Below are 115,343 nucleotides of genomic sequence, written 5' to 3' on the forward strand. Positions count from 1 at the left end.
TCAGCGCCGATGGTACTGCAGAGGGGACTCTGTGGGAGAGTAGGACGCCGCCGAACAATTTTTCAGCTCCGGTTCCTGGACCTTTTGGTTCAGGGACCGGAGCTTTTTTGCGTTCCCGGAAGAGTTCGGACCGGACCCACGGTACGGAGCCGCCGGCCGTGCAGGTAAGGTCAGGGGGCATCATTGGCACATTTCCCACAGGAGGCCCCCGCGTGGAGGTCCAGGAGACGCGGGTCCAGACGGATCGCGTCCTCACCATCCCGAACATTCTGAGCATGGCGCGCCTGGTCGGTGTGCCGGTGTTCCTGTGGTTGATTCTCTGGCCGGAATTCGGCGGGCCCGAGTCGGCCAACCGCTGGGCGTTGCTGGTGCTCGCCCTGAGCGGCGTCAGCGACTACCTGGACGGAAAGCTCGCCCGCCGCTGGAACCAGATCAGCAGCCTGGGGCGCATCCTCGACCCGGCCGCCGACCGACTGTACATTCTGTCGACCCTGGTGGGGCTCACCTGGCGGGAGATCCTTCCGTGGTGGCTCACCGCGGCGCTGCTCGCGCGTGAACTCATGCTGTTGATCGCCGTCGGATTCCTGGGCCGGCACGGTTACGGTCCGCCGCAGGTGAACTTCCTGGGCAAGGCGGCCACGTTCAACCTCATGTACGCCTTCCCGTTGCTCCTCTTGAGTGTGGGAAGTGGCTGGCTCCAGACTCTCGCTGCTATTTTCGGATGGGCGTTCGCCGGATGGGGTACGGCGCTGTACTGGTGGGCAGGAATCCTCTACGTGGTTCAGGTCCGCCGGATCATCAGGGCGGACACCACAGCCGACTGAGCTCGCCGAACAGGCAAAACCCGTACTACCCGGTGCCCGTGCGTGAGAACAGTGGGCGATCTGGACGGGTGAAGTCGGCAAGACCGTCGTCTCTTAGAGGAGGACGCTTCCGACATGAAGGCCGTTGTGATGGCCGGCGGTGAAGGCACACGCCTTCGCCCCATGACGTCCAGCATGCCCAAACCGCTGCTCCCGGTGGCCAATAGGCCGATCATGGAGCATGTGCTGAGGCTGCTGAAACGGCATGGTCTCAATGAGACCGTCGTGACTGTGCAATTCCTTGCCTCGCTCGTCCGGAACTACTTCGGCGACGGGGAAGAGCTCGGAATGGAGCTCACCTACGCCAATGAGGAAAAACCTCTGGGCACCGCAGGTAGCGTGAAGAATGCGGAGGAAGCCCTCCGGGATGACGCTTTCCTCGTCATTTCCGGGGACGCGCTCACCGACTTCGACCTGACCGACCTGATCCGGTTCCACAAGGAGAAGGGCGCCCTCGTCACCGTTTGTCTGACGAGGGTGCCCAATCCGCTGGAGTTCGGCATCACCATCGTCGATGAAGCGGGCAAGGTCGAACGCTTCCTGGAAAAGCCCACCTGGGGCCAGGTGTTCTCGGACACCGTCAACACGGGCATCTACGTCATGGAGCCCGAGGTCTTCGACTACGTGCAGCCCGATGTTTCCGTGGACTGGTCGGGCGACGTCTTCCCGCAGCTGATGAAGGAAGGCAAGCCGATCTACGGCTATGTCGCCGAAGGCTACTGGGAGGACGTCGGTACCCACGAGAGTTATGTGAAGGCGCAGGCCGATGTCCTGGAGGGCAAGGTCGATGTCGATCTCGACGGCTTCGAGATCTCCCCAGGGGTATGGATCGCGGAAGGCGCCGAGGTCCATCCCGACGCGGTCCTGAGAGGGCCGCTTTACATCGGTGACTACGCGAAGGTCGAGGCGGACGTCGAGATCCGCGAGCACACGATCATCGGCTCCAACGTCGTCGTCAAGAGCGGTGCCTTCCTGCACAAGGCCGTTGTCCACGACAACGTTTACATCGGTCGGCACACCAATCTGCGTGGGTGTGTGATCGGGAAGAACACCGACATCATGCGGGCCGCCCGGATCGAGGACGGTGCGGTGATCGGCGATGAGTGTCTCGTCGGCGAGGAATCGATCGTCCAGGGCAATGTGCGGGTCTATCCGTTCAAGACCATTGAGGCCGGCGCTTTCGTCAACACCTCGGTGATCTGGGAATCCAAGGGGCAGGCGCATCTCTTCGGTGCCCGCGGGGTTTCCGGCATCCTCAACGTCGAGATCACGCCCGAACTCGCCGTGCGGCTTGCGGGGGCGTATGCCACGACGCTGAAGAAGGGCACCACGGTCACCACCGCACGCGACCATTCCCGTGGCGCGCGGGCGCTGAAACGCGCGGTGATCTCCGCCCTCCAGGCCAGTGCCATAGACGTGCGGGACCTGGAGAATGTGCCGCTGCCGGTGGCGCGGCAGCAGACGGCTCGCGGCAGCGCGGGCGGGATCATGGTGCGGACGACGCCCGGGGTACCGGACTCCGTCGACATCATGTTCTTCGACGAGCGTGGCGCCGACCTTTCGCAGGCGAGCCAGCGCAAGCTCGACCGCGTCTACGCCCGCCAGGAGTACCGTCGCGCCTTCCCGGGTGAGATCGGTGATCTGCGGTTCCCGTCCAGCGTCTTCGACTCGTACACGGGATCCCTGCTGCGGGCCGTGGACACCACGGGCATCGCCGATTCCGGGCTGAAGGTCGTCGTCGACGCGTCGAACGGCAGCGCCGGGCTGGTGCTGCCCAGCTTGCTGGGCCGGCTCGGGGTGGACTCCCTCACCATCAATCCCGGTCTGGACGAGTCGCGGCCGACCGAGACGGCCGACACCCGGCGCAAGGGGCTCGTCCGCCTCGGGGAGATCGTGGCGTCGGCGCGGGCCGCGTTCGGCGTGCGCTTCGATCCCGTCGGTGAGCGGCTGTCCTTGGTGGACGAGCGTGGCCGGATCATCGAGGACGACCGTGCGCTGCTGGTGATGCTCGATCTGATCGCCGCGGAACGGCGCAGTGGCCGTGTGGCGTTGCCGGTGACCACGACGCGGATCGCCGAACAGGTCGCCGCGTACCACGGCACCCAGGTCGAGTGGACGACGACGTCGCCTGACGATCTGACGCGGGTGGGCCGTGAGGACGGCACCGTCTTCGGCGGGGACGGCCGGGGCGGCTTCATCATTCCGGAGTTCAGCAGCGTCTTCGACGGTTCGGCGGCGTTTGTGCGGCTGATCGGTCTGGTGGCCCGTACGCAGCTCACGCTGAGCCAGATCGATGCGCGGATTCCGCGTGCGCACGTCCAGCGTCGTGATCTGGCGACGCCGTGGGCGGTCAAGGGCCTGGTCATGCGACACGTGGTGGAGGCGGCGGGTGACCGGTCCGTCGACACCACGGACGGGGTGCGGGTCGTCGAGTCGGACGGCCGCTGGGTGCTGGTGCTGCCCGACCCCGCCGAGGCGGTCACGCATCTGTGGGCCGAGGGGCCGGACGATGCCTCGGCTCAGCAGCTGCTGGACGAGTGGTCGGCGGTGGTCGACGGCGCCGGACGCTGAGGCCTGACCCCACCGGCGTGCCGGACTCGGCATGCCGGTGGGGCCATTGGGAGACCGTGCGGGCGACGTGCGACGATGTGCGGCATGTCGCAGCAGCGCCCCGATCGGAGCACCACCAAGAAGCCGGCTGCGCGCCCCGATGCGTCCATGTCGCTGCTGACCAACGTGATGGATCACAGCCTCGACGACGGCTACGCGGAGGTCGCCGCGCGCAAGTCCGCAGCCGGTGTGCGCGGCCTGCCCCGCACGCTGCGGGCGAAGTTGGGCCTTGCGGCGGGGCTGGTGCTCGCGGCGGTGGTGGTGACGGTCGGTGCCGCGCAGGCGCGGGTGTCGGCACCGACGCTGGCCAAGGAGCACGAGGAACTCGTCCACCGCATCCAGAAGGGCACCGGCGAGGCCGACGAGCAGCAGGAGCGGGTGGACGCGCTGCGGGATTCCGTCGATGCGATGCAGCGTGAGGCGCTGCGCAGACACGGCGGTGACAAGGCCGAGCTGCTGGCGTTGCTGGCCGGATCGACGCAGGTCACAGGACCCGGGGTGAAGCTGGTCGTGGACGACGCCAAGGAAGCGGCGTCCAGTGGCGGCGGTCCTCGGGAGAGCAGTGGTTTCACCGACACCGGGCGGGTGCGCGACCGGGACATGCAGCGGGTGGTCAACGGCCTGTGGGGGTCCGGTGCCGAGGCGATTTCCGTCAACGGGCAGCGGCTTACGTCACTCTCGGCGATCAGAGCCGCAGGAGACGCCATACTGGTCGACAACAAGCCACTGGTGCCGCCCTATACGGTGCTGGCGGTGGGGGACGGGCAGCGGCTCAGCACCGCGTTCCAGGACAGCGCCGACGGCCGGTATCTGCACGTGTTGCAGGAGAACTACGGCGTGCGCACCAGGATTTCGGCCGAGAGTGAGGTCAAGCTGCCGCCCGCGCCCAGTTTGATCGTACGTACAGCACAGCCGCAGGCCGGTGCCGCGAAGGCGGACGGCGCCGACACAGGGAAGGGCACATCGTGATCGCCGTACTGGGCCTCATCGTGGGAGTCGTGGTCGGGCTCGTGGTCCGACCCGTGGTGCCGACGGTGGTCGAGCCCTACCTTCCGATCGCTGTCGTCGCGGCGCTGGACGCCGTGTTCGGTGGTCTGCGCGCGATGCTCGACGGCATCTTCGACGACAAGGTCTTCGTCGTCTCCTTCCTGTCGAACGTCGTGGTGGCCGCGCTGATCGTGTTCCTCGGTGACAAGCTCGGCGTCGGCGCCCAACTCTCCACCGGCGTCGTCGTGGTGCTGGGAATCCGGATCTTCTCTAACGCTGCCGCGATCCGCCGGCACGTCTTCAGGGCGTGAGGCGGATGGCTACCGACGAGACCCCGGAGCCGGAGCGGGCGCAGGAGCCCGGCGAGAGCCCTCAGCCCGGTGACGCGCCCGGACGTGAGCGGGCGGCGGACGCGGAACCGGCGCGCGGTGCGGCGGACCGGCGGCCGATGCCTCCGGAGAGCCGTGACGCCCCGCAGCGGGCCGGTGCGGAGGACGGGGACGGCGGTGGTGGACCGGCTGCCCCGGCGCCCGGCGAGGACGTGACGGCGTCCTCCGTTCCGTCATCGTCGCAGGCCCCGGAGGACACGGAAGAGGAAGGTAAGGCTCCGGACGGGCCGCAGACCGGTCGGCAGCGGCTGCGTGCCAGCCTGTGGCCGCCGCGGCTGACCCGCGCTCAACTGATCGTTGCGGTACTCCTGTTCATTCTCGGCCTCGGCCTGGCGATTCAGGTACGTTCCACGAGTGACAGCAGTGCGCTGCGGGGTGCCCGCCAGGAGGACCTGGTGCGGATCCTGGATGAACTGGACAATCGCTCGCAGCGGTTGACGGACGAACAGCGGCGCCTGGAGGGACAGAAGACCGAGTTGGAGAACAGCTCGAACCAGGCCGAGGAGGCCCGTAAGCAGACCGTGGAGAAGGAACAGCAGCTGGGCGTGCTGGCCGGGACCGTCGCGGCCCAGGGGCCCGGCATCAATCTGACCATCGACGACCCGACGCACTCCGTGGAGGCGGACAAGTTGCTGGACACCATCCAGGAGTTGCGTGCGGCCGGTGCCGAGGCGATCCAGGTGAATGACGTACGGGTGGTCGCGAGCACCGCTCTTTCGGATGTCAGGGGCGGGGTGCAGATCGACGGCAAGCGGGTCACGCAGCCGTACCGGTTCAAGGTCATCGGCAAGCCGCAGGACCTGGAGCCGGCGCTCAACATCCCTGGCGGTGTGGTGCAGACGCTGGAAAAGGAGCAGGCCACGGTGGATGTGACCCGAGTGGGGAAGATCATTGTGGACGCCTTGCGAGAGGCGAAGCGGCCTGACTACGCTCGGTCGTCATCGCAGTGAGAGAGACGCGTATGGGGAGAGCCCGGGGAGGGCATGAGGTAGCGGGGGGTCGACGCACCGTGTATGTGGTGCGTGGTGGAAACTGTCTGAAGGCCACGGACGTTCACAGGATGTCCGGATCGGCCGGTGTGTGCATCGAGGGTTCGTCCTGCCCCACGGGCGGGTCTGTTTCGTTCAAGGGGAATCGCCCGTGAAGTTGTTTGCAAAGCTGTTCGGCAAGAGCGCACGACAGGAGGGCGGCAGCGGCTCGGCGCGGCACCGCGCTCCGCGCCAGTCCGACGAGAGCGGTTCCGGCGAGGACCGTCCGCTCTTCCGCGACGAGGTCGCGGGTCCGACCGGTGGTGTTTCCGGAGGCCACGGCGCGGGTTCTGTTGACCCTTCCGGTCCCGGCCGCATAGGTTCCCAGGATCCGTCGACGTCGGGCACGGATGGAGGGTCGGCCTTGCCGGTTTGTACGAGGTGCGGTCACCGGAACGCCGAGGCGAGCCGGTTCTGTTCCAACTGCGGTGCGCCGCTGCGCGCGGGGGCCAGGCCCGAGCGCGCATCCGAGACGACATCGACCATCTCCATCTCGGGCCTTGAGGCGTACGACGCGGAGGCGACGGGCCAGACCCTGACCCCGTCGTTGTCCCCCGAGGCGCAGGCGGCCGTGGACGCCCTGCCGTTGGGCTCGGCGCTGCTGGTCGTGCGCCGGGGGCCGAACTCCGGCAGCAGGTTCCTCCTGGACGGCGAGCTGACCACGGCGGGCCGGCACCCGCAGGGCGACATCTTCCTCGACGATGTGACGGTCTCCCGCCGCCATGTGGAGTTCCGTCGCGGTCAGGACGGTGTCTTCACGGTCTCCGACGTCGGCAGCCTCAACGGCACCTACGTCAACCGTGAGCGGATCGACTCTGTCGCCCTTGCCAACGGCGACGAGGTGCAGATCGGCAAGTACCGCCTGGTCTTCTACGCGAGCCAGCGAGGCGCCGGTATCTGACCGGCCGGGGAAGGTATATGCGCCATACACCGACAGGCGGTGCCGGTACGTCCGGCACCGCCTCTTCGGACGGCAAGCCGGTGAGCATCGGTGCGGTGCTCACCAAGCTGCGCGAGGAGTTTCCCGAGGTCACGATCTCCAAGATCCGTTTCTTGGAGGCCGAGGGACTCGTCGAGCCGACGCGTACACCGTCCGGGTACCGCAAATTCACCGCTCAGGACGTCCAGCGGCTGGCGAGCATCCTGCGCATGCAGCGGGACCACTATCTGCCGCTGAAGGTCATCCGGGAGCATCTGGACGCCCTGGAGCGCGGTGAGCAGGTCCAGCTCCCGGCTCCGGCCACCCCGTCCCGGGATCTGGTGGAGGGGGTGCACGGGCCCGATGAGGAGCGTCCTACGGCGGTCCGTATCGGCCGCGCGGAGCTGCTGGCTGCCGCCGAGGTCGACGAGGCCGCGCTGACCGACTGGGAGGCGTACGGGCTGATCGTGCCCGATGCGGACGGCGGTTACGACGTCGAGGCGGTCACCGTGGCCAAACTGGTGGCGGATCTCGGCCGTTTCGGATTGGAGCCGCGCCATCTGCGGGCCGTGAAGGCGGCTGCCGAACGCGAGGCCGGCCTGGTGGAACAGGTCGTCGCACCCCTGCGGCGGCATCGTAATCCGCAGACCAGGGCGCATGCGGAGGCCACCGCGAGGGAGCTGGCGACGCTGTCCGTACGGCTGCACGCGGCACTGGTCCAGGCCGCGCTCCGGCTCCATCTCCAATGAGCAAAAGAGTGCCCGACTACCCAAACCTGCCGGGCACGTCCTAGGGTTGCTGTGTGAACGAGCTCGACGTCGTGGGTGTCCGGGTGGAAATGCCTTCCAGCCAACCGATCGTGCTGCTACGGGAGGTGGGAGGCGACCGCTACTTGCCCATTTGGATCGGGCCGGGGGAGGCCACCGCCATTGCTTTCGCCCAGCAGGGCATGGTTCCTGCCAGGCCGCTGACGCATGACCTTTTCAAGGACGTGCTGGAGGCGGTGGGCCAGGAGCTGACGCAGGTCCGCATCACGGATCTGCGCGAGGGGGTGTTCTATGCCGAACTGGTCTTCGCCAGTGGTGTGGAGGTCAGTGCCCGTCCGTCCGACGCGATAGCGCTGGCGCTGCGCACCGGTACGCCGATCTTTGGCACCGACGGTGTGCTGGACGACGCGGGCATCGCGATCCCGGACGAGCAGGAGGACGAGGTGGAGAAGTTCCGCGAGTTCCTCGACCAGATTTCGCCCGAGGACTTCGGCACCAACAGTCAGTGACAGCGGCCGGGCCGGAGAATTCGGCCACGGCCGTTCTCTTTCGGCCAACCTGCTACGCGTTCCCCGTCCGGAGTCACGGGAAACCACTCGTGGGGTGATTATCACTCGGCGTGGCGAGCGCGGCGATCGTTGACGCACCCCGAGTGACTGCATACCGTCGATATGCAGGTCCCGTCCGGGACGTGGAGGACGGAGGGCGGCGTGGCAATCACCGGCGACGGTACGGCGGCGGAAGGGGCGTTGCCGCTCCATTCGAATGTGACGGCGAACCGCACCCCGGTACAGACCGCGGCGGTGTCGGGGGACCGCGAGGCGGAGACCATCGGCTACCGCGGCCCGACCGCGTGCGCCGCAGCCGGCATCACCTATCGGCAGCTCGACTACTGGGCGCGTACCGGCCTGGTCGAGCCGAGCGTCCGCCCCGCTTACGGCTCCGGTACCCAACGGCTCTACAGCTTCCGCGACGTCGTCGTCCTGAAGATTGTGAAGCGGCTGCTCGACACCGGTGTCTCGTTGCAGAACATCCGCACCGCGGTTCAGCACCTGCGCTCGCGCGGGCTGGCCGATCTGACGCGGATGACGCTGATGAGCGACGGCGCGACCGTCTACGAGTGCACCTCGCCCGACCAGGTCGTGGACCTGCTCCAGGGCGGGCAGGGCGTGTTCGGTATCGCCATCGGCGTGGTGTGGCGGGACGTGGAGAGCACGCTGTCACAGCTGCACGGCGAGCGGGTGGACACCGGCGAGACCCTGATCGGGCAGAACCCGCACGACGAGCTGGCCCGGCGGCGCAACCGCGCCGGCTGACCCCGGCGGACGGATCCGCGGGCCAGGTCCCGCGGGGTGCGCGGCTCGGCTCGGGGCCGATTGTCAGTGGTATGCGGCAGCATCGGTCTTGTGAGACCAGCGCCGACGATTCTGCATCTCGACATGGATGCGTTCTTCGCAGCCGCCGAGCAGGCGGCCAAGCCGAGTCTGCGCGGGAAGCCCGTGATCGTCGGCGGGGTCGGGCCGCGTGGGGTCGTGTCCACCGCGTCGTACGAGGCGCGGGTCTTCGGGGTGCGGTCCGCGATGCCGACCGCTCAGGCGCGTCGGCTGTGCCCCAACGCCGCTTACTTGAGTCCGCGCTTCACGGTCTACCGCCAAGTGAGTGGCTTGGTGATGGAGCTGCTGCACGATCTGTCGCCGTTGGTCGAGCCGCTGAGCCTGGACGAGGCGTTCGTCGATCTGGAGGCCGGTGGCGTCGCCGCCGAGACGGCGGCCGTCCGTGCTGTGGGGGAGCAGCTGCGGCGGGACATCAGGGCCGTCACGGGCCTGACCGGTTCGGTGGGGCTGGCGGGCGCCAAGATGCTGGCCAAGATCGCGTCGGAGGCGGCCAAACCGGACGGCCTGGTGGTGATCGAGCCGGGCACCGAGCGGGAGTTGCTGGGGCCGATGCCGGTGCGCACGCTGCCCGGGGTCGGTCCGGCGACCGCGGAGGCGTTGCGCAGGGCCGGCATCGCGACGGTGGCCGAGACCGCGGAGGCGGGTGAGGCGGAGCTGGTGCGGCTTCTGGGGCGGGCGCACGGCGCGGGGCTGTACGCCATGGCGCTGGGCCGGGACGACCGTCCGGTGGTGGCCGAGCGTGACGCGAAGTCGGTGTCGGTGGAGGACACCTTCGACGTCGATCTGACCGACCGGACGCGGGTGCGGTCGGAGCTGCTGCGGCTGGCCGACCGTTGCGTGCAGCGGCTGCGGGCGGCCGGCCGCTCCGGGCGCACGGTGGTCATCAAGGTGCGGAACTACGACTTCTCGACGCTGACCCGGTCGGAGACGCTGCGCGGGCCGACGGACGATCCGTCGGTGGTCCGCGAGGCCGCCACCCGGCTGCTGGAGACCGTCGACACCACGGGAGGGGTGCGACTGCTCGGTGTGGGGGTGAGCGGCTTGGCCGACTTCACGCAGGAGGACCTGTTCGCCCAGGCGGCGACGGAGCGGGAAGCCGCGGAAGCGGCTCTGGCGGCCCAGGCGGCGCCTGCGGTGGAGGCGGCGGGGCAGGGCGAGCCGGAGCCGGCGGAGGAGGTGCGGCCACGCGTCTGGCACCCCGGGCTCGATGTGGTTCACGAGGAGTTCGGCGCGGGGTGGGTGCAGGGCAGCGGTGTGGGGCGGGTGACCGTACGGTTCGAGCAGCCCTGGTCGGCGCCCGGGAGGGTGCGGACGTTCGCCGTTGACGATCAGGCGCTGCGGCCCGGGGAGCCGTTGCCGCTGGTGGGCGGGGATCCGGCCGCGCAGCCGCCGCCGGGTGCCGGGGTGGGGCCCGTGGTGTCCCCGGGGGCGGGCGGCGGGCCCGCGCCTCAGTCGTCCGTTCCGGCCACCCGTCCGAAGTCCTGGTCGGCGGGTGCGGAGTCCGGAGGGGAGGAGATATCCAGCCGGTAGTGGTGGTAGAGCTGGAGTTCCTGTTCGGGGGAGAGGTGCCGGCCGACTCCGAAGTCGGGGGCGTCCTTGATCAGCTTGCGGTCGTACGGGATGTGCAGTCCCTCGTCGACCACTTTGCTGGGTTCCAGGGGGACGAAGGCGTCGCGGCTGAAGAGACCCGTGCGTACCGCGGCCCATTCCGGCTCTCCGGTCGCGTCGTCGAGATACACCTCGTCCACGGTGCCGATTTTGGCTCCGTGGCGGTCGAATGCCTTGCGGCCGATCAGGCTCCGGGGATCGATATCGGTTTGCACGGCCCCTCCAACTGGTCGCAACTGCCTTGTGACAACTACCAAACGGCACATTTCATGCCTCGGCCACTCGAAGGATCTCTCGGATGGCGCGCTGGTAGGCTGGCAAATGGCCGCAGACCCCATGCGGGAGAGTCCTTTGCCGTTCGCGGCGGGGGCGCCGAAGGAGCAAATCCTCCCCGGAATCTCTCAGGCACACGTACCGCATGGACGAGGTCACTCTGGAAAGCAGGGCGGGCCACGGGCGATGCAGCGCGGAACCCCTCCTCACCGACGGTGAAAGCCGGTCCGCGGGCGTGGGCCGGTGAAGCTCTCAGGTTGAGATGACAGAGGGGGAGGCCGTCCGGGCACCAGTGCCGTGGTGCCCCTCGTAGGTCGCTGAGACCAGGAGGCCCCCGCAGATGACCACCACACGCATCTCCTTGACCGAGCTGGAGCGCGGTACGCCCTTCGAGCAGCGGCACATCGGCCCCGACGACGCGTCGCAGGCCAAGATGCTCGCGCAGGTCGGGTTCGGCTCGCTGGACGAGCTGACCGCAGCCGCCGTGCCCGACGTGATCAAGAGCGCGGAGGCGCTGGACCTGCCGCAGGGCCGCTCCGAGGCGGAGGTCCTGGCGGAACTGCGCGGTCTCGCCGACCGCAACAAGATTCTCTCCCCGATGATCGGCCTCGGCTACTACGGCACGTTCACCCCGCCGGTGATCCTGCGCAACGTGATGGAGAACCCCGCCTGGTACACGGCGTACACGCCCTACCAGCCGGAGATCTCGCAGGGCCGCCTGGAGGCGCTGCTCAACTTCCAGACCATGGTCGCCGACCTGACCGGGCTGCCGACCTCCGGAGCCTCCCTCCTGGACGAGGGGACAGCCGCGGCCGAGGCCATGGCGCTGTCCCGCCGCGTCGGCAAGGTCAAGCAGGGCGTCTTCCTGGTCGACGCGGACTGCCTGCCGCAGACCATCGCCGTCATCCGGACCCGCGCCGAGCCGACCGGTGCCGAGGTCGTCGTCGCCGACCTGAGCGACGGCATCCCCGCCGAGATCGCCGAGCGTGGCGTCTTCGGCCTGCTGCTGCAGTATCCGGGTGCCTCCGGGACGGTCCGTGACCCGCGTGCCGTCATCGCGCAGGCGCAGGAGTTGGGCGCGGTCGTCACCGTCGCCGCCGACCTGCTGGCCCTGACGCTGCTCACCTCGCCCGGAGAGCTGGGCGCGGACATCGCGGTCGGCACCACCCAGCGCTTCGGCGTCCCGATGGGCTTCGGCGGGCCGCACGCCGGGTTCATGGCCGTACGGGAGAAGTTCGCCCGCAGCCTGCCGGGGCGGCTGGTGGGAGTGTCCGTCGACGCCGATGGCAACAAGGGCTACCGCCTGGCGCTGCAGACCCGCGAGCAGCACATCCGTCGCGAGAAGGCCACCAGCAACATCTGCACCGCGCAGGTGCTGCTGGCCGTCATGGCGGGCATGTACGCCGTCTACCACGGGCCTGACGGGCTGGCGGACATCGCACGGCGCACCCACCGCTATGCCACGATCCTGGCCGACGGTCTGAAGGCCGGCGGCGTGGAGCTCGTGCACGACACGTACTTCGACACCCTCACCGCACGGGTTCCCGGCCGGGCCGCCGAGGTCGTGGCCGCGGCCCGTGAGGCCGGCGTCAACCTCCGCCTGGTCGACGCCGATCTCGTCGGTATCGCCTGTGACGAGACCACTGGCCGTGCGCAGCTGGCCGGTGTCTGGGGTGCCTTCGGCGTCCAGGGCGACGTCGAGCGGCTGGACGCGGCTGCGGCCGATGCGCTGCCCGAAGAGCTGCGGCGGACCAGCGGGTACCTCAGCCACCCGGTCTTCCACCAGCACCGTTCCGAGACCGCGATGCTGCGCTACCTGCGCCGACTCTCGGACAAGGACTACGCGCTGGACCGCGGCATGATCCCGCTCGGCTCCTGCACGATGAAGCTGAACGCCACCACGGAGATGGAGCCGGTCACCTGGCCCGAGTTCGGCCAGCTGCACCCGTTCGCACCGGCCGGCCAGGCGCAGGGCTACCTCACGCTGATCCAGGAGCTGGAGGAGCGGCTGGCCACGGTCACCGGCTACGACAAGGTGTCCATCCAGCCCAACGCCGGCTCGCAGGGCGAACTCGCCGGTCTGCTGGCCGTGCGGGCGTACCACCGGGCCAACGGCGACGAGCAGCGCACCGTCTGCCTGATCCCGTCGTCCGCGCACGGCACCAACGCCGCCAGCGCCGTGATGGCCGGGATGAAGGTCGTCGTCGTCAAGACAGGCGATGACGGTGAGGTCGACACCGGCGACCTGCACGCCAAGATCGAGAAGCACCGCGACGAGCTGGCCGTCCTGATGGTCACCTACCCGTCCACGCACGGTGTGTTCGAGGAGCACATCACCCAGATCTGCGCGGCCGTGCACGAAGCGGGCGGCCAGGTGTACGTGGACGGCGCGAACCTGAACGCGCTGGTCGGGCTCGCCGAGCCGGGCACGTTCGGCGGCGATGTCTCGCACCTGAACCTGCACAAGACCTTCTGCATCCCGCACGGCGGCGGTGGCCCCGGCGTCGGCCCGGTCGGCGTCCGCGCCCACCTCGCGCCGTACCTGCCCAACCACCCGTTGCAGCCCACCGCGGGCCCGGAGACCGGTATCGGCCCGATCTCCGCCGCTCCCTGGGGCTCGGCCGGGATCCTGCCGATCTCCTGGGCGTACGTCCGGCTGATGGGCGGTGAGGGCCTCAAGCGCGCCACCCAGGTCGCGGTGCTCGGCGCCAACTACATCGCCAAGCGTCTGGAGCCGCACTACCCGGTGCTCTACACCGGTCCCGGCGGGCTGGTCGCGCACGAGTGCATCATCGACGTCCGGCCGCTGACGAAGGCGACCGGTGTGAGCATCGACGACGTCGCCAAGCGGCTCATCGACTACGGCTTCCACGCGCCGACGATGTCCTTCCCGGTGGCCGGCACGCTGATGATCGAGCCGACCGAGAGCGAGGACCTCGGCGAGCTCGACCGGTTCTGCGACGCGATGATCGCGATCCGCGCGGAGATCGAGAAGGTCGGCTCGGGCGAGTGGGACAAGGACGACAACCCGCTGCGCAACGCCCCGCACACGGCGAGCGCGCTGGGCGGCGACTGGACCCACGGCTACACCCGCGAGGAGGCCGTCTTCCCGGCCGGCGTCGTGGCGGCGGAGAAGTACTGGCCGCCGGTGCGCCGCATCGACGGCGCCTTCGGTGACCGCAACCTCGTCTGCTCCTGCCCGCCGATGGAGGATTACGACAGCTGACGTACCGGCGCAGCAAGAAGGGCCCTCGGCAGTTCTGCCGGGGGCCCCGTTGTTTCCGTGGGTGCCGCGTCAGACGGTGGTGGCGAGCCGCGATCCGCCGATCGGCCGGTGCGGCGCGATGACCTGCCCGTCCGGCAGAAGCTCACCGGTGTCCTCGAAGAGGAGGACGCCGTTGCACAGCAGGCTCCACCCCTGTTCCGGGTGATGGGCCACCGGATGCGCGGCTTCCCGGTCGGTGGATTCGGCTGACGGGCAGGGCGGCTGGTGCTGACACATGGATGTTGTCTTTCGCTGCGGTGTGGTGAATGTTGTTGTGCGGCTCGATGAAGTCGTCATGGCCGCTTCCCCCGTTTCCTTCGGTTCGGTCCCAGTGTTGCCCCGCGGACGGAATTCCGCAGGGATTTCGCCGCAGTGGTACGCACTCGATAGGGACGTGTCACCCGTGCGGGCGGTTGCTCCCAAATGCGCACCCTCCGAAGGGTGTTGGTGGTGATAGCGGCGGTCCGGTCCGCGCGGGTGAGCGCAGCCGAGCGCCCCGCGGCCGGAAGGGCTCGCGGGGCGCTCGGCTGTGCGACGGCGTGCGCCGTGTCAGGTTCGGCGTGCGGATGCGGCGTGCCGGGTCAGGCGGTGGAGCCGAGTGCCGACGGGCCGAGCGGTGCCTGGCCGAGGAGCGGGGCGGGGGTGAGGCGGCGGGTGAGCCGCGGCAGCAAGTCGGCGACCCGCTGCGGGAGATGAGCGGCGATGCCGGGCGGCGCGGGCGCGAGCGGCACCAACAGGTCGCCGGCGGCGGGCAGTCCTGTGGTGCCGTCGGACGCGATGTCGTGGTGCAGCCACAGCGTGACCATGTACAGCTCCGGCACGGAGAGCAGGCGCGGTTGGTACGCGGCGCTGAGTGACTCGGCCTGGACCAGGGCCTGTTCGGTCGCGGTGACGTACGGGCCGCTGCAGAAGTGCGAGAACGTCCAGCCGTCCGCCGTGAGCCGGGCCTCGGCGGCTGCGACCGGACGCTCGCCGCCGCGTACCAGGAAGCGCCAGCCGGCCAGCCGGGTGTGCGGCGGGCCGCCGGCCTGGCCGATGCCCTTCAGTACGTGGACGGGGAGCGGTTGGTCGGCGCTCAGCGGGCCTTGGTGGGAGCGCAGCGCGGGGGTGCGGGCCTCGCGGACGGCGGTGGGCGAGCCGAGGGCGGCGAGGACGCTCCGCAGGGCCGGCGGGGGTGCGGCAGGGATGTGCAGCGGCATGGTGGGTCGCCTCTCACTTGGGAGACACGGTGGTGCGGGTAAACGCGGACGACGCTGTCAGCGTGCGGGGTCAGAGCCTGGCCGGCCGCTGTGCTCGGCGCAGATGCGGGCAACGCGACACTGGGCACCAAGTCTCTGCCTCGTCAGCGAAGTTTATACGACACTTGTTCAATCGGTGTTTCCGCTAGCCGTTTCGTGAATTTACGGCAAGGCGAAATCAGGACCCGCGGGAGAGATGTTTTCCACCTCTTTGTGCGGGGGGCGTTCGCGGCGCCTTGCCATTCCTCTTCCGTGCGGTAGGCCGGATTTCGTCGGCGTTTCTCACCAGAGAAATGCCGGGAGTGATTGCCGCCGTGCTGTGCCATGGGAATGTGCCAGAGCGCTCTGTCGCTCCAGCCTATCGATAACGGAACGCCCCTGAGGCGTTATTGATCAGGTTGCGGGGCATCATCGACCGTGACGCGTGCCCCGGCGGTGCCGGGGACGGCCCCGAGCGGCCCGTTGCCGCGGGCCGTTCACTTGAGGAAGGACCCTTCGATGGGGGAGAAGGTCGCTGTGGACGGTATCGGTCCGGCGGACCGGGAGCGTTATCGAAGAAAGCTTCACGAGTGTCTTGAGGTGCTTGCGAGGCTCTTGGGGGAGAAACGGTTCGATCGCCCGAAAAATCTGGTCGGGCTGGAGATCGAGCTGAATCTTGCCGGTGCCGACGGGCTGCCCAGGATGATGAACTCGCAAGTGCTGGAACGTATCGCCAGCCGGGATTTCCAGACCGAACTCGCCCGGTGCAACCTGGAAGTGAACATCGCGCCGCACCGTTTGCACGGACAGGTACTCGGCCACCTCGCGGAGGAACTCCGTACCGGCCTCGCCTACGCGGACCGAAAAGCCGGCGAAGTGGCGTCCCGCATCGTGATGATCGGCATTCTGCCGACGCTGCACTCCACGGATCTCACGGTCGCCAGCCTCTCCGAAATCGACCGCTACGTCCTGCTCAACGACCAGATGCGCGCGGCCCGCGGCGAGGACTTCGCGCTCGACATCCAGGGTGTCGAGCGGCTGGTCGCCCGGTCGCCTTCGATCGCGCCCGAGGCGGCCTGCACCTCCGTCCAACTGCACCTCCAGGTGACGCCTGGCCGCTTCGCCGCCGTCTGGAACGCGGCGCAGGCCATCGCCGCGGTGCAGGTGGCCGTGGGCGCCAACTCGCCGTTCCTCTTCGGCCGCGAGCTGTGGCAGGAGTCGCGGCCACCGGTCTTCCAGCAGGCCACCGACACCCGGCCGCCCGAACTCCAGGCCCAAGGGGTGCGCCCGCGCACCTGGTTCGGCGAGCGCTGGGTCGACTCCGCGTACGAACTCTTCGAGGAGAACGTCCGCTACTTCCCGCCGCTGCTGCCGATCTGCGGACCGCAGGAGCCGCTGGCCGTCCTGGCGGACGGTGAGGTTCCGGACCTGGCGGAACTGGTGCTGCACAACGGAACGGTCTACCGCTGGAACCGGCCGGTCTACGCGGTCGCCGACGGCGTACCGCATCTTCGGGTCGAGAACCGCGTGCTGCCCGCCGGGCCGACCGTCGACGACGTCATCGCCAACACCGCGCTGTACTACGGCCTGGTGCGCGCGCTGGCCGATGAGCCCCGCCCGGTGTGGACACGGCTGCCGTTCGCCACGGCTGCGGAGAACTTCGACACCGCCTGCCGGTACGGCATCGACGCGACGCTGCGCTGGCCCCGGCCTGGGCGGGGCGGCCTCGCGGAGATACCCGTGGTGCGGCTGGTGCGCCAGGAACTGCTGCCGCTGGCCGCCGCGGGACTGGATGCGTGGGGTGTCGAACCCGCCGACCGTGACCGCTATTTGGGGATCATCGAGCAGCGTTGCGCACGTCGGATGAACGGCGCCTCCTGGCAGGTCGCCGCGTACCGTCACGCCGTGCACCAGGGTCTTGAGCGGGACGCGGCGCTGGCCGCGATGACCCGTCGCTACAGTGAACTGATGCAGACCGGTGACCCGGTGCACACCTGGCCGGTCGCCTGGCCCGTCGCGGAGGGCACCGTTCCGGGGGCGCGCCGCCCGGCCGGGCACCCCTGACCGCGGCCCGCTCGGGGCGCCCCTCGTCAGGCACGTGGGCGGCGCCCCGGGGCCGGGGCAACCGGGCAGACTCGGGTGACGCCGACGGCTACTCCCCGACGTCGAACCGCAGTTGGAAGTTGCCGGAGGCGTCCCGCCTGAGGCCGCCGCCCGTGATGCGGAAGGAGCCGTTGCCCCCGGCGTGCCTCTTGAGTTCGTTGAACGTGGAGACGATGTTCTTCGTGGACTTGCCGTTCACCGTGGTGAGGATCTGGTCGTAGGTGGCGTCGCCCGCCGTGAATTCCAGGTCGTCCTTGCCCTCGGGCATCAGGCGGCCGAGTGCCTCCTTGGCCTCTTCACCTGAGATGTTCTGCCGGAAGATGCTGTCCGGGAGCTTGTCCGGCACGTCGGCGGGTCCGGTGGATTCCTGGAGCGCCTTCGTGGCCAGCTTCTTGAGCTGCCCGTCCGACTTGCCGACGGTCTTCTCGAAGAGCGCCACGGCCTGGGACCACTGGTGGATGAACGCCTCGCTGGCCGTGTACTTCTCCTGCGGGGCGCGGTAGTTCTCCATCATCACCGCGACGCTGCCCTGGCCGTCGCGGCCGTAGAGGTTGTGGAAGTGCCCACCGGACAGCGGAGCCTTGCTCGTCGGATGCGTGGGGTGCTCTTCGTAGTCCGGGGTGGTTTCGTCCATGTCGTACATCTGGTCCCGACCGGGCAGCGGTCGCCCGAACGTCGTGAGCGCCCCCGACCGGCGCGCCGACATGCCCTCGCGCTTGTCGGGGTCCGCCATGGCATCGGCGTACTCCCCCAGCCGCTCCGGTGCGGGGGCCCGCCCTGCCCGCTGCACCGGCACGCCACCGCCCGATGCGCCGGAACTCCGTACGAGACGCGATACGGCGCTGTTGCCCACCGATCGCTGGAGTGACATCAGTGAGTTGGCCGTCAACCGCTCCGTACCGAGCCGGGGGGCCGGCGCCGGGGGCCGCCGGGCGCTGCCGGAGGACCCTTTCCGCTCGGGGCTCTGCGGGACGGGCCGCTGTCCACGGGCACGCACTTGTCCTCCAAAGGGTCTGGAGTATCCGATCCAAGCCGCTCGCCGCCGTGGCGTCCAGGCCCCGGAGGGCAGCCGCAGGTGCCTCCTTCGCCGTCCCTTCGGGCACATCGGGGAGCACGCGGGCTATTCGGGCGCCGTGCTGCCCGCCGTGATGATGGCCTTGAGGATCACCTCGTGGATCTGGGAGGGGTCGCTCACCTCGTGTGCCGAGCCGCCGGTCGGCGCCACGATGCGGTCCAGGGCCGTCTTGTCGGCCTCCGGGCCGATCGCGATGGCGATCAGCGGCACCGGCCGCTGCGGATCCGAGAGTTTCTTCAGCCTGGTGACCAGCGCGTCGAGGCCGATGCTGCTGGAGTCGTCGTTGGCGCCGTCGGTGACGACGACCAGGGCGTTGAACTTGCCGTCCGCGTACGTGTCGTGGGCCTTCTGGTAGGCGGCGAGCGTGGTGTCGTACAGGCCCGTGGCGCCGTTGGGCACGGGGGCGAGCGAGCGGAAGGCGGCGGCCAGTTCGTCGCGGTGGGTGCCGCCGTTCGTGCCGGGGTCGCCGAGCCGGACGGTGGGGGACAGCTCCAGGTAGTCCCTGTCGCCGTCCAGGAGCGTGGCGAACTTCCACAGCCCGATCTCGTCCTCGGGTGTGAACGTCGCCAGCGCCTGGAGCAGCGAATTCTTCGCGAGTTCCATCCGGGACTGGCCGCCCCTGCCGGGGACTTGGCCGGCCATCGAGGCCGAGGCGTCCACGACCGTGGCGATCCGGGCGCTCTGCACCGTGATCGTCCACATTCCCAGCAGCGCCTGGATCTCCTTGACCGACGGCGGATCGGCCTGCTCGACGGTGTAAGGCTGCGGCGCGCGCCCGCCCGCCGTCCGGATCACCTTCCCGGCGGCCTCGCCGTTGCCCGACCGGAAGCCGTGCTCCCGCAGGACCCGCTGCCCCGCCGCGCCGGCAAGGAGTGTCATGAAGCGGCTGGCGGCGCGTGACTGGTCGGCGGTCAGCTCTTCCTCGTCGACGAGGGTGTACGGGTAGTCGAGCCGGGCCGTGCCGTCTTCGGGGTAGAAGAGGTCCAGGTCAGGGCCGCCGTTCGCGCTCGTGTTGTGCGCGAAGGCGGCCTGTTCGGAGAGCAGCAGGGCCTGATTGCGGCGCGGATTGCCCAGTTCCGCTCCGGATCCGTCGCGCGGCAGGGTGGCCAGCACCTGCCCGTCACCGTCCGCGACCCGCTGGTAGAGCATCTTGGCGGTGGCGGCGGTCCTGGGGTCGGCGGTGCCGTCGCTGCCCTTCGCGTGCGCGGCGTCGATCCGCGCCAGCGCGAGCAGTCCGGTGGCGCTGCGCGCCGGGTCGGCGACCCCGAGACGCAGCGCGTCACCGCTGGTCGCGGTCTCGGTCAGCCCCGACCAGGTGTACGTCTTCTTCGGCCAGCCGAGTTTCCTGGCGGCCGAGGGGACGGCGCCCAGCGCGACGGGTGAGGAAGCGACGGTTCCGCTGGCGGTCAGCGGAGTGCCGCTCTCCGCGCCGACCCGGTCGGCCCAGATGCGGGAATCGGGTATCCACACCTGGAATTCGGATCGGGCGGGGCGCTGCCCGAGCGAGTCGGCGACCTCCGCGCCGGACCGCGCCGTGACGTTGACGTCCAGGCACTTCCCGTCCGTACGCGTCTCGTTCTCCCGCGCGCTGTCGGCCACTTCGTCGAGCGCGGGGGCGATGTCGGGGGAGGCGACCACGTCGAGCCGTGCCACGTCGCCGCCGCACGGTGCGCCGAACGGCAGCAGATCGCTGCGCAGCGCGACGACGGTGCCGGCGGCGACGGCGAGGACGAGGGCCGTGGCGATGACGACGGTACGGCGGCGGGCACCGGGGCGGCGGCCCTCCGTGCCGACCGGTTCGGAGTCGTCGGGCAAGCTGTGACGTCCCATGGCGGTACCGCCTCTCCTGACTCTCGGAGCTCGATCGAGATGTGAGGGGGAGGAGCACACGCCACGTGGATGGCGCCCGTCCCCGGCCTGTCGCGCGCGATCTTCGTACCTGCTGCGGCGACCCTAGCGGGGCGTTGATGGTCCAGTGGCGGTATTGCGGAAGTGGTGGAATTGGTGGAATTTGTGCAGTCGGATGCGAGCCCCCTGGCCGATGCGGACGTGCCGGGCAAGGGGCCTGGCGCGGGACGTGGTGAAGGGGTGGGCGGCGGCCTGTCCCGGCGGGTGCTGGGGAGTGAGACCCTCCTCGTGCTGGCACTCTCGCTGGGCGCCAGCGCGGTCTCCGCGCTGATCAGCTTCATCGGCTCGGTGACCAGGCCCGGTGGCCTCAAGGACCAGGCGGCGACGCTCAACGGCTCGCACGCGCCCGGACGGCCGTGGCTCGATCTCGCCTGGCAGCTCTTCGGCATCGCGACGGCGCTGGTGCCCGTCCTCCTGGTGGCGCACCTGCTGCTGCGGGAGCGGGCCGACGGGCTGCGGGCGCTGGGCTGCGACCGGCGCAGGCCAGGGTTCGACCTCGGCCGGGGCGCCGCGCTCGGCGCCGCGGTGGGCGGCTGCGGCCTGCTGCTCTACCTGGGTGCGCGGGCGGCCGGGTTCAACCTCACGGTGGTCCCCGAGTCGCTGCCCGACGTGTGGTGGAAGATGCCCGTGCTGATCGCGTCGGCGGTGCAGAACGCCGTCGTGGAGGAGGTCATCGTTGTCGGGTATCTGCTGCGGCGGCTGGGGCAGTTGGGCTGGGGGCCGCTGCCCGCGCTGGCGGCGAGCGCGGTGCTGCGCGGTTCGTACCACCTCTACCAGGGCATCGGCGGGTTCGTCGGCAACATGGTGATGGGCGCGATCTTCGTGCTGCTCTACCGGCGTTGGCGGCGGGTCGGGCCGCTGATCGTCGCGCATTCCCTGATCGACATCGTGGCGTTCGTCGGGTACGCGCTGCTGGCGGGCCGGGTGGACTGGCTGCCGACGTTGTGACGCGGCGGGCGGGCGCGATGCCTGCCCGCCGCCCGGTGCGGGGCCGGCGCCCGCCCCGCAGGGTCAGCCCCGGACCAGCAGTTCACCGTCGATGACGGTGACCGCGGAGCCGGTCAACAGCGTGCGGTCACCGCGCAGTTCGGTACGGACCAGGCCGGTACGGGCGCCGCCCTGCAGGCCGGTGAGTGCGGCACGGCCGATGCGGGGTGCCCAGAACGGCGCGAGCGCGGTGTGCGCGCTGCCCGTCACGGGATCCTCGCCGATGCCCACCGCGGGGAAGAAGCAGCGGGTGGCGAAGTCGTAGCCGGCCGCCGGGTTCTCGGCGCGCGCGGTGGCGATCAGGCCCCGGCCGCCGTGCCCGGCCGGCGTCCTGAATTCCGGCGCCAGGGCGCGCACCGCCGCTTCGTCGGCCAGCTCGACCAGGAGGTCGCCCACCTGCGGCCCGGTGTCGTGGGCGCTGAGGATCTCGATGCCGCCCAGTCCTGTGGCGACCGCTTCCGGTACGTCGACGGGGGTGAGCGGGGCGGTCGGGAAGTCCATGGTGATCGCGCCGCTGTCGTCCGTGGCGGCGGTCAGGACGCCGCTGCGGGTGGCGAAGCGGATGGTCCCGGTGGCCGCTCGGGTGGTGTGCAGGACGTGCGCGGTGGCCAGGGTCGCGTGACCGCACAGGTTGACCTCGGTGGCGGGGGTCAGCCAGCGCAGCGCCCAGTCCGCGGTGCCGCCGGCGGGCAGCGGATGGGCGAACGCGGTCTCGGAGAGGTTGACCTCGGTGGCGACCTGCTGGAGGTAGCGGTCGTCGGGGAAGGCGTCGGCGTCCAGGAGAACGACTCCTGCGGGGTTGCCGGCGAAGGGGCGCGCGCTGAAGGCGTCGACGATACGAATCCTCATGCGCGGAGCGTAGATCGGTGGCAAAGCCGCAGGCCAAGGCCAATGTCAAGAAATTGGACCCGGCGGGGATTGCTGAACGAACAGTAGCGATATATCGTTGAGGCATCGCGACCGATCAGCGATAGGGCTGGTCGGCACCGGAACGGAAGGACGCCTCATGCGTTCCCACGGACATGACCATGGACAGGAATACGGCGGACCCGGGCGCCGCGGCGGCCGGGGTGACTTCGGCGAGAGGTTCGAGGGCCGGCGCGCCTTCGGCCCGTTCGGACCGCCTTTCGGCGGCGGGCCGTTCGGTGGGGGACGGGGCCGCGGCGGACCGCGCGGCCGGGCCCGGCGCGGCGACGTGCGCGCCTCGATCCTGACGCTCCTCAAGGACCGCCCGATGCACGGCTACGAAATGATCCAGGAGATCGCCGAGCGCAGCGGCGGGGCGTGGAAGCCCAGCCCCGGATCGGTCTACCCCACCCTCCAGCTCCTGGAGGACGAGGGCCTGATCGCCAGCGCCAGCGAAGGCGGCAAGAAGCTCTTCTCGCTGACCGATGACGGCCGTACGGAAGCCGGGAACGGTTCGGACGCGCCCTGGGAGGAGGCCGGTCGTGGCGTTGACTGGGAGGCCATGAACGAGATCCGCAAGGCGGGCGGCGGCCTCATCGAGGCGTTCCGCCAGGTCTGGGCCACCGGCACGCCCGAGCAGCGGGACAAGGCCATGGCGGTGGTCAACAAGGCGCGGAAGGAGCTGTACCTGATCCTCGCGGAAGAGGACTGACGGCGGTGTGCGGCCGTCGCCCGGCCGCCGCGCGCGGGGCCGCCGGCCGGTGGCCTCAGCTCACCAGGCCGGCGAGCTTGCGCAGCGACTGGTCCAGCGCGGTGCCCGCGGAGTCCTTGAGTTTGCCCGCCATCAAGGACACCGCGGCACCGGTGAACTCGCCGTCGATACGGACCGTCGTCGCCTCGCCGTCCGGCGTGAGCGCGTACCGCATGACCAGTTGCACCCCCATCGGGCCCTTCCCGCCGATGTCCAGCAGCCGGCCGGGCTCCAGCGCCCGCACCGTCCAGGTGACCTCGGCCGGGAACCCCATCAGCTTCATGTTCTCCTCGTAGCCCGCGCCCACTTCCAGCGGCTGCGGGCCGCCCTTGGGGAAGGCGGTATGGGTGGCGTTCCACTGGCCGTAGGAGTCGAAATCGGTCAGCCGGTCCCAGATCCGTGCGGCCGGTGCGTCGATCCGGGCCTGAGCGGTGACTTCGGCCATGCGATCACCCCTTCATCTCTGCCTGTCCCTGGCGGTGCCGCGGAAGGTATCCGCAAACGGGCCAATCCACAAGGCTGATGGCCCGTCAGTTTCCCTGAGGTGCAGGCCACTGCGGAGCGCCGGTCAGCCACATCGGCCGCCCGTACCCTTCCCGGCCTCTCCTCCGTAAGGATGAGAAGCGCGGGGCGCGAGCCCAACCAGGGTGGGATGCGCAAATGCTTCCCACCGAGGATGCTCGGCCCTTCTCGGGCTGGTGGGGTGGGAACTGTGCAAAACCGTACTGCGTGCAGCGGCGGGGAAGGCCCTGCCAAGGAAGATCCGGACGACCGGCTCACCGTGGAGCTGGCGTCGGTGATATCCGCTGCCCGCAGACGTGCCACCCGGGACGGCGACCGGCAGGTCGACACCGCGCATCTGCTGCACGGCCTCCTGGAATGGGATCCCGCCGTCCGCGACGTCTTCGACGGCGGCCCGCCGCAGATCGCCCGGCTGCTCGGCTATCTCGTCCAGCGCAGCATCGGCTACGGACTCCAGTGGCACGGCACCGTCGAGGATTCCGGCGCGGTTCCGGTGGTGGCCGAGGGCGGCGTCCCCGGCTGGTCGCCCGCTGCCGCCGCCGCGATGGACGGCGCGCTGGACCGCGCCCACGCCCGTTACGTGCTGCGCGCGGGCTGCCTCGATCTGCTCGCGGCCCTGGTGGACGACCCCGAGTCGCGGGCCGTCGAGGTGCTGCACCGTGCCTCCGTGGACACCGCGCGGCTCGCCGCCCGGCTGGACGGGGAGCGCCAGGACCCGGCCTGACCCGGCGGACCGGCTCACCAACCGTCATGACAGGTGCGTGAGGGGTGACGCTGCTGACGGCGGCTGTCATGATGACCCGATGCATGCGTCTTCGGGGAACCCTGCCGGTGCGGCAGCGGGGCCGGGTCAGGGAATTCGGGATTCCGGGGGAGGCCCGTCATCGGCGCCCGCCACCGGGTCGCCCGGCGGCGGTGCCGCCCCTGGGCGAGGCGTGTCACTGGCCCTCGCGTTGCTCGCCGCCTTCGCGTTCGGCGCCTCGGGTGTCGCCGCCAAACCGCTGATCGAGGCGGGTCTTGAACCGCTGCACGTCACCTGGCTGCGGGTGGCCGGCGCGGCCCTGGTGATGCTGCCGCTCGTCTGGCGCCACCGCTCCCTGGTACGCCGGAGGCCCGCCCTGCTCGCCGGTTTCGGGCTGCTGGCCGTCGCGGGGGTCCAGGCGTGCTACTTCGCCGCGATCTCCCGCATCCCGGTGGGCGTCGCCCTGCTCATCGAATATCTGGCGCCCGCCCTGGTACTCGGCTGGGTGCGCTTCGTGCAGAAACGCCCCGTCTCCCGGGCTGCCGTGGTCGGCGTGGTGCTGGCCGTCGGCGGCCTGGCCTGCGTCGTGGAGGTGTGGTCGGGGCTCGGCGTCGACGCGCTCGGCCTCGCACTCGCCCTTGGCGCGGCCTGCTGCCAGGTCGGCTACTTCGTGCTGTCCGACCACGGTGCCGACGGTGCGGACGCGGTGCATCCGCTTGGTGTGATCGCCTACGGGCTGCTGGTCGGCACGGTGGTGCTCACCGTCATCGCGCGCCCCTGGGAGATGGACTGGCCGGTGCTGGGCGGCAGTGCCTCCATGAACGGCACCGATGTGCCCGCCGTGCTGCTGCTCGCCTGGATCGTGCTGATCTCGACGGTGGTCGCCTACCTCACCGGTGTGGTGTCGATCCGGCGGCTGTCACCGCAGGTCGCCGGGGTGGTGGCCTGCCTGGAAGCGGTGATCGCGATCGTCCTGGCCTGGGTACTGCTCGGCGAACACCTCTCCGCACCGCAGGTCATCGGCGGCGCCGTGGTGCTGGCCGGCGCCCTCATCGCCCAGTCGGCGACACCCGGCGCCTCCGGGGCGGCCCCCGCACGGCCGGAGGCCGCAGAACCGGCCGACGGTGTTCCGCGGAACCCGTCGGACGCCACCGCGGCGACGGCGGAACCGGACCGCGGGTAGCGCCTGATCCGGGCCACGGCGGCGGCGCGGCCCGGCGGCGACGGCGGGCGCGGTGCCGCCGTTTCCTGAGTGAGTTCCCGTGCGAGCGCGTTGCGGAGGGTCCGGCAGACCGTCGGGCGCGCCGTGCCCGGGGCGGCGGCTGCGGTGTTGCCCAGCCGCCGTCCCGGGCGGTTGCTCACGGCCGGCGCGCGGCGGTGAGACGGCGCTGCTGGTGGGCGCGGGCGGCGGCGTCACCGGGGGCGTCCCGCTCGGCCAGCCGTTCCGAGATCCGCTGCTGTACGGCCTCGCTCCGCTTGCCCGCGTACTTGAACTTGGCCCGTACCTCCCGCACTTCCAGGCGCAGCCCCCTGATACCCGCCAACTGGCGGCCGTACGGGGCCGCTTCCGCGCGGACCGGTGCGGAACCGCCCTCCGGCTGGAAGTGCCCCAGCTGCCGTTGCAGCAGTGCCGCCTTGGCCTCGGGTGCGTCCACGACATGGGCGGTACAGGTCAGTTGGACCGCGGCGTAGAAGCTGGTGGGGACGCCGTGCTCGGGCGGTTCGTCCTCGGCCGCCTGCCAGGGGCCGGGGATGAAGGCGTAGTCGTCCACCACGCTCAGCAGGACCGTGGGCGCCGCCTCGACCGCCCGCCAGAGGGGATGCGGGCGGGCCAGATGTGTGACGGCGTCGCCCGGGTCGGGTGCGTAGGCGAAGTGCAGCGGCTGCACCAGGGGCGGTTCGCCCGGCGGGCCGTTGACGGCCAGCTGCCCGAAGTCGTGCCGGGCCAGCCAATGTTGCCACTCGGCGTCATCGGCCGGGGCGTCCCAGGGATGGATCAGCATCGGTCCCCCCTCAGCGTGCGGTGAGGTACGCGGGCTCCGGGGTGCCGGGGGCGAGCGCGTCGGACGGTATGGGCGTGCCGTACACGGGAGCCACGGGGAGGACGCCTGCCCAGTGGGGGAGTGACAGGTCGTCGGGCTCGTCGTTGGGGCCGCCGGTGCGGGCCTTGGCGGAGACCTCGCGCAGGTCGAGACGGATGACGGCGGTGGCGGCCAGCTCCTTGGTGTTGCCCGGCCTGGAGTCGGCGGCGCGGCCCGGCAGCACGTGATCGACCAGGGCGTCGAGCGCCGCGGTCTTCTCCGCCGGGTCGGTGACCTGGTAGGCGGTGCCGTGCACCACCACGCTGCGGTAGTTGATGGAGTGGTGGAAGGCGGACTTGGCCAGCACCAGGCCGTCGACGAGCGTCACGGTCACGCAGACGTCGAGCCCCGGTTCCTGCCCGCCCGCCATGCGCAGGGGGCGGGAGCCGGTCGAACCGTGGAGGTAGAGGCGCTCGCCGACCCGGGCGTAGAGCGTGGGCAGGACGACCGGCGAGCCGTCGCGGACGAAGCCCAGATGGCAGACGTACGCCTCGTCGAGGATCGCGTGCACCGTTTCGTGGTCGTAGGCGGCGCGCTCGGCGGAGCGGGTGGGGACGGTCCGCTCGGTCGACGGGTAGCCGGGTGCGGGTTCCGTGGCTCGGGACATTGCCAACTCCATTGCACTAGTGCATAATCAAGTTTGTGCTAGGAGAGTATCGGATCGAAGGGCGGCGTGCATCGGAGATTGCCGCCAGTGTCGAGCGAGCCGTCGGTGCCGGTGAGCTCCAACCGGGCGAAGTCCTGCCCCCGCTGCGGGAGTTGGCCGTCTATCTGGAGGTCAATCCGAATACCGTGGCGTCCGCCTATCGGACACTGCGGGACCGCGGAGTGATCGAAACGGCCGGGCGGCGCGGCAGCCGGGTGCGTGAGCGCCCCGCCAGTACCCCGCGCGAGGCGTCGTGGGCGGAGATCCCGCCCGGCGTGCGCAATGCCTCGGACGGCAATCCCGATACGGCCTTGCTGCCTCCGCTGGAGAAGGCCCTGGCTGTCGCCGCCCGGCGCAGCGCGGAGCGGCCCGTGCTCTACGGTGCGCCCACCATCGACGCCGAGCTCGCCGGCCTCGCGCGCGAGGCATTCGCCGCCGACGGGGTGCCCGCAGGCCCGCTGGCCGTCACCAGTGGCTCCCTCGATGCCATCGAGCGGGTGCTGGCCGCGCATCTGCGGCCCGGTGACGTGGTGGCGGTGGAGGATCCGGGGTGGGGCAGCCTGCTGGATCTCATCCCGGCGCTCGGGCTCCGGCCGGCCCCGGTGGCGCTCGACGACGAGGGGCCGCTGCCCGAGCAAATGGCGCGAGCGCTCAACGACGGCGCACGGGCGGTCGTCGTCACGGACCGCGCGCAGAACCCGACCGGCGCGGCGGTGAGCCGCCGGCGGGCGGCCGAACTGCGGAGCCTGCTGGCCGGCCACCCCGGTGTGCTGCTGATCGAGGACGACCACGGCCACGGCATCGTCGATCTGCCGCTGTACCCCCTCGCCGGTGTCACCGACCACTGGGCGCTGGTGCGGTCGACGGCCAAGGCGTACGGCCCCGATCTGCGCCTCGCGGTGCTGACCGGGGACGCGGTGACCGTCGACCGGGTGCGGGGCAGGCAGCTCTTGGGGGCGGGGTGGGTGAGCCACCTCCTCCAGGACGCGGTTGTCCACCTGTGGCGCACTGCCGCGGTCGAACCGGCGGCGGTGGCCGCCGCGTACGGCCGGCGGCGGGACGCCCTGATACGCGCGCTGGCCGCGCGGGGCGTGCGGGCGCGGGGCCGCAGCGGGATGAACGTCTGGGTGCCGGTCCCGGACGAGACGGGTGCGGTGTCCCGGCTCCTGCACGCAGGCTGGGCGGTGGCGGCGGGTGCCCGATTCCGTATGCAGTCACCGCCCGCGGTGCGCATCACGGTGTCCGGCCTGTCCGTCGATGACATGGACCCGATGGCCGCCGCTGTCGCGTCGGCCATCGGGTCGGGTGATGCGCGCCGGTACGAGTGAACCGGGTGCCGGGTGCCGGGTGCCGGGTGCCGGGCGCTGGGCTATCGGGCGGCGGGCCGTCGGACGGCGTGGTCGCCGTCGGTGGTGCGGGGGCCGCTGCCGTCCGGGTCCGGGGCGGGGCCGGTGCGCTGCGGGCCCGCGGTGCGGGAGCGGGCGGGGCGGCGGGTCCGGTTCTGGGTGAGGGCGGCGCCGGCCAGGACGATGACGGCGCCCACCGGGGTGTTCCAGCTCAACTGCTCGTCCAGGAGGGCCACTCCGGCGGCCGTGGCGATCACGGGAATGAAGTAGGTGACCATCTGGGCGGTGGTCGGGCCGATCTCCGCGACCAGCCCGTACTGGAGCAGGAAGGCGAGGCCGGTGCCGAGGGCGCCGAGCGCGAAGACGGCCAGCACGGGCCAGAGCGGATAGGAGGTGGGTGCCGAGGTGAACAGCGGTGTCACCACGGCGAGTTGCAGTGTCGCCAGCAGCAGCTGTGTGCTGGACATGGACAGATGGGAGTCCCCGGTGCTGCCCAGCGTGCGGCGGACGTAGATCCAGCCGACCGGGTAGCTGAGGGAGGCGCCGAGCGCCATGGCCGTGCCCGCCGGGTCCGTGCCGGTGAAGCCCTGCCAGGCGCCGAGCACGGTGAGCACGCCCAGGAAGCCGATGCCCAGACCGGCGACCCGGCGCCGGGTGGGGCGGTCCTCCGACAGGGCGACCACCGACAGGGCCATGCCCCACAGCGGTGACGTGGCGTTGCAGATGCCGGCCAGGGTCGACGGGATCGTCAGCTCGGCGTAGGCGAAGAGGGAGAACGGGAGGGCGTTGAGGAAGAACGCGGCGACCGCCAGATGCGCCCAGGTCCGTGCGGAGCGCGGCAGCCGTTGGCGCTTGATGACGAGCACCGCGAGCAGCACCACGGTGCCGAACCCCAGCCGCCCCAGCGTGACGTGAAACGGCGCGAACCCCTGGGTGCCCACCTTGATGAAGAGAAAGCTGAAGCCCCAGATCAGCGCGAGGACGGCGAAGCGGAACCGCCAGCCGAAGGCGAGGCGCCGGGCCGGAGCCGCCCCGGGATCGTCCGCTGACGCCGGCCCGCCGGTGGTGCGGGCCGCTGCACCGGCGGGCGCGGCCGGTCCAGGAAGCGTGTTCCCGGCGGTGTCGGCAGTATCGGCGATGGTTCCGGTGGCCGTCCGTTCCAGAGGCGCGGAGGGGGAGGTGGCGGTGCCGGCTGTGCCGGAGGCGGTGCTCATGCCGCCTACGATGCGGGGATCTCATCTCGTAGCACAAGCGAGAATTACTGGCAGGTATCGCTTAGCATTGCTTATGTGTTGAACCTTGATCGCTTGCGCACGCTCCATGCGGTGGCGCGGTACGGCTCGGTGAGCGCGGCGGCCGACGGCCTGCACGTGACGACCTCGGCGGTCTCCCAGCAGATCGCCAAGCTGGAGCGGGAAGCCGGCCAGCAGCTGCTGGCCAAGAACGGGCGGGGCGTCCGCCTCACGGACGCCGGCCGGCTGCTCGCCGACCACGCGGCCCGCATCCTCTCCCAGGTCGAACTGGCAGAGGCCGAGCTGGAGGCGCACCGAGGCCAGGCCGTCGGCGAACTCCGCCTCGGCGCCTTCCCCACCGCCGCCCGCGGCCTCTTCCCGGCCGCCCTCGCCGCCCTCCGCCGCGCCCATCCGCAACTGCGCGCCCGGCTCACCGAGATGGAGCCCGACGAGTCGGTACGGAACGTGGTGCGCGGCGACATCGATCTGGCCGTCGTCCTGGACTGGTACAACCGCCCGCTGTCGCTGCCCGACGGACTGGCGAAGGCGCCGCTCCTGGACGATCCCGCCGACGTGGCCATTCCGGCGGATCACGCGCTGGCCCACCGCCGCTCGGTGGAGCTGGAGGACCTCGCCGACGACGAGTGGATCTCCTGGCCGCAGGGCGAGTTCTGCCACGACTGGCTGATGTTCACGCTCCGCAGCAAGGGCATCGAGCCCCGCATCGCGCACATGGCCGAGGAACACCACACCCAACTCGCCTTCATCGCGGCCGGGTTGGGGGTCGCCGTGGCTCCGCGCCTCGGTCGCGGGCCGGTACCTGACGGCGTGAGCGTGGTGCCGGTACGCCACACCATGCGGCGCCACGTCTACGCGATCTGGCGGGCTGACGCCGACCGAAGGCCCTCGATCCGCGCCGCCGTCAGCGCACTCAGCGCTGCGGGCAAGGACGCCCAGGGGAGCTGAACGACGGGCGGGCACCGGCCGCGACGCAACGGGCCCGAAGCGCCGCCGCGCCTCCGGCGAGCACCCACCAGGAACACCCGGCACACCCGCCGCGGGCGCACCCCCCCGTGAAGTGCACACACCTGGTGTACGGGCGCCCCTGGCCTACGCGCACACCTGTCCGTGCCTGGGCAGACCGCGCACACCTGGCCTCCTACGCGCACCCCTGGTGTACGGGCGCCCGCCGGTCGTCCCGCGTCAGGGGCGGAGCTGACGCTTGAGGATCTTGCCCATGTCGTTGCGGGGGAGGGCCGTCAAGAAGTGGACGACGCGCGGCCGTTTGTGCGGTGCGAGCTGGCGCGCGACGTGGTCGGCGAGATCCTCGGCGGAGGGCGGCGTGGCGCTGCCGGGGCCGGACTCGACGACGATCCAGGCGACGATGCGCTCGCCCAGGTCCTCGTCCGGCTCGCCGGTGACGGCCGCCTCGGCGACCGCGGGGTGCGCCAGCAGGGCGTTCTCGATCTCGCCCGCGCCGATCTTGTAGCCGCCGCTCTTGATCAGGTCCGTCGCCTTGCGGCCGACGATGCGGTAGTTGCCGCCGGCGTCCCGGACCGCCATGTCGCCGGTGCGGAACCAGCCGCCGTCGAACGCGGCGGCCGTGGCATCCGGGCGGTTGAGGTACTCGACGAAGAGATTCGGGCCGCGCACCTGGATCTCGCCCACCGTCTCGCCGTCGTCCCCCTCGATCGCCTCCCCCGCGTCGTCGACCAGCCGGAGGTAGACCCCGGGGAGCGGCACCCCGACCGTGCCCGTGGCAGGCGGCCCGTCCGCGCGGACGCTGGTGTTCATCAGCGTCTCCGTCATGCCGTACCGCTCGACCACGCGGCGGCCGGAAGCCGCGGTCAGGCGTTCGTGGTCGGTGAGCGGCAGCGCGGCCGATCCGGAGACCAGCAGGCGGGCGCCTGCCAGGGCCTTGGCCAGCGCCGGATCGCGGCCGGCTTCGACGGCAAGGCGGTGGTACATCGTCGGCACACCGAAGAGCATCGTGCCGTCGCCCGACAGCTCGCGTGTGACGCCTTCGGTGGTGAACCTGCCCAGGTGGTGGACGCTGCCGCCGCGGCGCAGCGGGCCGAGGATGCCCAGGATCAGGCCGTGGACGTGGAAGAGCGGCAGGGCGTGGACGAGGACGTCGGACGCGGTCCACTGCCAGGCGTCCTCCAGCGCGTCCAGCGTGTGCGCGAGGGCCCGGCGGGGGAGGACCACGCCCTTGGGCGGTCCTGTCGTGCCGGAGGTGTAGACGATGAGCGCCGGGGCCTCGTCACCGGGTTCGTACGGCAGGTCCGTGGGGCCTTCGGCGGCTCCGGGGGCGACCACGCCGCCGGGATCGCCGGGAGAACCGGCCGGTTGCGCCGCCTCCTCGATATCGATGTCGATGTCGAGGCGCGGGAGGACATCGAGCGCGTCGGGAAGGGCGGCGCCGGGCTCGGTCAGCACGAGGGCGGGCGCGCTGTCCGTGACGATGTGCGCCAGCTCGCTCTCGCCGATCTTGGGGTTCACCGGCACGGCGGGCACTCCGGCCAGCATCGCGGCGACGACGGCGACCGACGTCTCCAGGGTCGGGGTGGCCCAGACCGCCACGCGTGTCCGCCCGGCGATGTGCTCGGCGATCGGGCCCGCCACCGCGGCGAGTTGGCGATAGCTCAGGGCGCGGTCGCCGAATCGCAGTGCGGTGGTGGGTGAACCGTCGCGCAGCGCGGGGAAGAACACGTTCACCGGATCTCCTTCGTCCTCATCGGCGCCCGGCGCACACGGCCGTGGCGATCCGCCCCGCACGCCTGAGGCGCGGTACGGGCTCTCTTGCTGACCTGTACCACTCTCGCAGAGACCACTGACAACGCGCCCCGCGCCACCGCGTCGCGCCGCGCGGCTGTGTGCCCCGTCCCGTCACCCGGCCGGGATCTTGCGGAAATCCCAGGAGGCCACGGAGTCCGGCACCAGGCGCAGCCAGGCGTGCCTGCCGTCGTGCGGCATGGTGTCCATGCCGAAGTACTTCGAGGCGAACAGCCGCTCCGGAACGTCGAGTTCCGGGCAGGGCTCACCCGTACGGGGCGCCTCCCCGATGAAGACGGCACGGCCGGACAGCTCGACGCCGCGCAGTTCCCCGTAGCCGTCGCCGTCATCCACGACGACCGCGATCCTCGGATCCTTGCGGAGCTGGGCCCACCGCCTGCTGCGGGTGATCGAATACAGCCACAGCGCGGTGCCGTCCCAGGCGAACCACAGGGCTCCGACGTGCGGAGCGCCGTCCCCGCCGACCGTCGCGACCCGGCAGGTCCGCTGCGCGGCGAGGAACGCGTCGCGCTCGCCGTCCGTCAGCATGATCCGGCGCCCGCGCCGCTGCGTCCCGGCCATTTCGCACCTCCACCCTGCGGCCCGGTCGCCCGGCCCGCTCATCCGCTGCACCATCCAGGAACCTGACTAGGTGTCAGAAATCATGAAGGCTCTTCCCCTTGTGCGCAATGGCCGCTAGCCTCGCGCGCCTCGTGCAGCGTCCCCGCCCGCCGCGACGGATGCCGCAGGCAGGACGGCCACAGAGGGAGAACCATGCCCACGGACCCCCGGCTCATCGAGCAACTGGACCCGGACACCACGGTGCTGCTCACCGTCGAATGCCAGCGCGGAGTGGTGGGGCCGGACAGTGCACTGCCCGAACTCGCCGAAGCGGCAAGAGAGTCGGGTGCTCTGGACAACGTCGCACGGCTGACCGCCGCCGCCCACGACGTCGGGGTCCAGGTGCTGCACGCCGTCGCCGTACGCCGCCCCGACGGCCGCGGCGCCGGCCGCAACGCCCGCCTCTTCCGGGCCGCCGAACGCCTCCCCGTCCAGCAGACCATCGGGACGGCAGCCGTTCGTGTCGCCGACCCGGTCCCGGTCTCCGAGGACGACCTGGTGGTGCAACGCCTCCACGGACTGTCGCCGATCGCCGGGACGGACGTGGACGCGCTGCTGCGCAACGCGGGTTGCCGCACGCTCGTCATCACCGGAGTGTCGGCCAACGTGGCGATCCCCAACGCCGTGTTCGACGCGGTCAACCTCGGCTACACGGCCGTCGTCCCCGCGGACGCCATCGCCGGAGTGCCCGCCGACTACACCCCCGTGATGATCCGCAACACGCTCGCCCTGGTGGCCACCGTGACCCGCACCGATGACGTACTGACCTGCTGGGAACGGCCCCGGCGGGCCGGAGCCGGATAGCCGCCCGCACGAAATCCCGATCCGGGCGCGTCGGGAGGAAACGGTGTACCCGGCAGAGGGGCGGAGTCCCCTGGTGCGCAAGGGAGTTCCGCCGGCCCCTGCCGGGTGCGGCCCGCTGTGGGCGTGGTTACCAGTTGTAGACGATCCGCGGGTCGGTCACCCAGTAGCTGTTGGCGACGGTGTCATCGATGTACACCGGGCCGCCGGGGAGTGCCACGCCCGCGCTGGATGCACCCGCCGGGGCGCCGGGGAGGGTGACCTTGAGCTTCTTGGTCTGGAAGCCGTGGTTGCCGTCGCCGCTGGTGTGGATGGCGGCGTAGGCGCTGTGGCCCGGCTTGACCTTGACCGCGCTGCTCGGCTTCGTCGACGTGACCACCTTGGCGGGGGACTTGGCGGAGCCGAAGCGCAGCTGCGGGTACTTGTACGCGACGCAGGTCTTCTTGGAGTGGTTGGTGAGGGAGAGCCGGTAGGTGTTGATGGGCTCACGTATCGATTCGACCTTCAGCGACATGTTCTTGACGCTGCACGCCGGGGTGCCGGCGAGTGCGGTGGCGTCCTTGGCCGTACTGGCCTGTGCGGCGCTGCCACTGAAGGCGGTCAGCGACACCGCAGCGGCAGCGGCGAGCCCGGCGGAGGCGAGGCGCAGGGGGCGGGTGCGGCGGGTGGTGGTACGCGGCATGAATACTTCCCTGGTGGGCAATTGATGGGCCCACGCACCGTATCGATAGTTGATCATGAACGGCTCACGGCAATCTCATGTTCCGCTCAAGAATCGGCCGGGAGGGTGACGGGGCCCTGGGCGCAGGGGAGTTGACCGGCCGGTGCGGCTCCCTGATTCCGGGCGCGAGTCCGCCCGAGTAGAGCGCCGTCGCGCTACTCGGGTCGTGGGGTCTCCCGTGCCCGAGCCTGGTGCCGGCGGGCTTTGAGCCGGTTCCCGCAGGTCTTCATGGAGCACCACCGTGCGGTGTTGGCACGGCTGCGGTCCAGGAGGAAGAGGCGGCATTCAGGGTTCCCGCACGGCCGCAGACGGCCGGGCATGCGCTCTTTGACGTCCGCCCACGCGAGCACGAGTTCCACGGCGAGCCTGCGCTCCGGCGGCACCTCCAACTGCCACTCGATACCCGACGCGCCGGGCTGCGGGACTTTGCGGACGCCCGCGAGGACTCCGCGCAGACGGGGCCCGGCCGACGTGCCCGCCTCCACCTCCTGGAGCGCGTCCCGGGCGGTGCGCAGCCACCGGCGCTCCTCCTCGCCGCCGAGACCGCCGTGCTCCCGCGCCCACCTGTCCACCTCATGGTCATCACGCCACAGGTCCTGGCGTCGGCCATCCATGACAGGGGTGCTGTTCAGCGCCTGCATCAGAGCTTGCTCGTCCAGCACGGACCCCACCTCCCCGACTAACTCCATCAAGTCGATTGACAGGTTACTTCAAGAGGGGTCTACTGGACGACCAAGAGGTAACCGTCATGGTGCATCGAAGGGGTTAGTCATGGTTGAGATCCGCCACCACTACGCGACAGTGGGGGGACATCGCGTCTTCTACCGCGAGGCGGGAGCCCGCGAGGCGCCCACGCTCGTGCTCCTGCACGGATTCCCCTCCAGCTCACGCATGTTCCGCCGGCTCATTCCTGCGCTGGCCGATCGATTTCACGTCATCGCCCCCGACCACCTCGGCTTCGGCAACTCCGATGCCCCGCCCGTCGACGCGTTCACCTACACCTTCGACTCGCTCACCGACATCACCGAAGCCCTTCTGGCCCAGCTCGGCGTCACCCGCTACGCCGTGTACGTCCAGGACTACGGCGCACCCATCGGCTGGCGGCTGGCCCTGCGCACCCCGGACGCGATCACCGCGGTGATCACGCAGAACGGCAACGCCTACGAGGACGGCTTCGTACCGGATTTCTGGAAGCCCGTATGGGCGTACTGCGAGAATCCGGGCCCCCGGACCGAACCCGCCGTCCGTGCCGCACTCTCGCTCGACGCCATCCGCTGGCAGTACCTGCACGGAGTGGACCGGCCCGAACTGGTCGACCCCGACACCTGGGCCGCTGACCACTGCGAGGTCAACCGGCCGGGCAACGACCTCGTGCAGCTCGCCCTGTTCCGCGACTACGCCGGCAATCCGCCCCTCTACCCCCAGGTGCACGCCTACTTTCGGGAACGCCGGGTTCCGCTCCTCGCGGTCTGGGGCGCGGGCGACGAGATCTTCGGCCCGGACGGAGCGCGCGCCTTCGCCAGGGACCTGCCGGACGCGGAGATCCACCTGGTTCCCGGAGGCGGACACTTCCTGCTCGAAAGCCATCTGGACACCGTGGCCGGGTATGTTCGCGGGTTCCTGACCGCCACCGCATCACCGGCGTGAAGCCCGCGAAGGGTTCCCAGGGCGGGTGAAGGGACTCTTGAAGGCGGAGGTCCAGTCGACGCACGCCGCTCGCCCCGTTCGCGCCCTCACGGCGGCGTGCGTCGGCGGCGTGCCTAGTCGGCGCGGGCCAGGCGGGCGATGTGGGCGCGGTAGGCGGAGATCTCGTCCTCGGTGAGCGCCAGGCGGCCGGGGCCAGGCTGGTGGGCGGGCAGTTCGGTCGCCTGGGCCATGGCGCGGTAGAGCGGGCCGGGGAGGTTCAGCAGCAGCTGGCCCTGCTCGGCCGTCTCGATCACCATCCATGAGTCCGCGGTGTCGTCGTCGACATCGGCGGCCCCGATGGTGCTGACAGCGGTCACGGTCAAAACCGGTGGGATGTCGCTCATGCCCACCTGCCTACCAGCACTCGCCCGCATCGGCGAGTCGTGGCCGCCCGCCGTACGCGGCGACGTCGACGACACGACCTACGGGGCCGAGTCGTCCGTACCGTCCGTCCGCCGACAGCGCGCAGGCACCAGGCGCGCGGCCCGGCGTGGCGGGCGTGGGGAGAGCCGCGGCAGCAGGAGCAGGACGAGGCCGGCCGCGCTCAGGAGCACCAGGCACGAGACGATCCAGAAACTCGCGTTGTGCACCGAGTACGCGACGGCGCCGAAGGCGATCAGGCCGGACCAGAAGTACATGATCAGGACCGACCTGCGGTGGGAGTGGCCGATGCCGAGGAGACGGTGGTGGAGGTGGCCGCGGTCGGCGGCGAACGGTGAGCGGCCGTGCCACGTGCGGCGGACGAAGGCCAGGACGAGGTCGGCCAGCGGGAGGGCGATCACCGTCAGCGGCAGCAGCAGCGGGATGTAGACCGGCACCATCGCGTGCACCGCCGCCCGCTCGGTGCCGAACAGCTTCAGCGCGTCCGGATCCACCCGGCCGGTCGCGGTGATGGCGCAGCCCGCCATCACCAGGCCGATCAGCATGGATCCGGAGTCGCCCATGAAGATCCGGGCCGGGTGCAGGTTGTGCGGGAGGAATCCCAGGCACATGCCCATCAGGATCGCGGAGAACAGCGTCGCGGGGGCGGCGGCCTCGATCCCGTGCCCGTACCAGAGGCGGTAGGCGTACAGGAAGAACGCGGTGGCGGCGATGCAGACCATGCCGGCGGCCAGACCGTCGAGACCGTCGACGAAATTGACGGCGTTGAGGGTGATGACGATGAGGGCGACGGTCAGCAGCGTGCCCACCGTGTCGTTGAGGAAGACCGTGCCGATGCCGGGGACGGGCAGCCACATGATCCGCAGGCCCTGCTGCACCATCACCCCCGCGGCGATCAGCTGCCCGCCGAGCTTGCTGACCGCGTCGATCTCGAACTTGTCGTCGACCACCCCGACCAGCCAGATCAGCACCGCGCCTGACAGCAGCGCCTGCGGCTCCTTCACCTCGAAGACGCCCTGGAGATGGGGCAGTCGTGAGGCCATGACCAGACCGGCGCACAGGCCGCCGAACATCGCGATGCCGCCGAGGCGCGGCGTGGGCTCGTGGTGCACGTCGCGCGCCCGTACCGCCGGCATCGCACCGGCCGTGATCGCGAACTTCCGTGACGGCCCGGTCAGGAGGTGGGTGACCGCGGCCGTGACGCACAACGTCAACAGGTACTCACGCACGGGCTGCCTCAAGGATGTCGTGGGCTGTCACGGCTTCCCCCCACCCTATGCAGGCGGCCTTCGCCGGTGGGGTGTTGGGTACGGGGGGAACCGCGCCCCGCCTGCTCCGGCCGGCTCCGTACCGGGGAGAATTCCCGTCATGGATCACGACTTCGGGAACTACCAGAACGAGATCTACCTGGACGGGCTGCGCGGCGTCACCCCACGCTTCCCGATGACCGCGGCGGACTGGGCGGCCAAGGCCGAGGCCGCGTTGCCGTCGTCGGTGTGGTCGTACGTCGCGGGCGGCGCGGGCGACGAGCACACCCAGCGCGCCAACGTGTCGGCCTTCCACCGCTGGGGGCTGATCCCGCGGATGTTCGTCGGCGCCGCTGAACGCGACCTGAGCGTCGACCTGTTCGGGACAACGCTGCCTTCGCCGCTGTTCATGGCGCCCATCGGGGTCCTCGGCATCTGCGCCCAGGACGGTCACGGAGACCTCGCCACGGCACGGGCAGCCGCCCGCACCGGTGTCCCCATGGTCGCATCGACGCTGTCGGCCGACCCGATGGAGGACGTCGCCGCGCAGTACGGCGACACCCCTGGCTTCTTCCAGCTCTACACGCCCGCCGACCGCGAACTGGCCGAGAGCCTGGTGCGCCGCGCGGAGCTGGCCGGCTTCCAGGGCATCGTCGTCACGCTCGACACCTGGGTCAGCGGCTGGCGCCCCCGCGATCTGTCCACCGCCAACTTCCCCATGCTGCGCGGCCATTGCCTGACCAACTACACCAGCGACCCGGTCTTCCGCGCCGGGCTGCCCCGCACCCCGGAAGAGGACCCGCAGGCTGCGGCCCTCCGCTGGACACAGCTCTTCGGCAACCCCCTGACCTGGGACGACCTGCCCTGGCTGCGGTCCCTCACCTCGCTGCCGCTGATCGTGAAGGGCCTGTGCCACCCCGAGGACGTACGCCGCGCCAAGGACGGCGGCGTGGACGGCATCTACTGCTCCAACCACGGGGGCCGGCAGGCCAACGGCGGTCTGCCCGCACTCGACGCGCTGCCCGGCGTGGTGGAGGCGGCCGACGGACTGCCCGTCCTCTTCGACTCCGGCGTCCGCACCGGCGCCGACGTCATCAAGGCCCTCGCCATCGGTGCCACCGCCGTCGGCGTCGGCCGCCCCTACGCCCACGGCCTGGCCATGGGCGGCACCGACGGCATCGTGCACGTGCTGCGCTCGCTGCTCGCCGAAGCCGACCTGATCATGGCCGTCGACGGTTACCCCACGCTCGCCGACCTGACGCCTTCGGCGCTCCGGCAGGTCACGGGAGGGTGAGCCGTCCTGGCCCGCCGTTTCCTCAAGCGGCGGGCCCGCCGCCCGTCAGACCCGCGAGACCGGCGGCGTCGGAGAGAAGGTCGACGAGCATGGTGAAGGTGAGGCGGCCGGTGAAGGTGTTGCGCTGACTCGGGTGGTAGCAGCCCAGGACCTGGAGTTCCGGCCGCGCTCCGGTGGCCGGCAGGGTCAGCCGGGTGCCGTGGCCGAAGGCCGGCCGCGGGCGGGGGAGCCGCCACCCCGCGTCGCCGAGTACGGGCAGCAGCGCCTGCCAGCCGAACGCCCCCAGGACCACCACCGCGCGCAGACCGGGTCCGAGCAGGGCGAGTTCCGCCGACAACCACGGCCGGCACCTGTCGCGCTCGGCCGGGGTGGGCTTGTTCTGCGGCGGGGCGCAATGGACCGGCGCGGTGATCCGTACGCCGTGGAGTTCCAGTCCGTCGCCGCGGTGGGTGGCCGTCGGCCGGGAGGCGAGGCCGACGGCGTGCAGGGCGGCGAACAGGAAGTCACCCGACGCGTCCCCGGTGAACATCCGGCCGGTCCGGTTGCCGCCGTGCGCGGCGGGCGCTAGACCGACGACGGCCAGCGCCGCGTCCGGCGGCCCGAACCCCGGCACCGGCCTCGCCCAGTACTCCCAGTCGCGGAACGCCGCGCGCCGGGTCGCGGCGACCTCTTCCCGCCAGGCCACCAGCCGCGGGCAGGCCCGGCAGTCGGCCACATGGGCGTCGAGTTCCGCCAGCCCACCGCTGCGCGCGGCGTGGAAGGCGGGGAAAGCGCTGTCCGCACTGTCCGGCGGCGGGCCCGCCGGCCGCGTTCCGCTCGTGTCCATGCCTCCACGCTAAGGCCGCGCCGGAGGGGGAGAACGTCATGGCGGACGAGGGCACCGGCCCGTCGAGCGGCGAGGATCTGCTGGTGGCCGCCACCTGACACGTCCGGCGGGTCCGCCCCGCTCCCGCCGCGGCTGCGTTGCGCCGGAGCCGTGGCGGGAGCGGGGGACGGCCTCATCAGGGGATCCGTAGCTCCGTGCCGATGGCGAGCATGTCGGGGTCGGATCCGATGGCGCGCTGGTTGTACCGGTGCAGTTCGGGCCAGCCGCCGTGGACGCCGTAGTGCAGGGCGATGGCCGAGAGCGTCTCGCCGGCCCGCACGGTGTGGCTCTGGGTGATCTTGTGCATGCGGACCGGGGGGCCCGCGTCCTGCGGCGGCGACGGGTGCGTGCCGGTCTCCGACGAGCCGACGCCCTTGGCGCAGACCGGCCAGGCCCCCCATCCCTGTTTCGCGCGCACCCTTTCGGCGACCCTGATCTGTTGGCTCCGGGTGGCGAGGTCGGCCCGTGGCGCGTAGCGGCGTCCGCCGAACTCCTCCCAGGTCGACTGCTGGAACTGGAGTCCGCCGTAGAAGCCGTTGGAGGTGTTGGTGTCCCACTTGCCGCTGCTCTCGCACTCCGCGATGCAGGACCAGGGGTCCTCGCCCGGCGCGCACCGGTGGTGGCCGAAGTGCGCGGATCCGGGGGTGCCGCGCGCCGCGGTGCCGGTGGCGGGTTCGCCGGTCTTGGCGGCCCGTGCGTGCGCCGGGGTGGCGGCGTGTGCCGTGCCGGGCGAGGCGGCCACGAGGGCGACGAGAGCGACCAGGGACTGTCGGATTACCTGATGTGCTGTCATCGCCGCACGCTAGGCAGCTGCCGGTGCCGTCGTGGCGGAGCCGCGCGGATCCCGGCGCAAGGCCACCCGAACGGCGGGCGCGCCCGAGCCCGCGGTGTGCCAGGGGCCGGGTGCCGGGAAACGGCGGAGAGCTGACGGCCCGGCGCGCGTAGGGTCATGGGGTTTTCGTGATCACCCACATCCCGTGCCGCCGACGCCGTGACGCGGGGCACGAGGAGCCTTGGATGACCCGTCAGGACCCGTTGCACGCCGCGCGGATGGCCGCCTACGCGTCCGTGGGCACCCGCCTTTCCCTGCTGAGCGACCGCAGGATCGGCGCGGCGGTCGCGGGGGCGGCGCCGCTCGGGGCGGGCATCGGCGGCCGGACGGCGTGCCACCCCGGCTCGCCGCGCTCATCGACCGGCACGCCCGTTCCACCGTCGTCATCGACGGCTTCCACCGCCGCCTGCTCGACGAGAGCAAGCGGACGCCGTTCCCCGCGGCGCTGCTCGGACAGTCCGGATAGTGACGTCACCTCAACTCCCGTACGTATCCGGCCCGCCGCCCGGTGGGGAAGGGGCGGCGGGCCGGGGAGGGGAGGGCAGGCGGGCCGGGTGTTACGCGGGTGCCGTTCCGCGGCGGTGGCGGCGGATGAGGTAGGCGCCGCCGCCGAGGAGGAGGCCGCCGCCTGCCGCGGCGGTCGCCGCGGCGGTCGAGGAGCCGGTGGACGTGTGCTCGGGTGTGGCCGCGGCGGACGCCGTGCTCGGGGAGAAGCCGCCGAGCTTGCCGGAGCGCTGGTAATCCGAGCCGGCCAGCTTGTCCGCGTACCGGGTGTGGACGAGCTTCCGGTATGCCTGGGTGGACATTCCGTCGCTGCCGACCGACTGCCTGGCGCTGTCGTTGAGCGGCAGCACCTGGTTGCCCGACAGCTTGTACCACGCGGCGATCTGCGGTTCGGTGAAGACCGCAGCGCCCTTGGCCCGGTGGGTGTACGTCAGCTCGTCGGCGCCCGAAAGGACGTTGGCGACGGCCCACTTGTGGGTGTGCGCGTCGCGTACGGTCCACACCGTCGCCCGCTCGCCGGACGCCGAGCGGGCCTCGGCGGCCAGGTAGGCGAAGCGGGCGACCGGCGCCGATGCCGTGTCGCCGCGGACGAATCCGGGGTCCAGGGAGTAGACGGGCACCGCGGAGCCGACCAGTTCCGGCGCCTGCGCCGCGGCGTCCTGCCGGGTCACTCTCGGGTCGGCCACGGTGCCGTGCTGCGACGCCTTGTGCTTGCGCAGGTGGACGAAGAAGGCGGCCAGTCTGTCCGTGGTGTCCTGGCTGCCCAGCGTCCGCCCGGCCGCCGCGCGGTCGCCGCCGGTCACCGAACCGGCCAGGGGGGCGGGGGAGTTACCGGCGGCCGATGCGGTGGCGGGGGTCAGCAGCACGAGGGCGCCGAGGCCGGCGGCGAGCGCCGCGCTGCCGAGACGGCAGAGGCGGGAGGGGGAGTTGTCGGTCATCACGCTCACTTCTCTCCGTACAGGGACTCGGCCCAGTTGAACTGGTTGTTGCTGACGTAGGTGGAGTAGTCCATCTCGCCGTAGCGCGGGTTGGACGGCCAGGGGTCGGCGTACTGCATCGTGCGGGTGGCGGAGTCGTAGCCGTACAGGACGTGTGCGTGGCCGCCGCCCGCGGTCCAGTAGATGCCGACCTCCACGGGGGAGTTGGCGTCGACGGACGAGGCGACGGCGGAGAAGGGGAGGACGCCGGTGACGTTGCCGGGACTCATACCGAGCCCGGACCAGGCTTGCTGTACGTCGGTGAGCTGTCCCGGCTGGTTGGGGCAGGGGTAGTTGCCGCCCTGGCCGAATGCGAGGTTGCAGAACGTGTTCTGGTCGGTGCCCTGCCCGTAGCCGAGGTGCTGGGCTATGGACAGGCCCGTCGCGGCCCAGCACCACTGGTCCTGCACCTGGGTCAGCTCGATGAAGTCGATCCGGGAGCCGGAGCCGCCCGCCGGCCTGGCGGGCGCTGCCGATGCCGTGCCCGCCAGCGGCAGGACCAGGCAGGCGGCTGCCGCGAGACCGGCGAGCGCCTTGGGCCGTGACCGCCGGGGCGGGGTCGGGGACGCTTGCGCGGCTCCCGGAGGCGTCCTGCGATTCCGCAGAATCATGGTGTCTCCTTCGCACCCGGCTGATGACGCCGGGCCAAGACGTGAGGGGGGAGGCCGTCGAGGTCGTATCGCGGGGCCGCGCCGCACCTCCCGGTGCGGGCGGGAACTCGTCGGCCGGCTGGACGAACGAGGCAACGGTGGAGCCGCCGCGGCGCGGCCGGGAACCCCCTCGCCCCTGGAGCAAGGGGTTATCCGGTACCCCCCTCAGGCATGGGGGACGGCCGGAAGGGCTGGTGGCGGCCGGTGCCGGAAGGGGCGTCCCGGCCCGGTTCACCGCGGCGGGGCGTTGCCCGGGTCGCCGGTGTGCCGGTGCAGCCTGACGAGTTCGGCGCGTGAGCGGATGCCGAGCTTGCGGTAGACGCGGGTCAGCGTCGACTCGATCGTCTTCGCCGACAGGAAAAGCCGGGCGGCGATCTCACGGTTGGTGGCGCCGTCGCCCGCCAGCTGCGCCACCCGGTGCTCGGCCGGCGTCAGCGCCCGCCACTGCGGCACCGGTACCGCGTCGCCGCCCGTCGCGTCCTCGACGTGCGTGAACCGGTGCATCTCGGCACGTGCCCCGTCGAGCCAGGGGCGTGCCCCGGCCTGCTCGAACACGGCCGCCGCGTCCTGCCAGCAGGTCAGCGCCGCGGTGACGTGCCGCCGGCGCCGCTCCACGGTGCCGAGCGCCAGCAGATCGCGGCCGTGCTCCAGCGGCAGCCCCAGGCCGTGGTGGTGCTCGGCCGCCTCCCGCAGGTCCGACACCGCGCCGGCCAGGTCGCCGGACCCGGCGCGCACCAGCGCATCGGCCCGCAGCAGCGACATGGCGGCGCCCGTTCTGCCCAGGCGGAGCGTGGTGTCGCGCACCTCGTCGACGACCGCGGCTGCCCGGTCGTGCTCGCCCGCGGCGATGAGCGCCTCGGCGAGGTCGGACGGCCAGGGCACCGGGACGGGGTCGACGATGCCGCGGCGGCGGGCGATGGTCCGCGCCCGGCTCAGGCAGTCCACGGCCGCCGACGCGTCGCCCGCGCGCGTCAGGACCTGCCCCAACAGGCAGAGGGCCAGCGGCAGATAGATGAGGTCCCGCTCGGCGTCCGCGACCCGGACGCTCTCGTGCGCGAGCGCGGCGGCCCGGTTCAGGTCGCCGCCGGCGGCCTCGGCGACGGCCGCCGAATAGCAGGCCTGCCCGAGGTGCGCGCCCAGCTCGCGGGCCCGCCGCAGCGCCTCGCGTGCGGCGGCCATCGCCCGCCCGCAGCGGCCTGCGCGTACCTCCACATCGATGGCGGCGCACAGCAGGAAGATCATGTCCTCGGCGTTGTCGGAGGTCTTCGCGCGGTGCAGCAGCGCGTCCAGTTCGTCGGCAGCTGCCACGAGCCGGTCGGCGAAGAAGTCCAGCCTGGCCTTGATCGCCCGGGGGCCGTTGTGGCTCCCGACCGGACCGCTGTCCTGCGGCAGGGCCAGGGCGCGGACCAGCGGTTCGGTGGCGTCGGTGCGGCCCAGCAGCGTCCCGACGAACGCCTGGAGCGACAGGGCGAGCACCTCGGTCCAGCGGTCGCCGCCATGCCGCGCCCAGATCGCGGCCCGGTCCGCCTCCGCCCAGGTGACGGCCGCGTCGCCGTCGGCGATGTGGGCCTTGCAGGCGCGCAGGTAGTGCAGGCGGGCCCGGTCGTAGGGTGCGCCGCCGGCGTGCGCGAAGGCTTCCGCGAAGACCTCGTCCAGGCCGGACAGCGCCTGATCGGCCGCGGTGATGAGGAGGATGCGGGCGCGTACGTGACGGTCGGGGGTGTCGGCTTCGGCGGCGGCGCCGATCGCCAGCTCCCGGCAGAGCTCGTGGTCGGCCGCCGCGTACGCGTGTCCGGCGCCGGCCAGCAGGCGTTCGCAGCGCCGGCCGCCGAACCGCGCCGGGGTGCGGGCGGCGGCGAGGCGGGCCAGGGCGGCGGCCTCGTCGGGCGCGCCCCGCCGGGCGGCCTCTTCGGCGGCTGCGGTCACGAACGCCGCCACCTCCTCGTCGGGTCGGGTGCCGGACAGGGCCAGGTGCCGGGCGCGTTCGGCACGGTCGGCGGTCACCGCCCCGAGCCGGGCGTGTGCGGCCCGCCGCTCGGCCGCGGTGGCTCCGGCGTACAGGGCGCAGCCGAACAGCGGGTGGGCGAACCGGAGGCGGACGCCGTCCTCGTCCGCGGCGATGACTCCGGCCGCGATGGCGTTCTCGACCGTGCGGGTCACCGGGTCGGCGGGATGCCCCGCGAGGCGGGCCCGGGGTGCGGGGGCCGTGCCGTCGGCAGGCCCGCAGCCGAGCGATGGCTGTGCGGTGGCAGCGCAGCGCAGCAGGCCGAGGGTGAACCCGCGGGTGCAGGCGGCCGTCAGCAGCACCTCACGGCCGTCGGGGCCGGTGCCGGCCAGTCGCCTCGCGAGCCCGTCACGTATGCGGGTGGGCACCGGCAACGGCCGGTCGCGGGAGGGGGGTTGGTCCTGGCGGTCCAGTGCGCGGACGATCTCCAGGGCGTCGCCGGGGTTGCCCGCGCACGCCGCGTGCACCCGGCGGACCAGCCAGCCGGGCAGTGCCGTGCCCTCCCGGTCGCCGAGCATCTCCCGCAGTTCCGACAGGCCCGCCGGTGGCACAGCGAACTCCCGCACAGGACCGGGACAGAAGGCCGCGCCCGCCGGTGCGCCCTGCCCGTGCGCCGAGGTCTCCGCGGTGAGCACCCGCACTCCCGTGGCCCGCAGGCGGCGCGCGGCGTACCGGAGGATGTCGGCGCTCGGCCGGTCCACCCAGTGCGCGCCGTCGATGGCGAGCAGCACCGGGCCGCGGCGGGCCAGGCGGCGGAGCAGCGCGAGCGTACCGAGGCGCAGGGCGAGCGGGTCGGGCGCGCCCGCCGTGGGGGGCTCGCGGCGCAGGACGACGCGCAGCGCGGACCGCTGCGGCGCGGACAGCGGCGCCAGCTCTTCGTCGGACAGCGGGTCGAGCAGGTCGGCGAGTGTGGCGTACGTCAACTCGCCTTCGGGTGCGGTGGGTTCGGCGGACAGTACGGTCTCGGAGCGGGCGCGTGCGGCGTCGGCGAGGCCGCCCAGGACGTGTGAGGTGCCGATGCCGGCCGGGCCGTGCAGGGCGACGCTGCCGCCGTCGGCGAGGTGCAGGCGGGCCGCGCGTTCCACGTCCTGCCGCGTGCCGGGCTCGTTACCCACCACAGGCGGTCCTCACGGCGTTCCGGGAGCGTGCGGGGGAGGGCCCCGGTGCGCTGCTCCTCGGCGCCGGCTCACCGCTCCACCCGTCCCACATGTTCATGCCATGGTTGTCCGGAAGTCAACGCGCGCGGAGCCGGGGTTCGGGGAGCCGCGCTGTGCCGCCCCCACCCGCTTGGGTGAGCGGGGTCGCGGCGGAGCCCCGGGGGTCCGTTCGCCGGGTCCTGCTGCCCGCCCGTCCGGCCGACGGAGGCCCCGCCCCCGCAGCGCGGGGTGGACGGCGGAGGGGGCAGACGCGTACTGCGGACGCCACGCAGCGCCATATATCGGTACATTTACCTTGATCTGGCTTCCCTTGATCCTCCCCAAGGCCGGGCGGGCCCCGCCCGGCGGGTGCGAGCGGCGGATTCCGGCAGGTGACGGATACCGAATGCGCAAGAACGGGCACCGGGCCACGGGCTCCGGTTCACAGCGCCCCTTCCGCTTCCCGTTGAGCGCGCGCAGCCTGGCGGGCCGGCTGATGCTGACGCAGCTCGTCCTGGTGGTGGTGCTCGTCACCGTCGCCGCCCTGGCACTGGTGCTCCAGTCCCGCAGCGACATCTCCCGGGAGGCACAGCAGCGGTCGCGGTCGGTGGCCACCGCGTTCGCCCACGCACCCGGGACGGTGCAGGCGCTCGACGGGCCCGACCCCACCGCCGTCCTCCAGCCGCGCGCGGAACGGGTCCGCAAGGACGCCGACGTCGACTTCGTCGTGGTGTTCACGCCCCAGGGCATCCGGTACACGCACCCCGACCCCCGGCTCATCGGCGAGCGCGTCGTCGGCGGGTACAAGAGAGCACTGCACGGGACGTACACCAGGACCCTACGGGCGAGCACCGGCGTGACGGTCACCTCGATCACGCCGGTCACCCGGAGCAACGGTTCGGTCGCGGGACTGGTCTCCGTCGGCATCACGCTCAAGCGGGTACAGAGCACCACCGCGGCGCAGCTGCCGGTGCTGCTGGGCGGCGCCGGCCTCGTCCTCGCCCTGTCCGCGGCGGGCACCCTGCTGGTCGGCCGCCGGCTGCGCCGCCAGACGCACGGCCTGGGCCCCGCCGAGATGACGCGGATGTACGAGCACCACGACGCGGTGCTGCACTCGGTCCGCGAGGGAGTCCTGATCATGGACGCCGACCACCGGCTGGTGCTGGCGAACGACGAGGCGCGGCGGCTGCTGGACCTGGCGCCCGACGCCGAAGGCCGGCTGGTGACGGAACTCGGCCTCGAACCGCAGGTCGTCGAGGTGCTGACCTCCCGGGACGTGGTGTCGGACGCGGTGTGCCGGGCCGGCGACCGGCTGCTGGTGCTCAACATCCGGCTCACCGACACCCCCGGCGGCCCACGGGCCGGTGTGGCGACGCTGCGGGACACCACGGAACTGCTCGCGGTCACCGGGCGGGCCGAGGCCGCACAGGAGCGGCTGCGGCTGCTGCACGACGCCGGCGCACGCGTCGGCACGACACTGGACGTGCGCCGGACCTCCCGGGAGATGGCCGAGGTGGCCGTGCCGCGGTTCGCCGACCTCGTCACCGTCGAACTGGCCGACCCGGTGGTACGCGGCGAGGACCCGGCGGCCCACGGCGGACTGCTGCGCCGCACCGCCGTCAGCGGGCCGCCGCCGCGCGCCCGTACGCCGGACGACGGCCAAGGGGTGGGCGACGACGAGTCCGCGGCGGGCGGCTCGCGCGGCGCGGCGCTCTTCCCCACCGACGAACTGCTCAGCTACGCCATGCCGTCGCCGCAGGCACAGGTGCTGCGCAGCGGGCAGGCGAAGCTCGTGCCCGACGTGACCGGCGCGGACGAGCCGCAGGCGGACCCCGCGCAGGCCGCCAGGATCCGTGAACTGGGCCTGCGGTCGCTGATCAGCGTCCCGGTCCGGGCCAGGGGCCGGGTGCTGGGCGTGGCCGACTTCTGGCGGACGGCGGGCTCCCCGCCGTTCGACGAGGACGATCTCGCGCTGGCCGAGGAACTGGTGGGCCGGGCCGCCGTCAGCGTCGACAACGCCCGCAGGTACACCCGCGAGCACGCCACCGCCGTCACCCTCCAACGCAGCCTGCTGCCCGGCGCGCTGCCCGCACAGGACGCGGTGCACGCCGCCTACCGCTACCTGCCGGCCCAGGCGGAGGCGGCCGGGGTGGGCGGCGACTGGTTCGACGTCATTCCGCTGCCCGGCGCCAGGGTCGCCCTCGTCGTCGGTGACGTCGTCGGCCACGGCCTGCACGCCGCCGCCACGATGGGCCGGCTGCGCACCGCCGTGCACAACTTCTCCGCGCTGGACCTGCCGCCCGCCGAACTCCTCGGCTACCTCGACGAACTGGTCACCCGCATCGACGACACCGGCACCGCGGCCACCGCCCAGGTCTCCGGCGCCACCTGTCTGTACGCCGTCTACGACCCCGCGTCAGGGCGCTGCACGATGGCCACCAACGGCCACCCAGGGCCCGCGCTGGTACACCCCGACGGCACGGTGTCCTTCCCCGACGTGCCCGTGTCGCCGCCGCTCGGGCTCGGCGGTGAACCCTTCGACACGCTCACGCTGGAGCTGCCCGAGGGAAGCCGGCTCGTCCTGTTCACCAACGGGCTGATCGCGGACCGGCAGCGGGACATCGACACCGGTCTCGGCCGGCTGCGCGAGATCCTGGCCAGGCACCCCGGAGGCACGGCCGACGAGACCTGCCGGTACGTGCTCGACGCGATGGTGGCGCCGCAGCCGGGCGACGACGTCGCCCTGCTCGTCGCCGTCACCCGCCGCCTCGACTCCGAGCACATCGCCGAATGGGCGGTGCCGAGCGACCCGGCGGCCGTCGCACCCGTACGCGCCGAAGTGGCCGGCCGGCTCGGGGACTGGGGCATGGCGGAACTGGGCTTCGCCACCGAGCTGATCCTCAGCGAACTGGTCACCAACGCGATCCGGTACGGGACCGGCCCCATCCGCGTCCGGCTGATGCGCGCCCGCAGCCTGATCTGCGAGGTGTCGGACGGCAGCACCACCGCCCCGCACCTGCGCAGGGCCGCGATGACCGACGAGGGCGGGCGCGGCCTCTACCTCGTCTCCCGGTTCGCCGAGCGGTGGGGCACGCGGTACCCGGACGGCGGCAAGGTCGTCTGGACCGAGCAGTCCCTGGAGCCGGGCACCTCGCCCGTGAAGGAGCCCACGGAGGAGGATCTGCTCGATCAGTGGGGCGAGGATCCTCCCACGCTGCCGCACGCGGAGCCCTGAACTGAGGGCGCCCGCTGTGCAAAGCCCCGGAAGGCCGCATGCGTCGACCCGTCACGTGGTGTGCGCGGCGCTTCCCGAACCTGCGGGAAAGCGGCCCTGAGCTGCGAAGTCACCGTGCTTTCCGGCTCGCTGCCGGTGCGTCGGACCATTCGGCTCGGGCGAGTGCGGTGAGGGTGCGCAGAGCGGAGGTGGGCTGACGGTCCTTGTGCAGAACGAGATAGACGCCGAGGGCGGGATGGGAGGTCCACGGCAGTGCGGTGAGCGTGCCGCGACGGATTTCGTCGGCAACCGTGGTGCGCGGCAGCAGGGCCACGCCCAGGCCGGCCTCGGCACACCGTTTGAGGGCTTCCGTGCTGACGAACTCCATGGTCGCGGGGCGAATCGCGGCCTGCTTCAGTTCCCGGTCCATCACCTCGCGCTGTGCGCAGTCCTTCTCGATGAGCAGCAGCGTCTCATCGGCCAGATCCACGGTGCGGACGACGTCGCTCCGGGCGAGGTGATGTTGCGGCCAGGCGACCAGGCGCAGTTCCTCCTCCGCCAGCCGGTCGGCGGTCACCATGGGCCCGCTCACCTCCTCCTCAAGGAGAAACCCGGCGTCGAGGTAGCCCTCGCTGAGCGAGGCCATCAGCGAGGTTCGGCTCGCCGCGCCGAACGCCACCTGGAGGAGCGGAAAGCTGTTCTTCAACGCACGCAACACCGGTGGCAGGCGGTGCGCGCACAGGCTCTCCGGCGCGGCGATGCGCAAGGTGCCGCGTACCCGCCCTGGGTCACCGCCCGCTCCCTGTACCGCCTCCGTGGCCTGCTCGGCGTAGTTCAGGAGGTTCTGGGCGTGGTTGCGAAGTTCACGGCCCGCGTCGGTGAGGACGACCCGACGGCCGAGCCGGTCGAAGAGCGGCGTACCGAGATCTCTCTCCAGGGCTTTGATGTGCGCGGTGACGCTGGACTGCACGTAGCCCAGCTCTTGCGCGGCGCCGGTGAAGTTCAACCGCTGGGCCACCACGACAAAGGTCGAGAGATGCTTCAGCTCCACAAATCAAATCGTATTCTCGAATGGAGGCCATCGCAATCGTTCGTTGGACGCGATTGACGTGAGCCGTAAAACTGCTGCCATGCCCCTCTCTCCCACCACACAGCGTCGTCGGCGATCCGCCGGTGACGAGCGCACCGGCCTGGCCGGACGGGACTTCCTCCTGCTGCTCGCCGCGACAGTGGGAACCTTCTCCAACTACGCGCCGCTGTTGTCGGTCGCTCCGCTGTGGTCCGCCCAGGGCGGCTCCGGGAACGCCGGGGTGGGGGCCGTGACCGGTGTGACGATGGCGGCGACGGTGGGTGTGCAACTGTGCATGAGGTGGCTGCTGCGACGGTTGAGTCTGCGCCAGACTCTGGTGTTCGGAGCGCTGCTGCTGGGACTGCCCACCTTCGCGTACCCCCTCTCGGCCGGACTGGGCTGGGTGCTGGCCGTCTCGGCCGTGCGGGGTGTCGGCTTCGGAATGGTCGCGGTGGCCGGCAGCGCACTGGTGGCCGAACTGGTCCCGGCACACAGCAGGGGCCGGGCCGTCGGCTGGTACGGCGTCGCCGTCGGCCTTCCCCAGGTTCTCTGCCTGCCACTGGGAGTGTGGCTCGCCGAGCACATCGGCTTCACGCCGGTCTTCGTCGCGGCCGGCGCGCTCAGCGTGTTGGCCGCGGCGGCGATCAGGCCACAGCGCCGTCAGGGGGAGTCGAGCGGAAGCCGGGCCGCCAAGTCCGGCGAGGTGCCGCTGCGGCCCTTCGGCCGGCCCTTCACCGTCCTGATCACCGCTGCCTGCGCGCTGGGCGGGGTGACGTCCTTCCTCCCCCTGGCACTCAGCGACTCCTCGGCCGCGCCGGTCGCACTGTTCCTGCTTTCCGGCGCTGTCGTCGTCGGGCGCTGGGTGGCGGGCGTCGTCAGCGACCGGGTGGGCACCGGGCGCCTGTTGGTGCCCAGCGTGCTGGCCTGCGTCGTGGGTATGGGCGGCTTCGGGCTGGCCACCGCGCCGTTCGGTGACGGCACGGTACTTTCCGCGGTCGCAGCCGTCGTCTACGGCCTGGGCTTCGGCGCCCTTCAGAACGACACCCTGGTGATCATGTTCCGCAGGGCCGGCCCCCACGGTCACGGGGCGGCCAGCACCGCGTGGAACATGGCCTACGACGCCGGCACGGGGATCGGCGCCATGGCCGTCGGCGTCACTTCGCACGCTCTGGGAGTCGATGGCTCCTTCACCGCCGCCGCGGTCCTGATTCTCCTGGCCGCCCCGCTCGCACTCCGCGACGCGCGCACCGAACACCGCGGCGAGGGGCCGTCCGCCGACGAGCGTCCGGCCGAGACCCCGACCCACATGCCGCAGTAAGCCAGTTGGCCAGAACACGACGGGCCTCCTTGTGCAGGCCCAGACCTTCCGGCGATCGTTGTCCATTACATAGAAGAGAAGGTGGATCCTTCATGGTGAACAGTTCCCCTCCGTCGCGTGCGCAAGGAGCCTTCCGCCACGGTGGCCCCGGTGACGTGTTCGTGGACCTCAGCCACGAGATCGTTCCCGGCGCGACGGCCTACCCGGGGATGCCGCAGCCGGTACTCACCGATCACATCTCCCGTGAGCAGTCGCGGGAAATGTATGCGCCGGGAACTGAATTCCACCTGGGCAAGCTCTGTCTGGTCGGCCAGACAGGCACATACATGGACGTCCCCTTCCACCGCTTCGCGGATGGCTACGACCTCACATCCCTCGACCTGGCCCGAGTTGCCGGCGTACCCGTCACCGTGATCGAAACGGACAAGCAGACGATTCCTCCGGAGTGCTTCGCGCAGTCCGACCTGCGGGGCCGTGCCGTCCTCATCAGGACCGGTTGGTCACGGTACTGGGCCACAGACACCTACGAGAACGGTCAGCACCCCCACCTGTCCGCCGAAGCCGCCGCGCTGCTCGCCGAAGCCGACCCGGCGCTCGTGGGAATCGACTCCCTCAACATCGACGCCACAGATATACGTGAACGCCCTGCGCATACGGAGCTGCTCGGTGCGGGCATCCCGGTGGTCGAGCATCTCACCAACCTCTCCCTCGTCCCGGAGCAAGGGGGAAGATTCACCGCCGTTCCCATCAAGGTCGCCGGTCTTGGCACGTTCCCGGTGCGCGCGTTCCTCGGATACTCCCGATGGGCCTGACGTGTCGTCGGCCCCCGACGAGAGCGGGACAATGGCCAACCTACAACAGCTCAGGACATTGGATTCCGTACGATGCCACGGCGGAATCCACGCCGCGGCCAAGGCATTACATTTATCCCCGTCCGCGGTATCTCAGCAAATAAAGGCACTGAGTTCGGAATGCGGATTTCCCCTTGTGGAGCCGGAAGGGCGCGGGATACGGCTGACGGACAGCGGCTCGGTGATTGCTCAGGTCGCATCGAAGATCGCTGACCTGTGGGAGACATCCGTCTCGGAGCACCAGGAGAACGGGGGGTCACAGCCTCGCAGCAAGCCATGCGTCAAACTCGGCGCGTTCCCCTCGGCGATGGGAAACTGCGTACTCCCCGCTCTCGGAGTCGGCCATGGACTCCCCTTCGGCCTTGAGCTGTACGAAACGAGCCCGCACGAGGGGCGTGACCTCGTGCAGGCCGGCAGCCTGGATGCCGCGATCTCCATACAGGAGGCAGCCGAACCCGAGGACGTACGCTTTCGCACGGTGCCGCTGCGACACGAAGCTTTCGTACTCGTCGGCCCGCCGAAGCTGCTCTCCTCCGCGATCCGTTCCGGCTCGGATTCGCTGTCCGCTTTTCCCTGGGTACTGCCACGCGTCGGCTCGGACTGCGATCGCCTGGTCACCTCGCACTTCGCACGGCACGGCATCCTTACCCGGACGGTCGGCCGCACGGACGACTGGGTCCTGGCGCAGGAGATGGCCCTGGCGCTTCAGGCGATCACCTACGTCCCCTCTTCGGAACTGGTACGAAGGGACGGACTGACACGGTCGGTGGACGTCGCCGGCATACCGGCCCCGGCGCGAACCGTGGTTCTGGTGGCCAAGTCATCGGCGGCGGTGTCGAGTTGGTTTCTCATCCTGCGGCAGCGCCTCAAACGCGCGTACTCGCGGACCTCAGCCCTCGCGCACAGCAGTTGAAGACCTGTCAGGAATTCCGCAGACGTACCAGACCCTGATACTCGTCCTTCAGCTTCCATTCCGGATCGGGCGGGGCGTGGTGAGGACGGGGGACGTGCGCCGAGTGTTGCCCCACACGCACGTCGTGCAAGTAGCGGGGGCAGTTTTCGAATACCTGCCGCACATCAACCTCAACCACGGCATCCGCTTCCGGGAACAAGGCGAGAAGCCGGCTGTCTGTTGACACCTGCGCCGTGCCGTTCACGCGCAACTTGATCGGCTTGTCGTAGTCGATGAACAGCATTCCGACCTGAGGATTGTCGAGAATGTTACCCAAGCTCCGGAACATGCCGTTTCCGTCGTAGCTGGGAAAGCGAAGCAGCCTGGGATGGGGAACCTGGACGAACCCGGGCAGACCTCCCTTGTAGGAGCAGTCGGGGTAACCCTCGGCGTCAGCTGTCGCCAAGTAAAAGCAATCCGCCTGCCGCAACATCGTGGCTGCGGTCTCGTCCAGATGGTCGGCTACGTACTTGCCCGCGATGTGATCTGCCAGCCGTTGCGTACGCAGGGTTTCCTGCATGCGCAACGCCCCTTCGCGGTAGAAGCTCCGTTCCGTCACCAACGCCTCCCTGTCCGGCCTCCTGCATGCTCACACGGAAATCTTCCCGTCGTGCCGGCCTCCCGCAATGATTGTTTAAGCTTTTAGCATGGTGGCTCATGTGTCCCGTGCGTAACATTTGTGGGCGCTGCATCAAGCGGAATGATCGATTCACCCCACGGATACGCAGCAGTGGGACGCCGGGAGGTGGATCACGCTCGTGGTCGCGGCGAGTGGATCATTCTCATCTTCTGTTGTGTCCGGGTCTCCCTCGGTGATCGGCGGAAGACTGATCCACAGTTGCTCAACGCAGCTCGGCCCGGGTTCGTGACCCATGTGAGGCGTGCCGACAGCGACGGCACCCCCGTCTTCACCCCGTCCGCTGACGGCCGGGGCGGGTGTTGCGCCGAAGCCATACGTGCAACACGTGCAACAGATGCCCATCAGCCCTCTCGACGATGAACTCCTGCGCTGCGGACCTACGACCCGATCGAGTGCGGAATCACCCACAGCGGCCAATTCCACGGCCGGCGCGGACCACGTCGCCACCCTGCTCATCACCAGGGAATACGTCGACGACGGATCCGAGCTTTCGAGGCGTCTTCGGTGACGTCATCAAAAGCTGTGTGGAGCCGCGTTGAGTAAACCACGGTACTCGCTCTGACGGAGAGGAAAAGAATCGTGACATTCACCGCCGTGGGGACGGCGCTCGCCGCCTCGCACACCGAGCAGATCAGCAGGGCATTTCCGCGGCAGGGCGCACCTGACCCGGTAGCGAGGGAAGCCCTGCTGAGTCGGCTGCATGCCTACTACGTGGCCTACATGGGCGGTCCCGAGGATTTTGCCAGCATTCCGCGGCTCAATGCAAACCGTGAAATCGTCGAGATCGAGGACGCTTGGCTGGCATGGGAGGACGCACAAGTCGATACCACCACGCTTCCCGAAAGCGGCGGCGCCTTCCACGACTGGTTCCTGGAAGTGGCGTCACAGCACACGCAGCCGGACTTCTGCAATTACCTGGCCGACGAAGCGAGCATGGAGGAAATGGCACTGTTCTTCATGGGCGAAGAGCTCGTCGACAGTAAATTCGACGACCTCATGGCCATGGTGCAGATCGGCACGGAGGGGCACACCAAGCTCACCATCGCGGAGAACTACTGGGACGAAATGGGGGAGGGGAACATCGACCATGTCCACACCCGCATGTTCGAGCACTCCGCCGTCTACATGCGCAAGCGGTTGGCCGAAGCCGGCATCGGCCGCGAGGCGCTCTTCTGCCCCGAAGCCTTCGAGAACGCGTCCATGCTCCTGATGTACGGCATCCACCGCCATCTCAACCCCCGCGCGCTCGGGGCGATGGGCGTACTGGAGCAGAGCGCTTCCCCCCGCTTTCAGGCCATGGTCGACGGCTGCAACCGTCTCGGCGTGCCCCCGGACGTCATCGACTACCAGCGTGTGCACGTCCAGGTCGATGCCGACCACGGCGCCGAATGGTTCGAGGGTGTCTTCCTGCCGCTGGTCAACCGTTCGCCGGAACTCCTGAAGGAGATCTCCTTGGGCGTGGCCACCCGCGTGCGCGTGGCCAACGCCTACTACCAGCGGATCTGGGATGCCATGCGCGGTTTGCCGAAGCGAGGGGAAGGGTGATGACCACCGCGGCATCGAAAGAGCCACCGCAGCTGCTCTTCCGCAAGAGCCGGGTCTCGGGCCGGGACGAAGCGGTCTTCCTCTTCAAGTTGGTTCTGGCCCTCGCCCTCGCCGTCGCCGGTGGGTACCTCGCGCTGAGACCGAATTGGCTCCTTGCGCTGGCCGGCGCACTACTTCTCGGCGCGCTCTACACCCACATGGTCGAGCTCCAGCACCAGTGCCTGCACCACTCCGCCTTCCGATCCTCCAAAATCCACCGCCTGGTGGGAATCCCCCTCGGCGTCCCCCTGCTGGTCTCCTACAGCCACTACCGGGTCAGGCACCTGCAGCACCACCGGTATCTGGGCACTCCGCAGGACTCGGAGTTCTTCGGGTTCGACACGCGCAAGCCGATCACTTCGGGCATGCTGCTGCGAGGCTTGCTGGACTACTCGCGGATCGTCATCGTGCTCCGCGATGTCCTGCGCAGCTGGTCCGGTAGCTGGTCCTACGACATCGGTCAGATCGCCGAGCGGCGGCGAAGGGAAATCATCGCTGAGTACCGGCTGATCGGCCTGATAGTGGTCGCCGCCGTGATCGCCGCCGCCCTCGGTTTCGGCGGGCCTGTTCTCCGGCTGTGGGTGCTCCCGCTGGCCTTCGCCGTGCCCATGCACTTTCTGGTGGAGATACCGGAACACCTGCTGTGCGAATCCGACACCACGGACGTACTGCGCAACACCCGCTCGATCCGCGGCAGTTGGCTGACCACATGGTTCACCAACGGCAACAACCTGCATGTCGAGCACCACGCGGCGATGGTCGTGCCGATCAACAGGCTCAGGGAACGGCATCCCGAGGTCGAAGAGCACGCCGTTTACGTCGAGCGGAATTACGCCGGCTTCTTCCGCAAAGTCGCTGCCGTCGCGTGGGAGAACCGTAAGGGGACCACCGGCTCCGAGCCCACACGGAGTGCCTGATGTCCGGGCGCAGGCACAAGATCCTGGTCTCAGGAAGTGCAGTACGCCACGCCGCCCTGCTGTGTACAGAAGCCGTGCCTGACGCGGTACGGATGTCCTGCGTCGACAACGTCGTCCGGATCGAGGTGCCGGAAGCCGATTTCTGCATCCGCCTGGAGAAGGTGACGGACGAGGTGACACGGCTCCGCTTTCACGTCACCTTCCGGGAGGACAAGCCCGCGGGTGGTACCTGGTGGTCGAGCCGGGAGATCGAGGTCCCCGCCGAACCAGGATCGGCGTCGGTGGGCCAGGTCCTGGCCGCCGAGATACGTCACAGCCGGCACACGTTCACGCACGCAGTCAGCGAGGCGCCACCCCTCGCGTTCACGGCCTGAGCGCCGGAAGGCGAGGCGCCCACCCACGACCGACACCGTAGCCGCGCGGCCCAAGAACCAACCCTGAACGGTTAGTTGGCGCTTCACACCACTGGAGCCGAACTTGCCGAAGAACGTGCGGCCCGCAACCCCCGCTTGACCGTCGCACCCGAACCGGCCCCGCCCGTCTTCCCCTTCGGGCGGGGCGCTCCGTTGCTCCGGGCGCCGTCCGCCGATCTTCCGGAGCGCCCGCGCTGATAGCGTCTCCGCAGTTGAGGGCGTGTCACCGTGCACGCACCGGCCGGGGAGGACGAACGCACCATGATGGGCCATTCGCACGCGATGAGCGGCGCCCTGCTCTTCGCAGGCACCACACCTTTTCTGCCGCCGATGCTGATGCACACTCATCTGACGCCGCAGGAGATCCTGATGGGCACGGTGCTCTGCGCCGGCGCCGCTCTGCTGCCTGACCTGGACCACCACGACGGCACCATCGCCAACTTCCTCGGCCCGGTGTCCAAAACCCTCTGCCGCTTCGTGGCCTGGATCTCCGGCGGCCACCGCCACGCCACCCACTCGCTGTTCTTCGTGGCCCTGATGACCGCGGGCACCTGGGCCGGAGTGACGTACCTGGGCCGGCCCTTCACCCTCGGCCTGACCTTCTTCCTCCTCGCGCTGGCGGTCCGCGCACTCAACCTCTGCCCGCCAGGCCACGGCTTCTCCGCCTGGGGCACGATCGTCGCCATGGCCGGAATCGGCACCGCCGTGATCGCCAAGTTCATCCCCTCGGCCCCCGGTTGGCTGCCGTACGCCGTCGGCCTGGGCTGCCTGGCCCATCTGCTCGGCGACTCCATCACCAAACAGGGCGCGCCGTGGCTCTGGCCCCTGAAGAACCGCTACGAGATCGTCATCATCAAGCACAGCGGTAACAAGCTGGAGACGGAGATACTGACCCCGATCATGGGGATCGCCACCGTCGTCCTGCTGTGGTTCACGGCGCTGTCGCCGCATCCCTTCAGCTAGAGCTTGTTGCAGAAGGGTGCGACCGGTCAGGTCAGGGCCGGGTTCGTGTCCGGTCTGGTCATGCCGTCAGGGCGAGGTTGTGCAGGTGGGCGACGGCCTGGAGCCGCATCCGCAGCCCCGTGAACGTCTCCGGGGCCCGACAGTGAGTGACGTCAGGCGGACCGGCTGACGTCGTCGAAGTCGGTGGAGGCCGACAGCTCGGCCCATGCCAGCATGTCGCGCTCGAAGGCGGCGCGTCCGGCCTGGACGAGCTGCAGCGCGTCGGTGCCGAGCAGCAGGCGCGTCGGCGGCTGGTCGGCCGCCACGATGCGCAGCACCGCAGCCGCGGCCTTGTCGGGGTCGCCCGGCTGGTGCCCGCTGCCGTGGATGCGCCGGGCGCGCAGCGGCTCGAACAGCTCGTCGTAGTCGGCGATCACACGGGGTGCGCGGATCATCGAGCGGCCGGCCCAGTCGGTCCGGAAACTGCCCGGCTCGACGGCGGTGACATGGATGCCGAAATCGGCGACCTCCTTGCCGAGCGTTTCGAGGATGCCCTCCACCGCGAACTTGCTGCCGTGGTAGAAGCTGAGACCAGGCATGGTGATCAACCCGCCCATCGAGGTGACGGCGATGATGTGGCCCGAACGGCGCTCCCGCATGTGCGGCAGCACGGCCTTGATCACCGCCACGGTTCCGTAGACGTTCACCTCGAACTGACGGCGAAGGTCATCCATCGACGACTCCTCGAAGAGGCCGTCATGGCCGTACCCGGCGTTGGCGACGAGTGCGTCGACCGGGCCCAGGTCGCGCTCGGTCTCCTCCACGACCGTGTCCACCGCGTCATGGTCGGTCACGTCCAGGATGCGGGCGTGCGCGTCGCCGTCGAGCGCCTCAAAGGCCCGTGCGTCGGCGGGCGTGCGCACCGTGCCCACCACCCGGTGGCCCGCGGCCAACGCCGCGCGCGCGAGTGCGCGGCCCAGACCGGTGCTGACGCCGGTGATCAGGAATGTTTTGGTGTCCGACACAGGATTCCCCTTCGTGCGATGCGAACAGAGGCCGACCGGGGCGGTTGGGCCCCGGTCGGCCTCGACACGTTCCACTTCAGCACCGGAATCGGCCGCTGATCGACTTCCGGGGGGTCCGCTTCGCCCCGGGGACAGCCGGACCGGGGGACTGCCAGTCCCCCTTTCGCGGGCCGTCGGGGCGATCCTGGGCCCTATCGTGAACGGCATGGACCGCAACACAGCTCTCGGTGAGTTCCTCCGCTCCCGGCGGGCACGGATCACCCCGCGCCAGGCGGGCCTGTCCGACGACGGCGGCTCTCGGCGAGTGCCAGGACTGCGCCGCGAAGAGGTCGCGCAACTGGCGGGCGTGAGCGTCGACTACTACGTACGCCTGGAACGCGGACGCCGACTGAACGTCTCCGAGACCGTGCTGGACGCCATCTCCCGCGCGCTACGCCTCGATCCCGTCGAACGCACCCATCTGTTCCAGCTCGCCAAGCCCGCCGCGGGCAGGCCCCGCCGCACGGCGACGCGTCCGCAGCCGGTCTGCCCGGGGCTGCGCGACCTGCTCCGGATCCTCGAGCACACCCCCGCCCTTGTGCTGGGGCGGCGACTGGACGTACTCGCGTCCAACCAGATGGCACGTGCGCTGCTCACCGACTTCGACGCGCTGCCGCACCGCGAGCGGAACCTGGTGCGGTTCATGTTCTGCGACGGGACCGCCCGCTCGCTGTACACCCACTGGGACACCCACGCCCAGGACATCGTCGCCTCGCTCCGGCGCGACGCCGGACACCATCCCCACGATCCACTCCTTGCCGAACTCGTCGGCGAACTCTCCATCACGGATGAGGACTTCCGCCGCTGGTGGGCCGACCAGAACGTGCATCGGCACACGCATGGCAGCAAACACTTCCACCACCCGGTTGTCGGCCCGCTCACCCTCAATTACGAGTCCCTCACCCTGCCCGCCGACCCGGACCAGCGGCTGAGTGTCTACACCGCCGAGGCGGGCTCCAGCTCCGAAGAGGCGCTTCGGCTACTGGCCGCGTGGATACGGCAGCCCGAGAGCTTCGCCCAGCCTGCAGGGAGTTGATTGTCCGCTCCATTTCGTTCCTGCGCCTGTAGATCCTCTTGCCGGAGCCGACGGGTTGACGGGCCCGGCGGGTGTTCGAACCATGGCCATGCCAACGACCCGAGACCACGGGGCCGCCTGTCCGATGGGTGGGTGATGAGCCGGGCTGCCGATCGTTCAGGGCGCTGTGGGGCGGGGAAATCTCACCGAGGCTGAAGGGGACCGGCTGGAGCCGCGCTTGCCGGTGAACACTGGTCGCATCCGGCGCTTCCCTTGACGCTCGTTCAACTCTTCGCTTCAGCCCGGAAGTAGGGGTCAGCGCCAGGGGTTGTTGCTGGTGTGGTCGCCGGCGAGCCAGCGGGCGAGGTCGGCGTGTGCTGTGGTGCGCCGCTCGGCGTCGATCTTCTCCACATCCGGGTGGTCGACAGTGAATTCCAGTATCAGCCCGTTGGGGTCCGTGATGTACAGCGAGACGCAGAACCCGTGGTCGATCACGTGGGCGTCCGCCTCCGCATAGCCGGCTGCGGTGATGCGCTCGCGCATGGCTTCCTGGGTCTCCGCCTCGACCTTGAAGGCGATGTGGCGCAAGGGGGTGGAATTGATGTCGGTCTTGAACTCCTCCTGGTCCTTGGGGTTGGCGAACTGGAAGAAGGCGAGGGCGCTGCCGTCGGCCAGGCCGTAGAGGGCGTGACTGTAGACGCGCTCGGCCCCGGACAGCACCTCGCGCTCGGTCCACGTGGCCACCAGTGGCAGGCCGATCACGTCCTCGTAGAAGCGCCGGTTGGCTTCCTGGTCGTCGGTGATCCAGGCGTGGTGGTGGAAGCGGAGCGGCAGGGACTGGCTCATCTCGGGTCAACTCCTTTGGTCAGATGGGGTGTTGGGTCGAATACCTGGTGGTCGCCGACGCTCTGACCAGCATGCCGCTCAAGTCGGTTGAACGTTAAATCAATTCGCGCCATTGTTTGCACACCGGGGCGCCGGCCGCCCGTCGCCTGGCCCGCGAGGGCGGAATCGGGTGCGCCGGCGTCGACCGGGGCGGCGCCCCGGGGTTCATCCGTGCCAGGACAGGCCGTCCGCCCGACGCGAGCGGAGCCTCGGAACGCAGGGGCTCCGACCTGGCTCGATGCGGCACTCTTCCGCCCCGCCCCTACGGGGCGGCTGCTGGATGGCCGACGTTTGCCTGGTGTGCGGACGGTGGCGAGAAAAGGTTGAACAGTAATCTACTTGGGGCGCCACCCTGACCGGAGGGCCCGCGACCGCCCGGCGGCTGGGCCCGTGCGCCGTATCGAACCCGGCTCGCCCGTCCTGTTCGCGGTTGCTGCGGACGACCTCCGTGCCACGCTCGACGTCGCGACCGGTCACCACGACTCGCACACCAGCGCCTCGGCGCTCACCCGCCCGATGCCACCGGCGACGAACATCCCGGCCGGCCCGCCCCCGAACGCCAGTCGGCGACGCCACGCTCGATAAGCGCCCGCTGCCGCCCTCACGCCCACTCGCCAAGCGACTCACACGCTCATTCTGAAAGGGGCTCGGGGCCTGTGGCTTGAGCTTCGGGCCGGGGGCCTCGCTCGTCGTCGGTCCGCTACTGCGCGCCCAGGAGTTGGAGGATCCCGTTGACGGTTTCCACGATCGGCGCGCCGAGTGCCCCGGCGGTCGCGGCGACGCCGGCGATGGCCATCAGGGCGCGGGTGCGGGCCTGCGGCTGGACCGCCGCGTCGGGGGCGAGGGCCGGCAGGGATTCGTCGATCGTCTGCGCGCCCAGCGGGGACACCTCGGCGCGCAGGTGTTCCAGCTGTGTTGTCAACGCCGCGATGGCGGAGCGCAGTTCAGGGTCCATGGCGGTCGGTGCCGCGTTCTTCACCATCCCGGTGTTGTGCGTGCCGCCGTGCATGGTGACGCTGTCACCGAGGTGGTAGGTGTCGCCGCTCATGACTTCGCCATCCCCACGTTGCCCGATCCGCCGTACATGTTGACGTTGTCGCCGAAGTGGTAGTTCCTGGGATTGATCAGGAGCGTCTCGACCTTCACCTGGAACTCGATGTCGGGGTTCTCGATCGAGTTCACGACGTAGCCGACGAGCTCGTTGAGATGCTGGGTGTTTTTGCTGGTCACCAGGGCCGTCGATGCGCCGGACGTCTCGACGGCCAGCACCCAGTGGGAGGCGGCGGTCAGTACCGCCCCCAAATCCCCGACGCAGTAGACCAGCGCCACGACGGCGCCGATCAAGACGATTTGGGTGATTGTCTGTGAGGTGTCCTTGTCGCCGGCGAAGCTGGTGATTCCGTTGAGGAACATCAAGGCGAAGGCCACCGAGAGGACGATCCCGACGCGCTTGAGGAAGAGCGTGATCGCCTCACCGCGCCGTGGGGTGAGCAGGAACGTGTACACGCGCGTGATGTTCCGCAGCGGGTAGGCGGCGCCGTTGACCCACAGCAGGCGCTTGCTGACCCGCAGGTTGACGCCGCCCGCCAGGTGCGGGGGCAGCGACGGCGGGGGCGGGGGAGCGACCCCCCGGTTGTGCCAGGGCCTGTCGCTGCGGGACGCCTCGGGCTGGAGCGTCGGCGGGGGCTGCTGCCGCGCCGGCTCCGGATTCTCGGGTTTTTCCATGACCTGTCGACGCCCCCTGGGATGTGTGCCGCCGAGTGCCTGATACCCGTCACTGGGTGATGAACAGTAGCGGGCGGAAGCGAACACCGCTGCCCCTTTGCGGGCATGGATGAGGCGACAACTCGGGGTGGAGCAAGCACAGTTGCGGTCACCGCTATGAGCAAAGGGCGACGACGTCGTTGACCGCCCAATGGCCTTGGAGGAGGGGCACGAGGCCGAGGCGGGCCCGGCCGGGTCACCGCCAGCCTCAACTTGGTGGCGCCCGACCGCCGGGCCCACGTCTCGATCACCGCGACCAGGAGATCACCGACGCCGCAGCCCCGGGCCTCGGGGCTGACCCATACCGATCTCAGCTCGCACGTATCGCTGTTGACGGGAAGCCCACTGGCCATTCCCACCACCTGCTCGTGCACAAGCGCGACGACGTTGTGAGCCCCGGGCATGGTCAGACGCGCGCGCTACCGTTCTTCCCCACCGCGGTGCCAGTCCTCGAGCCGGGACTTGAAGGAGTGCGGAGCCTCAGCCAGCGCAGCGAGGCGAGCGTCCCGCCACAATGGCCAGTCGTCAGTCGTGAGAACCGGCAGGGTCTTTCCGGCGATCTCGATCGTCCTGGACGCGTGGTTGACGCGGTTCTTGGGAGGCTGCTCCCCGGCCATGTGCACTCCTTGTCAGGTCCTGCGACGGGCTTACGGGGCGGCGTGCTGCGCGGGGCAGTACGTGTCGTGCGCTGGCCGTTTCCCGGCGACCAGGTAGTCGGTCACGGCGTCGTTTCCGCAGGCGTTCGGGCCCGACAGGTAGGCCACGTGCCCGCCCTGGTCGACGGTGATCATCCGGGCCCGCTCGCCCAGGGCCCGGCGCGTCCGCAGCGCCCCGGGCAGCGGGGTCGCCGGATCGCGGAGGTTCTGCACCATGAGCACGTCGGAAGGCCCCCGATCGGTGATCTTCACCTTTGGCTCCGCCGGGGCCGGCCAGAAGGCGCACGGCCTGATGTTGGCCGCGAACGCGCCGTACATCGGGTAGCGGGCACGGTCGGCTGCGACGTTGTGCTGATAGGTCGTCAGGGCCGTCGGCCAGCGGGAGTCGCCGCAGATCACCCCGAGGTAGGCGGCGGGGTAGTTGTCGCTGTACGCGCCGCCGCCGACGTCGCCGGAACCCGGGGGCGGCTGGTTCGTGTCCAGGGCGTGCCAGATGGCGGCGAGGCCGGCGAGGTCGCTGTCCGCGCGCATCATCGCCGCGGTGACGACGCGGAAGGTCGTGCCGTCGTACCCGTGTACGGGCTTGTTGTCGAGACGCGCGGCGAGTTGGAAGTACTTCTCGCGTACCGCGGCCGGTGTACCACCCAGGTGGTACTGCCGGGGTGCGGCTGCGGCGAACTTCGCGAAGTCGGGGAAGCGGGTCTCGAAGCCCGCGCCCTGGCTGCGCAGCGCTTCGGCATCGTAGCCCTCGGGCGGCAGGCTGCTGTCGAGCACGATGCGGTCGCCTCGGTGGGGGAAGAGGGTGGTGTACACCGCGCCGAGGTAGGTGCCGTAGGACTCGCCGTAGTACGAGATCTTCGGCGCGCCCAGTGCTGCCCGGATCCGGTCCATGTCCCGCGCGGTGTTCGCGGTGGTGATGTACGGCAGCAGGTCCGCGGTTTTCGACGTGGCGCACTGTGTGGCGAGCCTCTTCGCGGTAGCGGCCTGCTGCGCCACGTCGGCGGCGTTGCCCGGGGTGGGTGGATTGGCCGCCACCTCACCCTGAGCACGAGTGAATCCGCAGGTCAGAGGAGTGCTGTGGCCGACGCCGCGTGGATCGAAACCGATCACGTCGTAGCGGTCACGCACCTTCTTGGGCAGCTTCAGCAATGCGGGAACGGGGAGCCCCGGCAGGCCGGGGCCCCCGGGGTTGAGCAGGAGTACGCCGCGCCTCTCGGCCGGCTTCGTGCTCGCCAGACGGGACACCTCGACATCGATCGTCCGCCCGTCGGGGTGGCGGTAGTCGAGCGGCACCGCGAGCCTCGCGCACCGCAGTGCCGCCTCCGTCGGACCGGGGCACGCGCCCCACCGCAGTGGCGACCGGGACGGCGCGCCCGCCTGCGACCGGGACGGCATGCCTGCCGTGTCCATCTGCGATATGCCCGCGGTCACCGCCGCCGCGCCCACCGTGACGGCGAGCGCCGCGAGCCAGGTCCTGCGCATGGTTGTTCTCCTCACTTCGAGACTTCGGGAGGGCAGTGGGTGTCGGCCCGCTCGGGCCGGAGCGTCAGCCGCCCGCGAGGGAGGCCGGCCGGACGGCCGTCGCTGCCCGCTTGCGCCGCCTGCGCAGCAGCACGACGACGAGCGCGAAGACCTGGAGCACGAGTTCCAGGCCCGGCAGGTCGGCGGTCGCCTCGGAGCGGACGTGTCCGGTGCGGCGGATCGTGCCGGCGGGCTCACCGTCGTCGCCGATCATGGTGTGCTCCCGGTCTGCCGCCGTGGTCTGCCGGAACGGGATGACTTGCCCAGAGCACGTCATGTTCCAGCTTCGGCGCACCCGGTCCGTGGTCGCGACGGCGGTCCCGTCGGAGTCGAGCAGTTCGTGGACACCACTGAAGCGGTGCGTGCGGACGACGTAGTCGACCCCGCGCAGTGTGAACCGCGCGCCGATGTGGCCTGTGCGCAACGAGAACGTCGTCAGCGCCCGGCCGTCCTCGGTGAGCTCGTATTCCTGGGCCGGCAGATGGATCCTCTTCGCGTGCAACATGCCCTCATCGCAGCATCGGCCCGCCGGCCGGACCCATGTCATTTGTCATGCATGACCGGTGACAATCCAAACAGGGGCGCCGGTCATGGGTGGGCCATGCTTGCCTGCATGACCCTGCATCACCCCCCGGGCCACCGCTTGGGCGTCCCGCGGCAGCCCGGTCTTAACATGACCGACGTGGGTGCACGCGATCCGGACGAGTTCTCCGTCGACCAGTGGCCGGACTGGAGTTTCTGGAAGGACCAGCCGGACAGCCCCCGGGCAGGCGGCCGGGGCCGCGTGGCGGTCACCACGGCCACGGCGCTGGCCTCCCTCACCTTGATCGCACGGGCCGAGGACATCGCGCACGGCACCAAAAATCCCCTGCTCACCGCGCTCGCGATCGGCCTCGTCGCCTGCTACGGCATCGGCTGCATCCTGGCGCCCTGGTACGGGCCGGCGGCGCTGCGCCGGGTGCGCATCGCCATCGTGGCCGTGATGTTCCTGCTCGGCGCGGCACCGGCGGTGCTTCTTGCGTCGCCGTCCTACCTGACCGATCTGACCTATGCCCTCTCGATCGGACTCATGCTGCTGCCGCTGCGCCATGCGCTGCTGCTCGGCCTCGTCACGGTGCTGGGGCAGATCGTCTGGATGCGCCTCGCCCAGGGCGAGGTGGCCTGGGCGCAGGTGGCCATCCTCGTCGGCGTGACCGCGGCACTCGGCACCGTCTTCGCGCTCAACTTCACGATCGGTCACCTGCGGGCCGCGCGCGAGCAGGTCAAGAGGCTGGCCGTGAACCAGGAACGGGAACGGGTCGCCCGGGACATGCACGACATCCTCGGCCACACCCTCTCCACGATGACCGTCAAACTGGGGCTGACGCGGCGCATTCTGGAGTCCTCCGCAGACGTGGCCGTCGCCGTCGGCCAGGTCACCGAGCTGGAGAACATGGCGCGCACGGCGCTGTCCGACGTGCGGGCCACCATTTCGGACTACCGCACCCTGTCGCTGGACAGCGAGCTCGCCGGCGCCCGCATGGCGCTGCGTGCCGCCGGCATACGGGCCGATCTGCCCGCCGCGACCGACACCGTGCGCGCCGAGCTGCGCGAGGTCTTCGGCTACGTCGTGCGCGAGGCGGTCACCAACGTGCTGCGGCACTCCGACGCCGAACTGTGCACCGTCCGCATCGGGCCCGACCGGGTCGAGGTCACCGACAACGGCAGTTCCACCGGCCAGGCGAGCGCCGGGAACGGTCTCACCGGCCTCACCGAACGGCTGGCCGCGGTGTCGGGCACCCTCGAACACGGGCCTGCCCCCGGCGGCGGGTTCCGGGTCGTCGCCCGCGGGCCGGCCCCGGCGAGCCCCCTCGTACCTCCGCAGGAAGCCGAACCGACATGATCCGTGTCCTGCTGGCAGACGACCAGGCACTCGTACGCGGCGCTCTTGCGGCCGTGCTCCGGCTGGAGCCCGACATCGACGTGGTCGCCGAGATCGGCATCGGCACCGAGGTGCTGGCCGCCGCGCAGCGGACCGTGCCCGACATCGCGCTGCTCGACGTACAGATGCCCGGCCGGGACGGCCTGACCGTCGCCGCCGATCTCCAGCGGGCGCTGCCCGGCTGCCGCACCATCATCTGCACGACCTTCAGCCGGCCCGGCTACCTCTCGCGGGCGATGTCCGCGGGCGCGGCCGGATACGTCGTGAAGGACTCCCCGCCCGAACAACTGGTTGACGCGATCCGCCGCGTCCACGCCGGCCTGCGCTTCGTGGATCCGGCCCTCGCCGCGGAAGCGCTGGCCGGCGGCGCGAGCCCGCTGACCGGGCGTGAGGCGGACGTGCTGCGCGCCGCCGCCGAGGGCGGCACCGTGGCCGACATCGCCAAGGCGCTCCGGCTGTCCCAGGGCACCGTGCGCAACCACCTGTCGTCGGCGATCGGCAAGACGCAGGCCCGTACCCGCGCCGAGGCGGCCCGGCTCGCGGAGACCAACGGCTGGCTGTGACCGCCGCGCCGTCCAGCAGGCCCTGGTCGGCCGGACATACCGCCAACGGAGAGGCTGTCGGATTCTCATTGCGTCGCGCGCTGAGCGACGGCGTTTGCCCTGTACGAGGCGGTGTCCCGTGTTCCGTTCGAGTCGGTGCTCCCGGTACGGCGGTTCACGTCGTACCGCGGGCAGCGGCACTTCACGGGCTGATGGTGGGCGGCAACGACCGAGTCGCTGGTCGGGGGGCGGGGCATGGGGTGTGTGATCGGCGAGGTCTCGATGAGTCTCCGCCGTACGGACGGGGAGACCGATGAGGACCTGATCTGGTCCACGACGGGCATCGACGTCTTCGAGCCCTCGATCCTCTGTTGAAGCCCTTCGACGCGCACGAGGGGCCAAGATCGTGACACGGAATGCCGGGCCAGCTGAATGAGACAACGCGAGAACTCGCAGGTCTTCATGACGGGACGGGACATTCCATTCGGGGACCTACACCCGCCCAAGAATTCTTCGGCGGCCCAAGTGCGGGGATTCAGCAGTAGATTTCCACGTGGTTGGCTACGTTGGCTCCGTCCAGGCCCCGGGCCTGCCACCGATTTACCGTATCCGTGGAGCCATTGTTGTAGAAGATCTTGAAGGGGTTGCCGTGGGCCTCGGCCCATGTGAACTTGTCGTTAAGGGTGTGGTAACCGCAGCCCTCGAAGACCCAGACTTTGCCCGCGTAGACGCCCTGCGCAAAGGTCAGGCAGGCTCTGCCGGGTAGGCAGGTGTCATACATTCCGTCTGCTGCGGCCGGGCCGGCGCTGGCGAGCACACCGGTGGCAGTGAGGGTAAGGGCGGCGGCAGTGCTTGCGATGGCCTTTCTGCTGATTCTGAACATCAGTATCAAAACCTTTCGTTGTCTCCACGACACGCTAAGCAGGACGACACGCTAAGCAGGCGGTGACCTTCTCACAAGGGCGCTTTTGGGACACGAGGTCGGGCCGGCGCCGCGTCCGCCGCGAACCCGCTCCCCGGCCGTCAGCCCGCCGTCATCGGAATACCTCACCCTCGTTGTCGAAATTGGTCGCAACCCCCCTGGCTTCAGAGACGGGGAATCCGACCACAGCGAAATGCACGACCTCGCCGATCAGGCTCTCGACGCTCGTTGGAGCGAAATCCTTGCCGCGCTCCGATCCTGGTAAGCAAGGCCCGACTGACTGCTGTCCAACTCACCTACTGCGCCGGGAACTTCCGACCCGACCGGCCGCGTGGGCAGGCTTGGCGAGGTCACGGCGGAGGATGTCGTCGCGGGTGTCGCAGTGGTGGTGTCCTCCAGGAGCGCGGGTGCCGTCCGGACAGGCCGCGCCGAAGTCCTTCCCCCGGCCGGTCGTGGCCCCCTCGGGGCCGGCCAGGCACGTCGCCGCAGTCGGCTTCGACGCGGACTCGGGTCGGCTGACCGTACGCCCGGAGCCGTCGGCCTGGGTGACGAAAGCCCGGCTGGAGCAGGCCCGGGTCGTCGAGGCCGCCAACACGTCGGCGGGCCGGGAGGCCGTCCGGACCCAGCCCCAGCCCCGGACCCAGGCCCTGTGCAGCCACCGTGAACGGCCAGAAGCCCAGGTGGTCACAGCTGCCGCGAACCTTCTAGCCGAGCGGGTGGAACCCGGCGGGCAGGGACCTCAAAGACGAGTTCGAGACCGTCCTCCTCATCCCACTGCTCTCCAACCTCAACGAAGCCGAAGCCCGAGATCGTGGCCAGGGATGCCACGTTCCCGGGGCTGATCGCCGCCCGCACGGTTGTGACTGCGGTTTCGGCTGCTGCCCGGCGCAGCAACTCGACCAGCGTGGATCGGGCGTATCCCCGGCGGCGGAAGTCAGGAGCGACGGAGTAGCCGATCTCGACCATGCCGGCCTCGTCGGGCGGTCCGTGGAACCCCGCATGTCCGACGACGAGACCCTGGTCGCCAACGACCGCTTGCGGCACCATCCACCGCGCATGACCGGGATCGGCGGCCATCTGGTCGAGCCGGAACCGCCACAGCCACCGTGCTCTGTCGGTCACGAAGTACTCGGTCAGTTCAACTCCGGCCATTCTGCTGGCTCCGGACAGGTCTCCATCGAGCAATACGGACATCGTCCCGCCGGACAGCTCGACGAAACGGACGTGTCTCGGGCTCCGGGGGAGCGGACTCTGGTGATCGGCTTCATCAGTCACCCGCGGATGCTCGCCGACTCACTCGAAGGCGTCCAACGATTTTGACGCGATACGGCAAAGCGGCCCGCGGCATTGTCCACCACCGCAAGCCCACCCCGGTGAACGTTCCTGGTCACGGCAGTAGCGAGGCAGGGCCGGGCCGCTGCGGGCAAGGGCAGACCTGGCGATGGGGACGACGCCGATGTCGCGCTCGTGCGCGTCACCAAAGGCGAGACGCCAGCCGTTCGAGGCGGCGGTGGAGGACAGCGACGGGGCCGGTCGCGTTGCCGATGGTGAAGGCGGAGACGTTGCCGGCGCTGGCCAGGGTCTGGCGCCTGGCGCCCGCCGCCCATCCAACAGCGGCGCCGGAGGGGCTGCCCGACCAGTAGCGCGTCGCAGCTACCGCGCCCGCTGTCCTGCTCTCCGCGAGCTCCGCCTTCGCCGACGCCAAGCCCTCGGCGCAGACGCAGCAGAAGCCGACCTACGCGCAGTTGCAGAAGGCCGCCGAAGACGCGAAGAGGGCGTATGAGGAAGCGGTCGCCGCCCATGAGGCCGAAGCCGAGAAGGCCGCCGATGCCAAGGCGGATGCGGACACCAAGCGCGAGGCGGCCCGGGAGGCACTGGACGATGCCCGGGTAGCCGCGCTTCGGGAGTGGAGCAAGGTCCAACACGCCCTGGCCGACGCCCGCAAGGCCAGGGAAGCGGCCGACAAGGCGCTCGCGACCGCTCGGGAGTGTGTGAGGGTGCCGGGCCTGACCGTCCTTGCGAACAACCTGCCCTCGAAGGTTGTCGCCGGGAACACGGTCGACTTCTCGTTCACGGTGGCCAACGCCACCGACCGGACGCTGAACGTGGACCCGCTGGTCTTCTTCCGCCTGGTAGCCACGAACCAGTACCAGCACTTCATGAAGGTGCAGTGGTCCAATGGCCCCGGCTGGCAGGAGCTGAGCCGCGAGGGCAGCTCCCACATTGCCTCCGTCAAGGCCATGAAGCCCGGTGCCCGCACTGACGTGAAGATGCGCATGGCGATCGCAGCGGGGCTCCGGCCGACAAGTCATTCGCCCTCTTCGCGGGCGATGCCTCCGACCAGTACAACCCGTGCGTCCTCGGCCCGATGAAGCGCTACAACTTCGAGGTGCTGCCGGCCGGCAGCAAGCCAGGCAAGGTCGACGCCGCCGGTGGCCTCGCCAAGACCGGTTCGTCGTCCGCCGTGCCGCAGCTCGCCCTCGCGGGGGGCGCCGCCGTGCTGCTCGGCACCGGGGCGGTCTTCGCCGTACGCCGCCACCGCGGGACCAGGGGCACCAACTGACCGACGGACCAGGCAGGGCCCGCATCCGAGCTGGATGCGGGCCCCGAACGGTGGCCGGATCGATGCGCGCGTACCAGGTATCCCGGTACGCGGCGGCCAGTTGCTCCGCCATGGCGTGGCGCACAATGACCTCGGCCGGAAACGACGCCTACGGCGTGTGCAAGGCCCCGCTCGTCCACGCGGCGCGCAGCGCCTTCTTGTCCACCTTGCCGACCGTGGTCGTCGGCAACTGGTCGAGCAGCACCGTCTTCCGGGGCCTGTACAGCTCTCCCAACTCGGCGGTCACCGCCGCGCCGACCGCGTCCGGGTCGATATCGGCGCCCTCGGCCGTGGCCAGGAAGATCTGCACGGCCTCCCCGTACTCCTCGTCCGGCATCCCCAGCGCCGCCGCGTTGCGCACCCCGGGCAGCGTGAGCAGGAAGTCCTCCAGGACCCGGGAGTAGACGTTGTCGCTGGTGCTGCCGGTGACGATGATGTCCTTGGCCCGGTCGACGAGATAGAGGTATCCCTCGGCGTCGAGATAGCCCATGTCCCCGGTGTGCAGCCAGCCGTCGTGCAGTGCCGCCGCGGTGCGCTCCGGGTCCTCGTAGTAGCCGAGCATCACCGTCTCGCCGCGGACACACACCTCGCCGACCTGCCTGGCGGGCAGCGCCGCCGGGCTGTCCTCACCACGGATCTCGATCTCGGCGTCGGAGATGGCGCGACCGCAGCTGCGCCAGAGCTCGGGCCGCCGGGCGGCCTCCGAGGCGAGGTCCTCCGCACCGAACGTGGTGATACCGAGCGCTTCCGACTGCCCGTAGACCTGGCTGAGCACCGGCCCGAAGACCTCGACCGCCTGTTGCAGCCGGCTGGGCGAGGTGGCCGCGCCGCCGACGGCGATCCGCCGCAGTGCGGGCAGGGCGCCCGGCTCGCACTCCGGGTGGTCGAGAACCGCGTACAGCATGGGCGGTACGAACACGGTGGCGGTGATCCGCTCCTCGCGCAGTACCGTCAGCGCCGCGCCCGCTTCGAACTCGGGCAGCACGACGAGGGCGGATCCTGTCAACAGAGCCTGGACCGAGGTGAGGTGGCCGCTGCCGTGGGTGAGCAGGGTGGAGGCGAGCACCCGGTCCGTGCCCGGGGCCATGGTCGGGAAGAACGTGGGGCGGGAGTCCTGCGGGGCGTCCTCCACCATGTCCACCAGCATGTCGTAGAGCCGGTGGCTGTGCGCGGCGAGCTTGGGTCGGCCCAGGGTGCCGCCGGTGTAGAGAACGGTGATGGCCTCGTCAACTCCCGGGGCGGGCACGCCGTCGGGGCGTATCTCCGGGCACTCGTCCGCCAGGGCCAGCAGGTCCGTGCACCGCTGCTCACAGGGCCCGAGGCTGAGCAGTGCGGGGGCGTGGACGCTGCGGCCTGCCGCGTCGGCGGCGCGTTGCGCGAAGAGCGGGTCGGTGACCACGGCGCGCGCCCGGGACTGCTCGACCAGCGCGGCGAGCTCGCCGGGCCCTGGCTCGGGAGGCAGGAACACGACGCGGCAGCCGATGAGATGGACGGCGAGCTGCACCAGGACGGAGTCCACGCGATTGGCCAGGAACAGCCCCACTCCGTCGCCGGGCGCGAGCCCCTGCCCGCGCAGCGCGTGCCCCAACCTGAACAGCCGCCGCCGAGCCTCGCCCCTGGTCAGCCGCCGCGCTCCCTGGACGAGCGCCTCGGCGCCCTCGTCCTGGTACCAGTGCTCCAGAATGCGGTCCACGTACGTCTGCGGCTCGGATGTTTCCTGTGCGTTAATGATCATCAACATATCCAAACATGCCGCTCAGACACCGTGGCATCGCGGGAGCCACCTTCGGCCAAGGGAGCCGGGTTGCGGACTGCCGTCCGCCGCCGATGTCACCGGCACCTACGTCACCTGCACCTACGTCACCGACTGGGCCACTGCCGAACTCCGCTGGAAGCTCACCGACGACCGCGCCGAGCTCAAGGCACTCCGCAGGACCGCTGTCCAATGCCCCGCCGCGACGGTCACGTTCACTTCCGCGCCGTAGAGGCCGGTCGGCAAGGCGAGAACTGCGGTGATGCCCAGTGGCAGTCCGCGAGGGGGAGTTGTCGGCGTAGGCGGTCGATACCCGGGAATAGAAGGGGTGCTAGGGGTGTGACCAGCGGTTTTATCCATATGGCTGGCGTCGGTCCACGCGGTGCGCCAACGGCACCGAGCCGTTCCCCGGAGTTCATTTCGCCCGCATTTCACCCGCATTTCGCAGGGCTCAGGAGGCGCGTGGACCACCGCTGACGCGGCTTCCCGTGCCGGACGCCGACTCCACCGTTCGCCCGGCAGACCCCTGTTCCCGTACGCGGCCGTCCCCGTCACCGGCAACGCACACGACAACGCACACGACAACGCACACGGCCGGGCCTCGTGCCCGCGGGAAGTGCGGAACGCGAGGCCCGGCCGTGTGCGTGGCAGGGCGGAGCCGGTGTCAGATGCCGGGGTCGTCCTCGGTGAGGGCGATCTGGATGACCGTGCGGGGCGACTGGCGGCGGACCAGGACACCGCGGCCCGGGGGACGGGGTTCGGCTCGTTCCCCGCTGATGAGGGCGCCTTCCTTGGGGTCGCCCGACAGGACGAGGCCGGCGGCGCCCAGTTCGCGGGCGCGGGTCAGCAGGGGCTCGGTCAGGGCGGTGCGGCCGAAGCCGGATACCCGGCGTGCGGCGATCAGGTGGAAGCCCAGTTCCCTGGCCTGCGGGAGGTAGTCGACGAGCGGGGCGAGCGGGGAGTTGCGTCCGTTGCCCACCAGGTCGTAGTCGTCGACCACGACGTACAGTTCCGGCCCCTCCCACCAGCTGCGGTCGCGCAGTTGGGCGGCGGTCACGTTGGGCGGCGGCAGCCGCTCGGCGAGCTTCTGGGCGACCTGTTCGGCATAGGCGGTGGCGGCGTTGCTGTCGCCCGCGTACGCGCCCAGGTGCTCGTCGGGGACCGCGCCGAGCAGCGCCCGCCGGTAGTCCACCACGATGAAGCGGGCCTCCCACGCCGAGTACCGCGCGGTCATTCCGGACAGCCAGGTGCGCAGGAACACCGACTTGCCGGAACCTGAGTCGCCGTACACCAGGAAGTGCGGCTCCGCGTCGCCCAGTTCGAGGTGGACGGGGCGCAGGTCGTGCTCCGCGATGCCGATCGGCACGCCGGGAAGGGCGGTCTCCTGCGCCGGGTCGGTGCCGGGCGGCGCGGGCAGCGCCGCCATCTCGGCGAGGGTGAGGTGCTCGGGGAGCATCCGGATCGGCGGGGCCACCACGGAAGGCCAGGACTCGGTGATCTTCGCCAACGCGTCCTCCTGGGCCTCGCCCAGACCCTCAAGCGTGTCCATGCCGTCCAGCCGCGGCAGCGCCACCTGGAACTGAATGCCGCCCGGAGCCAGGCCGCGGCCCGGCGCGGTGGCGGACGCGAAGCGGCGCGCCGCACGGCGGTCGACCTCGGACTCGGCCGGGTCGTTCAGCCGCAGCTCAAGCCGTGCCGCGATGCTGTCCCGCAGCGCCATCCGCAGGTCGGCCCAGCGGTTGGCGGTCAGCACCAGATGGACACCCACGCCCAGGCCACGCGCCGCGACGTCCAGCACGACGGCGTCGATGTCCACCTGGTTCTGCAACTCGCCCCGCAGGCCCGCCCAGTTGTCCAGGACCAGGAAGACGTCAGCGGTGCGCACACCGGCCGGCAGGTCGCCCGCCGTGCGGCGGCGCCTGAACTCCTCCGCCGAGTCGATCCCCAGGTCACGGAAGAGCTTCTCGCGCTCCGATACCAGCTGGGACACCTCGGCCAGCGCCCGCCGTGCCCGGTCCGTGTCGTGCCGCCCGACGACACCGCTGACGTGCGGCGCCCGCTCGTACGGCAGCAGCGAGCCGCCGCCGAAGTCGAGGCAGAGGAACTGCACCTCATCCGGCGAGTGCGTGATCATCGCGGACAGCATCAGCGAGCGCAGGAACATGCTCTTGCCCGACTGCGGCGCGCCGACCAGGGCCAGATGCCCGTACTCGTGCGCGAAGTCCGGCACCACCGGGTGCTGTTGCTGCATCACCGGGACGTCCGCCACACCGATCGGGAAGCGCAGCTCGCCGTGGTGCGGCCACCACTGCGCGCGCAGCCCCTCGCCCGGGTTGCCCGCCAGCGGTCCCGTGAGGGCGTCCAGCGGCAGCGCCCTGGGCAGTGGCGGCAGCCACACCTGGTGCACGGCCTGCCCGGCCCGCAGCAGCCGCTCCACCAGGACCTGCATCTCGGTCGGCCCGGTGAGCAGCGGCCGGGGCCGCGTCTCGGGCGCAGGCTCGGGCGCCGCGTCCGGGTCGGGCGCGCGCCGCAGCCCGAACGGCACCGGGCTGGTGGGCACCGGGCCCTCGACGGCGAGCCGTTCCTCCGTGGTCTGGTGCGGGCCCGACACGTGCGCCACCCGGAACCGCTCGTAGACCGAGTCGGCGACCTTGAGGTACGCCGAGCCGGGAATGGGCGGCAGCTGGTAGGCGTCCGGCGTGCCGATGACCGAACGGGACTCGGCGGCCGAGAAGGTACGCAGGCAGATCCGGTAGGAGAGGTTGGACTCCAGACCCCGCAGCTTGCCTTCCTCCAGGCGCTGGGTGGCCAGCAGCAGATGGATGCCGAGGGAGCGGCCGACCCGGCCGATCTGGACGAACAGGTCGATGAAGTCCGGTCGGCTGGAGAGCAGTTCGCCGAACTCGTCGACGATGACCAGGAGGTAGGGCAGCGGCTCCAGGGGCTTGCCGTCGGGCCCGGTCTGGCCTGCGGCGCGGCGCAGCTGGTACTCGCGCACGTTGTCGAGGTTTCCGGCGTCCCGCAGCAGCTTCTGCCGCCGCTGCTGCTCGCCCTGGAGCGCGTCACGCACCCGGTCGACCAGCGCCAGATCGTCGACCAGGTTGGTGATCAGGCCCGCCACGTGCGGCAGTTCGGTGACACCGGCGAAGGTGGCGCCGCCCTTGAAGTCCACCAGGACGAAGCTGAGCAGGTCGGGGGAGTGGATCGCGGTCAGGCCGCCGACCAGGGTGCGCAGCAGCTCACTCTTGCCGGAACCGGTGGCGCCGACCACCAGACCGTGCGGGCCCATGCCGCCCTGCGCCGCCTCCTTGAGGTCGAGGGGCAGCGGACGGCCCTCCGCGTCGAAGCCGACGGGGAAGCGCAGCACGTCTTCGGAGTCCGGCTCGATCCACAGGTCTTCCGGCTCGAAGGAGTCGAGGTCGGGGACGCCCAGCAGGTTCGGCAGCGACATGGTCTGGGCGAGGATCTCCTCGCCCTCGGCGGACAGCCGCAGCGGCGCCAGGGCGCGGGCGGTGGCCGCGCACAGCGCGGGGCTCGGCTCGTCGGCGACCGCGGCCTCCACGGGGGAGGCGACGGTGCGGTTGTCGGAGCGACGGCTCTCGACGGTCAGGTCGCCCCCGTCGGTCACCCGGACCCGGACGTCGGCACGGTTCGGCTCGTCCGCCTCACGGTTCACCACGCAGATCACCGTGACACCGGTGCCGGTACCGGCCTCCGCCAGCAACTGCGTGGCGACCGCCGAGCGGGCCCAGGCGCTGCGCGGGTCGTAGCCGTCGAGCAGGACGATCAGCCGGCGACGGCTGTCGCTGTTGTCCCGGCTGGTGGCGAAGGTGCGCCGGGCGGCGGCGGCCTGTTCCTTGGCGGCGGTCAGCCAGGCGTCGAGGCGGTCGGCGACACCGTCGAAGTCCTCGGCGACCAGCGGCACCACACCCGCCTCGCCGGACGCGTCGTTCTCGTGGGTGTGCGGCAGCCACTTGGCCCACTCCCAGTCGGCGTCCTCCGCGCCGCCGGTGACCACCGTGAGGCAGACATCGTCCGGCGCGTGCAACACGGCGACCTGGGTGAGCAGCGCACGGGCCACCCCACGGGCACGGTCGGCCGGGCCCAGCACGCTGACCACACCTGACCTGTCGAGGTCCACGGTGGCCGGCTGGTGGCCGACCGTCGCGGTGCCCTCGATCAGCCGGTCGGCGGCGGAGCGGGCCCGCGCGTCGTACTCGACCGTCGGGTCGTTACGGGCGGCCAGCCGGATCGGCGTGGACAGCGGCGCGCGGCCGGTGCCGAGCCGTACCCGCAGGAAGTCGGGGTCGGCGGGGCGGCGCTCCCACACCCGGCGGCGCCGGCGGGCGATGGCCCACAGGCGGTGCGGGGAAGGGTGCTGCCAGGCCGCGACGGTGCGCTGGTCGGACGCGACCTGACGGGCCGTCCGCCGTACCTCGACGAGGTGCTCCAGATACCGGTCGCGGGCGCTCAGCTTCTGCTTGCGCTGGTTGCCGCGCATCTGCATGCGCACACCGAAGGTGAGACCGATGGAGAGCAGGACGAAGGAGATGCCGAGCAGGATCAGCATCTTCTTGCCGGCGACGATCATGTAGGCGGCCATGCTGATGCTGGAAAGCAACGGCATCAGCAGCATCAGCCAGTTGGCGCTGGAGTCCTTGCCGACCGGCTGTGGCGGCGCGGCCACCACCACCGGATCGGTCGGCAACTGCGGCGGGGCGACCCGGGCTGGGCGGTGGAAGACGATCCGCGACATCAGGGCTCTCTGTGCAGGGAGGTGGGGCGGCAGAAGACGGTGCGGGGGTGCCCGCTGACCGGCCGGTCAGCGCGGCGCTGAGCCGTCCTGGGACGGGGCCGAGGCGTCCGGGGCGGCCGTGGACGGTGCCGGGCCGCCGGGAGCCGGGCCCGCGGGCCGGTTCCGCTGGCTCTGCTCGGTGTGCTCGCGCAGCCCCACCGCCAGGTTCGTCAGCCCCTCCGCGAACTGACCGACCCGCTCGGAGTGCCGCTCCTTGACGGACAGCTGCGCGGCATCGACGGCCTGGATGACCAGACCGGCCAGGGTCTCCGGATCGTCCGGGTCGATCACCGAAGGGTCGATCCGCAGGGAGGTCAGCCGGCCTTCACCGGTGACCGTCGCGGTGACCAGGCCACCGCCGCCGTGGCCGGTCGCCTGATCCGCGCTCAGGCTCTCGCCCAGGCCGGAGAGATGGCCTTGGAGGTGACGCATCCGGTCGGTGAGGGCCGCGAGGTCGATCGGGTCGGGCATGGGTGGTGCTCCTCGTGCGGGGCGGGGGACGACGCGGACGTACCGGCACACGACGGGCGCGGGCGGCCACGCGGGCACGCCTGCCTTCGAGCGCGCCGGCACCACAGGGGTGGCCGAACGCAGGGGGAACGGCATCGGTCCACGCCCATCCTCCCGCCCGGCCGCGGACCTGCCCAGATCCCTGTTCGGGGACCTCCGAGCCGGGACCTGCGCAAATCCGCCCGGCGACGTGGGGGTGTCCGGCCGGTGAACCCGCCCGACACCCCCACCGCGACCCGCTATCCGGGCAGCCGGCCCGACTCGCAGTTGTCCACCACCAGATCCTCCGCCTCGGGCCTGGTGCGCAGCACCGTGACGAGTTCCGCGGTGCCGCTGTGCCACAGCGGCCCGTCGCCCAGCTGCTCGAAGCCGAGCACGCCGAGCAACTCAGGGGTCACCACGGCCCCGTTGGTCTCCACGATCACCTGGCCGGCGTCGTCGCCCGCGGCCAGCCGGGCGGCCCGCCGCAGCAGCGCCTCGACGATCCGCGCCACCTGCTCGGGCGGCTCGTCCCCTGACATCGCCCCGCTCAGATGCAGGACACGCGGCGGCAGCCCACCGCTCCCGGCCTCGCTGACCAGCGCCGTGACGGGGTTCTCCACCGTGACGCTCCCGGTGTCGAGCCCACCCATCCGGTACCGGAACTGCCCGACCGCCGCACCGTCCCGGTAGCCCTCAGCGGACACGTCCGACGTACCGGTGGCCACCCAGACGATCGCCTGGAGGCGGCCCTGGACCAGGCTCCGGTCGGAGATCAGCGGGACCTGGGGGGCGGAGGCGGACGTGGGGGTGGCGGTCTCCTTGGCGGGAGTGACGGTGGGCTCCGTCGCCGTCTCCGGTGCCGCCGTCTCGGTAACCGCGGCCTCCGCCGTCTCCTTGGCCGTCACGGGCTTCGGCGCGGCGTCCAGGTTGGCGAGCGGGAACTGCGGCTGCTTGGGCGGCTCCGGCTGCCGGACCGGGGCCGTGTCCTGGACGCGTGCCCGGGTCTTGCCCTGGGCCTTGGCCGTCCGCGACGGGCCCGCGGCGTAGGGGGCCTCGACCTGGTCGTCCTTGACCTGCCCGCTCTGGGCCTGCTCGTTCTTGTCCCGTGGGTCCTGGACGGTCAGAGTGCCGGCCCTACCACCGCGCACCCCAGGGTTCTCGGGCAACAGCCCGTACCGGTCGAGTAGTTGGTCGGCCAGGTCGCGCGCCTGCTGCTCGTCACCGCCGAACTCGGCGCGACGCGCGGCCACGCGCCGTATCACCTCGTTCACCAGCCGCTGACGCGGCGGGTCGGCGATGAGCATCGGGCCGCGCACCAGACCTGCCGCCCATTCCCGGTCCGCTTCGGACGGGCCCGAAATGCCGGACGCGGTGTCCGCGTCGGACTGCGGCGTGTCGAGCACCAGGCTGTCGCTCTCGGCGGTCAGCCACATGACGTTCTGCCACTGCGTCAGCTGCGCGGGGTCGGCCTGCACCCTGCGGGAGCGGAACAGGGCGTACAAGGTGGTGCTCTTGTGCCCGGGGAGCGCGCCGTTGTCCTTGAGATGCTGGGCGATCTGATCCTTCACGAACCACGGGCCGGTCAGGTATCCGGCGTTCTCGTTGAGGTGGCCGACGTAGCTGCCCAGTTGTTCCTTCGAACGGAGCCCGGCCAGCAGCCGCTTCATGAAGGCGGTCCCGGCGGGGGTCACGATGAACTGGTTGCCGAGGGTGCCATCGGAGTACGTGAACCCCGCGGCCCGCACGAGCGGGGGCTGCGTGCGGTCGCTCTGCGCCTCGTCGGCCTCCCGCCGTGTCTCGGCGAAGCTGTCCCAGTCCTGCAGCTCGGGCCCGAGGAACGGCACCCCGTCCGAGGACATCTCCAGGCCGTCGGCGGGCAGGACGATGGCACCGGGGGCGACGTCGACGTCCGTGTGCACGCCGCCTTCCCGCAGCAGGATCACGTACCGCGCGGCGTCCGCGGCCATCGGGAACGCCTTCTGCCCGAGCGCGAACTCGTACAGCTCACCGGCCTTGACCAGCGCCTCGTCGTCGGCGGTGCCCTGCGGCGTGAAGACGTCCTCCATCGGCTCGACGCGGGCCGCACCGGCGGCCGTCAGCTGCCCGAAGAAGGTGGCGTTGGTCTGCCGGGCGGCTTCGTCGGCCCGGAAGACCAGCTCCCACCCGGCCTCCTTCGCCTTCGCCCGCCACGCCTCGATGTTCTCCTTCGCGGAGTCACTCAGCGGCTTGCTGCCGAGCCACTGCATGTGGATCTTGCGGGCCACGGGCACGTCGGCGTCGCGGGTGTCGCCGATGTACACGGAGTGGGGCGTGCGCTGCACCGAGACGACGGCACGGCGCTGCTCTTCCGCCGAGCCGCGACGGGAGCCGGGCTGCGGCGCCTGGCGCTCGACGATCAGGAAGTGGTCGGCCGTCAGGCGCGGCCCGTCGCCCTGCGGCTCCGCCTTGAGTTTCGCCGCGATGCTCTTCTTCAGCTCGGCGACGGTGGCGAGGGCCCGCTTGTTCCCGGTGGCCACCGCCTGGTCGGTGCCGCCGAACGGCATCTTGGAGCCGTTGCCCAGGCCGGTGACCTCCGTCGCCGGAAGCGCCCCGCCCGCCCGCCAGTTGCGCAGGCCCTGCGTCACCAGCAGATCGGCGATGCGGTCGATCTCGTCCTGCTGCTGCGGGGTGGAGATCTCCTGCGAGCCCTGGGGGAAGGACACGCTGTGCGTGTCCTGGCCGCTGCCGGAGCCGCTGGCTGTGGAGGGGCCGGCCTGGGTGGTGGTCGTGGGGGTGCCGAGCTTCTGGCCGCCGCCGGGCAGTCCCTGTGAGATGGGGATGTTGCGCTGTTTCAGCAGTTCGACGGCGTACTTGCCTGCGGCTCGGGTGTTGCTGCCGAAGCGGTCACGCTGCCGTGCGACGTCTTCGATCGCCTCGTGTATCGCCGCCTTCATCACTGGGTCGTCGATGACGACCTTGGCCGGCACGAGTGGGGCGGCCCAGAGCATGTCCTCATCGGTCACGGGCGTGCGGTCGACGTCCATCGCGGGACCGAAGTCCAGCTGCCCGTCGTACTCCCACTGCGCGTTCGGCTCGTCCTCGGCGGCCTGCTCGAAGCTGAAGTCCATCAGTGCGGACAGGTCGGTGCCCGGAAGTTCGGACGATGCCGGTTCGGTGCTGGTCTGCGGGGCGGAATCGAGAGCGCTCAGCGCCTGTGTCCATGGAGCGAGCGCGGCCTCCAAATGCCCTGCGAGCTCCAGCCGTTCCGTTTCCCGCAGGAAACCGGCGGCCTGCTGCCGCCTCAGTTCGGCCAGGTGTGCAGCGCCCTGATCGACGGACGGGCGCAAGGATGCCAGCCTCTCCGTGGAGACCAGGTCTGGTGTCGTCGCCTCCAGGAGTATCAGCGTGGCCTTCACCTCCGAGAGCCACTCCGTCTGCGCGGCGGTGTTCGCGTCATCGGACGCCGCCTGAGGCAGTGTGGTGTGGGAAGTGGTCGGCTGCGTACGCGGTGTGGTGAGGAAGGAGGCGAAGGGCTGAGTGGCCTTCGGCACGTAGCTCGTCCACCTCTGCGGACCCTCGCCGACCGGCGCGTGGCCGCCGCTCTCCCGGGTGGTGGGGAGCGTGATGGTGTGCCTCAAGTGCCCGACGAACCGCGCCATTTCCTCGTTGGGGTTGCCCTCCAAGGGCCCGATCTCGGACAGGGCCTTGTCCCACCAGGCCCACAGGCCCTTGGCATACCCCTCACGGCTGTTCACGGTGAACTTTCGGCCGGTGCTGGCGATCCGGTCCTTGTGCAGGAAGGCGCTCACCGCCATGACCAGCGGGTGCTCCGCACCGTGAACCTCTGCCATCTTCGCCGTCAGTTCGTGGACCGTGCCGGCCCTGTCGACGGCGGGCTTGATGGGCGCCTGACGGATGGGCACGTACTGGCTGGGGTCCGGGCCCGCGGGCAACGTCGGGTGCACGACGGGTGCGTCTTCGGCGACCGGCGCGGGGGTCGTGGCCGGGGCGAGGGCGGTCGCCCGCTCGGCGTCCTCCAGCCCCTCCAAGACGGTCAGCAGCTGGGTCCGGACTTCCGGCCGGGCGGCGCCGGTCCGTATGGCCTCATCGAGGTCGGCCAGGTATCCCCGGCCCTCCTCGATCTGCGCGGCCGACGGCGGCGTCGTGGCGTTCCCGATCCGCTCCAGGTACTCGTCGACCACCACAGTGGTCTGTGTGGCCGCCAGCAGCGCGTCGAAATCCCATGACGACATGGACGCCGCCGTCTCCGACTCCAGGGCGGCTTCCGAGGGGCTCTGGCTCCTGGAACGGGAAACGAGCCGGCCCCACCAGGTGTCGGATGTCCCGCTGTGCAGCTCCTGCTCCACCGGGGTGTTCCGCTGCTCCGGCAGCGCGAACGGTTCGGTGTCCGGGAGTTCGGACGATGCCGGTTCGGTGGTGGTCGGCGGGGCGGCGGCTGTGGTGCTCAGCGCCTGCCTCCACGGGGTGAGCGCCGCGTCCAATGCGAGCGCCAGCTCTTCCGTCTCCGGCAGGAAGTCGACGGCCTGCTGCCGCCTCAGTCCGGACAGCAGGGCGGTGCCCTCATCGACGGAGTCGTGCCAGCCGGCCAGGTCCTCCGTGGTGAGCATGTCGGGCGGCATCGTCGTCAGGAGCACCAGCATGGCCTCCGCCTGCGCGGTGGTGTACGCGTCATCGGACTCCGCCTGGGGCGCGTCCATGTCCACGTCCACGTCCGCAGCCACCGGTGACGCCGGGACGTTCACCTGCTCGCTGCCCGTTCGCCGCAGCTCGGGGTGGTGCTGAAGGTGCCATACGAAGGAGTTGGCCTTGTAGGACACCTCGAGAAGGGTGCGGTGACGCACCGGCCGGTTGGCGGCCGACTGGGCCGCCTGCAGAGCGCGGAGGAAATCCCCGTTCGCCGAGGGGAATTCCGTCTCGTCCAGCGGGTGCCGGCCCTGCGGTCGCAGGTATGCCTCCCACCGGAGGAAGGCCCGTGCGTGATACGTCTCCTGCTTGCTGCCCTCGGGGAACCGGCGGAGCCAGTCCTGCACGACATCGACGAGGGGGGCGTCGTTGCCGTACTCCTCCCGCAGCGTCTGCATGAGGAGGGCGACTGTCGGACGGGAGCGGGGGGCCTGTGCCGGAGGGGAGAGGAAGAGGGCGAGGGCAACAGTGGCCGGCGGTGTCGCGTCGTCCGACCTCTGCGAAGCCTGGTCGGACGAGCCGGGGATGTTGCTGCCCCGGATGTCTTCGCGTGCCGCACGCGTCAAGTGCGCGACGAACCGCGCCATCTCCTCGTCGGGGGTGCCCACCAGGTGCCCGGCCTCGGCCAGCGTGTTCTCCCACCAGGACCACAGGTCCCTGGCGTACATCTCACGGGTTGCCTCGGCCAATGGCCGACCGGTCTCTGAGATGACCCGGTCCTCGTCGAGGAAGTTGCTCACGGCGCTGACCAGCGGGTGCTCGGCGCCGTGGAAGGCGGACATCCTCTGTATCAGGGAACGGCCTGTGCCTGCCTGGGCCGCAGTGGTCTGTCCCTCTGCGGTTCGCCTGTCCGTTGCCCGGTCGGCCGCCGTCCGTGACGGTCCTGCGGCGTACGGGTCGTCCTCCTGGGTGGAGAAGGTGGTGGTCCTGGTGCCGGCCCGCAGGCCGGTGGTCGCGGGCAACAGGCCGTAGCGGTCCAGCAGTTGGTCGCCGAGTGCGCGCGCCCGCTGCTCGTCGCCGTCCAGCTCGGTGCGCTGGGCAGCCACCTGCCGCACCACGTTGCGTACCAGCCGCTGACGCGGCGGGTCGGCGATGAGCATCGGGCCGTGCACCAGACCGGCGGCCCAGGTCAGGTCCTCGTCGGGCAGGTTCTCCGGGGTGGCGTGCGACGCGGACTGCGGGGTGTCGTACACCAGGCTGTCGCTCTCGGCGGTCAGCCACATGACGTGCTGCCACTGCGTCAGCTGTGCGGGGTCGGCCTGCACCCTGCGGGAGGAGAACAGGCCGGCCTTGGAGACGTCCTCCTCCTGCGTGAGCCGGCCGTTGTCCCGGAGGTGCAGGGTGATCTGCTTCTTGAGATACCAGGGGCCGGTCAGCGCCCCGGCGTCGTGCTTGAGGTTTACGGTCTGGTTGGCCAGGTCCTCCGGCGAGGTGAGGTTGTCCAGGACCCGCTCCAGGAACGCCGACCCGGCGGGCGCGACGATGAACTGGTTGCCGAGGGTGCCCTTGGAGTACTGGAACTGTGCGCCCCGCCACAGGGGTTGCTGCACACGGCCGTTCGCAGCACGCGCGCCGGCCCACTCATCGGCCTTGGCCCGGATGTCGGCGAAGTGCCCCCAGTCCTGGATCTCGGGCCCGAGGAACGGCACCGCGTCCTGGGACGTGCTGAGGCCGTCGGGAGGCAGGACGGTGTCCCCGGGCGCCACGTCGACGTCCGTGTGGACACCGCCCTCCTGCACCAGGATCGCGTACCGGGCGACGTCAGCGGCCATCGGGAACGCCTTGTTCCGCAGGGCGAACTCGTAGAGCTCAACGGCCTTGGCCAGCCTCTTGTGCAGCGGATCCGCGGACGCCGGGTCCTGGAGGGCGAAGACGTCCTCCATCGGCTCGACGCGGGCCGCACCGGCGGCCGTCAGCTGCCCGAAGAAGGTGGCGTTGGTCTGCCGGGCGTCGTCGTCGGCCCGGAAGACCAGCTCCCACCCGGCCTCCTTCGCCTTCGCCCGCCACGCCTCGATGTTCTCCTTCGCGGAGTCACTCAGCGGCTTGCTGCCGAGCCACTGCATGTGGATCTTGCGGGCCACGGGCACGTCGGCGTCGCGGGTGTCGCCGATGTACACAGAGTGCGGTGTGCGCTGCACCGACACGATGGCACGGCGCTGCTCCTGAGCCGGGCCGCGGTGGGCGCCGGGCTCTGCTGACAGCTGCTGCACGATCGGGAAGAGGTCGGCCGTCAGGCGCGGCCCGTCGCCCTGCGGCTCCGCCTTGAGTTTCGCCGCGATGCTCTTCTTCAGCTCGGCGACGGTGGCGAGGGCCCGTTTGTTCCCGGTGGCCACCGCCTGGTCGGTGCCGCCGAACGGCATCTTGGAGCCGTTGCCCAGGCCGGTGACCTCCGTCGCCGGAAGCGCCCCGCCCGCCCGCCAGTTGCGCAGGCCCTGCGTCACCAGCAGATCGGCGATGCGGTCGATCTCGTCCTGCTGCTGCGGGGTGGAGATGTCCTGCGAGCCCTGGGGGAAGGGCACGCTGTGCGTGTCCTGGCCGCTGCCGGAGCCGCTGGCTGTGGAGGGGCCGGCCTGGGTGGTGGTCGTGGGGGTGCCGAGCTTCTGGCCGCCGCCGGGCAGTCCCTGCGACGAGATCGGGATGTTGCGCTGCTTCAGCAGCTCGTAGGCGCGCTGACGTGCCTCGGCGTCGCTGCTGAAGTTGGCTCGCTTCCGGGCGATCTCCTCGGTCACTTCGCGCACCAGGGCCAATCGCTCTGGGTTGTCGATGATGGGCAGGGGCCTCACGAGCGGGGCGGCCCAGCGCAGGTCGTCCTCGGTCACCGGCGTGGGGTCGACGTCCATAGCGGGACCGAAGTCCAGCAGCTCGTCGAAATCCCACTCCCACTGCGCGTTCGGCTGGTCCTCGGCGCCCTGTGCGTCGCTGAAGTCCAGCAGTGCGAACGGTTCGGTGTTCGTGAGTCCGGACGACGCCGGTTCGGTGACGGCCTGCGGGGCGGAATCAACAGCGCTCAGCGCCTGTGTCCACGGAGCGAGCGCGGCGTCCAAACGCCCTGCCAGCCGTTCCGCTTCCGGCAGGATGCCGGCGGCCTGCAGCCGCCTCAGTTCGGCCAGGAATGCCGTGCCCTGATTGACGGATGCGCGCCAGCCCTCGTGGTACTCCGGGGCGAGCTTGTCGGGTGTCATCGCCTCCAGGAGCAGCGCTGTGTCCTCCACCTCCGAGAGCCACTGTGTCTGCGCGGTGTTGGGCGCGGCATCGGACTCTGCCTGGGGCATGTCCATGTCCGTATCCGCGGTCACTGGCGCTGCCGGGGCGCTGACCTGCGCATCGTCCGCTCGCCGCAGCTCCGGGTGATTCTCCCTGACGTACCGCACGAAGCTATCGGCCCCGGAGCGGATTTTTTGGAGGGAAGCAGGCTCCAGCTCCCGGCCCGCCCTCGTTCTCAACGAACCCTGCAGTGTGAGGAGGAAACCCTCGTCCTCGGAAGGAAGCAGCGTCGTGGCCAGCGGGTGCCTGCCATGAGACTGCAGATACGCCTCCCACAGAGAGAATGCCCGCGCCGAGTGCTTCTGGGAGCTTTCAGCGAACGGACTGAGCCACTCCTGCACGACGCCGAGGAGAGGGTCGTTGCCGTACCTCTCCCTCAGTCTCTGCGGGAGCGAGGTGGATGCCGGGTGGGTGGTTTCGATGGTCCGCTGTGCCGGCGGTGTGGTGAGGAAGGAGAAGAAGGGGCGGGTGGCCATCGACACGTAGCCCGTCCACCTCTGCGGACCTTCGACGGTCGGCGCGTGGGCGCTGCTCTCCTGGGAGGAGAGGGACGCAACGGTGTCCCTCAGGTGCTGGACGAACTGCGCCATTTCCTCGTCGCGGGTGCCCTGCAGCTGCCCGATGTCGGACTGTGCCTTGTCCCACCAGGCCCAGAGCCCCTTGGCGTGACCTTCACGGGTGCCCACGGTGAACTTTCGGCCGGTTCTGCCGAGTCGGTCCTTGTGCAGGAAGGCGCTCACCGTTGTGACCAGCGGATGCTCCGCACCGTGGACTCTTGTCATCTCCGCCGTCAGGTCGTGGACCGTGCCGGCCCTGTCGACGGCGGGCCTGATGGTCGCCCGTTGGATGCGCGTGTACTGGCTGGTGCCCGGGTCCATGGGCAGCGTCGGGTGCACGGCGGGGGTGGACTCGGTGACCGGAGCGGGGGCCGTGGCCGGAGTCGCGGTCTGCCCGGTTGTCTGGGCGGGGGCGTCGGTGTCTGCCAGCCCCTCCAGGGTGGTCAGCAGCTGGGACCGGAGTTCCGGCCGGGCGATTCCGGTGCGCACGGCCTCGTCGAGGTCCGCCAGGTACGCCCGGCCTTCCTCGATCTGCGCGGCTGACGGCGGCGTCGTGGCGGTCCGGATCCGCTCCAGGTACTCCTCGGCCGCGGCGATGGTCTGCCCGGCCGCCATTAGCGAGGAGAACTCCGACGGCGACATGGGCAGCGGTGCCTGCTCCGACTCCAGAGCGCCTTCCAAGGGGCTATGGCTCATGGAACGGGAGACGAGCTGCTCTCCCCGGGTGTCGGACTGCGGGGCGCTTTCTGTGGCCTCCACCTCTGAGAGCCACCGTGTCTGCGCGGCGGTGTACGCGGCATCGGACTCTGCCTGGGGCATGTCCACGTCCACGTCCATGTCCACGTCCGCGGCCACCGGCGACGCCGGGACGCCGGCCTGCGCACCGCCCGTGCGCCGCAGCTCGGGGTGGAGGTTGAGGTGCCGCACGAAGCCATTGACCGTGGAACGGGTGTCTTTGAGGGTGGCGGGCGTCAACTCTTGGCCTCGCGGCCTCAACTCCTGCAGCGCGAGGATGAATCCCTCGTCCTGGGAGGGACGAGTCGTCTCATCCAGCGGGTGCCTGCCCTGTGACCGCAGATACGCCTCCCACCGGGAGAAGGACAGCCCCCTCCACTCCAGTGTGTTTTCATCACGGTACTTGCCGAGCCACCCCCGCACGGCACGATCGAGGGCGTCGCCGTACCGCTCCTGCAACGTCTTCAGGAGCGAGCGGATTGCCGGGCTGGTGAATTCGGTGATCTGCCGTGCAGGTGATGCGTCGATGAAGATGGTCGGTCGTGCCTGTGACGTGGCGCGAGAGGCGGTCGGCCGTGCACGTGATGCGGCGCGAGAGGCGGTCGGCCGTGCACGTGATGCGGCGCGAGAGGCGGTCGGCCGTGCAGGCGGTGCGGTGAGGAAGAGGGAGAAGGCCCGGGTGGCCATCAGCACGTAGCTCGTCCACCTCTGCGGACCCTCGACGGTCGGCGCGGGTGCGCCGCTCTCCTGGCGGGTGGGGAGATCCAGGATGCTCGTCAACTGCTGGAGGAACCACGTCATTTCCTCCTGGGTGCCGCCCTCCGGGCGCTCGCTCGCGGACAGTGCCTTGTCCCACCGGGCCCAGAGCCCCTTGGCGTAATTCTCACGGGCGTCCACGGTGAACTTTCGGCGGGTCCTGCTGAGCCGGTCCTTGTGCAGGAAGGCGCTCACCGTTGTGACCAGCGGATGCTCCGCACCGTGGACTCTTGTCATCTCCGCCGTCAGGTCGTGGACCGTGCCGGCCCTGTCGACGGCGGGCCTGATGGTCGCCCGTTGGATGGGCATGTACTGGCTGGTGTCCGGGGCCATGGGCAGTGTCGGGTGCACGGCGGGGGTGGACTCGGTGACCGGAGCGGGGGCCGTGGCCGGAGTCGCGGTCTGCCCGGTTGTCTGGGCGGGGGCGTCGGTGTCTGCCAGCCCCTCCAGGGTGGTCAGCAGCTGGGACCGGAGTTCCGGCCGGGCGATTCCGGCGCGTACGGCCTCGTTGAGGTCCGCCAGGTGCGCCCGGCCTTCCTCGATCTGCGCGGCTGACGGCGGCGTCGTGGCGGTCCGGATCCGCTCCAGGTACTCCTCGGCCGCGGCGATGGTCTGCCCGGCCGCCATTAGCGAGGAGAACTCCGACGGCGACATGGGCGTCGGCGTCTCCTGGATGTCCTCCTGGGCCGTACCGCCGTCGACGCCCGCCCTGTTCTGGGTGATCGAGAACGTCCGTGCGGCTGTGGGCTGTTGATGCGTGCCGTGCTGCTCCTCCGGTTCCGCGACCTTCTGCTCCGTGGCTGTGGCCGGCGGCAGGGCCCGCACGGTGACCACGGGCGGGAGCTGCTCGGTGGCTTGCGAGCTGCTGCTCTCGGTGGCCGGGGTGAACAGCTTCCACTCGCCGGGTTCGCCGGTCTCCGGGTCGTTGGCGAGGGCGAAGGTAAAGCTCGTGTGCTCCTCGCGGGCAAGGGGCTGGTGCACGGATGCGACCGTCGTGGTGCCTGCCCACACGTCCATGCCGGTTTCGTTCGCGACCTCCTGGGCGATTACCCGGCCGTGTTCGTCCGTGGCGCCCGCTTCGCACAGGACCAGGATGATCTGTGCGCGCCCCTCGGCGCTCGTCTTCAGGTCCTGGAGGCTCGGACGGTGCGCCAGCGTCTTGCCCAGCGTTTTGCCCGTCACGTGGAGTTCGGACTCGGCTCCGTTTTCCCGCACCCAAAGCGCGATCACGTCGGAGTTTCCGTGCGCCATGGCCACGTAGGTGGGACGCTCCACGTCCCAGCGCACCTCTACCAGATCCTCGTCCCGCACCTTCGTGAGATCGAAGCTGCCGTCGGCGCCCTCGTCGAAGCGCGCGTAGTACGGCTTCTTGAAGTGGAGGTCCGTGTAGAGGCCCTCCATGGCCGCGGAGTCTTCGCTGCCCACGAAGACCCGCCCGACACGGCGGCGAGGGTGCTCGTCGGCGGAGACGATGGGGAGGTGCTGCACATCGCCCAGGCGTGCGGTCCTGGCCTGCTCCTCCTCCGGATCCAGCGCCTGCAGCGGCAGATCCTGTTCGAGGAAGGGGTCCGCGGCTGTCGGCGCCCGGTGGAGGGTGATCTCCACCCGGCGCCGGTCATCGGCGGTGCCGGTGCGGGGGCCGGCCTGTTGCGGCGGTGACTGGTATATAGCGAAGTCCCCGACCGTCAGCGGGTAGGAACGGACCTCGCCCATGTCCTGCGCGTAATGGTTGTCGAGCTGCTGCTTCAGCTGTTGCCGCAGCACCTGCTGGGCCGCTGCGGCCCGCAGTTCGCCGGTGCGCTCGGCCTGGGCCGCGGCGTCCGCGAGCGGCAGTTCGGAGCCGTTGTCGAAGCCGGTCAATTCGACCTTGGGGAGCGGCCGGTCGGCACGTCGGTCTTCCAGGGCCCACTTGACGAGTCGCTTGGCCACCCGGTCGATCACGTCCAGCTGTTCGGATGTGACGACCTCCTTCGCGCGCTCGGCGAAGTGCACGACGTGCGTTTCCTCGTGGGCGGATGCCGCCTGCGTACGCTCGCCTTCGGCCTCGGCGTTCCGCGTCGGCTGCTCCGTTGCCGCGGCCTGCTGCTGTGCGGTCTCGACGGGCGGCAGGGCCCGCACGGTGACCACCGGCGGGAGCTGCTCGGTGGCTTGCGCGTCACCGCTCTCGGTGGCCGGGGTGAACAGCTGCCACTCGCCGGGCTTGCCGGTTTCCAGGTCGGGCCGGATGGCGAAGGTGAAATCATACTGATCTTCGCGCAAGGGCTCCTGGGGGAGCGCGGCCACCGTAGAGGTGGCCGCCCACACGTCCATGCCGGTCTCGTTCGCGACCTGCTGGGCGACGACCCGGCCGTACTGGTCGACGTCGCCCGCCTGGCACACCACCAGGATGATCTGGGCGCGTTTTCCGGCACGCGCCTTCAGCTCCGCCAAACTCGGGCGATGTGCAAGCGTCCTGCCCAGCTCCTGGCCCGTCACGATGTGCGACTGGGGCTCGGCGCCGTTCTCCCGCACCCACAGCTCGACGTGGCCGGGCATCCCGTGGGTGATAGCCACGTAGGTGGGACGCTCCACGTCCCAGGGCACCTTCTTCAGGTATTCCTTGGGGAGATCCCGCAGGTCGAGGTCGGGGAGGTCGTTGAGGGGGAAATCGATGAAATAGGGCTTCTTGAGCTGAAGGTCCAGGTACAGGCCCTCCGAGTCCAAGATCTCTTCGCCACCCATGAAGAAGCGCCCGACACGGTGCCGGCCGTCCTCGTCGACGGAGACGATGGGGAGGTGCTGCACATCGCCCAGCCGGACGGCCTGCGCCTGCTGCTCCTGCGTCGCCAGCGTCTGCAGCGGCAGATCCTCGTCGAGGAAGGGGTCGGCGGCTGTCGGTGCCCGGTGGAGGGTGATCTCCACCCGGCGGCCGTCCTCGGGGGTGCCGGTGCGGCGGTCGGGCTGCCGTGACGGGGACTGGGAGATGACGAAGTCCCGGGGCGTCAGACGGCGGGGACGCGTCATGCCCTCGTCGTCGGACGTGTAGTAATCGTGGAGTTCCTGCTCCAGCCGCCGCTGCAACATTCCCTTGACCGCGGAAGCCCGCAGGTCGCCGGTCTGCTCGGCGCGGGCAGCGGAGTCCACGAACGGCAGCGTGGAGCCGTTCCCGAAGCCGGTCAACTCGACCTTGGGGAGCGGCCGGTCGGCGCGCCGGTCTTCCAGGGCCCACTCGACGAGCCGCTTGGCCACCTGGTCGATCACGTCCAGCTGTTGGGACGTCTCGACCTCCTTCACGCGCTCGGCGAAGTGCACGACGTGCGTTTCCTCGTGGGCGGACGTATCCGTCCCCTGGGACGACTCCTGGGACGGTGCCATCTTCGGGCCGAAGGTAGCCGCGAAGTTTCCCCCGCCGCTCGTTGTGACCGGCGGTGCCGATATCTGCGCACCCTCGGACGAGGTGTGCGGGTCTGCGGAGAGCTCCGTGGGGGCCGTGAGCGGCTCATCGGACGCGGACGTCTCCTGTGTACGCTCGCCTTCGACCTCTGTGACGGTCGCCGGGGAAGGCGCGGCGACGTCCTTGCTGTTCGGTGTCGCCGCCGAGAACGTCCGTACAGCCGTGGGCTGTTGATGCGTGCCGTGCTGCTCCTCCGGCTCCGCGACCTGCTGCTCCGTGGCTGCGGCCGGCGGCAGGGTCCGCACGGTGACCACGGGCGGGAGCTGCCGCCCGTCTTCTGCCAGGGTGCTGCTCTCGGTGGCCGGGGTGAACATCCGCCACTCGCCGGGCTTGCCGGTCACCGGGTCGGGCCTGAGGCCGAAGGTGAACTCCAGCCGAGGATGGCGCTTGAACGTACCCACCACAGTGGTGCCCGCCCACACGTCCATGCCGGTCTCGTTCGCGACCTGCTGGGCGACGACCCGGCCGTATTCGTCAACGGCTCCTGCTTGGCACACCACCAGGAGGATCTGGGCGCGCTTTCCCGCACGCCTCTTCAAATCTTCCAAACTCTCGCGACGCGCCAGCGTCTTGCCGAATTCCCGACCCTCGAAGAGGTGCAGCTCGGCCCCGGCCCCGTTCTCCCGCACCCACAGCTCGACCTGGCCGGGCAGCCCGTGGGCCATGGCCACATAAGTGGGGCGTTCCATGTCCCAGGGCACCTTGTGCAGGTACTCCGCAGGCAGGTCGAGGAGCCCGACGCCGCCCGTGTCGGTGCGGGCGTCGATGTGCACGAAGTACGGATTCCTCAGCTGCAGGTCCGTGTACAGGTTCTCCATGCCTGTGATGTCTTTGCCGCCCTGGAAGCTCCGCCCGATGCGGTGACGTCCGTCGTCGTCGACGAAGATGACGGGAAGGTGCTGCACATCACCCTGCCGTACGGCTCGGGCCTGCTGGTGCTCCGTCGCCGTCGTCTGCAGCGGCAGGTCCTCGTCGAGGAAGGGGTCGGCGGACGTCGGCGCGCGATGGAGGGTGATCTCCACCCGGCGCCGGTTCTCGTCGGTGCCGGTGTGGTGGTCGGGCTGCCGCGACGGCGACCGGGAGATGACGAAGTCCTCGGCCTTCAGACGGCGGACACGTGCGATGTGCTCGCCGTCCTGCGCGTAGTACGTGTCGAGCTCCTGCGTCATCCGATGGCGCAACGCGCGCAGGACCGCGTCGGCTCGCAGCTCGCCGGTCCGCTTCGCTTGTGCCGCGGAGTCCACGAACGGCAGCGTGGAGCCGTTCCCGAAGCCGGTCAACTCGACCTTGGGGAGCGGCCGGTCGGCGCGCCGGTCTTCCAGAGCCCACTCGACGAGTCGCTTGGCCACCCGGTCGATCACGTCCAGCTGTTCGGATGTGACGACCTCCTTCGCGCGCTCGGTGAAGCGCACGACGTGCGATTCCTCGTGGGCGGACGTCTCCTGCGTACGCTCGCCTTCGATCTCTGTGACGGTCGTCGGGGACAGCGCGGCGACGTCCTTGCTGTTCGGTGTCGCCGCCGAGAACGTCCGTACAGCTGTGGGCTGTTGATGCGCGTCGTGCTGCTCCTCCGGTTCCGCGACCTCCTGCTCCGTGGCTGCGGCCGGCGGCAGGGTCTGCACGGTGACCACGGGCGGGAGCTGCTCGGTGGCTTGCGAGCTGCTGCTCTCGGTGGCCGGGGTGAACAGCTTCCACTCGCCGGGTTCGCCGGTCTCCGGGTCGGGCCTGAGGCCGAAGGTGTAGTCCGACTGGCTTTCGCGCTCAGGGACCTGGTCGATCGAGACCACCTTGGTGGTACCCGCCCACACGTCCATGCCGGTCTCGTTCGCGACCTGCTGGGCGACGACCCGGCCGTACTTGTCGGCGGTGCCCGCCAGGCACACCAGCAGGACGATCTGGGCGCGCTTTCCTGCACGTGCCTTCAGCTCCTGCAAACTCGGGCGCCGGGCCAGCGTCCTGGCGAGTTCCTGGCCCGTCACGGAGTGCAGCTCGGGCTCGGCGCCGTTCTCCTGTATCCACAGTGCGACCGAGCCGGCCTTTCCGTGGGCCATGGCCACGTAGGTGGGACGCCCCAGATCCCACGGCACCTTCCGCAGGTTCTTCCTGGGGACGTTCCTGATGTCGAAGCCGGGCGGGTCGATGAGGGTTTCGAAGTGCACGAAGTACGGCTTCTTGAGCTGAAGGTCCAGGTAGTGGCCCTCCATGTCCAAGATGTCTTTGCCCCCCAGGAAGGAGCGCCCGACACGGTGCCGTCCGTCCTCGTCGACGGAGACGACGGGGAGGTGCTGCACATCGCCCAGCCGGACGGTCCGGGCCTGCTGTTCCCGCACCGCCAGCGCCTGTAGCGGCAGATCCTGTTCGAGGAAGGGGTCGGCGGCCGTCGGCGCACGGTGGAGGGTGATCTCCACCCGGCGGCCGTCCTCGGGGGTGCCGGTGCGGCGGTCGGCCTGCCGCGCCGGCGACTGGGAGATGACGAAGTCCTGGAGCGTCAGTTGGCGGGTACGCGTCCTGCCCGTGCTGTTCTCCGTGTAGTACTCGTCGAGATCCAGCGCCAGCCGCTTCCGCAACACGCGCTGGACCGCGGAAGCCCGCAGATCGCCGGTCCGCTTCGCCCGGGGCGCGGAATACACGAACGGCAGCTCGGAACCGTTGCCGAAGCCGGTCAACTCGACCCTGGGAAGCGGCCGGTCGGCACGCCGGTCTTCCAGACCCCACTCGATCAGGTGGCCGACCACGTGGTCGATCAGGTCCCGCTGTTCGGTCGTGTCGACCTCCTTTGCGCCCTCGGCGAAGTGCAGGACAAATGTCTTCTCCGTGCCGGACGCTTCCGTCGCGACGGGCTGCTGGGGTGCCCTCGCCGGATCGAAGGTGGCCACGGACGGCAGCCCCTGGCTCGTCGTATCCGTCGGCTCCGATAGCTGTGCACCCTCGGACACGGCGTGCGGGTCCGATGCGAGGTCAGCGGTGGTCGGTGCGTTGGCCGCCGCACCGGTGACCTGCGGAACGATCCGGCCGTAGAGATGGACCTGTTCGTCGTCCGTGGCGGATTTCTCGACGTGCAGGATCTCCCAGTCGAAGCCGCGGTCGATCAGCAGCTCCCGCTCGTCGTCCCCGGTGTCGGAGAGCGCGCCCAGGTACAGGGCAGGGGTGCCCTCGGGTACCAGCAGGTGCAGGATGTACGGCCGGTTCTCGAAGTCCTCGGCGACCGGGCCGAGTGAGGTCGACATGAACCGGCCCTCGCGCACCACCAGCCCCTGCCGCACGTCGGTCCCCTCGGGGAAGTACCCCTTGTCGAGGCCCTTGACGGCCACCAGGGCCTCGGGCACCGGATGGCTCTTGAGCGCCTCGCCCAGGGCCCGCACATGGTGCTCGGTGGCGGCCAGCGCCTGCTCCATGAACTCCAGCCCCGACATCGGCGGGGTCGGCTTGCCGTCGGTCAGCACGTTGTCGTAGTTCTCGTCGTGGCTGATCGCGTGCTGCTGGGACACGGCCTGCACGAAGTGCGTGAGGGTGCCGTTGTCCGCGTCGAGATCCCGGGCGAGCGCCTTGATCTCGATGTCCGCGGGAGTGTAGGGCAGTCGGCGGACCTGCTCGGGGCCGCTGGTGTAGTCACGCAGCGGGCGCTTCAGCCTGCCCGGCAGATCGAGGACATGACGGTTCCACTGCTTCCTGCCGTAGGCCGCACCCTCCTTGGCGGTGGGGAAGGCCAGGGCCTGGGGGAACATCCGGCGTTCCGTTTCCACCAGCGGGTTGCCGGCGTCCGTGCCTGTCGACAGGGCGTCCTCGTCATCCGTGAGACCCGCGTCCTCCGACATCGCGGAGCCCGTGGAGTGACCGGAATCCTCGGTGCCGGACTCCTCGGACATGACGGAGCTACCATCCGAAATCTCGGAGCCGTCCGATGTCTCGGAGTGATCCGATGGGTCCGCCGTGACGTCGTCCCCGAGGGCGGGCAGCACGGTGGCGTGCTTGCCGTAGTGCGATTCCAGCCACGGGTCCAGCAGCTCGTTGAGGTGCTCGGTGAGCTGCCGGCGCTCGGCGCCTGACAGGTGCGCGACGGCTGGGGCCTCCCAGAGCTGCTGACGGTGGCGCAGCGCGGCACGGGCCAGGTAGTCGTCGAGGTCAGGATGCGGGGAACCGTGCGCCGCGTTCTCCGTTCCGTCGTCCGGACTCAGACCATTCCCCAGCACCTCGGCGAGGAGCTGGGTTTCCTGTGCCCACCGGTGCATCTGCTGCTGTGCATCGCCGCCCACGGTGACGGGCGAGGACAGGTGCGGGACGCGGAACCGCTGCTCCAGCTCCGTCACTTCGCGCAGCAGCTCTTCCCTGACCTCCTTGAAAGGCCCGGTCAGGGGGAGCAGCGGCATGTACTGCCATGCCTCGTGGGACAGTTCGGCCGGTGTGGGGCGCATGCTCGCCTGGAGCTGCACCACCCGCCGCTGCTCCAGGGACAGCCCCTGAAGCTGCGGGCCCCCCTGTCGCTCGCGTGCCAGCTCGGCCCGCAGCTTCTGCACCTCTTCCCGCCACGGCGGCTGAGTGGCGGTGTGCGAGGCGGAGTTGGTCAGCGCAATCCATGTCGTCTGGGACGGCTGGGCGTTGCGGATGCTGTCCGTGTCGGACCCGGACGCCGAGCCCGAATCGTCGAGTTCCATCGCCTCGGCGGAGTGGCCGTCGGAGACCATCGACTCGTCGTCCGACAAGGACGCCTCGTGCCCGTCCTCGTACTCGGAGGAGACGGACTCGTAGGACCCGTGGGTGAAGGACTGCGGCTCGTATCCGCCGCGCAGCCGCAGGACCTCCGGCTGCTTGGGCGGCGTCCACGGGATGGCGACCGTCAGCGGCGTCATGCCGTGGGCCTCGCCGAGCTTCTCCGTACCGTGCCAGAAGGCGAACGTCACCCGCACCGAGCCGGTGCGGATCTCGTGCGGCTTGGGGATCTTGGCGTTGGCGAAGGCCCGGCCCGCCTCGGACTGGAGGGCGATTTCCCGCCTGCGGATACCGCCGCCCGCGTGCACGCCGCCGCGCAGACCGGACACTCCGGGCGCGCCGCCCTCGACACCGATCTGGCCCTGTCCTGTCCACTGCTGGGTGTTCAGCCGCACCTTGCCGAACCGGTGTCCGGCCTCCGAGCCGATCGCCTGCTCGGCCTTCTTGTCCAGCCGCTCCAGGGTCAGTTCGTCCAGCAGCTCGAACGTCGCGGTCACGCGGGTCTGCTTGCCGAACGTGTCCTTGAACAGGTCGACGCTGAGGGTGGAACGCGGGCCGAACGCCGAGGCGTCCGCCTGCGGCGCGGTCACCAGCAGGTGCCGCATCCACGGCTTGAGGATCTGCAGGCCGAAGGCGTTCTGCGCGGTCTCTCCCCAAGTCCTGGCGTTCTTCTGGGGCTTGGCGTCCCACTGCGAGCCGAGGTACTTGCGGCCGTAGACCCGGAGCATCGCGTGCACTCCGCCGATGGAGGGCAGGTCACGGATCACCCAGTCGGTCGCGGGCTCCTGCGGCGTGGCGCGCTGCTTCGGCTGCGACGCGTCGGGGGCCGGTGCCTGCTCCTGCTCCGGTGCCTTCGCCTGTGTCTTCTCCTGCTCCTGCTTCTGCTCCGGAGCGGCCTCCACCAGGACGGAGAAGGCGATCGACACGTCACGGGTGGCCGGCACGTCACGGTTGTCCGGCAGGTCACGGTTGACCGGCACCTCACCGATGGCGCGGCCAGCCCCGAGCTGGATCAGCTTCGCCTGGCGGGACAGCCGCCGCTGACGGCGTTGCTCCTCCTCCGCCACGAGCTGACGACTGCGCTCATCCGCCGTCAAGAGCTGACGACTGCGCTCGTCCCCCCGCAACTGCCGGAAGACATCGGCGAGCTTCTGCCGGAACGCCCCTGCCGATGTGGCGGTGTGCTGATCCGTGTCAGGGACGGACTGCTGCACCGGCTTCTGCTGCCCGATTTTCTGCTGGAGCCGCCGGGCCTGCTCCCGGTAGACGTACCGCCGTACGCGCCGGTGCAGCCCGTCGTCGGTGGACCGCATGTCGAAGTGGAGCCGGAGCTTGCCGGTGTAGAACGCACCGGGGGCCTTGCTCTTGGTGGTCAGCACGGTCTTGCTCGCGGTGCCGGTGACCGACACCTCGTCGTGGCCTGAGCCACGGCTGCCGCCGAGCCCGCCGATCACGCTGACACCCGGCGCGACCTGGGCCCCGCCGGAGATCTTCAGGGCGTGCGTGGTGGCCGAACCGGAGCCGAGCGCGGACACGCCGTCCGTGCTGCCCTCACTGAGGCTGTGCTCCGCCCCGACGGTGAACTCGGTGGTTCCGGTGTCCGCGACGTGGGACAGGTCGTAGGCGCTCGCGGTGACCGCGATGACGCCGCCGCGCACCTGGATGATCAGCGGCTCGTCGGCCATCATGCCGTGCGCGTGCTGCCGGATGAGGTCGGACTGCAGCTCCTGTGCCAGATCAGCCTTGGCCTGGCGCCAGCGTTTGGCCGTACCGAAGGCCCGTATGCCGCGGGTGTCGAGAGCGTCGAGCAGCGTGTGCATCTCGGCGGTGGACGTGGACAGTTCCAGGCCCTGCAGGAGGTCGGTGTCGCCGATGCGCCCGTCCTTGATGCGCTTCGGCACCGGGCGCTGCACCGACGGGACGGGCGCTTCTCCCGTCTTCGGGTCGACGAGGTCACGCTTCGGGAAGGCGAGACGGGTGTCGAGGTCGGCGGTGACGGTGTCGGGGGCGGCGGTGCCCGTGGACAGGCGCTGCGTCAGCGTGACGTCGAACGTCAACGAGACCTTCGCGTCGAACACGCCGACGGGCTCGACCGTCTTGCCCTTGGCCTGTGAGCCGCCACCGCTGTCCATGGCGTGGCCGGTGGTGCTGTCGGACAGGGTCGTGCCGGTGTACTGGACGGTGATCGCGTGCGGCGCCTTGGCGGTGATGTCGAGGATGCCCGTGGTGCGGCTGCGCCGGTCCTGAATCCGGCCGGTGGACTCGGACTCCTCCGCGCCGGTCTCGGACTCGAAGTTCTCGACCGTCTTGACGTAGCGCGGATCGCGCACCGTCACCGACTTCAGGGACACCTCGGCGGTCTTCCCGCCGACCGTCACCTTGATGGTCTCGAACGCGTCCGGGTTCTGGCTGAACTGCGCGAGACGCGGACGCAGGGCGAACGGCTCGATGTGGGTCGTCAGGACGGCCTTGGCCCGCGGCCAGTCCGAACCGAAGTGCGGCTCCAGCACCTCCTGGAGCGCGGTGTGCGGCCAGGTGCCGCGGTGCACTTCCAGTACGTGGTCGGTCGGCGCGAGGCGCTGCTGCTGCGTCACCCGGAGCGGCGCCCGCAGCTCATCCGGCTTCTCGGTCTGCTCCGGCTTCGCCAACTCCTCCTGAGCAACGGTCGCTTCCTGCTTCGCCGCCTGCTCCTGATCAGCCGCCGCGGCCTGCTGCTCCGTCGTGGACTGCCGCTTGAGCTTGATCAGCTTGCGGAGTCCGGCCTCCCGCGTGTAGACGGCAGGCCCGTCCTGCTCCACGGTGACCTGCTCGCACAGCGCACGGGGGATGGCCACGACGAAGGGCACCGTCGCCACTTCGTGCGCGGGGTCGGCCACGATGACGTGCCCGTGCGAGTCGGTGACCTGGAACCGCACCGTGGCCTCGCCGGAGAACACCACCATCGGCTCGGGGTACTTGGCGTTGTTGACGCTCTTGGCCTGCCGGCCGGCGCGGGTGCCGGTGCGTGTACGGGTGGAGTGGCCGCCGCCCGCCGTCGGCTGGATGTTGCTCGCCTGCGGCAGGGTGGCATCGCCGCCGCCGAGCGCCTGCCAGCCGCCTTCCTGCCAGACCAGGGTGCGCTGCGCGCCGCCGGTCGTGGTCTCGCTGAGCACGTTCAGCTCGGACTTGTCGATCGTCCGCAGATACGCCAGCTTCTGCACCTCGGCCTCGGCCGACATCGCCCGGTGGCCATGGCTGACCGAGCTGCTGAGCTGCTCGCTGGTGAGGCGTCCGCCCCGCGTCATCGCGCCGAGCCAGGACGCGAGACGCTCACCGCGGAAGCTGCTGTGGAAGAGCGGGGCGAGGCTGCGCCACTCCTTCTTCCCGAAGACGGGCTCGCCCAGCGCGTCGACGCGTTGACGGATGCCGATCCGCAGCGGCTGCTGCGTCCCGCGGCCCCCCTGCGTGTCCTCCTGCGGGACCAGATCGAAGTCGCCGCCGGTGAACAGGCCGTGGATGACGGCGGTGTCGGGCAGCCCACCACCCTTGACGGGGTCGTTCGACCACGTGGTCAGCGGCGGCGCGAAGGTGGTGTCGCCCTTGGCGAAGAACTTCGGGTTCAGCCGCCGGACCTGCTGGTCCTCCTGGCCATCGGACAGCGACACCCCGGTCAGCGCCTGCTGCGCCCACGGCGTTTCGAAGACCGTGCGCTTCTTGCGGACCTCGGTCAGCGACGCCTCGGAGAGCGAGCGGAAGCCGAGCGTGGTGTGCGCCGTGGCGGATTCCTTCTGCTCCGTGCCGCCGTTGGCGCGGACGAAGTGGACGTGCAGCACGGCCACTCCGTCGAAGACCGAGCCGGGGACCTTGGTCTTGGTGGCCACTCCGGTCCGGGTGGCGAACCCGTCGATGGTGATCGCGTCGGCGCCCACCTGCCCCGCGAGCCGACCGCTGAGCTTGCCGGGAACCTGGAGCGGGGTCACCTGCCCGGCGCCCGTGACCGTCTTGCTGGAGCCGGACGCCGACGGGTGGGTGACGGAGCGCGTGACGTCGGTGCCGACGTTGAACTCCGTCTCCTTGGTGTCGCGCACATGCTGCATGGTGGCGACCTCGGCGGAGAAGAGCACCGAGCCCAGTCCTTCGGCCAGGCTGATCTCCAGCGGCTCGCCGCTCATCATCGCGGTGAACTGCTCGTGCAGCAGACCGAAGTCCACCCGGCTCAGCACCTGGGTGCGGATCTCGGGCCAGCGGTCGCCGAACACCTCGCGCCCGACCTCGTCGGGCGACTTGCCACCGCCGACCTGCTGCGTCAGCACGTCCTCCATACCGCCGTTGAGCGCCCTGCCGAGCAGGTCGGCGGGGTGGACGTCGATGACGATGTCCGTGCCCCCGATGGCGCGCAGATCGCGCACCAGGGACGACGGGAGCCGGTGTACGGGGGGCGCTTCGGTGTGCGCGGACGAATCGGCTTCGGGGACCAGCAGCAGCGTCGGGACGGACGCGGTGAGCTGATGCGTACGCGGGCCGCTCTGCCCGGTCGTGGTGGGCGGGTTCCCGATCTGGAGGGTCTGTCCGCCGCTGCCGGTGCCGGTGGCGGTCACGTCGGAGAAGTCGAACGTGAACTCGGCGACGGCCCGGACGGCCAGCGCCTTCTCCGAGGTCTTGCCGCGCGCGAACATCCGGCCGGTCCGCTCGGTGGTGACACCGGTGGTGCCGTCCTCGCTGGTGTTCGCCAGGAAGTCGAGCCGCCCGCCCGCGAAGGCCACGCGGAGGTCGGCGCCGAGGGTGCGGCGCAGCCGCCGGTCCTTGCCGTGGCCCGAACCGGACGCGGACTCCGCGCCGTTCTCGAACTCGACCTTGGGCAGCTCCTCGTCCGTCACCGCCTCGTGCAGTACCGCGCCGACCTCGATCTCCCCGGACCAGCCGGGCACCTCGATCGGCACCCACCGCTTGCCGCCCCGGGTCAGCCCGGACAGCCACGGCTTCATCTCTTCGGTACCGAGGTAGGCCAGCAGCTGACCGCGCGCCGTCGCGGCCTTCTCGGCACCCAGCGCCGCTTCGAGCGCGGGCATCAGCTGCTCGACGATCGCCTCCTCGGACTCCCCGAGGCCGTACACGATGTCCCCGGCGCTGAGCCGGCCGTCCTTCAACCGGACGGGAACGGGCGGCAGTTGCGAAGCGGACTGCTCCGGCTGCTGCGGCTTCACTTCCTGGGAGGAGACGGCGCGGGTGTCCGTTGTCGTCGCCGGTGCGGTCACGGAAGCCGCGGTCGAGGTCGAAGCCTGGGGCTCGTGCTGGGCCTGGGCCTGGGACTGGTTCTGGACCGTCGCCGTGGCCTGGTAGTGCTCGACGTAACGCCCGTTCTCCCTGGGGAGTCGCACCCGCACCACGTGCACCGGGTTGTCGCCGTCGGCGAGCTGGTTCCAGGTGGTGTTGCCCCGGTGGAGGATGGCCGGAGTGATGCCGAACACGTGCGGGAACAGGGCCGGCACGAAGTCGCCTGCGAGGTGGTTGTAGCTGCCGGGGGTCCTGATGTCCCGGACGATCGAGTCGGTGGCACCCGAGCCCCGCAGCACCTGGCGCCAGGTGTCCGTGTCACCGTTCGTCACCGCGTCCTGCACGGCGACGGACTGCGCCGCGACGTACGTACGGATCTGCTGCCCGACGGAGTGCCCGGAGTGCTCGGAGTCCTCGGGGTCGTTGTAGAACTCGGCCTGCAGGGAGGGGAGCACCATGTCCCAGAGCTGCGGGTCATCCGCCCCGAGGCCCTCGGCGAGCCGGTCCGCGAGGGTGGTGCGCAGGGCCGTGATGTCCTGGGTGGGCAGTTCGTTCGCCCGCCCGGACGCCTGGAGCGTCCGGATCACGGCGCTGAAGAAGCAGTCCCCGTCCTCGGCGACCTGCTCGGGCCGCAGACCGGACGACCGCAGCCCGTCGGCCTGGGAGGAGTCCACCCCGAGCGACACCCATTCCTGGGGCACGGGGGCGGACGTGGTGGCCGTGGAGTCTTCGGTGACCTCGGACGGCTGGGATTCCTGGGGCGTCTGAGACTCCTGGCCCTGGGCGTCGTCCCGCTGCTCGTTCTGCTCGGCCGGCTGCTCCTCCGTCGTGCCGTCGGCCGTGACCGGCGTGGCGGCGGTGACCGACACCAGGCCGCCACCGGCCCGGCCCCAGGTGAGGACGTGGTCCTTGGTGGCCGGGTCGCGGGCCAGCTCCGGGCGTACGTAGGTGTCGGCGAACTCCTCGTGGGTCAGGGTCTTGCCGTGCGCGATGACGGTGTCGCCCTCGCCGGCCGTGGCCTGCCAGACGAGGGTGCCGTCATCGGACGGGAGCTGCTGGGCGAGCGCCAGGTCCCGCAGCACCGGGTCGTGCCAGCCGGCCGCCGTGTGCGGCGGCACGAACCAGCCGGAAGGCGTACGGATCGGCACCTCCGGGAGGCCGCCGAGGCCCAGCAGAGCCGCTTCCGGCGAGAACCGCATCGCCAGCAGGTCGGTGACCTTGAAGACGACGGTCGTCGAATTGCCGGCCCAGCCGAGCCGGTCGCGCTCGTTGGCGGTATCGACCTGCACCACGACATAGGAGTCCGCGAAGTCGTGGGTCCTCCAGAGGGTGTCCTGCGCCGAGCCGTCGACGTGGTTCATGGCCCAGCCGGAGCTGGAGACGGACTGGCCCGCGGTCCGGCTGAGGGCGGCGCCGCCGTTGGCGGTGCCCTTCGGGTGCGCCTGGCCCAGACCCAGCGACGTGTCCTGGGTAAGACTCTGACTCATCGTCAGGCCGTTGTTCTGGGAGCTGTAGTCGCTGCGTTCGGCGGTCCCCTGCAGCCAGCCGAGCGACCTGGCCCGCTGGGCCGGGAGGATGGCGACCTTGAGGGTGCCGACGGTGTCGGTCAACGGCCCGCCGACGGCCCGCAGAGTGGGGCCCACGTCGGTGGGCACGGTGTTCAGGCCGTGCAGCAGCACATGGCGTGCGAGGACGTTCGGGTCGAAGAAGCGGTACAGGCCGTCCAGCGAGAACTGGCCGCGCCTGACGAGGTCCTGGAGTTCCCCGTCGTGAGCCCGCAGTGTGTCGAGCACCTGGTCGAGCAGTCCGCGCGCCGCCGTCGGATTGAGCATCACGCTCACGCCCTTGCGGGCCAGGTGCTCGGACGTGATCGCGTACTTCCGGGCCTTCGCCACCTTGTTGAGGGAGCGCAGCGGCTGCAGCGGACGCACGACCGGATTCGCCACCGGCCGGGGCCGTTCGCCCTGCAGCTCACCGAGCGGGACGACGATCTCCTCGCGCATCGGGATCCGCACCGTGCGCTTGCCGCCCGTCACGGTCTGCACGACCTGGGCGGCCTGTCGCGCCAGGTCGATGCTGAGCGTCGAGGCGCTACGGGAGACCTGCACGGTCTGCTGGACGGTGATCTCCAGCTCCCCGTCCAGCAGGAAGCTGGCGAGCGAGTCGGTGACGGTGTGCCCGTCGTGACGGCGGGTCAGCTGTGCCTCGGTGAGGCTCTGCGAGGTGCTCGATGTGCGGCCGTAGGAGGCCGATGCGCCGGAGAACAGGGCGGTGAACTTGTTGCCCTTCGCCCGGGTGCGGCTGGTGGCGAACTCCTGGCGGGTGTTGGACTGGGTGTAGCGGCTGACGCTGCCCGAGGTGAGCAGCCCGGTGAACGTCGCGTTCTGGCCGCGGTGGAAGCGGATGACCATCTGGATCCGCTTGCGGTGACCGGGGCCGGGCACCACGGTGTGCAGCACCATGCCGGGGCCGCGCAGGGCCTCGTTCATCGCGTGCAGGGAACGGGTGGTCAAGACCGTGTCCAGGGTTCCCGGCAGGGTCGCGCCGGGGGTGCGTACCGTCCACAGTGCGTCGCGGGCCCCCTTTCCGCGCAGGCCGAGCATCTTTCCGACCGCCGTCATGACCCGGTGGCTCAGCTCGGTCGGGTCCTCGTCCTGGAAGCGCACGGCGCGCTCCGTACGCGCCACGGCCTCCGTCTCCTGCGGGGCGGGCAGGAAGCGTTCGCTGACCGAGGAGAGCGGGAGCCGCACGACCGGCAGCGTGGCGGGCACCTTGGCGACGAGGGTGGCGTCGGGCGTGGGCCACTGCGGACGGAGGTAGGTGACGGTGACGCCCTGCGAGGCTTCGACCAGGACGGTGCGCTTGTCGGGAGACCAGGAGCCGAACTGGTTGATGTTCTCGGCGCGTGCGGTCATCCGCACCACGATCCGCCCCACCCGCTTGCGGTGCGGGACCTTGTCGCGGGAGATGTAGCGGCCCGTGTTGACGTTGGTGATCTCCGCGACGCTGCGGCCCTTGCTGGGGGAGTAGGAGCGTGCGTAGCCACCGCCGCCCGTCAGGTCCCCGGTGCCGCCGCTGAAGGTGCCGGAGTGGCTGTGGTTGCCGTGGTTGGTGGTGACGCTGTTGACACCGGAGAAGCCCGCCGAGTACTCGGCGAGGTCGAACGAGCTGAGGTCGGCGGTTCCCGGCTCCTCCTCCACGTCGACGATCTCCGCCTGGACGGAGAGCCGGACCTTGCGGTCGGTGAGCAGGCCGTCCAGGACCACCTGCCCGGCGAGGGAGCCGGCGCCGATGTGCAGCGCGGCCACCAACTGGTCGTGCGTGACGGCGGTTTCCAGGTGGACCCGGGCCAGGTCCTCCGGGACACCCAGCCCGGTCAGCAGCGCGATGGCCTGCTCATGGACGGTGTCCGCGCCGGCCACGCCGAGCACCCGGTCGTGCTGGGTGAGCGCGACCGGCCCGCTGATCGCGTGGGCCGGTCCCGAGACGGTGCCGGACACGGCCGGGGCCAGCCACCGCGCCTCGCCCTCGATGGGAAGGGCCGGGCTGAACCTGCGCGGGGCGAGCTGCTGCTGGTCCGCACCGCGGGTCAGGAAGCGGCCGACCCGGTTCAGCGTCCGGTACGAGTCGGGGGCCGGAATCCGCTGCACCGTGACGGACGGACGGAAGACCGTCCGGTAGGTGAACTGGCGCACCGGACCCGCGTAGTTGAGGCCGGAGAGCACATAGGCGTAGGAGGTCAGGCCGTTCTTGGCGGTGTGGCTGCGCGAGAACAGCTTCACGTCGGTCTCCGGAGTGAAGACCTTCCCGAACCCCGATGCCAGGCCGGCGGTCAGCGTGGCCGACGCGCCGTGCGACTCGGTGTTGGCGAAGTCCCGCATGGCGCTGGGCCACAGGTCGAAGCCACCTTCGGACAGGTACACCGATGACACCGGGGTGATGGGCGAGCCCGCCGCCCCGTCGGAGGCACGCTCCGCGTGCACCTGGAAGGTGACCAGCTCCGTCTCCCCGGAGGCCAGCAGCCGCGGGAAGGTCCGGGTGAGGCCCTCGGGGGAGAACAGCTGGGTGAACCGGGTCTCCAGCGAGACGGAGTTGAAGTGGCTGTCCAGGAACGTGTCCAGGGAGGCCAGTTCGCCCCGGGTCCACTCCGGCGTGCGGGTGGCCCGGCCGGCGTTCAGGAACTGTTCGCGCAGGCTGTCGCGGACCTTCGACGCGCCGGATAGCCCGGCGGGCCCGAACAGCCCCGAACTGCCGGTCGGCTGCGCCAGTTCGGCCGGGGGAGCGGTCACCAGCTCGTCCGGCTGCTTCTGGTAGGTGATCTCCAGCGGCCCGACGGTACGGGGAAGCGCGCCGGTCTCCTCGGCGACGACCGTGGCCATCGTGTGCTGGAAGGCGTCGGCCAGTTCGACGGGCACCCGCACGACGACCGAGATGTCCTCGACGTGCTCGCGGCCCGTGGTGTGCCCGAGAGGCCGCGAGCCCACCTCCAGACGGATCGTCATCAGGTACGGCACACTGTCGCCGTTGTAGCGCGCGGTGTGCCAGCGTCCGCCGCCGGTGTCGCCCGCGCTGCTGAAGGCGGTCGACGTGCCCAGGTCGAGCGTGAGTGACGCGGAGGGCGCGACCGTGCTCGGCAGCAGGCCGGCGCCCGGTCCGAACGCCGCCCCGACGGTGAGGCCGAAGCCGCCGCCCGCGCTGGTGGACGCACCTTGCAGCTCCAGCCAGCGGCTGTTGAGCACGGTGGGAATGCGGGTGGCATCGCCGATCCGCACGACGCCGCGCACCTGCCCCTTCAGCGAAAGGGTCAGGAACTCCTTGTCGTTCATCGGCACCGGAGGCAGCGTCATGCCGCCCTCCAGCGTCCTGGCGAGGTCCGCCATCATGCTCAGCTCGCCGATGCGGCTGTGCAGATAGTCGTGCAGCGGGGTGCCGGGCCTGGCGCTGAGGTAGTCGTCCACCAGGTGGTCCCGGATCAGGCGGAGCCCGCCGATCTGCTGGGGGATGGCGAAGAACCGCCGCGCTTCCCTGGTGAGCCGGTCCAGCGCGCCGCCGGACGCCGATGCGGGCAGTTCGGCGTGGAAGGGCGCGGTGGTGCCGTTCGCGGCGAGTTCGGTCAGCTGGGCGGGGAACGCCACCGTCAGGTCCCCGGTCACCAAGCTGTGCACGGACTGCGAGCCGGGACCTGACGTGGTGACGGTCAGAGTGGTCCCGGAGAAGGAGAACTGCCTCAGCTCACCGTCGAGCCCCAGCGAGGGGTTGCTGTACGCGTTGGTGCTCCGGCTCTGGCCGTAGCTCCGCGAGGACGACAGGCTGACGCCGGCCTTGGGCGTGACGGCGACGGGCCCGGACGCGACGGTGGCGAGCTTCTCGCCCCCGCTCAGGCTGCGGCTGTTGCTGACGCTCTCGGACGTGCCCGTCGAGCGGTCGGAGCCCGGCTCCTGAAGGCCGAGGCTCTTCGTCCCGTACGGCCGGTAGGGCGCGTCGACGAGGGTGGCACGGTCCCGGTTGATGCCGGTCAGGGTGAGCGTGACGGTGCGCTTGGCGGTGCCCCAGCGTCCCGGGACGGTCAACTCGATGCCCTCGTCGACCAGTTGCTGTGCGAAGTCACGGGGCGTCTTGCGGGCGATGGTGGCCCGCAGTTCGCTACGGAAGGCATCCAGGCCGCCTTCGGCGATGTCATCGGGCAGCAGCTCGGTGACCAGGTCCGTGAAGGTACGGGTCTGCGGGGCGCCGGGCAGACTCATCCCGTCGAAGCGGACACCGTCGAAGTCGAGCACGGTGCCGAACATCCCCAGCGGGAAGTGCTTCGAGGTACCGCCGAAGCCGATCGGCGGCACGGCCTCGGGGAACAGCCACCGCGTGTCCTCCACGGGGTCCGAGCCGTCGCTGAGGACGACGGGGAGGTGCGGCAGCAGGTGGGGGAAGAGATCCGCGCCCTCACCCAGCGCCAGCAACTCGTCCGAGGGCGCCAGCAGCCTGCCTTCGGCGTCCATGTCGATGGAGGTGACGTCGCGCCGCCCCGGGCGCAGCAGCTTGGCGGGGGACCGGTACTGCTCGTCCGGGTGCGCGGGGTCGGCCCACACCACCCGGCCGTCGATGTTCTCGGCGTGCAGCCGGCCGGAGCTGCTGCCGCCGGAGCCGTGGAAGACCACCTGGGAGGCGGCGCCGGAACCGGCCTGGCGGAGCCGCACCGTGATGAACTGCACCGCGGCGTCGACGTCGCTGCCGTGCCACTCGAAGGCGTGCGCGGTACGGAGCTGGTCCCATTCCGGTGAACCGTGGGCGGGCGTCTGGGACGCCGCGACAGTCGTCAGGTCGTGGCTCAACTCCTGGACGTGGCTCAGCTCCTGGACCTCGTCCGGAAGCTGGACCTCTTCCTGAGCGTCCGACTGGACCTGTCCATCGGAGGTGTCCGACTCGACCTGTACCTGGGACATCTCCGACTGCGGCTGCGGCGTGCCGACCGTGACCGCGCCGGACCGGGCGACGGGCAGCGGCACGGTGATGTGGGGCGGGCCCGACAGGACGGGACCGGCCTGCTGCTCACCGCTGCCGTGGACGCTCGTGGACGACGGGGTGAACTTTCGCCACTCACCCGTCTTGCCGTGGTCATCGCGGTAGAGGAGGAAGCTGATGCCGGAGAGCTCCGGGGTCGCGGCGATCTGGGTGGTGGGCGCCCACACGGTGAGCCCGGTTTCGTCCGCGATCTGCTGCGCGACGGACTGGCCGTGCTCGTCGACGGCGCCCGCCTCGCAGGCGGCCAGGATGATCTGAGCGGTGCTGCCCGCCTTCTCCCGCAGCTCGGTGATGCTGGGGCGCCGCCCGAGCGCCTTGCCGAAGGCGCTGCCGTTCACGTTGGTGGGCTTGCCGTTCACCGGCACCGTGAGCCAGCCGCGGGTGCCGTGCAGCAGCGCCAGGTACATCGGGTTCGCACGGTCCCACGGCACGGGCCGGCGCGCGTTCAGGTGCACCTTGCCCGGCGATCCGGCCTGGTCGTAGTGCGCGAAGTACTGCTGCGTCAGGTCCAGATCGGTGTGCGTCCGCAGCCGCTTGAGGACATCGGCCCGGGTGTGGAAGGACCGGCCGGCCGGAGCCTTGGTGCCGGGCGCCACGATCCGCAGGTGGTCGATGTCGCCGGCACGCACGGTGGTGCCGTCCGACGTCTTCAGCACCACGTCCTCGTAGGCGGTGCTCTCCGGTGCGACGGTCACCGGCTCGGGATCGGCGTAGAGGTCTTCGACGAACCACTGCACCACCCGCGGGTCGAGCCGGGCCCGCGGCGGGTTGATCGTCCGGGGGTCGTGGTAGGCCGCGTAGGTCTCGGCGAACCACTCGTCGGGGGTGGCGAACTGGTAGTTGGAGACGGCGTGTTCGCGGGCATCGGCCAGGTAGCTGACCCATTGGCCGCCGTGGCTGATCTGGTAGATGCGGCCGTCGTGCGTCAGCTGCGCCGCACCGCCGTCATCCAGCGTCCACGGCTGCGCGGCGGCCGTCCGCAGGTTGCCGACCATGCGCGTCAGACGGTCGAGCCGGTCCGTGTCGCTGCCGGCCAGCTCCTTGGGGAGCCGGTCCAGAGCGCCGGGGTCCTTCCGGATTGCCTGCACATCGATGCGCTCCGCCACCTGGTTGCTCAGCGCCTCATCGTCGATGCCCACACCGGCGAGGAACGCCTTGGCGACCGGCCGCAGATCGACGTAGTACGTGCTCCAGCCGCCGAATCGGTCCTCGCCACTGAGCTTGAGAACCCACCCCATCCGCATGTCCACCGAGTGGCCCACCTCGTGGCGCAGCGTCCACTCGACGAGGTTGCCGTGTGCCAGGACGTCGGAGACCCCTGCCATGACATGACGCCGCGGGCCCTGGATCCCGAGGGCACGGGCGATGCGCAGGCCCTGGTAGTCCGACATCGCCACCATGTCCATCAGCCACCGCTGTGCCGCGCTCCCGCGGTCGAGCCTGGTGTACATCCAGGAGGGCATGTGCAGCGGGTGCGAGATGCGGATGTGCCGGTCGTCGACGATGTAGGAGCTGACGGGCCCCTTGGAGCTGTCGGCCGTGATCGACTGGAGGTAGACGTTGCCGGCCACGTCCTTCGAGGGAAGGCCGTCGAACACCTTGGTGATCTTGTCCAGCACGGAGTGGCTGAAGTGCGCCTCGCCGTTCGCCGGGCCGATCTTGATCCCGTACCGGTTGCTCAGCAGCTCCTCGCGCTGCGCCGCACCGGTGTTGCGCAGCCACGCGCCGATCCGCCGGCGTGTGCCACCGGAGGTGGCCGGCCGGGACTGCTGAGTGCCCTGCGGCTGCGGCGGCACGACCAGGTCGGCCAGGAGGTCGTCGACGGGCAGCGGCGCGCCGCCGGTCGCTTCCTCCTTGGCCTCCCGCATCAGACGGTCGATGTCCGACTCGTTCGAGCCGTGCAGGGCCGGGTGGGTGTCAGGCAGCAGGGCGCGCAGGCCGAGCTCCAGGAACGGGTCGTCCAGCAGCCCGCCCAACTGCAGCCGGTCGTAGGTGTCCGATGCCCACTGCCGGGTCTCGTCGTCGTCCCTGTGCTGCCGGACCGCCAGCTCGTCGTGCGCCTGGTTGAGCGCTTCGCGGGCGAACTGCTCCGTGGTGAAATCGGTGAGTTCCTCGATGAGTTGACGGTGCGCGTCGTCCACCTCGCGCAGTGAGCTCGGCTGCAGGAAACCAGGGCTGGGGAACATTGCCGCGAACACGTCGGTGACCACCACGACCGCCCGGTCCCTCGGGAAGGGCGCGGAGTTGATCAGGGTCCAGTTGCCGGGGTTCCGGTGCACATCCGACGTGAGATGTTGGGACACCTCGGCCAGCGGGCCCACGTGCACCTCGGCCTCGGCCCTGTTGACCCCGATCGCGGCCAGCCACTCGGTGCCGGTCACCGGACCGAGCCCCAGAGCGGTGTCCAGGACCATGAACTCGACCGTGCCGTCCGCCATCGTCGTGGGGACACTCACGGCGATGTGGTAGTGCCACTGGACGAGACCGGGGGCCTCACGGGTGGCACCGGCCGCGTTGGGGGACAGTACGGACAGCAGCGGTTCGGCGCGGGAGACGATGATCTTCCTGACCGGCGCGCCCCACTGCTGGAGCTTCATCGCCGACAGGTGGGCCCGCAGATAGCAGCCGTCCTCGGGATGTCCGCTGGGCATGGGGAGTTGACCGAACAGCGGGTGGTGGTACTGCAACTGCTCAAGCTGCCCGTACCACTCGTGGACCTGCTCGACGGACGCCGTCGGCCGGTCGGTGAGGTCGCCGAGGGTGTGCCCGATCGACTCCGCCTGCTGCAGCCCCTGGGAGAGCTTCACCAGCGAGTCCCTGAGGTCGAGCTGGAACAGCGACGCGAAGCTGTCCTGGACCGCCCACACCTTGCGCAGGTCGCGTTCGAGCGCGTCCAGCATCTGAACGGCGGAGGCGAGATCGCCGTCGCCCACGTGGAACGAGAGCCGGGTGGCGAACGCCTGCACCTGCGGCTGGGCCTGCGCCGGTACGTCGGCCGCGAGGTTGCGCAGATCGAGGTCCCAGCCGCCGGGCACGGAGGCATAGACGTGCTCCAGGACCTGCACGGCGTGCCGGCTGTCCAGCATGTTCATCCCCACTGCCACGTTGAGCGCTATGGGGAGCGTTATCGACGCGTGGTCGAAGAACGCGTGGTCGAACTCATCGATCGCCTGCCGGTCGGCCGGCGCGGCATGGGCGGTCAGCAGGTACGTCAGCTGCTCGACGTCCACGCCGTTCGTGGACATCACGAGCTCGGCGATGAGCTGCGCCGCCTCCACGTGGCCCAGCGGAGAGACCTGCGTGTCCTGGAGCACCTGCTGCCAGAACTGCTCGTCGACCGCCATCAGTTCATCGAGGGTCAAGTCCTGCGGTGCGGAGCCGGACTGGACGGCCGGCTCGGAGATCGTGATCCACCTCTGCGACTCCGCCGTGAGCTGCTCCGCCGGGGTCGTGGCCTGCTGCGCTTCGGTGAGTTCCTTGAAGGCGTCCCTCGCGTTCTGCTCGGCCCGCTTCTTCCGGGCCGTCGCCTCCCACTCGGCCTGGACGAGGGGACCGTGCGCCTCCCCGCTTTCCAGAGCGGCGAGTTGGGCCCGCTCGTACTCGTCGGCGGCCCGCAGCGCCGCCGCGATGTGGTCGGCCGCGGTCTCGTAGAGGCCGTCGTGCGTGGGGATGGAGCCTGCCGTGGTCGGTCCGGAGAGCTGCGCCGTCGCCCGCGCACGGGCCGCCCGCGCCGCCTGCACGGCCCGCAGGGCCGCCGCCCGCGCGTCCGCCGTCCGCTCATCGGCCGCGTCCAGCTTCTGCTCCGCCGCCGCCAGTTGGGAATCCGCCGCAAGCGCGGCCTCCCCGGCGATGTCCGCAGCCTCCGCCGCCTTCAGCTCGGCCTGCTGCGCCTCCTTGAGCGCGGCCTCGGCCTTGCTCAAGGACTTCCGGATGTCCTCCTGCGCGGCCTGCTCGTCCTGCGGCGCGTGGGTCGTCCCGGCGGAGACCGCGGACGCCGGAAGGTGCTCGGGGACCAGCACGTTCCCCTGGGCGTCCAGGAACTGGACCAGCACCGGAGGGGACACCTTGGCCGGCTGGACGAGCGCCTGCACGGAGGGGAGGTCCACCTGCACGTCATCGGCCCCGGCCCACACCGTGGCCCGCTCGCCCAGGTGCTGGGCGAACCAGGACGGGGACTCCGCCTGGCCGTCGTTGCTCCAGGGGACGATCCGCGCCTGCGCGCCCGCCTCCAGGAGCTGGAGCGTGGCGTCGGCCTGCCGGACCGTGTCGGCCCCGGAGCCCAGATACAGGTATCCCGTCGGAACGGGGTGCGGCGGCGCGGACACCGTGTCCGGCCGCGCAGCCGCCGCGTGACGGTTCCGGATGTCCTGCCGGGCGCTCGCGTTGCGCTCCTTCCGGACCAGCGCGTCGTACTGCTCCTGGCGTTCCCTGACGGCCAGTTGGGCGTCCGCGAGCTGCTCGGCGGCGTCGAGCGCCGCCTTGAAGCGGCTGTCGGCGATCTTGCCTGCCGCCTGCGTCGCGCTCAGCTCGTCCTGCTTGATCTGCCGCGCCCGCCGGGCCGCTGCCACCGCTTCCTGCGCCCGCCGGACCGCATCGGCGGCGGCCTGCTGCGCCCGTCGGCTCGCCTCGGCCGCCTGCGCCGCGGCCAGCTCCGTCTTCGCCTGCTCGTGCGCCTCCTGGGCCGCGGTCAGCCGGGTCTCGATGCCCGGTACGTCGATGCCGTCGATGAGGTGCGCGGCCTGCGCCCGGTAGTGCTCGGCGCGGGCCGTTTCGGTGGCCGTGGTCGCCGCATCGACCCGCTGCGTCCAGCGCTCGTGCTGCCGCACCGCGTACCGGTCGGACCTGGCCTGCCGCACGGCCCGCTCGGTGCGCGTCACCTCGTCCCTCGCGGTCTCGGTCCGGGGCTTCGGGCCGATGAGCCCGGACGCCGCCGGCTCCTGGGCGGCGTGCGCGGACGTGTCGGAACCGGCCCGCTCGGTCGCGTGGGCGTTCTGAGGGGTGTGCGTTTCGGGACGCGGGCTTTCCAGCTCGGTCACCGTCCCGTTCGCGCTGCTGGTCGAACCGTGGCCGTCGAGCGGCCCGTTCGTGTGCGTCGCGCCGTCCTGCTGGAGGTCCTGGAAGGTCTTGATGTGGGGCTCGCGGGTGGCCGCCGCGCGGGGCGTGCCGGACTTGGTGTCGCGGGCGGGCGTGCCCTTGGCGCGGGTCTCGCGCTCCTCGCGCGCCTTGGCCAGTTCCGCGTTCTGCGCCTGGTAGTTGACGGTTTCCTGCGTACCGCCGTGGGTGTCCTGGGGCGTGGTCTGCGCGTCGGGGCGCTGCGACTCCTGCTCCGCGCCCGCTGACGTGCTCTCCAGCTCCGCAGCGGACGCCTTCTCGGCGCGGTCCATCCGCTCCTTGTGCAGTTGCGCCAGATTCCGGTTCTGCGCGCGGTAGTCGGCGGCGGTGTCCGAAGCCGACGCCTCGTCGCGGGCGCGGGCCAGCTCGGCGTGCGCGTCATCCAGCAGCCGGTCGGCCTTCTTCCCGGCGTCGTAGGCACCGGAGGCCAGGCCCTCCCGGAAGCCCTTGCGGAAGACGTCACCCGACGTCTTCTCCTTGGCCAGCCAGTCCTCGGTATCGACGTTCCGCTCGCTCTGGAACCGCTCGTGGAGCGTGGTCCAGTCGTGCCGGAAGGCCGCCGCTTCGCTCGCGAAACCACCGAGATCCGCCTCGTCGATGTGGTCCGCGAGGCCCCGCACATCGCCGTAACGGCCGCGGAAGACCTCGCCGCCGTCGCGCACCGTCGACTCCAGGCGGATCTCCGACGCGATCCGCGCGTCGATCCCCTCCTGGATGAGGTCCGCTTCCGCACGCCACTCCACCAGGCGCGCATCGGCGTTCCTGCCGGTCCGCGCCGGCTCACCGGCCCTGAGGAAGCCGATGTACTGCTCGGCGGCGGTCGCCAGCTCCCGGGCCTTCGCCTCGATGACGCGCTGTTCGCCCTCGGTGCTGAGGCCGTTGCCGTGCCCGTGCACCTTGTCCCGCACGGCGTCGACGGCGTCGTGCAGCTCCTGGTGGAAGTCGAGGCGTCCCCGGAGCGCGGACGGCGTCAGCAGGGTGCCCGTCTCCTCCGCGAGGGACTTGCCGTCCGCGGGCGACTGCTGCTCTGCCGTGACCGGCTGCTGTTCCGCGAGGGCCGGGTCCTCCTTCAGGGAGTGGCCGGGCAGCGACTGCGGCGGGTGCTCGGCGCCCCAGCGGTTCGCGACGTGATGCAGGTCCTGGCGGAGGCTCGCCTTGGCGTCCCTGACCATCTGGTCCGTGACGCCGGTGTGTTCCTCGGCGAGGGTGTCGATGGCGCGGTCGCCCTGCGGCGCGATCTCGTACTCGACCGTGAGGTCGCGGAGCAGATCCGCCTCTGCGGCGTTCAGCGCCTTCTCGGCGGTGGCGGAGTGCTGGGCGCCGTACCTGCGGAAGCCGTTCGGGCTGTGGTAGGCGTCCGCGAGCCGGTGGACCGCCTTCTCGTGCTGGAGAGAGCGCAGCACGTCCGCGTGGGTGAGGGCAGTGTCCGGGCCGCCGTCGATCTTGCCCTGGGCCTGGTACCCGTCGAAGGCCGTCAGCACCCGCTCGGCACGGGTCAGGATCTGCCGGGCGTGGTCGAAACGGGCTTCCAGCGTGTCCTGAAGGGTCGAGCGCGCGGCGTCGGACGCCTTCTTGAACGCGGTGGGGTCGACCGATGACGCCAGGTCGCGGGAGGTGGCGCGTGCGCTCCGTGCCTCCTTGAGCGCGTCGGCGACGTACTCCTTCTTCACCAGCTCGACGAGCCGGGACCGCTGCGCCGCCTCCTTGGGAAGCTGCTCGTGCGCGTAGGCGTCCACGCGCTGCGCTGCCGACGTGGTCAGGTGCGCGTCGGCCAGCCGCTGGTGGTAGCGCTCGCCCAACTCGCCGATACGCAGCTCGAATTGCTGCTTCCAGGACTTGTCGAGCGCCGGACGCGCGTGGGCGGACGACCCCTTGGGCGCGCCGCCGACGATCTCGTCGAAATCGCGGACGAGATCGCTGTGCAGCGTGTCCAGGATCGTCTTGCGGTCCGCCTCCGTCAGATGCGGCTCCGGCCCCCTCTCGCTCTCCGGGGCCGCCGTACGGGCCGCGTCGGACACCTCCACCCAGCGGCTGTACTCCGCGTCCGCCCGCTGCGCGAGGGTGTCCAGGTCGGCGTTCCGCTGGACGGCCAGATCCATGCGGGTGTCGTAGTGGTTCAGCAGGTGGGACGTGGCCGAGGGGAGGGAGAACGAGGTGATGGGCGTGTCGTGGGAGGTCGCGGCTGCCTCGTGGCCCGCGGTCTTGTCCGTGGACACACCGGTGCCCTCGTGCTGCGTGACGTGCTCCGACGCCTGGCCGGTGGTGTCGTGGGTCTGCTGGGTCTGCTGGGTCTGCTGCGTGTGGTCCGTCGTCGGGGTGTCGTGCGTGGTGACGGTGTCCTCGGCGGCGGTCTGCGTCTGGGGGGTGTCGTGGGTCTGCCG

Annotated in this window: 71 protein-coding genes, 1 pseudogene and 1 riboswitch (1 of these 73 running past the window's edge); of the genes and pseudogenes, 36 read left to right on the top strand and 36 right to left on the bottom strand. The window is 70.7% G+C overall.

Translation table 11 applies throughout. The features are described 5' to 3' along the window. Positions 1-212: 212 nt before the first annotated feature. The 10 genes from ACGFNI_RS24190 to ACGFNI_RS24235 all read left to right on the top strand — a co-directional run bounded on the left by ACGFNI_RS24190 (position 213) and on the right by ACGFNI_RS24235 (position 10,487). Positions 213-824: a CDP-alcohol phosphatidyltransferase family protein gene (locus tag ACGFNI_RS24190; protein ID WP_393686720.1), complete on the top strand. Its 612-nt coding sequence runs from the start codon at positions 213-215 to the stop codon at positions 822-824. A 114-nt stretch (positions 825-938) separates the two neighbouring features. Further along, positions 939-3,434, top strand: coding sequence for a sugar phosphate nucleotidyltransferase (locus ACGFNI_RS24195; RefSeq protein WP_393686721.1), 2,496 nt, complete (start codon positions 939-941; stop codon positions 3,432-3,434). A gap of 75 nt (positions 3,435-3,509) precedes the next feature. Further along, complete coding sequence (locus tag ACGFNI_RS24200) at positions 3,510-4,442, top strand: DUF881 domain-containing protein (RefSeq protein ID WP_393686722.1); 933 nt, start codon at positions 3,510-3,512, stop codon at positions 4,440-4,442. Beyond that, entirely contained in the window at positions 4,439-4,771 is a 333-nt protein-coding gene (locus ACGFNI_RS24205) for a small basic family protein (RefSeq protein WP_003984969.1), read from the top strand. The genes ACGFNI_RS24200 and ACGFNI_RS24205 overlap by 4 nt, the downstream gene beginning before the upstream one ends. Positions 4,772-4,776: 5 nt before the next feature. Beyond that, complete coding sequence (locus ACGFNI_RS24210) at positions 4,777-5,799, top strand: DUF881 domain-containing protein (protein ID WP_393686723.1); 1,023 nt, start codon at positions 4,777-4,779, stop codon at positions 5,797-5,799. A 118-nt stretch (positions 5,800-5,917) separates the two neighbouring features. Then, positions 5,918-6,778: an FHA domain-containing protein gene (locus tag ACGFNI_RS24215; protein WP_393686886.1), complete on the top strand. Its 861-nt coding sequence runs from the start codon at positions 5,918-5,920 to the stop codon at positions 6,776-6,778. A gap of 17 nt (positions 6,779-6,795) precedes the next feature. Further along, complete coding sequence (locus ACGFNI_RS24220) at positions 6,796-7,545, top strand: MerR family transcriptional regulator (protein WP_393686724.1); 750 nt, start codon at positions 6,796-6,798, stop codon at positions 7,543-7,545. A 53-nt stretch (positions 7,546-7,598) separates the two neighbouring features. Next, on the top strand, positions 7,599-8,072 hold the full coding sequence (locus ACGFNI_RS24225; protein WP_006606439.1) for a bifunctional nuclease family protein: 474 nt from the start codon (positions 7,599-7,601) through the stop codon (positions 8,070-8,072). Between the two features lie 201 nt (positions 8,073-8,273). Beyond that, positions 8,274-8,879: a MerR family transcriptional regulator gene (locus ACGFNI_RS24230; RefSeq protein ID WP_393686725.1), complete on the top strand. Its 606-nt coding sequence runs from the start codon at positions 8,274-8,276 to the stop codon at positions 8,877-8,879. A gap of 90 nt (positions 8,880-8,969) precedes the next feature. Further along, positions 8,970-10,487, top strand: coding sequence for a DNA polymerase IV (locus tag ACGFNI_RS24235; RefSeq protein WP_393686726.1), 1,518 nt, complete (start codon positions 8,970-8,972; stop codon positions 10,485-10,487). On the opposite strand, the gene ACGFNI_RS24240 is transcribed toward ACGFNI_RS24235, so the two are convergent. Then, positions 10,406-10,780, bottom strand: coding sequence for a PRC-barrel domain-containing protein (locus ACGFNI_RS24240; protein WP_393686727.1), 375 nt, complete (start codon positions 10,778-10,780; stop codon positions 10,406-10,408). The two genes, ACGFNI_RS24235 and ACGFNI_RS24240, sit on opposite strands and share 82 nt — an antisense overlap. Positions 10,781-10,894: 114 nt before the next feature. After that, positions 10,895-10,992: riboswitch (glycine riboswitch) on the top strand. A 186-nt stretch (positions 10,993-11,178) separates the two neighbouring features. On the opposite strand from ACGFNI_RS24240, the gene gcvP reads away from it, so the two are divergent. Then, complete coding sequence (gene gcvP, locus ACGFNI_RS24245) at positions 11,179-14,064, top strand: aminomethyl-transferring glycine dehydrogenase (RefSeq protein WP_393686728.1); 2,886 nt, start codon at positions 11,179-11,181, stop codon at positions 14,062-14,064. Positions 14,065-14,133: 69 nt separating this feature from the next. Here gcvP and ACGFNI_RS24250 read toward each other — a convergent pair whose 3' ends face one another. Together ACGFNI_RS24250 and ACGFNI_RS24255 are read right to left on the bottom strand one after the other, a co-directional pair. After that, positions 14,134-14,340: a DUF5999 family protein gene (locus ACGFNI_RS24250; RefSeq protein WP_308409344.1), complete on the bottom strand. Its 207-nt coding sequence runs from the start codon at positions 14,338-14,340 to the stop codon at positions 14,134-14,136. 344 nt (positions 14,341-14,684) lie between these two features. Continuing rightward, positions 14,685-15,302, bottom strand: a complete 618-nt coding sequence (locus ACGFNI_RS24255) for a hypothetical protein (protein ID WP_393686729.1) — start codon at positions 15,300-15,302, stop codon at positions 14,685-14,687. Positions 15,303-15,839: 537 nt separating this feature from the next. On the opposite strand from ACGFNI_RS24255, the gene ACGFNI_RS24260 reads away from it, so the two are divergent. Continuing rightward, positions 15,840-17,384 carry a glutamate-cysteine ligase family protein gene (locus ACGFNI_RS24260; protein ID WP_393686730.1) on the top strand — a complete coding sequence of 515 codons (1,545 nt, stop codon included), beginning with the start codon at positions 15,840-15,842 and terminating at the stop codon, positions 17,382-17,384. 88 nt (positions 17,385-17,472) lie between these two features. On the opposite strand, the gene ACGFNI_RS24265 is transcribed toward ACGFNI_RS24260, so the two are convergent. Both ACGFNI_RS24265 and ACGFNI_RS24270 read right to left on the bottom strand, forming a co-directional pair. Then, positions 17,473-18,294, bottom strand: a complete 822-nt coding sequence (locus ACGFNI_RS24265) for a hypothetical protein (protein WP_393686731.1) — start codon at positions 18,292-18,294, stop codon at positions 17,473-17,475. Positions 18,295-18,543: 249 nt separating this feature from the next. Continuing rightward, positions 18,544-20,328, bottom strand: coding sequence for a substrate-binding and VWA domain-containing protein (locus ACGFNI_RS24270; RefSeq protein ID WP_393686732.1), 1,785 nt, complete (start codon positions 20,326-20,328; stop codon positions 18,544-18,546). 183 nt (positions 20,329-20,511) lie between these two features. Here ACGFNI_RS24270 and ACGFNI_RS24275 point away from each other — a divergent pair, with 183 nt between their 5' ends. Then, positions 20,512-21,354, top strand: a complete 843-nt coding sequence (locus ACGFNI_RS24275; RefSeq protein WP_393686887.1) for a CPBP family intramembrane glutamic endopeptidase — start codon at positions 20,512-20,514, stop codon at positions 21,352-21,354. A 63-nt stretch (positions 21,355-21,417) separates the two neighbouring features. On the opposite strand, the gene ACGFNI_RS24280 is transcribed toward ACGFNI_RS24275, so the two are convergent. After that, the gene (locus ACGFNI_RS24280) at positions 21,418-22,242 is read right to left on the bottom strand and encodes a PhzF family phenazine biosynthesis protein (RefSeq protein ID WP_393686733.1); all 825 of its coding nucleotides are present in this window, start codon (positions 22,240-22,242) and stop codon (positions 21,418-21,420) included. 157 nt (positions 22,243-22,399) lie between these two features. Between ACGFNI_RS24280 and ACGFNI_RS24285 the strand changes: the two genes are divergently transcribed. Further along, positions 22,400-23,011, top strand: a complete 612-nt coding sequence (locus ACGFNI_RS24285; protein ID WP_393686734.1) for a PadR family transcriptional regulator — start codon at positions 22,400-22,402, stop codon at positions 23,009-23,011. 55 nt (positions 23,012-23,066) lie between these two features. Here ACGFNI_RS24285 and ACGFNI_RS24290 read toward each other — a convergent pair whose 3' ends face one another. Further along, a complete protein-coding gene (locus tag ACGFNI_RS24290) occupies positions 23,067-23,495 on the bottom strand; it encodes an SRPBCC family protein (protein WP_393686735.1) in 429 nt (142 codons plus the stop codon). A gap of 267 nt (positions 23,496-23,762) precedes the next feature. Between ACGFNI_RS24290 and ACGFNI_RS24295 the strand changes: the two genes are divergently transcribed. Together ACGFNI_RS24295 and ACGFNI_RS24300 are read left to right on the top strand one after the other, a co-directional pair. Next, on the top strand, positions 23,763-24,296 hold the full coding sequence (locus ACGFNI_RS24295; protein WP_393686736.1) for a Clp protease N-terminal domain-containing protein: 534 nt from the start codon (positions 23,763-23,765) through the stop codon (positions 24,294-24,296). Positions 24,297-24,513: 217 nt separating this feature from the next. Then, complete coding sequence (locus tag ACGFNI_RS24300; RefSeq protein WP_393686888.1) at positions 24,514-25,497, top strand: DMT family transporter; 984 nt, start codon at positions 24,514-24,516, stop codon at positions 25,495-25,497. A 175-nt stretch (positions 25,498-25,672) separates the two neighbouring features. On the opposite strand, the gene ACGFNI_RS24305 is transcribed toward ACGFNI_RS24300, so the two are convergent. Together ACGFNI_RS24305 and ACGFNI_RS24310 are read right to left on the bottom strand one after the other, a co-directional pair. After that, the gene (locus ACGFNI_RS24305; protein WP_393686737.1) at positions 25,673-26,317 is read right to left on the bottom strand and encodes an FMN-binding negative transcriptional regulator; all 645 of its coding nucleotides are present in this window, start codon (positions 26,315-26,317) and stop codon (positions 25,673-25,675) included. A 10-nt stretch (positions 26,318-26,327) separates the two neighbouring features. After that, on the bottom strand, positions 26,328-27,002 hold the full coding sequence (locus ACGFNI_RS24310) for a pyridoxamine 5'-phosphate oxidase family protein (protein WP_393686738.1): 675 nt from the start codon (positions 27,000-27,002) through the stop codon (positions 26,328-26,330). A gap of 35 nt (positions 27,003-27,037) precedes the next feature. On the opposite strand from ACGFNI_RS24310, the gene ACGFNI_RS24315 reads away from it, so the two are divergent. Next, positions 27,038-28,369 (top strand): aminotransferase class I/II-fold pyridoxal phosphate-dependent enzyme, encoded by a 1,332-nt coding sequence (locus ACGFNI_RS24315; protein WP_393686739.1) that lies wholly within the window; start codon positions 27,038-27,040, stop codon positions 28,367-28,369. A gap of 41 nt (positions 28,370-28,410) precedes the next feature. Here the strand turns inward: ACGFNI_RS24315 and ACGFNI_RS24320 are convergent, their stop codons facing one another. Beyond that, positions 28,411-29,601 carry a DMT family transporter gene (locus ACGFNI_RS24320; protein ID WP_393686740.1) on the bottom strand — a complete coding sequence of 397 codons (1,191 nt, stop codon included), beginning with the start codon at positions 29,599-29,601 and terminating at the stop codon, positions 28,411-28,413. 75 nt (positions 29,602-29,676) lie between these two features. Here ACGFNI_RS24320 and ACGFNI_RS24325 point away from each other — a divergent pair, with 75 nt between their 5' ends. After that, complete coding sequence (locus tag ACGFNI_RS24325; RefSeq protein ID WP_393686741.1) at positions 29,677-30,585, top strand: LysR family transcriptional regulator; 909 nt, start codon at positions 29,677-29,679, stop codon at positions 30,583-30,585. Between the two features lie 237 nt (positions 30,586-30,822). Here the strand turns inward: ACGFNI_RS24325 and ACGFNI_RS24330 are convergent, their stop codons facing one another. Both ACGFNI_RS24330 and ACGFNI_RS24335 read right to left on the bottom strand, forming a co-directional pair. After that, positions 30,823-32,337, bottom strand: a complete 1,515-nt coding sequence (locus tag ACGFNI_RS24330) for an acyl-CoA synthetase (RefSeq protein WP_393686742.1) — start codon at positions 32,335-32,337, stop codon at positions 30,823-30,825. 171 nt (positions 32,338-32,508) lie between these two features. Continuing rightward, positions 32,509-32,976, bottom strand: coding sequence for a pyridoxamine 5'-phosphate oxidase family protein (locus ACGFNI_RS24335; protein ID WP_393686743.1), 468 nt, complete (start codon positions 32,974-32,976; stop codon positions 32,509-32,511). Positions 32,977-33,168: 192 nt separating this feature from the next. Between ACGFNI_RS24335 and ACGFNI_RS24340 the strand changes: the two genes are divergently transcribed. Further along, positions 33,169-33,819: an isochorismatase family protein gene (locus ACGFNI_RS24340; protein WP_393686744.1), complete on the top strand. Its 651-nt coding sequence runs from the start codon at positions 33,169-33,171 to the stop codon at positions 33,817-33,819. A gap of 127 nt (positions 33,820-33,946) precedes the next feature. On the opposite strand, the gene ACGFNI_RS24345 is transcribed toward ACGFNI_RS24340, so the two are convergent. Continuing rightward, positions 33,947-34,498, bottom strand: a complete 552-nt coding sequence (locus ACGFNI_RS24345; RefSeq protein WP_393686745.1) for a DUF4232 domain-containing protein — start codon at positions 34,496-34,498, stop codon at positions 33,947-33,949. Between the two features lie 194 nt (positions 34,499-34,692). Then, complete coding sequence (locus tag ACGFNI_RS24350) at positions 34,693-35,199, bottom strand: CGNR zinc finger domain-containing protein (protein WP_393686746.1); 507 nt, start codon at positions 35,197-35,199, stop codon at positions 34,693-34,695. Between the two features lie 109 nt (positions 35,200-35,308). On the opposite strand from ACGFNI_RS24350, the gene ACGFNI_RS24355 reads away from it, so the two are divergent. Further along, positions 35,309-36,184, top strand: coding sequence for an alpha/beta fold hydrolase (locus tag ACGFNI_RS24355; RefSeq protein ID WP_393686747.1), 876 nt, complete (start codon positions 35,309-35,311; stop codon positions 36,182-36,184). 113 nt (positions 36,185-36,297) lie between these two features. On the opposite strand, the gene ACGFNI_RS24360 is transcribed toward ACGFNI_RS24355, so the two are convergent. Both ACGFNI_RS24360 and ACGFNI_RS24365 read right to left on the bottom strand, forming a co-directional pair. Continuing rightward, entirely contained in the window at positions 36,298-36,567 is a 270-nt protein-coding gene (locus ACGFNI_RS24360; RefSeq protein WP_393686748.1) for a hypothetical protein, read from the bottom strand. 78 nt (positions 36,568-36,645) lie between these two features. After that, the gene (locus ACGFNI_RS24365; protein WP_393686749.1) at positions 36,646-37,845 is read right to left on the bottom strand and encodes an MraY family glycosyltransferase; all 1,200 of its coding nucleotides are present in this window, start codon (positions 37,843-37,845) and stop codon (positions 36,646-36,648) included. Positions 37,846-37,972: 127 nt separating this feature from the next. Here ACGFNI_RS24365 and ACGFNI_RS24370 point away from each other — a divergent pair, with 127 nt between their 5' ends. Beyond that, positions 37,973-39,145 carry an alpha-hydroxy-acid oxidizing protein gene (locus ACGFNI_RS24370; RefSeq protein ID WP_393686750.1) on the top strand — a complete coding sequence of 391 codons (1,173 nt, stop codon included), beginning with the start codon at positions 37,973-37,975 and terminating at the stop codon, positions 39,143-39,145. 22 nt (positions 39,146-39,167) lie between these two features. Here the strand turns inward: ACGFNI_RS24370 and ACGFNI_RS24375 are convergent, their stop codons facing one another. Together ACGFNI_RS24375 and ACGFNI_RS24380 are read right to left on the bottom strand one after the other, a co-directional pair. Next, complete coding sequence (locus ACGFNI_RS24375) at positions 39,168-39,971, bottom strand: uracil-DNA glycosylase (protein ID WP_393686751.1); 804 nt, start codon at positions 39,969-39,971, stop codon at positions 39,168-39,170. Positions 39,972-40,146: 175 nt separating this feature from the next. Then, positions 40,147-40,803: a transglycosylase family protein gene (locus ACGFNI_RS24380; protein ID WP_393686752.1), complete on the bottom strand. Its 657-nt coding sequence runs from the start codon at positions 40,801-40,803 to the stop codon at positions 40,147-40,149. Positions 40,804-41,173: 370 nt separating this feature from the next. Between ACGFNI_RS24380 and ACGFNI_RS24385 the strand changes: the two genes are divergently transcribed. After that, positions 41,174-41,308, top strand: coding sequence for a hypothetical protein (locus tag ACGFNI_RS24385; protein ID WP_393686753.1), 135 nt, complete (start codon positions 41,174-41,176; stop codon positions 41,306-41,308). A 91-nt stretch (positions 41,309-41,399) separates the two neighbouring features. Here the strand turns inward: ACGFNI_RS24385 and ACGFNI_RS24390 are convergent, their stop codons facing one another. The 3 genes from ACGFNI_RS24390 to ACGFNI_RS24400 form a co-directional block, all read right to left on the bottom strand. After that, positions 41,400-42,284 (bottom strand): LPXTG cell wall anchor domain-containing protein, encoded by an 885-nt coding sequence (locus ACGFNI_RS24390; RefSeq protein WP_393686754.1) that lies wholly within the window; start codon positions 42,282-42,284, stop codon positions 41,400-41,402. 5 nt (positions 42,285-42,289) lie between these two features. After that, the gene (locus tag ACGFNI_RS24395) at positions 42,290-42,934 is read right to left on the bottom strand and encodes a papain-like cysteine protease family protein (RefSeq protein ID WP_393686755.1); all 645 of its coding nucleotides are present in this window, start codon (positions 42,932-42,934) and stop codon (positions 42,290-42,292) included. A gap of 270 nt (positions 42,935-43,204) precedes the next feature. After that, positions 43,205-46,093 carry a LuxR C-terminal-related transcriptional regulator gene (locus tag ACGFNI_RS24400; protein ID WP_393686756.1) on the bottom strand — a complete coding sequence of 963 codons (2,889 nt, stop codon included), beginning with the start codon at positions 46,091-46,093 and terminating at the stop codon, positions 43,205-43,207. Between the two features lie 427 nt (positions 46,094-46,520). Here ACGFNI_RS24400 and ACGFNI_RS24405 point away from each other — a divergent pair, with 427 nt between their 5' ends. Beyond that, positions 46,521-49,349, top strand: coding sequence for a SpoIIE family protein phosphatase (locus tag ACGFNI_RS24405; RefSeq protein ID WP_393686757.1), 2,829 nt, complete (start codon positions 46,521-46,523; stop codon positions 49,347-49,349). Between the two features lie 109 nt (positions 49,350-49,458). On the opposite strand, the gene ACGFNI_RS24410 is transcribed toward ACGFNI_RS24405, so the two are convergent. Further along, a complete protein-coding gene (locus ACGFNI_RS24410) occupies positions 49,459-50,379 on the bottom strand; it encodes a LysR family transcriptional regulator (protein ID WP_393686758.1) in 921 nt (306 codons plus the stop codon). A 79-nt stretch (positions 50,380-50,458) separates the two neighbouring features. Here ACGFNI_RS24410 and ACGFNI_RS24415 point away from each other — a divergent pair, with 79 nt between their 5' ends. From ACGFNI_RS24415 to ACGFNI_RS24425, 3 genes are all read left to right on the top strand, one after another. Beyond that, on the top strand, positions 50,459-51,715 hold the full coding sequence (locus ACGFNI_RS24415; RefSeq protein ID WP_393686759.1) for an MFS transporter: 1,257 nt from the start codon (positions 50,459-50,461) through the stop codon (positions 51,713-51,715). 92 nt (positions 51,716-51,807) lie between these two features. After that, positions 51,808-52,527: a cyclase family protein gene (locus ACGFNI_RS24420; RefSeq protein WP_393686760.1), complete on the top strand. Its 720-nt coding sequence runs from the start codon at positions 51,808-51,810 to the stop codon at positions 52,525-52,527. Between the two features lie 31 nt (positions 52,528-52,558). Then, positions 52,559-53,479, top strand: a complete 921-nt coding sequence (locus ACGFNI_RS24425; protein ID WP_393686761.1) for a LysR family transcriptional regulator — start codon at positions 52,559-52,561, stop codon at positions 53,477-53,479. Positions 53,480-53,486: 7 nt separating this feature from the next. Here the strand turns inward: ACGFNI_RS24425 and ACGFNI_RS24430 are convergent, their stop codons facing one another. Beyond that, positions 53,487-54,077, bottom strand: coding sequence for a pyridoxamine 5'-phosphate oxidase family protein (locus ACGFNI_RS24430; protein ID WP_393686762.1), 591 nt, complete (start codon positions 54,075-54,077; stop codon positions 53,487-53,489). A 660-nt stretch (positions 54,078-54,737) separates the two neighbouring features. Here ACGFNI_RS24430 and ACGFNI_RS24435 point away from each other — a divergent pair. From ACGFNI_RS24435 to ACGFNI_RS24450, 4 genes are all read left to right on the top strand, one after another. Then, positions 54,738-55,703, top strand: coding sequence for an iron-containing redox enzyme family protein (locus ACGFNI_RS24435; protein WP_393686763.1), 966 nt, complete (start codon positions 54,738-54,740; stop codon positions 55,701-55,703). After that, positions 55,703-56,659, top strand: a complete 957-nt coding sequence (locus ACGFNI_RS24440) for a fatty acid desaturase family protein (RefSeq protein ID WP_393686764.1) — start codon at positions 55,703-55,705, stop codon at positions 56,657-56,659. Before ACGFNI_RS24435 ends, ACGFNI_RS24440 begins: the two co-directional genes overlap by 1 nt. Then, the gene (locus tag ACGFNI_RS24445; protein ID WP_393686765.1) at positions 56,659-57,033 is read left to right on the top strand and encodes a hypothetical protein; all 375 of its coding nucleotides are present in this window, start codon (positions 56,659-56,661) and stop codon (positions 57,031-57,033) included. The genes ACGFNI_RS24440 and ACGFNI_RS24445 overlap by 1 nt, the downstream gene beginning before the upstream one ends. Positions 57,034-57,300: 267 nt before the next feature. Beyond that, positions 57,301-58,035 carry a metal-dependent hydrolase gene (locus ACGFNI_RS24450; RefSeq protein WP_393686766.1) on the top strand — a complete coding sequence of 245 codons (735 nt, stop codon included), beginning with the start codon at positions 57,301-57,303 and terminating at the stop codon, positions 58,033-58,035. Positions 58,036-58,187: 152 nt separating this feature from the next. Here ACGFNI_RS24450 and ACGFNI_RS24455 read toward each other — a convergent pair whose 3' ends face one another. Continuing rightward, positions 58,188-59,039 carry an oxidoreductase gene (locus ACGFNI_RS24455; protein WP_393686767.1) on the bottom strand — a complete coding sequence of 284 codons (852 nt, stop codon included), beginning with the start codon at positions 59,037-59,039 and terminating at the stop codon, positions 58,188-58,190. 205 nt (positions 59,040-59,244) lie between these two features. On the opposite strand from ACGFNI_RS24455, the gene ACGFNI_RS24460 reads away from it, so the two are divergent. Beyond that, a complete protein-coding gene (locus tag ACGFNI_RS24460) occupies positions 59,245-60,114 on the top strand; it encodes a helix-turn-helix transcriptional regulator (RefSeq protein ID WP_393686768.1) in 870 nt (289 codons plus the stop codon). Between the two features lie 294 nt (positions 60,115-60,408). Here ACGFNI_RS24460 and ACGFNI_RS24465 read toward each other — a convergent pair whose 3' ends face one another. From ACGFNI_RS24465 to ACGFNI_RS24490, 6 genes and pseudogenes are all read right to left on the bottom strand, one after another. Further along, positions 60,409-60,939, bottom strand: coding sequence for a VOC family protein (locus tag ACGFNI_RS24465; RefSeq protein ID WP_393686769.1), 531 nt, complete (start codon positions 60,937-60,939; stop codon positions 60,409-60,411). Positions 60,940-61,678: 739 nt separating this feature from the next. Further along, positions 61,679-62,026, bottom strand: coding sequence for a hypothetical protein (locus tag ACGFNI_RS24470; protein WP_393686770.1), 348 nt, complete (start codon positions 62,024-62,026; stop codon positions 61,679-61,681). Further along, complete coding sequence (locus ACGFNI_RS24475) at positions 62,023-62,703, bottom strand: DUF6232 family protein (protein ID WP_393686771.1); 681 nt, start codon at positions 62,701-62,703, stop codon at positions 62,023-62,025. Before ACGFNI_RS24475 ends, ACGFNI_RS24470 begins: the two co-directional genes overlap by 4 nt. Positions 62,704-62,927: 224 nt before the next feature. Then, positions 62,928-63,287: pseudogene (locus tag ACGFNI_RS24480) on the bottom strand (GNAT family N-acetyltransferase); the annotation flags it as partial. Positions 63,288-63,389: 102 nt separating this feature from the next. Further along, positions 63,390-64,880, bottom strand: coding sequence for an alpha/beta hydrolase (locus tag ACGFNI_RS24485; RefSeq protein ID WP_393686772.1), 1,491 nt, complete (start codon positions 64,878-64,880; stop codon positions 63,390-63,392). Positions 64,881-64,944: 64 nt separating this feature from the next. Beyond that, positions 64,945-65,424: a hypothetical protein gene (locus ACGFNI_RS24490; protein ID WP_393686773.1), complete on the bottom strand. Its 480-nt coding sequence runs from the start codon at positions 65,422-65,424 to the stop codon at positions 64,945-64,947. 168 nt (positions 65,425-65,592) lie between these two features. Between ACGFNI_RS24490 and ACGFNI_RS24495 the strand changes: the two genes are divergently transcribed. After that, positions 65,593-66,801: a sensor histidine kinase gene (locus ACGFNI_RS24495; RefSeq protein WP_393686774.1), complete on the top strand. Its 1,209-nt coding sequence runs from the start codon at positions 65,593-65,595 to the stop codon at positions 66,799-66,801. Continuing rightward, positions 66,798-67,403 (top strand): response regulator, encoded by a 606-nt coding sequence (locus ACGFNI_RS24500; protein ID WP_393686775.1) that lies wholly within the window; start codon positions 66,798-66,800, stop codon positions 67,401-67,403. The genes ACGFNI_RS24495 and ACGFNI_RS24500 overlap by 4 nt, the downstream gene beginning before the upstream one ends. Positions 67,404-67,917: 514 nt before the next feature. Here the strand turns inward: ACGFNI_RS24500 and ACGFNI_RS24505 are convergent. Together ACGFNI_RS24505 and ACGFNI_RS24510 are read right to left on the bottom strand one after the other, a co-directional pair. Further along, complete coding sequence (locus ACGFNI_RS24505; protein WP_393686776.1) at positions 67,918-68,265, bottom strand: hypothetical protein; 348 nt, start codon at positions 68,263-68,265, stop codon at positions 67,918-67,920. Positions 68,266-68,988: 723 nt separating this feature from the next. Next, on the bottom strand, positions 68,989-69,498 hold the full coding sequence (locus ACGFNI_RS24510) for a GNAT family N-acetyltransferase (protein WP_393686889.1): 510 nt from the start codon (positions 69,496-69,498) through the stop codon (positions 68,989-68,991). Positions 69,499-70,049: 551 nt separating this feature from the next. Here ACGFNI_RS24510 and ACGFNI_RS24515 point away from each other — a divergent pair. Beyond that, positions 70,050-70,676: a hypothetical protein gene (locus ACGFNI_RS24515; protein WP_393686777.1), complete on the top strand. Its 627-nt coding sequence runs from the start codon at positions 70,050-70,052 to the stop codon at positions 70,674-70,676. Further along, positions 70,673-70,867, top strand: coding sequence for an LAETG motif-containing sortase-dependent surface protein (locus ACGFNI_RS24520; RefSeq protein ID WP_393686778.1), 195 nt, complete (start codon positions 70,673-70,675; stop codon positions 70,865-70,867). The genes ACGFNI_RS24515 and ACGFNI_RS24520 overlap by 4 nt, the downstream gene beginning before the upstream one ends. 148 nt (positions 70,868-71,015) lie before the next feature. Here the strand turns inward: ACGFNI_RS24520 and ACGFNI_RS24525 are convergent, their stop codons facing one another. Continuing rightward, positions 71,016-72,641 (bottom strand): class I adenylate-forming enzyme family protein, encoded by a 1,626-nt coding sequence (locus tag ACGFNI_RS24525; RefSeq protein WP_393686779.1) that lies wholly within the window; start codon positions 72,639-72,641, stop codon positions 71,016-71,018. Between ACGFNI_RS24525 and ACGFNI_RS24530 the strand changes: the two genes are divergently transcribed. Further along, positions 72,634-72,891 carry a hypothetical protein gene (locus tag ACGFNI_RS24530; RefSeq protein WP_393686780.1) on the top strand — a complete coding sequence of 86 codons (258 nt, stop codon included), beginning with the start codon at positions 72,634-72,636 and terminating at the stop codon, positions 72,889-72,891. The two genes, ACGFNI_RS24525 and ACGFNI_RS24530, sit on opposite strands and share 8 nt — an antisense overlap. A 432-nt stretch (positions 72,892-73,323) precedes the next feature. On the opposite strand, the gene eccCa is transcribed toward ACGFNI_RS24530, so the two are convergent. From eccCa to ACGFNI_RS24545, 3 genes are all read right to left on the bottom strand, one after another. Next, positions 73,324-77,415, bottom strand: coding sequence for a type VII secretion protein EccCa (gene eccCa / locus ACGFNI_RS24535; RefSeq protein WP_393686781.1), 4,092 nt, complete (start codon positions 77,413-77,415; stop codon positions 73,324-73,326). A gap of 66 nt (positions 77,416-77,481) precedes the next feature. Beyond that, on the bottom strand, positions 77,482-77,925 hold the full coding sequence (locus ACGFNI_RS24540; RefSeq protein WP_393686782.1) for a YbaB/EbfC family nucleoid-associated protein: 444 nt from the start codon (positions 77,923-77,925) through the stop codon (positions 77,482-77,484). A 278-nt stretch (positions 77,926-78,203) separates the two neighbouring features. Next, positions 78,204-115,343: the 3' portion of a protein-glutamine glutaminase family protein gene (locus ACGFNI_RS24545; protein WP_393686783.1), read on the bottom strand. Its footprint extends 5,727 nt past the window's final position; 37,140 of the gene's 42,867 nt are visible here — the last part of the coding sequence; the start codon falls outside the window, past its right edge; it ends in the stop codon at positions 78,204-78,206.

It is taken from the genome of Streptomyces sp. NPDC048644 (assembly GCF_043199105.1).
In the GTDB taxonomy this organism is placed as follows: Bacteria; Actinomycetota; Actinomycetes; order Streptomycetales; family Streptomycetaceae; genus Streptomyces.

Bases quoted from the DNA above. Each gene is read 5' to 3' on its own strand.
- ACGFNI_RS24195 (WP_393686721.1), top strand. From the start codon at position 939: ATGAAGGCCGTTGTGATGGCCGGCGGTGAAGGCACACGCCTTCGCCCC.
- ACGFNI_RS24200 (WP_393686722.1), top strand. From the start codon at position 3,510: ATGTGCGGCATGTCGCAGCAGCGCCCCGATCGGAGCACCACCAAGAAG.
- ACGFNI_RS24210 (WP_393686723.1), top strand. From the start codon at position 4,777: ATGGCTACCGACGAGACCCCGGAGCCGGAGCGGGCGCAGGAGCCCGGC.
- ACGFNI_RS24220 (WP_393686724.1), top strand. From the start codon at position 6,796: ATGCGCCATACACCGACAGGCGGTGCCGGTACGTCCGGCACCGCCTCT.
- gcvP (WP_393686728.1), top strand. From the start codon at position 11,179: ATGACCACCACACGCATCTCCTTGACCGAGCTGGAGCGCGGTACGCCC.
- ACGFNI_RS24250 (WP_308409344.1), bottom strand. From the start codon at position 14,340: ATGTGTCAGCACCAGCCGCCCTGCCCGTCAGCCGAATCCACCGACCGG.
- ACGFNI_RS24255 (WP_393686729.1), bottom strand. From the start codon at position 15,302: ATGCCGCTGCACATCCCTGCCGCACCCCCGCCGGCCCTGCGGAGCGTC.
- ACGFNI_RS24260 (WP_393686730.1), top strand. From the start codon at position 15,840: ATGGGGGAGAAGGTCGCTGTGGACGGTATCGGTCCGGCGGACCGGGAG.
- ACGFNI_RS24265 (WP_393686731.1), bottom strand. From the start codon at position 18,294: ATGTCACTCCAGCGATCGGTGGGCAACAGCGCCGTATCGCGTCTCGTA.
- ACGFNI_RS24270 (WP_393686732.1), bottom strand. From the start codon at position 20,328: ATGGGACGTCACAGCTTGCCCGACGACTCCGAACCGGTCGGCACGGAG.
- ACGFNI_RS24280 (WP_393686733.1), bottom strand. From the start codon at position 22,242: ATGAGGATTCGTATCGTCGACGCCTTCAGCGCGCGCCCCTTCGCCGGC.
- ACGFNI_RS24285 (WP_393686734.1), top strand. From the start codon at position 22,400: ATGCGTTCCCACGGACATGACCATGGACAGGAATACGGCGGACCCGGG.
- ACGFNI_RS24290 (WP_393686735.1), bottom strand. From the start codon at position 23,495: ATGGCCGAAGTCACCGCTCAGGCCCGGATCGACGCACCGGCCGCACGG.
- ACGFNI_RS24305 (WP_393686737.1), bottom strand. From the start codon at position 26,317: ATGCTGATCCATCCCTGGGACGCCCCGGCCGATGACGCCGAGTGGCAA.
- ACGFNI_RS24310 (WP_393686738.1), bottom strand. From the start codon at position 27,002: ATGTCCCGAGCCACGGAACCCGCACCCGGCTACCCGTCGACCGAGCGG.
- ACGFNI_RS24320 (WP_393686740.1), bottom strand. From the start codon at position 29,601: ATGAGCACCGCCTCCGGCACAGCCGGCACCGCCACCTCCCCCTCCGCG.
- ACGFNI_RS24335 (WP_393686743.1), bottom strand. From the start codon at position 32,976: ATGGCCGGGACGCAGCGGCGCGGGCGCCGGATCATGCTGACGGACGGC.
- ACGFNI_RS24340 (WP_393686744.1), top strand. From the start codon at position 33,169: ATGCCCACGGACCCCCGGCTCATCGAGCAACTGGACCCGGACACCACG.
- ACGFNI_RS24345 (WP_393686745.1), bottom strand. From the start codon at position 34,498: ATGCCGCGTACCACCACCCGCCGCACCCGCCCCCTGCGCCTCGCCTCC.
- ACGFNI_RS24355 (WP_393686747.1), top strand. From the start codon at position 35,309: ATGGTTGAGATCCGCCACCACTACGCGACAGTGGGGGGACATCGCGTC.
- ACGFNI_RS24360 (WP_393686748.1), bottom strand. From the start codon at position 36,567: ATGAGCGACATCCCACCGGTTTTGACCGTGACCGCTGTCAGCACCATC.
- ACGFNI_RS24370 (WP_393686750.1), top strand. From the start codon at position 37,973: ATGGATCACGACTTCGGGAACTACCAGAACGAGATCTACCTGGACGGG.
- ACGFNI_RS24375 (WP_393686751.1), bottom strand. From the start codon at position 39,971: ATGGACACGAGCGGAACGCGGCCGGCGGGCCCGCCGCCGGACAGTGCG.
- ACGFNI_RS24380 (WP_393686752.1), bottom strand. From the start codon at position 40,803: ATGACAGCACATCAGGTAATCCGACAGTCCCTGGTCGCTCTCGTCGCC.
- ACGFNI_RS24390 (WP_393686754.1), bottom strand. From the start codon at position 42,284: ATGACCGACAACTCCCCCTCCCGCCTCTGCCGTCTCGGCAGCGCGGCG.
- ACGFNI_RS24395 (WP_393686755.1), bottom strand. From the start codon at position 42,934: ATGATTCTGCGGAATCGCAGGACGCCTCCGGGAGCCGCGCAAGCGTCC.
- ACGFNI_RS24405 (WP_393686757.1), top strand. From the start codon at position 46,521: ATGCGCAAGAACGGGCACCGGGCCACGGGCTCCGGTTCACAGCGCCCC.
- ACGFNI_RS24415 (WP_393686759.1), top strand. From the start codon at position 50,459: ATGCCCCTCTCTCCCACCACACAGCGTCGTCGGCGATCCGCCGGTGAC.
- ACGFNI_RS24420 (WP_393686760.1), top strand. From the start codon at position 51,808: ATGGTGAACAGTTCCCCTCCGTCGCGTGCGCAAGGAGCCTTCCGCCAC.
- ACGFNI_RS24425 (WP_393686761.1), top strand. From the start codon at position 52,559: ATGGCCAACCTACAACAGCTCAGGACATTGGATTCCGTACGATGCCAC.
- ACGFNI_RS24440 (WP_393686764.1), top strand. From the start codon at position 55,703: ATGACCACCGCGGCATCGAAAGAGCCACCGCAGCTGCTCTTCCGCAAG.
- ACGFNI_RS24445 (WP_393686765.1), top strand. From the start codon at position 56,659: ATGTCCGGGCGCAGGCACAAGATCCTGGTCTCAGGAAGTGCAGTACGC.
- ACGFNI_RS24460 (WP_393686768.1), top strand. From the start codon at position 59,245: ATGGACCGCAACACAGCTCTCGGTGAGTTCCTCCGCTCCCGGCGGGCA.
- ACGFNI_RS24465 (WP_393686769.1), bottom strand. From the start codon at position 60,939: ATGAGCCAGTCCCTGCCGCTCCGCTTCCACCACCACGCCTGGATCACC.
- ACGFNI_RS24470 (WP_393686770.1), bottom strand. From the start codon at position 62,026: ATGAGCGGCGACACCTACCACCTCGGTGACAGCGTCACCATGCACGGC.
- ACGFNI_RS24475 (WP_393686771.1), bottom strand. From the start codon at position 62,703: ATGGAAAAACCCGAGAATCCGGAGCCGGCGCGGCAGCAGCCCCCGCCG.
- ACGFNI_RS24485 (WP_393686772.1), bottom strand. From the start codon at position 64,880: ATGCGCAGGACCTGGCTCGCGGCGCTCGCCGTCACGGTGGGCGCGGCG.
- ACGFNI_RS24490 (WP_393686773.1), bottom strand. From the start codon at position 65,424: ATGTTGCACGCGAAGAGGATCCATCTGCCGGCCCAGGAATACGAGCTC.
- ACGFNI_RS24495 (WP_393686774.1), top strand. From the start codon at position 65,593: ATGACCGACGTGGGTGCACGCGATCCGGACGAGTTCTCCGTCGACCAG.
- ACGFNI_RS24500 (WP_393686775.1), top strand. From the start codon at position 66,798: ATGATCCGTGTCCTGCTGGCAGACGACCAGGCACTCGTACGCGGCGCT.
- ACGFNI_RS24505 (WP_393686776.1), bottom strand. From the start codon at position 68,265: ATGTTCAGAATCAGCAGAAAGGCCATCGCAAGCACTGCCGCCGCCCTT.
- ACGFNI_RS24510 (WP_393686889.1), bottom strand. From the start codon at position 69,498: ATGTCCGTATTGCTCGATGGAGACCTGTCCGGAGCCAGCAGAATGGCC.
- ACGFNI_RS24520 (WP_393686778.1), top strand. From the start codon at position 70,673: ATGAAGCGCTACAACTTCGAGGTGCTGCCGGCCGGCAGCAAGCCAGGC.
- ACGFNI_RS24530 (WP_393686780.1), top strand. From the start codon at position 72,634: ATGATCATCAACATATCCAAACATGCCGCTCAGACACCGTGGCATCGC.
- ACGFNI_RS24525 (WP_393686779.1), bottom strand. From the start codon at position 72,641: ATGATCATTAACGCACAGGAAACATCCGAGCCGCAGACGTACGTGGAC.
- eccCa (WP_393686781.1), bottom strand. From the start codon at position 77,415: ATGTCGCGGATCGTCTTCCACCGCCCAGCCCGGGTCGCCCCGCCGCAG.
- ACGFNI_RS24540 (WP_393686782.1), bottom strand. From the start codon at position 77,925: ATGCCCGACCCGATCGACCTCGCGGCCCTCACCGACCGGATGCGTCAC.